The organism is Streptomyces griseocarneus (assembly GCF_014655595.1).
GTDB classification, from domain to species: domain Bacteria; phylum Actinomycetota; class Actinomycetes; order Streptomycetales; family Streptomycetaceae; genus Streptomyces; species Streptomyces griseocarneus.
In genome coordinates, this window is record NZ_BNBL01000013.1 from 57,237 (window position 1) to 172,208 (window position 114,972).

Below are 114,972 nucleotides of genomic sequence, written 5' to 3' on the forward strand. Positions count from 1 at the left end.
CCGAGGGCCTCGAGGCGGCGGAACTCCTCCCAGTTGGCCCAGTCGCCGACGAGGTTGGAGTTGGCGATGAGGACGCGCGGGGCCCACTCGTGGGTCTGCATGACGCCGACCGGACGGCCGGACTGGACGAGCATGGTCTCGTCCTGCTTCAGCGTCTGCAGGGTGCGCACCATGGCGTCGAAGGAGCGCCAGTCGCGGGCGGCCTTGCCCGTGCCGCCGTAGACGACGAGCTTGTCGGGGTGCTCGGCGACCTCGGGGTCGAGGTTGTTCTGCAGCATCCGCAGCGCGGCTTCCTGCTGCCATCCCCGGGCGCTGAGCTCGGTGCCTCGCGGTGCTCGCACGGGTCGCGGTCCTGACATGGGCGGCTGCCTCCCTGGCTCTCTGGCGCGTTCTGAATAGAACACTGCACAGTGTGTGTCGCTGAATAGCGCTAGTCAACAGGTGAACCGGACACGACCGGGGCATGGCACGGACCGCCCGGCGGTGGTGGAGTGGGCCCATGGGTCTCGGTGAGGGCGCGGGCGGTGCGTGGCGGGACGCGGCGGTGCGGGAGGCGGTGCGGCAGGGCCTGGTCACGGCGGAACGGCCCGTCGCGGGGCTGCTGGACGTGCGTGCCGTCCGCGGGGCGGCGGCGGGGCTGCGGGCGGCGTTCGGCGGCGGCGAGGTGCTGCACGCCTTCGCCGTGAAGGCCGCGCCGCTGGTGCCCGTCCTGCGGCTGCTGGCGGACGAGGGGCTCGGCGCGGAGGTCGCCAGCCCCGGCGAGCTGGCCCTGGCCCGGGCGGCGGGCGTGCCGGCGGAGCGGATCGTGCTGGACTCCCCCGCCAAGACCGTCGCCGAGCTGCGCGAGGCCCTCGCGCTCGGGCTCGCCGTCAACGCCGACAGCCGCGAGGAGCTGGCCCGGCTGGACGCCCTGCTCGCCGCTCCGGGGGCGCCGCGGGATGCGGCCGTCGGCATCCGCGTCAACCCGCAGGTCGGCGGCGGCAGCATCGGGGCGCTCAGCACCGCCACCGAGACGTCGAAGTTCGGCGTGCCGCTGCGCGACGAGGGCGCGCGGCGCTGGCTCGTGCGGGCCTACGCCGAGCGGCCGTGGCTCACCCGGATCCATGCCCACGTCGGCTCGCAGGGCTGCCCGTTGGAGCTGATGGCGGCGGGCGTGCGGGACACCTACGAGCTGGCCGAGGAGGTCAACCGCGCCGTGGGCGGGCGGCGGATCCGCACGGTCGACATCGGCGGCGGCCTGCCGGTGAACTTCGCCTCCGACGACGTCACGCCCACCCACCACGACTACGCGCGGCTGCTGGCCGCCCGGGTGCCGGGGCTGTTCGACGGCCGCTACGGCCTGGTGACCGAGTTCGGCCGGTCGCTGCTGGCCAAGAGCGGGCTGATCCTGGCCCGGGTGGAGTACACCAAGTCGGCCGGGGGCCGCCGGATCGCGATCGCGCACGCCGGCGCCCAGGTGGCCGTGCGCACCGTCTTCGCGCCCGAGTCCTGGCCGCTGCGCGTGGCGGTGTACGACGCGCGGGGACTGCCGAAGGGCGCGGACGCGGTGCCGCAGGACGTGGCGGGGCCGTGCTGCTTCGCGGGCGACCTGGTCGCCGTGGACCGGATGCTGCCCCGCATCGAGGCGGGGGACCACGTGGCGCTGCTCGACACCGGCGCGTACTACTTCTCGAACCACTACGCGTACAACACGCTCCCCCGACCCGGGGTTTACGGCTATGCCGGCGGCCAACAGGCGGACGGCACGCCGGACGTCGTGGCGGGCGTGCGCTTCGCGACCGTACGGCCGCCCCAGACCCTCGACGAGCTCGTGGCCGAGGGCGGCGCGGCCCGCGTCGCGGACCTCAGCGCGCTGCGCTGACCGCGGCCCCGCCCGGCGCGGCCCTGCCCCGGCGCCGCGCGCCGCCCGGCAGGGCGTCGCCGGCGCCGATTCCGGTGGTGAGGTAGCCGGGCACGCCCTTGGCGGCGGGGCTGCCCTGCGCCCAGTCCGTGCGGACCCACAGCAGGGCGTCCGCCCGGCGCTCCAGCCCGCCCAGCCACAGGGCCTTGGCCCACAGGCCCGTGCCGGCGCCGGCCAGCGCCAGGCCGGCCGCGGCGGGCACCGCGAAGGAGGAGCCGACGGCGGCGAGGAAGGCGGCCGCCAGCCACCAGCGCCGGGCCCGGCTCCAGTTGCGCACGGTCACGGCGCGGTCCTGCAGGAAGACCGACCGCCCGGCGCGCGACGCGCCGCCCGCCAGCCCGGTGTAGCGCGCCCGCCGCGCCAGGAAGGCGACGGCCGCCGCGGCAACGAACGACACCACGCCCGCCAGCAGGCCGATCCGGCGTCCGGTGAGCCCCGGCACCAGCGCGCCGATGCCCGCTCCCAGGACGCCCAGCACCCACAGCCTGCGGGCCGGGGCCCGTACGATCACGGCCACCCGTGCCATCGCATACGACCCGCGTGTCACCTCGGAACCTCCTCGTCGCTCGACCGGCACCCGGCACGCTAGCCAACGAATCTGAGTGCGGGCTGAGAACCGTCCGGCCGTCACCCGCCCTCCGTGTCATACCCGGGTATCAGGCGGGACTTGGCCCCTGCGTATGTCGTATCCGCGCATGAGCGGCCCCTATGGTCGTCGCATCACAGGGGCCGACGGGAGGAGCCGGGATGACGGTGGACGAGCGAGCACTGAGGCGGCGGGCACTGCTGGCGGCGGGGGCGCTGACCCTGACCGCGCTGATGACCGCGTTCGGCCGCTGACCCGGCTGACCCGCAAGGGGCGCGGCGGGGCGCCTCACTCGACGAACAGCCCCCGGGCGGCCGCCTTGGCGTCGAACTCCTCCAGGCGCGCCTGCGCCTCCGGCAGCGCGTCGCACATGGCCTCCAGCAGCACCCTGCCCAGCAGCATCGGGGCGCAGGCGGTGTCGAAGGCCAGGCCGGTGCCGACGGCGGCCGGCAGCAGGAGGTCGCTGTGGCGGGCGACGGGGGCGAACGTGGAGTCGGCGACGGTGACGACCGTCAGGCCGGCGCCCCGCGCGTACTCCAGGGCGTCGACGACCTCGCGCGGATGGCGGGGCAGCGCGAAGCACAGCAGCGCGCTGGCGCCCGCCCGCACGGCGGCGTCGACGCGGTCGACGAGCAGCGTGCCGCCCTCGTCGAGGAGCCGCACGTCGGGGTGGACCTTGCGGGCGAAGTAGGCGAAGCCGGCCGCCTGGGCGCCGGCCGCGCGCAGGCCGAGGACGGGCAGCGGGCGGGAGGCGGCCAGCAGCCGCCCGGCGCGGGAGACGGGGGCCGGGTCGGCGAGCAGGGAGGCGAGGTGGCGGAGGTTGTCGATCTCCGCGTGGACGGCCTGCTGGTACTCGTTGAACGAGCTCTCGGCCGGCGCCTCGACGGCGGGCACGACGTCCCGCAGGTGCCGGCGCAGCGCCGGGTAGCCGTCGAAGCCGAGGGCGACCGCGAAGCGGGTCACGGACGGCTGGCTGACGCCGGCGAGGTCGGCCAGCTCCACGCTGGAGAGGAACGGCGCGTCGGCGGCGCGGCGCACCATGCAGTGGGCGATGCGGCGCTGGGTGGGCGTCAGCCGGTGCCCTTCGAAGAGCTTCTGCAGCCGTGCGATGGCTTCCGGTTCGCTCCCGGTCTCGCTCATGACCCTCCTTGGCCATTCAGTCCACCCGTACCCTGCATGAAAGTATGCAGGGTACGGGAGGCCGGCCGCCGCTCACAGGGGCGGCAGCAACTTCTTCTGCGGCTTGCCCATCGCGTTGCGCGGCAGCGCGTCCATGAAGCGGATGCGGCGCGGTCGTTTGTGCACGGAGAGGTGCCCCGCCACGAAGTCGATCAGCGCCCGCTCGCTCACCCCGTCGGCCACCACGTACGCGACGATCTCCTGCCCCAGGTCCTCGTCGGGCACCCCGACGACCGCCGCCTCGCTGACCGCCGGGTGGTCCAGCAGGGCGTTCTCGACCTCGCCCGCGCCGACGCGGTAGCCGCCGGACTTGATCAGGTCGGTGGAGGCGCGCCCCACGATGCGGTGGGAGCCGTCCTCGTCGACGGCGGCGATGTCGCCCGTGCGGAAGAAGCCGTCGGCCGTGTACGACGCCGCCGTCGCCTCCGGCCGGCCGAGGTAGCCGGAGAACAGCGTCGGCCCGGACACCTCCAGCTCCCCGATGCCGCCCTCCTCGCCCGTGGTCACCACCCGGGTCCGTACGCCCCGCAGCGGCACCCCGACCGAGCCCTGGCGGCGCTCTCCGTCCGCCCGCGTCGAGATGGTGATCAGGGTCTCGGTCATGCCGTAGCGCTCGACGGGCCGCTGCCCGGTGAGCGCCTCGAGGTCCCGGAAGACCGGCGCGGGCAGCGCGGCGCTGCCCGACACCAGCAGCCGGGCGCCGGCGAGCGCCCGCGCGGCGTCGTGGTCCCGCACGACGCGTGACCACACCGTCGGCACGCCGAAGTACAGGCTGCCGCCCGCCGCCGCGTACGCCCCGGGGGTCGGGCGGCCGGTGTGCACCAGCCGGCAGCCGGTGCGCAGCGCGCCCAGCACGCCGAGCACGAGGCCGTGGACGTGGAAGAGCGGCAGCCCGTGCACGAGGGTGTCCTCGGCCGTCCACTGCCACGCCTCGGCGAGCCCGTCCAGGCCCGCCGCGACGGCGCCGCGCGGGATGAGCGCGCCCTTGGGCGCCCCGGTCGTGCCGGAGGTGTAGAGCACGAAGGCGGTCGCCTCCGGGTCCGCTTCCGTCCCCGACCACGAGCCCCGCTCGCTCACGTCCACCGGCACGTCCTCCCCGAGCACCAGCTCGGCGCCGGAGTCGCGCAGGATGTGGTCGCGCTCGGCGGGCCCCGCGTCCGGCGGCAGGGGCACCACGGGCACCCCGGCGAGCAGGCCGCCGACGACGGCGGCGACCGTCTCGGGCGTCGCCTCGGCGCGCACGGCGACCGACGCGGCCCCGGCGATCCGCGAGGCCACCGCGCCCGCCGCGCCCAGGAGTTCCTCCCGGGACAGGGACCGGCCGGCGACGGTCAGGGCGTCCGCCCGGTCGCCGGCGTCCGGCGCGAGGAGGGACGTCAGGAGGGGCGGTGGCGCCGCGTCCGCGCCCTTCGCCCTCGTCTGCTGCCCGGCGCCCTCGGGTGCGTCGCTCACGGTCTGCTCCTTCCCCGGGGGCTCCCCCGCGCTGCGGGGGGCACCCCCTCCGCGGATACGGGTGCTGGCCCCAGCGACCCGGGGCCCGAGGCGACCGTACCGTCGTAGGCATGATGGCCCGCGACACCGATCTGAAGAAGGACCTCGACGCGACCCTGCAGACCCGCAAGGAGCTGGGGCCGGAGTACGAACAGGAGCTGCTCGACTCGTTCCTGGAGCGGGTCGAGGAGCGTATCGAGCAGAAGCTGGACGCGACCGCCGAGAAGCAGGTGCGGCGGCACCTGGCGGAGCGGCGGATGGCCGCCGCCCGGGGCCGTCCGGCCGACGGCCTGGGCACCGGCACCTTCGGCGAACGCTTCGGCTTCGCGGCGGTCTCGCTGGTGCTGGCCGTGCCGCTGTCGGCGATCGGCGCCGTCAACGCCGGGCTGCCGGGCCTGCTGGTGAGCTGGGCGGGCATCGTGGGCGTCAACGTCGCCCAGGCGGCGGGTGGCCTGCCCTGGACGCGCCGCGCCCGCGAGGACCGGCCCGACGACTGGAGCTGACGCGGCGCCGGTGAGCGCCGCGCCGGAGCCGATTGACGCGGGGCCGCCGCACCCCGGCCGGAGCCGGGGTCGGGACGGCGGCGGTCCCACGTAGGACACGGGCCGTGCCCCACCGTGGGAAGGGCCTGACGTCGCGTCCGACGGCCGGGTTCGGGAGCCGCTCCGAAGGCCCCGCCGTCGCAATCGGGATGCCGGTCCGGGCGGGGGTACCGCCCTCGCCGGCACCCCTCACTGTGCCGGACCCGTGTTAAGCCCACGCTGCGCGCGCGTGACGCACGCGTACCTTTTGCGGGCCGTCAGGCGACGCGCGTACGGGTCGTCAGACCACGTGCGGCGCGGACTGCTTCGTAACGGACTACTGAGTCACGGACCTACTTCGTCGCGCCGTTGTGTCCCTGTCCCTCGGCCAGGAAGGCCAGCAGGTCCTGACGGCTCACCACGCCGGTCGGCTTGCCCTCGACCAGCACGATGGCCGCGTCCGCCTCGCCCAGAACGGCCATCAGGTCCGCGACCGGCTCGCCGGAGCCGACCTGCGGCAGCGGCGGGCACATGTGCTTCTCCAGCGGGTCGGAGAGGGAGGCGCGCTGGGTGAAGAGCGCGTCCAGCAGCTCGCGCTCCACTACCGAGCCGATGACCTCGGCGGCCATCACGTCGGGGTGCCCCGCGCCCGGCTTGACGATGGGCATCTGGGAGACGCCGTACTCGCGCAGCACCTCGATGGCCTCGCCGACGGTCTCCTCCGGGTGCATGTGCACCAGGGAGGGCATGCCGCCGTCCTTGCGGCGCAGCACGTCGCCCACGCGGGCGGCGTCGCCGGCCTCCTCCAGGAAGCCGTAGTCCGCCATCCACTCGTCGTTGAAGATCTTGCTGAGGTAGCCGCGGCCGCTGTCGGGCAGCAGGACGACGACCACGTCCTCCGGGCCGAGGTCCTTCGCCGCGCGCAGCGCGCTGACGACCGCCATGCCGCAGGAGCCGCCGACCAGCAGGCCCTCCTCCTTGGCGAGGCGGCGGGTCATCTGGAAGGCGTCCTTGTCCGAGACGGCGATGATCTCGTCGGTCACCGTGCCGTCGTAGGCGGACGGCCAGAAGTCCTCACCGACGCCCTCGATCAGGTACGGACGGCCCGAACCGCCGCTGTAGACCGAGCCCTCCGGGTCGGAGCCGATGACCTTGACCCGGCCGTCGCTGACTTCCTTCAGGTAGCGGCCGGTGCCGCTGATGGTGCCGCCGGTGCCCACGCCCGCCACGAAGTGCGTGATCTTCCCCTCCGTCTGCTCCCACAGCTCGGGGCCGGTGGAGTAGTAGTGCGAGAGGGGGTTGTTGGGGTTGCTGTACTGGTCGGGCTTCCAGGCGTTGGGGGTCTCACGGACGAGCCGGTCGGAGACGTTGTAGTAGGAGTCCGGGTGCTCCGGGTCGACGGCGGTGGGGCAGACGACGACCTCTGCACCGTACGCGCGAAGCACGTTGATCTTGTCCTGCGAGACCTTGTCCGGGCAGACGAAGATGCACTTGTAGCCCTTCTGCTGGGCCACGATCGCCAGGCCCACGCCCGTGTTGCCGGACGTCGGCTCCACGATCGTGCCGCCGGGCTTGAGCTCCCCCGACTTCTCCGCCGCCTCGATCATGCGGACGGCGATGCGGTCCTTCACGGAACCGCCGGGGTTGAAGTACTCGACCTTGGCCAGGACGGTGGCCTGGATGCCCTCGGTCACATGGTTGAGCTTCACCAGCGGGGTGTTGCCAACGAGCTCAATCATCGAATCGTGATACTGCACGGTGATCTCCGCGGTCGGGGGCACTAGCGGTCGTCGCGTGCCCATACCGCCAGCCTATTGCGCGTCCGACTGCACCAGTGGCGGTTGCACGCGGCCGCTCACGGGGCAACCTGCTGGTAACGCGCTCCGGCAAAGGGCCCGCGCGGTTCGTGAAGCTTTTATGAAGCGTTTGTAAATCGGCTTGTGAACGGGTTTCGTGGCGCGAAGGAGGCCGGCCGATGTCCATGCAGAGGGCGAGGGTCGCGCGGCGGATCGCGGCGGCTGCGGCGTACGGAGGCGGCGGGGCGGGGCTGCTGGGCGGCGCCGCGCTCGGCGTCCTGCTCACCGAGGTGGCCCTGGCCCGGCGCGTGGTCGGCGGCCACAACGACACCCCGCCGCACGCGGACGGCCGCTACGGCTCCGCGTTCGTCCACCGCCTGGGGCGCGAGCCCCTGCTGCTGGGCGTCCTGGGCGACTCCACGGCCGCCGGCCAGGGCGTGCACCGCCCCCGGCAGACGCCCGGCGCCCTGCTGGCCTCCGGCCTGGCGGCGGTGGCCGAGCGACCGGTGGAGCTGCGCACCGTGGCGCTGTCCGGCGCGCAGTCCTACGACCTCGAGCGCCAGGTCACCCAGATCCTCTCCCTCCCCGACCGCATCCCCGACGTCTGCGTGATCATGATCGGCGCCAACGACGTCACCCACCGGGTGCCCTACGCCCGTTCCGTGCGGCTGCTGTCGGAGGCGGTGCGCCGACTGCGCGACGCGGGCTGCGAGGTCGTGGTGGGCACCTGCCCCGACCTGGGCACCATCGAGCCCGTCTACCAGCCGCTGCGCTGGCTGGCCCGGCGGCTGAGCCGCCAGCTGGCGGCGGCACAGACGATAGGGGTGCTGGAGGCGGGCGGGCGCACGGTCTCGCTGGGCGACCTGCTGGGCCCGGAGTTCGCGGCGAACCCGCGCGAGCTGTTCGGCCCGGACAACTACCACCCCTCCGCCGAGGGCTACGCCACGGCCGCCATGGCCGTGCTGCCCACGCTCTGCGCGGCGCTGGCCCTGTGGCCCGAGGACGAGCGGCCGGACGCCGCCCGCCGCGAGGGCATCCTGCCGGTGGCCACGGCGGCGGCCCAGGCCGCCGCGGAGGGCGGCACGGAGGTCACGGCGACGGCCCGCGGCCGCTGGGCGCTGCTCAAGCACCGCAAGCGGCGCCGGCTGCCCGCCCACACCGAGGCGGCCGAGCACCACCCCGCCCGGCCGGCCCCCGGGCGTACGCTGTGAGGACGGCGAGTGAGCAAGCGCTTAGAAAAGAGGCCCGCATCACAGCCCCGAGATCGTGACCAAGAGGCTACGGGCGGGTAACTTCCGGGAAGTCGTCCCTCGTCACCTTGGAGCCGTGTGATGCCCGAAGCCGTGATCGTCTCAACCGCCCGCTCCCCCATCGGCCGCGCCTTCAAGGGCTCGCTGAAGGACATGCGGCCCGACGACCTCACCGCCGCGATCATCCAGGCGGCGCTCGACAAGGTGCCCGGCCTCGACCCGCGCGAGATCGACGACCTGATGCTCGGCTGCGGCCTGCCCGGCGGCGAGCAGGGCCACAACCTCGGCCGGATCGTGGCCGTGCAGATGGGCATGGACCACCTGCCCGCCACCACGATCACCCGCTACTGCGCCTCCTCCCTGCAGACCTCGCGGATGGCGCTGCACGCCATCAAGGCGGGCGAGGGCGACGTCTTCATCTCGGCGGGCGTCGAGACGGTCTCCCGCTCCGTCAACGGCTCCTCCGACGGCATGCCCGGCACCCACAACCCCCTCTTCGCCGACGCCGAGGCCCGCACGGCCGCCCGCGCCGAGCAGGGCGGCGAGGGCTGGCAGGACCCGCGCGAGGCGGGCCTGGTCCCCGACGCGTACATCGCGATGGGCCAGACCGCCGAGAACCTCGCCCGCCTCAAGGGCGTCACCCGCGAGGAGATGGACGAGTTCGGCGTCCGCTCGCAGAACCTCGCCGAGCAGGCGATCGCCAAGGGCTTCTGGCAGCGCGAGATCACCCCGGTGACGCTCCCCGACGGCACGGTCGTCTCCCAGGACGACGGCCCCCGCGCGGGCGTCACCCTGGAGGGCGTGCAGGGCCTCAAGCCCGCGTTCCGCCCCGACGGCCTGGTCACCGCGGCCAACTGCTGCCCGCTGAACGACGGCGCCGCCGCCCTGGTGATCATGTCCGACACCAAGGCCCGCGAGCTGGGCCTGACCCCGCTCGCCCGCATCGTCTCCACCGGCGTCTCGGCACTGTCGCCCGAGATCATGGGTTACGGCCCGGTGGAGGCCAGCAAGCAGGCCCTGCGACGGGCCGGCCTGGGCATCGGCGACATCGACCTGGTCGAGATCAACGAGGCGTTCGCCGCGCAGGTCATCCCCTCCTACCGCGACCTGGGCATCGACATCGACCGGCTCAACGTCAACGGCGGCGCCATCGCGGTCGGCCACCCCTTCGGCATGACGGGCGCCCGCATCACCACCACGCTGATCAACTCCCTCCAGTTCCACGACAAGCAGTTCGGCCTGGAGACGATGTGCGTGGGCGGCGGCCAGGGCATGGCGATGGTGATCGAGCGCCTGAGCTGAGGCCCGGCGCCTGGGCTGCCCCGCGGGCAACTGCCAGCAGCACCAGGCACGCACCTTGCCAAAACGTGACCGAATCTCCCTCAGGATGTGACGAACATCCCGGGGGAGATTCGTTTCCGCAGGTCAGAGTGGTTGAAGGAACAACGTCCGGGACCGAAGTCCCGTCCGGTTCATGACGTTTCGCTCTGCAGGGCTCCCAGGACGTGCGCGAAGCTGAGGTAGGAATTCGGGGGATCCATAGCAACCGGGAGTTAGCCAGTGAGCGCCATGTCTCTTGCCCTGCTGCTGGCCGCTGCCGCCGCCACGGCCGCGGGTGTCGCGGCCCTGCTCGGCACGCGCGGCCTGCGCCGCCAGCTCACCGAGCTGCGCGCCGACCTGGCGGCCGCGACGGCGGAGCGCGAGACGCGCGCCGCGGCGGTGCCCCACGCGCGCAGCGCACCGGTCGCCGAGCTCTCCGAGATACGGGCCGCGGTGGCCGACGCCCTCGCCGAGGAGCGCGAGCGGGAGCTGGCCGAGGCCCGCGCGTTCTGGGCGGCACAGGAGGCGCGCGACCTGACCAACGCGGCCGACACCCCGTCCCTCCTGGGCGGGCTGCAGGGGCTGGGCGACGAGCCGCTCCTGGAGAGCCCGTACGGCGGCTTCTACCTCCCCCGCCAGGCCGACCTGGCCGACGAGGCCGAGGCCGCGGACTCCCCCGAGCTGGCCGCCGCGCGCCGCCGGCACCCCTCGCACCCGGACTTCTCCCCGGTGGCCGCGGCCGCGACCGACCACGAGCGCACGGTCGAGCTCCTCGACGAGCTGGCGGATGCGGAGATCCCGCTGGCGGACGTCCGCCCCGGCCCGCTGGGCACGCTCGACGTCTACGTCTTCGCGGACGGCACGACGGTCTGCATGACCCCCGGCCACCGCGAGACCGCCGAGCGCCTGGCCGAGGCCCTGCGCGCGGGCGACGCCCCGGTGCTGCTGGGCGGCTCGGGCGTCTCCGGCGCGTACGCCCTGACCTTCCGCTGCAGGACGGGCAGCGTCTACGTCCTGGCGGACAGGGTCATCGCGTCGCTGTAGGACGACGCCGCGCCCGGAACCGGGCGCGAGGGGCCCGGGCGGGACACCCCGCCCACACCCCGCCTACAGCCCGCACCGCCGCTCCGCGGCCCGCACGAGCGACACGGCCTCCGTCACACCCTCGCCGACGCCGCCGGAGGCGATGAGCGCTTCGGCCAAATCGTGACCGGCCACCGCCACTTGGTCGGCCACCGCGAACATCCCGGCGTCCGGCATCTCCCTCAGTTCGGCGGCCCCCGGCTCCTCGATCCGCTGGGTCCACGCGGCCAACTCTCGGGCCAGGGCCAGCGCTTCCGCCGCCGCCCCACGGCTGAGTCGGGACTGGGGAAGGGTCCGCAGCCGGTCGGCGAAGCTGTCCACGGCGGCCAGGAGAGGCGTCACATCATCCACGCCACGAGCCTATGCGCCGCCCACCGACTGTTGCCAACGCTTGAACACTCGGGCACGGTGACATGAAGGACCATCATTCCACGCGTCCGGAGGCGCCGATGTCCCACGTCTTCTCCGACGAGACCCACCGGAACCTGCTCTCCCGAATCCCCCACTGCACCGGCCGCGAAGTAGCCGACTGGCTGCGCACGGTCGAAGAAGGACCCTCTCTCTTCCGCTTCGAGGAGAAGGTCAGCTGGCTGCGCGGAGAGCACAATCTCGCTTACGGCCACGCAAAGGCGATCGTCCACGAGTACGACCTGCGACGGGCCGCGCGGAAGCTCCGGTAGCGGACGCGCCGCAAACGGACGGGGCCCGGGACGACAAAGTCGTCCCGGGCCCCGCCACCGGTCTCGATCACCGGTCACGCATTTATGCGTCCGCGCGCTAGTCGTTATTCAGGATCGCGATGATCCGGAGGATCTCGGTGTAGATCCAGACCAGCGTCATCGTCAGACCGAAGGCCGCCAGCCACGACTCCTCGCGCGGAGCGCCGTACTGCACGCCGTCCTCGACCTGCTTGAAGTCCAGCGCCAGGAACGCGGCACCGATCACGACGCCGATGACGCCGAAGACGATGCCGAGGCCGCCGGTGCGCAGGCCGAGCCCGTCACCGCCGCCGATGACGGCGACCAGGACGTTGACCAGCGAGAGCAGCACGAAGCCGATGGCGGCGCCGATCACGAACCGCATGAAGCGGGCGTTGACCCGGATGATCCGGGTCCGGTAGGCGATGAGCACACCGGCGAAGACGGCCATCGTGCCGAGCACGGCCTGCATCGGGGCGCCCTTGGCGACCTCGTTGTAGACCTGGCTGATGACGCCGAGGAACAGGCCCTCGAAGACGGCGTAGGCCAGGATCAGCGGCGGGGAGACCTTGCGCCGGAAGGACTGGACGAAGCCGAGCACCATGGCCACGAGGCCGGCCGCGAAGCCGACGCCCACGGGCAGCCGCAGCGCCCAGGCGGCGCCGGCCGCGAGGACCACGAGGCCCAGGGTGATGGAGGTCCGCGCGACGACGTCGTCGATCGTCATGCGGTCGGCGCGCGCGGGCGCCTGCGGGGGGTAGCCCTGCTGAAGGTCCGGCCCGCCCTGCGCGTACGGATCGGCCGCGTAGGGGTTGGCGGGCTGGGCGTAGGGGTTTCCGGCGTACGGGTTGGTCGCGTACGGGTTGCCCTGGGCCGCGGTCCCGGCCTGCGGGGCCGCGTCGAAGCCCGCGTGACCGCCGCTGAACCCCCGTCGCGAGAAGACCGGGTTCCTGCTCCTCATCTCACTCCTCCATGGCCGCACAGCGCAGCCTTGGGCTCAAGGGTAATAGGTAGGCAAAGGAATGACTCTCCTGCTCCGGGACGATCTTTTCTTCCCGCACCTACGTACCGGACAACGCGAACCGGCGGCGGTCGGTTCCGCGAAGAACGCGGGAAAGCGAGCATTTCCGCATCGGGCCCGCATCGGGCCTGGTCCTGGCGGCACGGAAGGGAACTGAGGCGGTACAGAAGGCTGAGCGGGAAGTGCCCGGAGCCGGACTTGAACCGGCACGGCCCGAAGGGCCAGCGAGGTTTAAGCTCGCCGTGTCTGCATTCCACCATCCGGGCGGGGGCTCTCGGGCAGCACAGGCGGGGAGGTGCGCGAACCTCCACCGCGAGGAGAGCAGGACGAGCCTAGCCGGGCAGCGCCCCCCAATCAGCGGAACGATGACCCGAGGTTGTCTTATTTTAATGGCAACTGAGCCCCCATCAGTGCAGGGATGACGCCTTTGGCACATGCCAGAGGCCCATCTCCCCCGTTCACCACCCCACGCCCCGGGTGAAGCGGAATTGTCGCAATCTCGTCGCTCTCGGTAAGCGCCCGTCTCCTACCCAGGGATGACGGGGCCGCCCTCGCGTACCTCCCGAGACTGCCCCGGGAACCGGAGCTCCGGCTGATCCCTGACGCCTGTCCGCGGCGGACCATGGAGTACGTCCCCCGATACGCCGTCCCGACAGGAGCGCTCCACCGTGACCACCACCCCCTTCGGCGCCCCGACCGCCGTCCGCAGCACCGCGGTCGCAGCCCGCGCCACGGATCTCACCAAGGTCTACGGACAGGGCGAGACCCAGGTGGTCGCGCTGGACGCGGTCTCCGTGGAGTTCCGGCAGGCCGAGTTCACCGCGATCATGGGCCCCTCCGGCTCCGGCAAGTCGACCCTCATGCACTGCATGGCCGGCCTGGACTCCGTCTCCGGCGGCTCCGCCCGCATCGGCGACACCGAGCTGACCAGCCTCAACGACAAGAAGCTCACCCGGCTGCGCCGCGACAAGATCGGCTTCATCTTCCAGGCCTTCAACCTGCTCCCCACCCTGAACGCCCTGGAGAACATCACCCTCCCCATGGACATCGCCGGCCGCAAGCCCGACCAGAGGTGGCTCGACATGGTCGTCGACACCGTCGGCCTGTCCGGACGGCTCAAGCACCGCCCCAACCAGCTCTCCGGCGGCCAGCAGCAGCGCGTGGCCGTCGCCCGCGCCCTGGCCGGCCGTCCCGAGATCATGTTCGCCGACGAGCCCACCGGAAACCTCGACTCCCGCTCCGGCGCCGAGGTCCTCGGCTTCCTGCGCAACTCCGTGCGCGAACTCGGCCAGACCGTCGTCATGGTCACCCACGACCCCGTCGCCGCCTCCTACGCCGACCGCGTCGTCTTCCTCGCCGACGGCCGCATCGTCGACGAGATGCGCGACCCCACCGCCGACGCCGTCCTCGACCGCATGAAGCGGTTCGACGCCAAGGGCCGTACGAGCTGATCACCGCCGGACTCGATCTCCAGGACTGACCTCGAAATGTTCCGTACCGCCCTGCGCAACGTGCTCGCGCACAAGGCCCGGCTGCTGATGACGGTGCTCGCCGTGATGCTCGGCGTGGCCTTCGTCTCCGGCACCCTCGTCTTCACCTCGACCATCTCCGACGCGTACCAGAAGAGCTCCGAGAAGGGCTTCACGGGCGTCGACGTCGCCATCGAGCCCCACCGGAAGTCCGGCGACGACGACAACCCCGGCCGGCTCCCCCAGCTCAGCCAGCGCCTGCTGGACCGGGCCGCCAAGGTCCCCGGCGCGGCCGGCGCCACCGGCTCGGTCAACGGCTTCGCCGCCATCGCCGACAAGAAGGGCAAGCTCACCGGCGAGGGCTTCTCCTCCTCCGGCGCCAACTACTACCCCGGCGCCGACGGCAAGGACCCCCGCTACCCGCTCAAGAGCGGCCGCGCCCCCAAGGGCGCGGGCGAGATCGCGCTGGACGCCAGGACCGCCGAGCGCGCCGGCTACAAGGTCGGCGACACCGTCCGGATGTCCGTCGACGGCCCCGTCCTGACGCAGAAGCTCACCGGCGTCTTCACCACCGACGACGGCAACGTCTCCGCCGGCGGCAGCCTCGCCCTGTTCGACACGCCCACCGCGCAGAAGCTCTACGGCAACCCCGGCGAGTTCAGCCGGATCGACGTGAAGGCCGCGGCCGGCACCTCCCAGGCCGCCCTCAAGGCGTCCGTCGAGAAGATCCTGCCCAAGGACGCCGAGGCCACCACGGCCAAGGAGCTCGCGGAAGAGCAGAGCCGGATCATCAGCCAGAGCATGGACGGCATGCGCACCAGCCTGCTGGTCTTCGCGGGCATCGCCCTCTTCGTCGGAATCTTCATCATCGCCAACACCTTCACCATGCTGGTCGCCCAGCGCACCAAGGAGCTGGCGCTGCTGCGCGCGGTCGGCGCGAGCCGCCGCCAGGTCACCCGCTCGGTGCTCATCGAGGCGTTCGTCGTGGGCTCGGTCGCGGGTGTGACCGGTCTGCTCGCGGGCATCGGCATCGGCGCCGGCCTGCGGGCGCTGATCAGCGGCACCGGTGCCACCGTCCCGGACGGCCCGCTGGTGATCGCGCCCTCCACGATCCTGGTGTCGCTCGGCGTCGGCATCGTCGTCACCATGCTCGCCGCGTGGCTGCCCGGCCGCCGCGCCGCGAAGATCCCGCCGGTCGCCGCGATGAACAGCGTGCACGCGGTGGCCACCACCAAGTCCCTGGTGGTCCGCAACTCCATCGGCGGCGTCCTCACCGCGCTGGGTGCCGCGGTCGTCCTGACCGCCGGCAGCTCGACCATGATGGGTCTGGGCGCGGGCCTGGTCCTCATCGGCGTGTTCGTGCTGACCCCACTGCTGTCCCGCCCGGTGATCGCCGCCTCGGCCCCGGTCCTGCGCCTGTTCGGGATGCCCGGCAAGCTGGCCCGGCAGAACGCGGTCCGCAACCCGCGCCGCACCGCCGCCACCGCCTCCGCGCTGATGATCGGCCTCACCCTGATCACCGGCCTGACCGTGATCGCCGGCAGCGTGCAGCAGGCCATCGACAAGATGGCCACCGGCTCCCTGAAGGCCGACTACGTCGTCTCCATGGCGAGCATGACCCCGCTGTCCACCGATGTGGAGAAGAAGCTCTCCGCACACCCCGACGTCACCGCGGCCAGCCCGCTGCGCTCGTCCCCCGCCCGCATCGGCGGCGAACACCAGAGCCTCACGGGCGTCAACGGCAAGACCATCGGCAAGCTGACGAACCTCGAGTTCACGGCGGGCTCGGTCAACGGGCTCTCCGGCGACAAGGTCGTCGTCGACGACGCCACCGCGCGCATCAACCACTGGAAGCTCGGCTCGTCCCTCGACGTCACCTTCGAGGACGGCAAGAAGGGCAAGCTGACGGTCTCCGGCCTCTACAAGGGCAACGACCTGATGCGCGGCGTCTGGATCGACAAGGAGGCCCTGGCCCCGCACCAGAGCCAGGTCGACGACCGCCAGGTGATGGTCAAGACCAAGGGCGGCACCAGCGAGGCCACCGAGGCCTCGCTGCGCAAGGCCCTCGGCGACAACCCCGCCATCCAGATCCAGACCAAGCAGGACATCTCCGACGGCATATCCAAGGCCATCGGCCTGCTGCTGAACATGCTCTACGGTCTGCTGGCCATGGCCGTGGTCGTCGCCGTCCTCGGCGTCGTCAACACCCTGGCGATGTCGGTCTTCGAGCGCCAGCAGGAGATCGGCATGCTGCGCGCCATCGGCCTGGACCGCAAGGGCATCAAGCGGATGGTGCGTCTGGAGTCGCTGGTCATCTCGCTCTTCGGCGGTGTGCTGGGCGTCGGCCTGGGCGTGTTCTTCGGCTGGGCCGCCGGTGACCTGATCAGCAAGGGCATCAGCACCTACGAGCTGGTCCTGCCCTGGGGCCGGATGGGCCTGTTCCTGCTGCTGTCCGCCCTGGTGGGCGTGCTGGCCGCGCTGTGGCCCGCCCGCCGGGCGGCCAAGCTGAACATGCTCTCGGCCATCAAGGCCGAGTAGCCCGCCGAACAGCCCGCGGCCGCAAGGCGGAAGGGGCCCGGTCCGTACGGACCGGGCCCCTTCGGCGTGCGTACGGGCCGTGCGCCCCGGGCGCGTCACCCCCGCCAGTCGCGGGTGCGCAGCGAGAGCCCCGGATCGCCGGACTCCGGCGTGCGCACCGCCAGCACCTGGTTCACGCCGATGCGGTTGCGCTCGAAGGACAGGGCCGAGGCGGCCATGTACAGCCGCCAGACGCGGGCCCGGCCCGGGGAGGTGAGCCGTACGGCCTCGTCCCAGTGGGCCTCGAGGTTGGCCACCCACTGCCGCAGCGTCAGGGCGTAGTGCTCGCGCAGGGCCTCCACGTCCCGGACCTCGAACCCGGCCTCCTCCAGCTGGGCGACGGTCCGCCCGACGGGGGCGAGCTCGCCGTCGGGGAAGACGTAGCGGTCGATGAACTCGTCGACCCGGTACTCCTCCTCGTCCCGCAGGGGGCGGCGGGCGATCTGGTGGTTCAGCAGCCTGCCGCCGGGCCGGAGCAGGCCGTAGAGGTCGGCGGCGTACTCGGCGTAGCGGGCGGAGCCGACGTGCTCGGCCATGCCGATGGAGGAGATGGCGTCGAAGGGCCCGTCGGCGACCTGGCGGTAGTCCTGGACGCGGATCTCGATACGGTCCGTCAGGCCGGCCTCGGCGACGCGCTTGCGGGCGTAGGCGGCCTGTTCCTGGGAGAGGGTGATGCCGACGGCGCTCACCCCGTACTCGCGGGCGGCGTGCAGCACCATCGAGCCCCAGCCGCAGCCGACGTCGAGCATCCGCTGGCCCGGCTTGAGGTCCAGCTTGCGGCAGATGAGGTCGAGCTTGGCGCGCTGGGCGTCCTCGAGGGTGGAGCCGGGACTTTCCCAGTAGGCGCAGGAGTACACCATCGAGGGGCCGAGGACCCGTTCGTAGAAGGCGTTTCCGACGTCGTAGTGGTGGCTGATGGCCTGCTTGTCGCGGCGCAGGGTGTGCAGCGGGCCGCCGGTGCGGCGGGCCTCCTCGGGCGGCGGGGAGGGCGGCACCCAGGGCCCGGCGAGCCCGATCAGCTCGCGGCCCGCCGCGCGCAGCCGCGGGTCGCGCAGGGCGGCCAGGAGGGCGGCGGGGCCCACGGGCCGGGAGGCGTCCTCGCCGCGCTCCCACAGGGATCCGGCGAGCAGGTCGAGGGCTTCGTAGAGGTCCCCCTCGACGTCGAGGTCGCCGGCGACCCAGGCGCGGGCCAGGCCGAGTTCGCCGGGCTTCCACAGCAGGCGGCGCAGGGCGCGGCGGCGCCTGATGATCAGGACGGGGGTGCCGGGCGGTCCCGACTCGCTGCGGTCCCAGGCGCGCAGGCGGACGGGGAGGGGTGCCCCCAGTACCTGCTCGGCGAGTGCGGTGAGCCGCGAGGCGGCCTCGGCCATGTCGCACACCTCCATGATGAAGTGTCAGGAGATAGTTTCATCTGACACCTGAACACCAACAGGCCGTGCTGTAGTCCCTCTGCCGACAGACTAGGTCAACTTCGCGTTCCGGGTATGCCGAAGGGCGCCCACCCCACGGATTTGGTGGACGCCCTTCCGGTCAGTGCCGTGTGCCTCAGGAGGCCTTGGCCTTCTGGCCCTGGTTCGCGTCGGCCTTGGCGGCCGGCTGCGGGGCCGGCTTGGCGGCCTCGTAGAACTCCTCGCGCGGGTTCTCCATGGCGCGCAGGGAGACCACCTCGCGCTTGAGGAACATCGCCAGGGTCCAGTCCGCGAAGATGCGGATCTTACGGTTCCAGGTCGGCATGGCCATGCCGTGGTAGCCACGGTGCATGTACCAGGCCAGCCGGCCCTTGAGCTTGATCTTGGTCTTGCCCATGACGATCATCGCGACGCCCTTGTGGAGGCCGAGGCCCGCCACCGCGCCCTTGTTGGCGTGCGAGTACGTCTTCTGCGGGAAGCCGCGCATGCCGGACAGGACGTTGTCGCCGAGGACCTTGGCCTGGCGCAGCGCGTGCTGGGCGTTCGGCGGGCACCAGGCGTTCTCGTTGCCCGCCTTGCGGCCGACCATGTCCGGGACCTGGGCGTTGTCGCCCGCGGCCCAGATGTAGTCGGTGCCCTGGACCTGGAGGGTCTCGGAGGTGTCGACGTGGCCGCGCGGGCCCAGCGGCAGGCCGAAGCGGGCCAGGGCCGGGTTGGGCTTGACGCCCGCGGTCCACACGATCGTGTTGGAGTCGACCTCGAGGCCGTTCTTCAGCACGACGTGGCCGTCGACGCAGGAGTCCATGGAGGTCGAGAGGTAGATCTCGACGCCGCGGCTCTCCAGGTGCTTCTTGCCGTACTCGCCGAGCTTGGGACCGACCTCGGGGAGGATCTTGTCCGCGGCGTCGACGAGGATGAAGCGCATGTCCTCGCGCTTCACGTTGGGGTAGTACTTGGCGGCGTCGCGCGCCATGTCCTCGACCTCGCCGATCGTCTCCGCGCCCGCGAAGCCGCCGCCGATGAAGACGAAGGTCAGCGCCTTGCGGCGGATCTCCTCGTCCTTCGTCGAGTCGGCCTTGTCGAGCTGCTCGAGAACGTGGTTGCGCAGGCCGATGGACTCCTCGATCCCCTTCATGCCGATGCCGTTCTCGGCGAGGCCGGGGATCGGGAAGGTGCGCGAGACGGCGCCGAGCGCGATGACCAGGTAGTCGAAGGGCAGCTCGTACGCCTCGCCGACGAGCGGCGCGATCGTGGCGACCTTGCGGTCCTGGTCGATCGTGGTGACACGGCCGGTGAGAACCTCCGCCTTGGGCAGGACGCGGCGCAGCGGCACCACGACGTGGCGCGGCGAGATGCTGCCGGCGGCTGCTTCAGGGAGGAAGGGCTGGTACGTCATGTACGAGCGCGGGTCGACGACCGTGACGGTCGCCTCGCCGTAGCGCATCTTCTTCAAGATGCGACGTGCCGCGTACAGGCCGACGTACCCACCGCCTACTACGAGGATCCGTGGACGCTCCGTGGTGCTCATGATTCGAGTATCCAGCACTCCCCGTTGGGGTGCTCGTGAGCCCCTTCACAAGAGCCCGAGGGGGGTCTGCTACACTCCGCCGCCCCCGTGACCGACGCCATAGCCCCGCGGGGGAACCAGGCCGCCCCGCCGGGCGTTGATCACCCCTGCTGAACTGGCCTTGCGGCCCGAAGGTGGACTGGACCACTGCGTCCGGGGCTTCCGCATAAGCGTTTCTTTAAGACGGCGGAAACCGCACGCTTTCCGGCCGCCGGGGCCGCCCGACCCCCGGAAGGGGGCCAGAAGGCCTCCTTCCGGGGTCCTAGGACCGCTATTTCATGTGAAGGATTTCACGAACATTCTTCGGCGGACGCCCTCAGGCGATGCTCCAGCCGATCCCATCCAGGATGTCGTGCTCGCTGACCACGACCTCCCGGGCCCCGCAGCGCTCCATCACGCACTGCAGGACGAGCGCTCCGGCAGCGATGACGTCGACCCGGCCGGGGTGCATCACGGAGATCGCCGCGCGCTCCTCGTGGGTGGACCGCAGCAGCATCCCGGTGATCTCGCGGACCCGCTCGAGGGAGATGCGGCAGTGGTGGATGGCCTCGGAGTCGTACGCGTCCAGGCCCAGCGCGATCGCCGCGACCGTGGTGACCGAGCCGGCCAGGCCGACCAGGGTGCGGGCCTCGGTGAGCGGGACGCTCTCCCCGGCCAGGTCCAGCGCGGCCTCGACGTCGGCGCGTATGGCGGCGATCTGCCCGGCCGTCGGCGGGTCGGTCACCTCGCCGTCCACGACGAGGTGACGTTCCGTCATCCGTACGCAGCCCACGTCGACGCTGCGCGCGGCCCGCACGCGGTCGTCGCCGACCACGAACTCCGTCGAGCCGCCGCCGATGTCCACCACCAGGTACGGCTTCGCCAGGTCGTCCCGGCCGGTGAGCTCCTTGGTGGCGCCGGTGAAGGAGAACTCCGCCTCCTGGTCACCGCTGATCACCTCGGGCTCCACGCCCAGGATGTCCACGACGCCGCGCACGAACTCCTCGCGGTTGGAGACGTCCCGGGACGCCGACGTCGCGACGAACCGCACCCGCTCGGCGTTGTGCGCCCGGATGACCTCGGCGTACTCCCGGCACGCGGCGAACGTCCGCTCGAGCGCCTCCGGCGCGAAGCGGCCCGTCCGGTCGACCCCCTGGCCGAGCCGCACGATCGTCATCCGCCGGTCGAGCTCCTTGAGTTCACCGGTTGCCGGGTCGGCGTCGGCGATGAGCAGCCGGATCGAGTTCGTGCCGCAGTCGACGGCGGCGACGCGCGTCATGCGCACCCCTCGCCCGAGTCGCCGCAGGGGCTCACGCACGGGCCCTTGGCCCACCACTCCGGCAGCAGCGCCAGCGCCTCGTCACCGAAGGGGTTCACGCCGGGGCCGGCCACCAGCGAGTGTCCGACCAGCACGTGCAGGCACTTGACCCGGTCCGGCATGCCGCCGGCGCTCGGGAAGCCCTCCAGCACCTCGATCGCGTCGCGGCGCGCGAGGTAGTCCTCGTGCGCGGCCCGGTAGGCGGCGGCCAGCTCCGGGTCGGTCGCCAGCCGGTCCTGCATCTCCTTCATCAGGCCCGAGCCCTCGAGCGTGCCGATCGCGGACGCGGCGCGCGGGCAGGTCAGGTAGTACGTCGTCGGGAACGGCGTGCCGTCCGGCAGCCGCGGGGCCGTCTCGACCACGTCCGGCTGACCGCACGGGCAGCGGTGCGCGATGGCGCGCAGGCCGCGCGGCGGCCGCCCCAGCTGCTCCTTGAACGCGGCGATGTCCGCGTCGGTCGGCTCGGTGGGCTCGGTCTTCGGAGGAGGGGTGTCCATGTGCTCGCTCGTGCTCGTTGATGCTCGGTCTGATTCGGATGCGGTGCGCGGGGGAACGGACGCCGGGGGCGGTCAGCGCTGCCCGTCGGAGGCGTCGACGTCGTCCCAGAGGTTGCTGTACCACGGGCGGTCGGCCGCGCCCCGGTCCCTGGGCGGCTTGGTGGGTCCGCCGCCGCCCACCACGCTGTAGCCGGTCTCCCCCGGGCGGAGGTAGTGCAGGTGCTCGCGCGCCTGCTGCTCCACGTACGCGGGGTCCTCCAGCCGGGCCTTCTCGTCGCGCAGCAGCTTCACCTGCTCGCGGGCGTGCTCGGTCTGGCGCCGCTGGTCGGCGATGTCCGAGCGCTGGGTGACCCACTGGCGCATCGGGTAGGCGAGGGCGACGACGATGGAGCAGACGACGAGCGCGAGCAGCGCGGCGCGTCCCGTGAGCCGGCTGCGCCGCTGCGGCCGCGCCCGGTAGACGCGCGCGGCGGCGGGCCCCTGCACGAGCTTCGTGCCGAGCGCCTTGAGCCTGGTCGCGGTGGAGAACCGGTCCGCGCCCACGTCGCCTCCCCAGTGAGTCCTCGGAGTCCTCTACGAACGTACGTCCCCGGACACGGTACGGGACCGCGGCCGGGGACGTACGGAGACTGGCGAGAGCTCAGCCCTTAAGGCTCAGCCCTTTCGAGGCTGCCTCGGGGCTCAGCCCTTGAAGCGCGGGAACGCCGAGCGGCCGGCGTACACCGCGGCGTCGTCGAGGATCTCCTCGATGCGCAGCAGCTGGTTGTACTTGGCGACGCGCTCGGAGCGGGCCGGGGCACCGGTCTTGATCTGGCCGCAGTTGGTGGCGACGGCCAGGTCGGCGATGGTGACGTCCTCGGTCTCGCCGGAGCGGTGCGACATCATGCACTTGAAGCCGTTGCGCTGGGCCAGCTCGACGGCGTCGAGGGTCTCGGTCAGCGAACCGATCTGGTTGACCTTGACCAGCAGGGCGTTGGCGGCGCCCTCCTCGATGCCGCGGCCGAGGCGCTCGGGGTTGGTGACGAACAGGTCGTCACCGACGATCTGCACCTTGTCGCCGAGACGCTCGGTGAGGGTCTTCCAGCCGTCCCAGTCGTCCTCGAACAGCGGGTCCTCGATGGAGACCAGCGGGTACGCGGCGACGAGCTCCGCGTAGTAGTCCGTCATCTCGGCGGCCGAGCGGGCCTTGCCCTCGAACTCGTACGAGCCGTCCTTGAAGAACTCGGACGCGGCGACGTCGAGCGCGAGCGCGACGTCCTGGCCGGGGGTGTAGCCGGCCTCCTTGATGGCCTCGAGGATGAGGTCGAGGGCCTCGCGGTTGGAGCCCAGGTTCGGGGCGAAGCCGCCCTCGTCGCCGAGGCCGGTGGACAGGCCCTTGCGCTTCAGGACGGCCTTGAGGGTGTGGTAGACCTCGGTGCCCCAGCGCAGCGCCTCGGAGAAGGACTCCGCGCCGATCGGGGCGATCATGAACTCCTGGATGTCCACGTTGGAGTCGGCGTGCGACCCACCGTTGAGGATGTTCATCATCGGAACGGGCAGCAGGTGCGCGTTCGGGCCGCCGAGGTAGCGGAAGAGGGGCAGGTCGGACGCCTCGGAGGCGGCGTGCGCGACGGCGAGGGAGACGCCGAGGATGGCGTTGGCGCCGAGCGAGGCCTTGTTGTCGGTGGCGTCCAGGTCGAACATGGCCTGGTCGATCAGGCGCTGCTCGGTGGCGTCGTAGCCGACGAGCTCCGGGCCGATCTGCTCGATGACGGCGAGGACGGCCTTCTCGACACCCTTGCCGAGGTAGCGGTTCTGGTCGCCGTCACGGAGCTCGATGGCCTCGAAGGCGCCGGTGGAGGCGCCGGACGGCACGGCGGCACGGCCCGTGGAGCCGTCGTCGAGGCCGACCTCGACCTCGACCGTGGGGTTGCCTCGCGAGTCGAGGATCTCGCGAGCTACGACGACGTCGATGGACGGCACGAGGGTCTCCTTCGTGTGTGCTGGAGTTCTGCAGCACGAGCCTAACGGGCGCCGGAGGCTGCGCCCGCCCTTGGATCGACCAGCGGACCGAAAATTGGCACAAACGCCGAGATCACCGGATGAAACGCCCGGTGTGTTCGCTCAACGGGGACGGCGTACGCGGGCCCTGGGCGCGGAAACGGCGGAGCCCCGCTCCGATGCGGCTCGGGGGGAAGGCGCATCGGAGCGGGGCGGTCCGTCGGATGAGCGGGACGCTCGTCCTCGCGGCCGGACGGGTCCGGCCGTGATCAGCTGAGGTGCAGCATCTGGCCCGGGTAGATCACGTCGGCGTCGTCGATGATCTTCTTGTTGAGGTCGTAGAGCTTCGCCCAGCCGCCCTTGACCTTCTTGGCCGTGGCGATCGTGGACAGGGTGTCGCCCTGCTTGACCTCGTACTCGCCGTCACCCTTCTTGAAGGTGGGGGTCTTGGCGTGCTTGCCCGGGGTCTGCTTCTGCGCGGGCGTCTCGGTGCCCGAACCCGGCTTGGCGTGCTTGCCCGAGGGGCGCTCGCCGCGGTCGGCGTGGGTCTTGGTGGAGGTGTCGCGGTCGCCGGTGGACTTCGACGGCTTGGACGGCTTGGGCTTCGAGGAGCCGCCGGAGACGTCGACGTCGGGCTTGGGGCCGCCGCGGCTCAGACCGCCGCCGCAGTTGGGCCAGGCACCCGGGCCCTGCTGGGCGAGGAGGCGCTCGGCGACCATGATCTGCTGCGCCTTGGTGGCCTGGTGCGGGTACGCGGCGTACTTGCCGCCACCCGCGGCGTCCCACGAGTCCTTCGAGAACTGCAGGCCGCCGAAGTAGCCGTTGCCGTTGTTGATGGACCAGTTGCCGCTGGCCTCGCACTGGGCGACCCTGTCCCAGTCCTGGACGGAGGCGGCGTTGGCGGAGGTCGCGACCATCAGAGGGGCGGCGACAGCCGCGCCGGTGACACCGGCGAGCGTGACGATGCGGACGGCCTTGGAGGGACGACGGTGCTTGCCCTTGGACATAAGTCGGTTTCCTCACCGACGCCTACGAGGTGAGCTGTCGGGTTCGGGCTAGTGAGTTCGCCCGGCCCGGTCCGCTCGCGCGCACCGGGCTTCACCCCAAGCCGTTCCGTTCCTCCGGCCGTTGGCCGTGGGACCGTTCCGGCGCCCTACCTGGTTCCCCCGCTCCTGCCTACGGCGCTTGCGCGACGACTCCCCCGACCGCCGGCAGGATTCGGCGTGGCGGTCGAGGTGCTCGCGGTGGCGAGCGGAGACGACGTTAAACACAGGCGGCCGACAGGTTCAAACCCCCCTTTTCGGCCACAGTTGCCGGTTGTGACCTACCGAGAACGATCATTCCCGCAGGTGGGAGTGGGTTCATGAGCCACGGACGGGCGCATTCCGGGCATCGGACGACGAGACCCATGTCTCACTTTCGACTGGAACGGACATTCGGCCCGAACCGGCCCGCTACTTACGGATGTCGAGGCGCTGACCGGGCTGAATGAGGTCCGGATCGGATCCGACCGCTTTTTGGTTCTTCTGATAGATCGTCTGCCATCCGCCGTCGACGGAGTGCTCCGAGGCGATGGCTGACAGGTTGTCACCCGGACGCACGGTGTAGTCGGACGGGCCCGCGGGGTCCGTCCGCTCCCCGCCGCGCGAGGGGCGCTGGGCCTCGTCGCCGGAACGCGACGGCTCGGCCCGGTGCTTGCCGGTGCCCGTCCCGGTGTCCCCGTCCGTGCCGGCGCCGGGAGTGGCGCTGTCGGACGGCGAGCCGGGCGTCTGCGAGCCGGAGGGCGCCGGGGAGGTGCCGGGCGTCTGTGACGGGGTGCTCGAAGGAGTGCCGGACGGCGTGCCCGACGGCGTGCCGGAGGGCGTGCCCGAGGGCTCCGTGGACGGGTCCTTGCGGTGCTTGCCGCCCTCGCCGGTGCCGGGCGTCTGCGACGAGCCGGTCGTCGGCTCGGCGGTGCCGGACGGCTTGTCGGAGGGCTTGTCGGAGGGCTTGCCGGACGGCTCGTCGGACCCGTGCGCGGGCGTGGAGGGCGTCGGGCGCTCCTTCGCGGACCCCCGCGTCGGCTCCGGCGCGGGAGCCGCCCGGCCGGTGTCGTCGCTGCCGGGGTTCACCTCGGGCGCCGGGGCGTCCTTCTGCAGGCCGGAGCTCACGGCGCAGCTGGGCCACGCGTCGGGGCCCTTGGCCTGGAGGACGCGCTCGGCCACGGCTATCTGCTGCGAGCGGCTGGCGAGGTCGGGGCGCGGCGCGTAGGTGGTGCCGCCGTTCTGCTCCCACACCTCCTGGGTGAGCTGGAGCCCACCGGAGTAGCCGTTGCCGGTGTTGGCGCTCCAGGTTCCGCCGCTCTCGCACTGGGCGACCTTGTCCCAGGTGTCGGCGTCGGCAGCGGAGGCGCCGGAGGCGGCCAGCAGCGGCATGGCGATGCTCGCTCCCGTCACCCCCGCCGCGACCACGATGGCGGGTACCTGGCGGGGGCGGCGATGTCTACCGGACCCTGAGCGCATGTGCTGGCCTCTCGTGTGGCGGCTGATGTGGTCGTCGAACATAGCGACGGCTCCCGGGAGTCACAAGCCGGTGTAGCGGAGGTCACGCCGAGGTCACACGGTTTGATACCGCGTCACGGGGTAGGAGCTCTGGTTAATCACTTCCGGTTCCCTCGGGGGTGAACTCCACGGGCAAAGTGCGCAATCCGCGCATGATCAGGCCTCCGCGCCACCGCAGGTCGTCCGGCTCGGCGCCCAGGCGCAGGTCGGGCAGGCGGCGCAGCAGGGTCGCCAGCGCCGTCTGCCCCTCCAGGCGGGCGAGCGGGGCGCCGAGGCAGTAGTGGATGCCGTGCCCGTAGCCCAGGTGCTGGTTGTCGCGCCGGGAGAGGTCGAGGGTGTCGGGATCGGCGAACCGCTCGGGGTCGCGGTCGGCGGCGGCGAGCACGACGAGCACGGGGTCGCCCTCGGCGATGCGCTGCCCGCCGATGGTCAGGTCCCGGGTGGCGAACCGCCAGGTGGCGAGCTCCACCGGGCCGTCGTAGCGCAGGAGTTCCTCGACGCCCGTGGCGAGCAGGCTCTCGTCGCCGGCGGCGAGCGCGCGCTGGAGGCGCTCGCGCTGCGCGGGGTTGCGCAGCAGGGCGTAGACCCCGTTGCCGATCAGGTTCACGGTGGTCTCGAACCCGGCGAAGAGGAGGATGAAGGCCATGGCCGCGGCCTCGTCCTCGGTGAGGTGCTCGCCGTGGTCGCTCGCCCTGATCAGTCCAGAAATAAGGTCTTCTCCGAGATCCTCCCGCTTCCGGTGGATCAGTTCCGTGAGATATCCCCGCATCTTCTTCACCGAACGGGCCACTCCGCCGCGCGGCCCGCCGCCGTGGCGGATCATCATGCCCGCCCAGTCCCGGAAGTCGTCCTGGTCCTCGCGCGGGACGCCCAGCATGTCGCAGATGGCGTAGATGGGGAGGGGAAAGGCGAACTCGTGGATGAGGTCCGCCTCCCCCTTCCCGGCGAATCCGTCGATCAGCTGATCCGTCAGCTCCTGCACCCGGGGCGTGAACTCCGCGACCCGGCGCGGGGTGAACGCCTTCGAGACCAGCCGGCGCAGCCGGGTGTGGTCCGGCGGGTCGATGTTGAGCAGGTGCGTCATCAGATTGGCGCTGCGCTCGCCGGGGATGCCGACCTTGCCCTTGCCGTGGGCGCCCTCGGAGTGGTGCACGGGGTTCTTCGACAGCCGCTGGTCGGCGAGCGCCTGCCGGGCGTCGGCGTACCGCGTCACCAGCCAGGCCTCCACACCGCTGGGCAGCGCGGTGCGGTGGACGGGGGCGTGCTCGCGCAGCCAGGCGTACGCGGGGTACGGATCGGCGGCGAATTCCCAGGTGAACAGGGGCGGGGCAGGGGGCGTACGGTTCTCGTGCACGCCCCGACGCTACCTAGGTGTGGCTGCTGCCGCCGCTGCCGAAGGAGCCGCTGCTGCCGGGGCTCCACTTCTTGCGCTCCTCGGTCGGCTCCTCGGGGTGGCTGCCGGGGTTGTGGATCTCGTGCGGCAGCACGCGCTCCCCGTCGGCCTCCGTCTGCAGGCGGTCCGACTCCCGGTGCTCGGTGACGTAGTCGATCTTGCCGTTGTCGTCGGCGTGCCCCGGGCCGTGGTCGGGCGAGGTGGGACCGGTGTCGTGTTCCTCCCGCGTCTGCCAGGCCCCCTGGCGGCGCTGCGGCTGGCTCGGCGGCGGGGGCTCCCGGTCGCGCCACCGCTGCCCGTAGACGAAGGCCGCGAGCAGCAGGCCGACGACGAACAGCCCCACGATGAACGGGGCGATGCCGCCGACCCAGTGGGGCAGGGCGAGGTCCGTGTGCTCAGTGCGCATGGGATGCGGGTACCCGCACGCGCCCCCGTCAAGACCGCCACTGGGCCGAACGGGTGTCCGTCACTCGCTCGCGCGGGCCGCCGCCTCCGCCTCGAGGATCGCGTCGCGGTACGTACGGGCCGCGGCCCGCAGGGCCGTCTCCGGGTCCGTGCCGGCCGCCTCGGCCCGCGCGGCCAGGGCCAGGAGCTCGTAGCCGACCCCCTCGCCGGCCGGGAGGGCCACCGGCAGGCCCCCGCTGCGCACGCGGGAGGCGAGCTTGGCGGCGAGGGCCAGGGCGGGCTGGCCCAGCGGCACGCCCTCGGTGACGGACTCGCGGCCCTTCTCCGCCGCCTTGGTCCGCATCCAGTGCGCCTTGACGTCCTCGGGCGTCTCGGCGCTCTCGTCGCCGAAGACGTGCGGGTGGCGGTGGACGAGCTTGTCGACGATGCCGCCCGCGACGTCGTCTACCGAGAACGGCTCGTCCGGGTCGTCCTGGGCGATCCGGGCGTGGAAGACGACCTGGAGCAGCACGTCGCCCAGTTCCTCGCGCAGCGCCTCGCGGTCGCCGGTCTCGATGGCCTCCAGGAGCTCGTACATCTCCTCCAGGCCGTACTTCGCCAGGTCCTCGTGGGTGCGCACGCCGGTCCACGGGCAGGCCAGCCGGATCCGGTCCATGACCTGGACCAGGTCCAGGAGCCGGGCGCCGGGCAGGTCGTAGGAGCCGGGCAGCAGCTCCAGCGCCGGCATCGACTCCCGGCCGGAGCCGGCCAGCCGGGCCAGGCCGTCGGTCAGCGCCGACTCGCCCTCGGCGGAGGTGAGCACCACGGCCGTGCGCCGGCCGTCCGCGCAGTAGTCGACGAGCTCGCGCGCGGTGGGGGCCGCGTGCTCGGCGACCACGCCGGCCTCCCGCAGGTACGGCAGCTGCGGGTGGCCGGCGTCGGCGCACAGGACCCGGTCGGCCTCGCGCAGCGTCCGCCAGGCGGGCCACGACAGCATTCCGGGGGCGACCCGGTGGCTGGTGGTGAGCAGGACGATGCGGCCGCGGGAGTCGTTCAGGTCGTTCACACGGCCGAGCCTAGGCGAGAGGACGGGCGGCACATCACGCCGGCTGCCCCGGGGCGGGCGGCTCGGCCGGGCGCAGCCACGGCTCCAGCGCGGGCCGTGCGGTGCCGCGCCGGGCGTCCCAGGTGCCATAGCGGGGGTTGACGTCCACCCGCAGCGCGTCGGAGGTCTTCCGCAGGACCTCGTTCGTGCGGGCCGGGCCCAGCTTGCGCTCCAGCTTGGAGCGGACCAGCCCGGTCCGCAGCTCCTGGTCGACCTGGCCCGGCGCGATGCCGGCCGCGAGGAAGCGGCCCTCGACCGCGTCGGCCCCGCCGAGCATCCGCTCGACCTGCTGGCGGCGTTCCTGCAGCTCCCGGCGGGTGACGTCGACGCCGTTGTCCTGCCCGGCCCGCTCCACGATCCGGTACTGCACCAGGCGGACGAGGGTGTCCTGGCCGAGCCGGGCGCCGGCGGCCAGCAGCTGCGGGCCCTGCGGCGAGGAACGCTGCGCCTCGCGCACGTCCTCGACCTCCCGCTGCAGCTCGGAGACGGTGATCCGGTCCTTGCCCACGACGGCCGCGGCCCCCGGGTGCGGTGCCGACCCGCACCCGGTGAGCAGCGGGGCCGCTGCGAGCAGAGCGGCGGCGGATACGGAGAGCGCTGTCCTGCGGCGGATCATGAAGCCTCCCGGCAGAGATCACGAACGAACAGGGGCGGGGCGGTGATCGATGTTAGGCACTCGACGTGACCCGGGCCACTGATTCGGCCAACGATGTGGCGGGTGTTGAGGCACGTGGCCCAGTCGTCCGCCGTGCCGACCGCCGTCCCCGGCCGCCCGACGCCGCATACTGCAAGACCGGCGGACGCGCGGACGGGAAGAAAACCGGCTGAACCGGGCGGCCCGCCCGATCGTCTCCACAGGGGAGGCCGGAGGCCCGCCCCGGCCTTTGCATATCGTTCGTCACGCCGGCCCGCAGGGGGCCGCCGACCCGCACCACACCGGAGGACACCGCTCATGGACTCGGCCACCGCCGCCGCTCCGGCTCCCGGCCGCGGCACGGACGAGGCCACGCCCGAGAGGCACACCCGCCGCTCGCGCCTGCGTCGGCCGGGGCTCGACCCCTACTGGGTGGGCGGCATCCTGTTCGTCCTCTATGCCGCGCTGTCCCTCAGCCGCCATCTGCGGATGCTCACCATGTCCTGGGACCTGGGCATCTTCGAGCAGGCCATACAGGCCTACGCCCACCTCCGGGCGCCGATAGCCGACCTCAAGGGGCCCGGCACCAACATCCTCGGCGACCACTTCAGCCCCGTCACCGCGCTGATAGCTCCGCTCTACCGCCTCTTCCCCACCCCCGTGACGCTGCTCGTCGTCCAGGCCGCGCTGTTCGCGCTGTCCGCCGTGCCCGTCACCCGCCTCGCCGCCCGCCTGCTCGGCCGGGGCCGGGGACTGGCGATCGGCACCGCCTACGGCCTGTCGTGGGGAGTGCAGCGGGCGGTCGACTTCGACTTCCACGAGATCGCCTTCGCCATGCCGCTGCTGGCCTTCTCCCTGGAGGCCGTGGTGAACCGGCGCTGGCGCGCCGCCGCCCTGTGGGCGGCCCCGCTGGTGCTGGTCAAGGAGGACCTCGGGGTCACCGTCGCCGCCATCGGGATGCTGATGCTGCTGCGCCTGCGCGGGTCCCGCCGCGAGAAGGGCGCCACCGCGCTCGCCACCGCACTGGTCGTCTTCGGGCTCGCCGCCACCGCGCTCGCCCTCGGCCTGATCATCCCCGGCTTCAACAACGCCGGCTCCTACGACTACTGGAACAAGATCGGCAGCGGGGAAGGCCCCGCCCCCGTCATCCCGGCCGACACCGCCGTCCGCACCCTGCTGTGGGTGCTGCTGCCCACCACCGGCCTGCTGGCCCTGCGCTCACCCGTGCTGATCGTCGCCCTGCCCACCCTCGGCTGGCGGTTCGCCTCCCACGAGGAGCACTACTGGGGCACCGACTGGCACTACAGCGCCGTCCTCATGCCCGTCGTGTTCATCGCCCTCGCCGACGCGCTCGCCACCGCCCGGCACAGCCTGCGCCCGTGGCTGCGCCGCTACGCCCACCAGCTGCCGGCCGCCGTCGTCGCCGCCGCCCTCGCGCTGAGCGCCTCGCTGCCCGTCTACGGCCTCACCCAGCCCGACACCTACCGCGTGCCGCAGAGCGTCAAGGACGCCGACCGCCTCCTCGCCCGCATCCCCGACAACGCCACCGTCGAGGCCGACGTCGCCCCCATAAGCCGGCTCGTCAACCGCTGCCGCGTCTTCTGGACGGGCGACACCCGCGGCATCGACCCCGACTACGTCGCACTGCGCGTCGCCGACGGCAGGAGCACCCAGGACCACATCGCCGACGCCCACCGGATGCACCCCGGCGCGCGCTACGCCCTCCTGGGCACCGACGGCGGCATCGTCGTACTGAAGCGCACGGCCTAGCCGCCGGCTCCTGCCCCGGCCCGGGCCGGGGCAGGAGGGCTCAGCCCAGGATCGTGGTCAGGAACTCGCCCGTCCACGCCAGCAGCTCGCGGCCGACCAGCGGTTTGCCGCCGATGGGGCGGGTCGCCGGGCGCGGCACCAGGATCTGCTGGGTGGCCGGCTTCATGACCGTACGCGGATAGAGCCGCTTCAGGCGCAGCTCCTGCGACTCGCGCAGCTCCACCGGCCCGAAGCGCACGTTGGCGCCCTGCAGCGTGATGTCGGCGACCCCGCAGGAGCGGGCGAGCATCCGCAGGCCCGCGACCAGCAGCAGGTTCTCCACCGGCTCCGGCAGCTTGCCGTAGCGGTCGGTGAGCTCCTCGCGGACGGCCTTGATGTCCTCCTCGCTGGTGGCCGAGGCGATCGCGCGGTAGGCCTGCAGGCGCAGCCGCTCGCCCGGCGCGTAGTCGTGCGGGACGTGCGCGTCGACCGGCAGCTCGATCTTGACCTCGAGCGGCGGCTCCTCCTCCGCGCCGCCCTCCAGCGAGGCGCGGTAGTCGGCCACCGCCTCGCCGACCATGCGGATGTAGAGGTCGAAGCCGACGCCCGCGATGTGCCCGGACTGCTCGCCGCCCAGCAGATTGCCCGCGCCGCGGATCTCCAGGTCCTTCATCGCCACGTACATGCCCGCGCCCATCTCCGTGTGCTGGGCGATCGTCGCGAGCCGCTCGTGGGCGGTCTCGGTCAGCGGCTTCTCCGGCGGGTAGAGGAAGTAGGCGTAACCGCGCTCGCGGCTGCGGCCGACGCGGCCGCGCAGCTGGTGCAGCTGGGACAGACCGAAGTTGTCGCCGCGCTCGACGATGAGGGTGTTGGCGTTGGAGATGTCGATGCCGGACTCGACGATCGTCGTCGAGACCAGCACGTCGAACTTCTTCTCCCAGAAGTCGACCACGACCTGCTCCAGGGCCGACTCGCCCATCTGCCCGTGCGCCGTGGCGATCCGCGCCTCGGGCACGATCTCGCGCAGCTTCGCCGCCGCCCGGTCGATGGACTCCACCCGGTTGTGGATGTAGAAGACCTGCCCCTCGCGCAGCAGCTCGCGGCGGATCGCGGCGCCGATCTGCTTCTGGTCGTACGGGCCGACGAAGGTCAGCACCGGGTGCCGCTCCTCCGGCGGGGTGGTGATCGTCGACATCTCGCGGATGCCGGTGACCGCCATCTCCAGGGTGCGCGGAATGGGCGTCGCCGACATCGTCAGCACGTCCACGTTGGCGCGCAGCTTCTTCAGCTGCTCCTTGTGCTCGACGCCGAAGCGCTGCTCCTCGTCGACGATGACCAGGCCGAGGTCCTTGAACTTCGTCTCGGACGAGAAGAGGCGGTGGGTGCCGATGACGATGTCGACCGAGCCCTCGCGCAGCCCCTCGAGCACGGCCTTCGCCTCGGCGTCCGTCTGGAAGCGGGACAGCGCCTTGGTGACCACCGGGAACTGGGAGTACCGCTCGGAGAACGTCCCGAAGTGCTGCTGCACCAGCAGCGTGGTGGGCACCAGCACCGCCACCTGCTTGCCGTCCTGCACCGCCTTGAAGGCCGCGCGGACCGCGATCTCCGTCTTGCCGTAGCCGACGTCGCCGCACACCAGGCGGTCCATGGGGACGGACTTCTCCATGTCCTCCTTGACCTCGGCGATGGTGGTGAGCTGGTCGGGCGTCTCCGCGTAGGGGAAGGCGTCCTCCAGCTCCCGCTGCCAGGGGGTGTCCGGGCCGAAGGTGTGACCGGGGGCGGCCATGCGGGCGGAGTACAGCTTGATCAGGTCGGCGGCGATCTCCTTGACGGCCTTCTTGGCGCGCGCCTTGGTCTTCGTCCAGTCCGCGCCGCCGAGCCGGTGCAGGGTGGGCGCCTCCCCGCCGACGTACTTGGTGACCTGCTCCAGCTGGTCGGTGGGGATGTAGAGGCGGTCGCCGGGCTGGCCGCGCTTGGCGGGCGCGTACTCGACGAGGAGGTACTCGCGGGTGGCGCCCTGGACCGTGCGCTGGATCATCTCGAGGTAGCGGCCGACGCCGTGCTGCTCGTGGACGATGTAGTCGCCGGCCTGCAGGGTCAGCGGGTCGATGGTCTTGCGGCGGCGCACCGGCATCCGGCCCAGGTCCTTGCTGGCGGACTTCTGGCCGGTCAGGTCGGCCTCCGTCAGCACGGCGACCTTCAGGCCCGGGTCGACGAAGCCGGTGTCGATCCCGGCGCACGAGACGTGCACGACGGACGGCGACAGCTCGGCCAGGTCCGCGTCCAGGCGGGCCGGGATGCCCTCGCCGCCCAGCACCTCGACCGTACGGGCGGCCGGGCCGTGGCCCTCGGTGAGGAAGACCGTGCGCCAGCCGTCGGCGACCCAGCCCTTGGTGTCGGCCAGCGCGCGGGCGGTGTCGCCGCGGTAGGTCTCGGGGGCGTGCATGCCGAGCTTGAGGGTGTCGCCGTCGAGGTCCTCGTCGGCCGCGAAGGGACTGATGGACCACCACATCATGCCCAGCTCGCGGGCGCGGTCGCGGACGTCGGCGATGCCCCACAGCGAGGCCGCGTCCACGTCGATGGGCGCCTCGCCGCCGCCGGCCGTGGCCGCCCAGGACGCCTGCAGGAACTCCTGCGAGGTCGCCACCAGGTCGGCGGCCCGGGTGCGGACCCGCTCCGGGTCGCAGACCACGGCCATCGCCCCGGCCGGCAGCACGTCCAGCAGCAGCTCCATGTCGTCCACCAGGACCGGGGCGAGGGACTCCATGCCCTCCACCGCGATCCCCTCGGCGATCTTGCCCAGCAGCTCCCCGAGCTCGGGGTGCTCCTCCGCCAGCGCCGCGGCCCTCTCCCGCACGGCGTCGGTCAGCAGCAGCTCACGGCACGGCGGCGCCCACAGGCCGTGCTCGGCGATCTCCAGCGACCGCTGGTCCGCCACCTTGAAGTAGCGGATCTCCTCGACGTCGTCGCCCCAGAACTCGACCCGCAGCGGGTGCTCCTCGGTCGGCGGGAACACGTCGAGGATGCCGCCGCGCACCGCGAACTCGCCGCGCTTCTCGACCAGTTCGACCCGGGCGTACGCGGCCGCGGCCAGCGCCTCGGTGACCTCCCCGAGGTCCGCGCTCCGCCCGCTGCGCAGGCTGACGGGCTCGAGATCGCCCAGGCCCTTGACCTGGGGCTGCAGCACGGACCGTACGGGCGCCACGACCACGCTCACCGGGCCCGCGGCCGGGTCGTCCTTGCTGGGGTGCGCCAGCCGGCGCAGCACGGCCAGGCGGCGGCCCACGGTGTCCGAACGCGGCGAGAGCCGCTCGTGCGGCAGCGTCTCCCACGACGGGTACTCCACGACGCCGTCGGCGGGCAGCAGCGAGCGCAGGGCGGCGGCCAGGTCCTCCGCCTCCCGGCCGGTGGCGGTCACGGCGAGCACGGGCCGCTTCGCGTCGCGCGCGAGCGCCGCCACGGCGAAGGGCCGCGCGGCGGCCGGCCCCACGAGGTCGATGTGCGGCCGATTGCCGTCGCCCGCGGCCTTCACCGCTTCGGCGAGCGCCGGATCATTGACGACGGCGTCGAGCAGACCGTGCAGGCTCATGAAGGCTTTCCCGTCCCGGGGGTGGACAACGCGAACGGCCCGACACGTGCCGTACGGGCCCGGGCCGGGGGACTCCAGACTACGACGGCACACCGACAGCCGCCGGGCCGTGGCGGGGCGTCCGCCCCGCGCCCCGTATTCATGCCGAACGGCCCGGACGCGCACCCCCGTGGTGCGTCCGGGCCGTTCGAACCCTCGGGCAGCAGCCTGCTAGTCGGTCGCGATCGCCTTCAGGACGTTCATCCGCCCCGCCCGGAACGCCGGGATCAGCGCGGCGAGCAGGCCCACCACCGCCGAGCCGACGAAGACCGCGGTGATCGTCGGCCAGGGGATGTCCAGCGTGCCCAGGCCCTGGAGGGCCAGCAGCCGCTGGGACGTGATGCCCCAGGCCATGCCCAGGCCCAGGCCCAGCAGGGCGCCGAAGAGGGCGATGACCACCGACTCCAGGCGGATCATGCGGCGCATCTGGCGGCGGGAGAGGCCGATGGCGCGCAGCAGGCCGATCTCGCGGGTGCGCTCGACGACGGACAGGGCGAGCGTGTTCACGACGCCGAGGACCGCGACGATGATCGCCAGGGCCAGCAGGCCGTAGATCATGTTGAGCAGCTGGCCGACCTGGTCCTGGATGAGCTTCTTGTAGTCGGCCTGGTCACGGACCTTGACCTGCGGGTAGTCGGCGACCGTGGCCTTGAGGGACGCGGCGGCCTCCTTCTCCTGACCGTCGGCGGCCTTGGCGAGGACCATGAAGTCCAGCGGCATCTTGTCGGCGGGCAGGTAGCTGCGCGCGGTGGCGATGTCGGTGTACATCGCGCCCTTGTCGATGCTGGTGTCGTCCGAGGTGACGGCCCTGACCGTCAGCCGGGCGGTCCGGCCGTCGACCATGGCGACCTTCAGCCGGTCGCCGAGCTTGATGCCGTGGTCCTTGGCGAAGCCCTCCGGCACGGACATGGCGTCCTTGGCGTAGGCGTCCTTGAGGTCGCCCTTGACCGTCTCGGCGCGCACGTCGTCGGCGTAGGTGGGGGTCACCGCGGAGAGCCGCTGGGTGGCGCTCTTGCCGTCCGGGGTGGTGATCTTCGCGTTGACGATCGTGTATTCCGTGACGTGCTCGACGTGGCCGGCGGACTTGATCGCCTTGACGACGGCCGGGTTCAGCGGCTGCTGGTTCTCGGTCTGGACGATGAAGTCCGCGCCCACCGACTTGTCGAGCTGCTCGGTGGCCGAGGCGACCATGGAGGAGCCGACCACCGACAGGGCGGCGACCAGCGCGAGGCCGATCATCAGCGCCGAGGCCGTGGCGCCCGTGCGCCGCGGGTTGCGCAGCGCGTTGCGCTCGGCGAGCCGGCCGACGGGCCCGAAGACCCGCAGCACGACGGCGCTGATCACGCGGACGACGAACCCGGCGAGCAGGGGGCCGACGACCACGAAGCCGACGAGGGTGAGGAAGACGCCGAGGCCGAGCATCCCCGAGCCCGCCGCGGCGTCGTCGGCCTTGGCGGCGGCGACCAGCGCCAGCCCGCCCGCGGCGGTCAGCACCAGGCCGATGGCGGCCCGCACCTTGCCGGCCTTGCCGTCGGCCGGGGTGCCGGCGTCGCGCAGGGCGGCCATCGGGGAGATCTTGGTGGCCTTGAAGGCCGGCAGGCAGGCGGCGAGGACGGTGACGAACACGCCGATGGTCAGGCCCACGACCGGCGTCGCGGCCTTGATCGTGAGCTCGTTCATGTCGAGCTTCATGCCCATGGAGCCCATGAGCTTCATCAGCCCCACCGCGAGGGCGACGCCGCCGCCGATGCCCAGCACCGAGCCGACGACACCGAGCAGCACGGCCTCCACCAGCACCGAGCGCAGGATCTGCCGGCGGCTGGAGCCGATGGCCCGCATGAGGCCGATCTCGCGGGTGCGCTGGGCGACCAGCATGGAGAAGGTGTTGACGATGAGGAAGATGCCCACGAGGACGGCGATGCCGGCGAAGCCGAGCAGCGCGTACTTCATGACGTCCAGGAAGGAGCCGACGTCCTTCTTGTTCTCCTCCTTGCTCTCGGCGGCGGTCCGCAGGGCGTAGTCGCCGGCGGAGGAGCCGAGGGCGGCGGAGACCCGCTCCTTGAGCTGCTCGTCGCTGACGCCGGAGGCGGCGGTCAGTCCGTAGCCGCTGAACTCGTCGGTGCTGCCGAGGAGCTTCGCCTGGGCGGTCGGGGTGTCGAAGTAGAAGAGGGCAGCGCCGGGGTTCGTGGTCCTGAACGTGGCGATGCCGACGACCTTGACGGTGAAGTCGCCCGGGGCGGCGATCACCCGGAGGGTGTCGCCCGTCTTCACGCCGTGCTTGTCGGCGGTGTCGGAGTCGATGACGGTCTCGGCGGGACCGTGCGGCTCGTGGCCGCTGGTGATCTCGACCGACTTCTTCTGGCTCTCGTCCCAGTTGGTGCCCACGGTGGGGGCGCCGGAGGTGGGGCTGAGGCTCTTCTTCTTACGGTCGACGACGGTCAGTTGCTGGCTGTCGGCCGACGGCTCGACCTTGGTGACGCCGTCGACCTTGGCGAGCTTCGCCCGCAGCGAGGCGGGGACCGTCGCCGGCTTGCCGGTCTGCTGCGCGTCGTCGTTCTTCTTCGGGCCGACGGAGACGTCGGCCGCGGTGTTGGCGAAGAGCTTGTCGAACGTGGCGTTCATGGTGTCGGTGAACACCAGCGTGCCGCAGACGAACGCCACCGAGAGCAGGACCGCGACGGCGGACAGCGCCATGCGGCCCTTGTGCGCGAGGAAGTTGCGCAGCGAGGTCTTGAGGACGGTCACGACACCCGGCCCCGCGCGTCGAAGTGCTTCATCCGCTCGAAGACCGCCTCGGCGGTGGGCGCGTGCATCTCGTCGACGATCCGGCCGTCGGCGAGGTAGAGGACGCGGTCGGCGTAGGAGGCGGCGACCGCGTCATGCGTCACCATGACGATGGTCTGCCCCAGTTCGTCCACCGAGCGCCGCAGGAAGCCGAGCACCTCGGCGCCGGCGCGCGAGTCGAGGTTTCCGGTCGGCTCGTCACCGAAGATGATCTCGGGGCGGGCGGCGAGGGCGCGGGCGACGGCCACGCGCTGCTGCTGGCCGCCGGAGAGCTGGTTGGGACGGTGCTTCAGGCGCCCGGCCAGGCCGACGGTCTCCACGACCTGGTCCAGCCACTGCCGGTCCGGCTTGCGGCCGGCGATGTCCATGGGGAGCGTGATGTTCTCCAGGGCGTTGAGCGTCGGCAGCAGGTTGAACGCCTGGAAGATGAAGCCGATGCGGTCCCGGCGCAGCCGGGTCAGGTGCTTGTCCTTGAGCCCGGTGATCTCGGTCTCGTCGATGAATATCTGCCCCGAGGTGACGCTGTCGAGGCCGGCCAGGCAGTGCATCAGCGTCGACTTGCCGGAGCCGGAGGGGCCCATGATGGCCGTGAACTGCCCGCGGGCGATGTCCACGTCCACGTGGTCGAGCGCGACGACGCGGGTCTCCCCGGACCCGTACGCCTTCAGGACCTGACGGGCCCTCGCCGCGACGGCCGCATGCCCTCCACTGCCCCCGGTCCTGGGAATCGATACAGCCGTTGTCACGGTGGTTTTCTCCTAGTTGGTTCTGCGAAGTCCGCTGTGCGGCGGGGTGACGGGCTCCAGCCTGCGGCAGGCCCGGTGGCGGACGCGATGGTGCTCGTCCGTGTTCCGGGGGTGGGGACAGCCCCACCCCCGCACCCCGGCCGTCCCCATGAATCTAGGTGGCGAAATCGCGCCCCTCGTCCTGCTGCAGTACGAACCGCAAGGAGGAGAACGTACGGAGCCTCCCCTAGGGGAAGCCGTCCCTCAGGGCGATGACTTCTCAGGGTCGGGTACGTACATCGGCGGAGAAACCGACACCTGAGGGGTAACGAACGGCGAAGAAACCGTGAAGCCGGTCCCCGGACAAGACAATTGGGGTTGGAGAGAATTAGTGTTCGGGTCTATGGCCGTGGGGGGCTGACGTGCGACCCCCTGCTGGGAACGGCCGCCGGTCTCCCAAGGAAGCAGCCTCCGTGAAGATACTTGGTACTCGCGCTGCCAGCGTCTCCCGCCAGGGACTGTGCACAGCTCTGCTCGTCGCCAGCCTGACCACGGCCGCCGTCGGGGCCACTCCGCACAACGCCGCCGACGGCGACCCCTCCCCCGGCACCGACAACCCGCAGAGCCGCCCGCACGGCACCCCCAACCTCACCCTCCCCGACCTCCGTCCCAAGCCCGGCGCCTCGGGCAAGCCCGGCGAGCACGCGCTGCCGCCCGGCGGCGAGGACTCCGGCATCCCCGCGACCGCGCTGGCCGCCTACAAGAACGCCGAGGCCATCGCCAAGGAGAAGTACCCGAGCTGCCACATTCCGTGGCAGCTCGTCGCGGGCATCGGCAAGGTGGAGTCCCACCACGCGGCCATGGGCGGCCGGCTGAACCCGGACGGCACGACGGAGAGACAGATCCTGGGCCCGCAGCTGACGGGCGGCGAGTTCGCGAAGATCACCGACACCGACGGCGGCCGCTGGGACGGCGACAAGCTCTACGACCGGGCCGTCGGCCCCACCCAGTTCATCCCCTCCACGTGGGTGCTCTTCGGCGCCGACGGCAACGGCGACGGCGTCCAGGACCCCAACAACATCTTCGACGCCGCCGCCGCCACGGCCCGCTACCTCTGCTCCGGCAACAAGGACCTGACCCGCGCCGCCGACCTCGACAAGGCGGTGCTGAGCTACAACAACTCCCGCGAGTACGTCAACGCCGTGCTCGCCTGGATGCGCACGTACCAGAAGGGCGAGGTCGGCCCGGTGCCGGACGGCCCCGGCCTGCCGCCCTCCCCGTCGGGCAACACCCCCGCGGGCACCCAGCCCACCCCCTCCGGCACCCCCGGCGGCGGATCCACCACGCCCCACAAGCCGGGCGGTACCGGCACGGGCACGGGCACCGGCAACAACGGCGGCAACACCGGGCACGGCGGCAGCACCAACAAGCCCGCCCCCCACAAGCCCGGCGGCGGCGAGAAGCCCGGCGGCGGCGGCACCGACAAGCCCACCCCGCCCGCACCCGCCCCCGTCACCCGCCTCGACCGGGCGAGCGAGCGCAAGCTGGAGGCCACGGCCGGCGAGGACTTCACCGCGCAGCCGCGCGTACGGGCCCTGACCGGCGCCGGCAAGCCCGCCCCGGACGGCACCCGCGTCCGCTTCGAGATCGTCGGCGACACCGACGCCCGCTTCCCCGGCGGCACCACCCAGGCCGTCCGCACCACCAAGGACGGCGGCATGGCCACCGCGCCGACCCTCCACGCCGGCGACTGGCCCGGCCAGTTCACCGTCCGCGCCACCGTCGAGGGCCGCGACATCGCCCCCGTCGACTTCGCCGCGACCGTCAAGAACGCCCCCGCCCCGCGCGCCGACGAACTCGTGCGCGTCGGAGACGGAGACCTCAAGGCCGCACCGAAGGCCACGTTCACACAGAAGATCCAGATCAAGGCGCTCGGCAAGGGCAAGCCGGTGGACGGCACCGCGATCACGGCCACCGTGCTCGACGCCGACGGCAAGCCCCTGGCGAAGACCGGCCCGTACTTCAAGGACAAGGACGGCAAGCCCACCCGCTCGCTCGCCCTGCCCAAGACGGACAAGGACGGTCTGGTCACGCTGCCCGAGCTGTTCACCGACGAGCAGACCGGCAACTACACCCTGCGCCTGGCCACCGCCGACGGAACGGTCGTCGTCCTGAAGCTGACCGTCGCGGCCCCCGCGGCGGACAAGCCCGGCCCGTCCCAGCCGTCCGCAACGCCCAGCCCGGCACAGACCCCGGCCAAGCCCGCCCAGTAAGGCCACACACGTCCCGCCCGCCCCCGGCGGGCGGGACGACGTGTCCCCCAGCAGCTCCGGATCAGTCCGCGGCGCCCGCGTCCTCGGCCACCGGCTTGCCCGTCAGCGCCGCCAGGCTGTGCCGCACATGCGCCATGTGGGACTTCAGCTCCTCGCGCCGCTCCTCGTGCTCGCGCAGCACCCGCTCGGTGTCCCGCGCGATCCGCTCCTCCCGCACCCGGGCCTGCGCGATCACCGCGGCCGCCTGCGCCTCCGCGTCCTCCTGCCCGTGCCGGGCCGCCTCCTCGGTGTCCGCGTACCGGCGGCGCGCGTCACCCAGCGCGGTGCGCGCGTACTCCTCGAGCGCCGCCACCCGCGCGTCCATCGCCGCCTCGCGCTCGGCGATCTCACGGCCCGCCGCGTCCCAGCGCTCGGTGTGCTCCTTCTCCTGCTCGGCCAGGATGTGCGTCGTGCGCTGCCGCATCTCCGTCAGCGCCGCCAGCGACTCCTCACGGCGCTTCTTGACCTCCTGGGTCACGGTCGTGCGCACGTCGTCGGCGACGGTCTCCGCGGCGAGCAGCGCCTGGCGCGCCCACTCCTCCGCCTCCGCCCGCACCGCCACGGCGTACTCGTGCGCCGCGTCGCGCAGCCCCCGCGCGTGCGTCTGGGCGGCCTCCTGCACCTCCGCCGCCCCGGCCTCCGAGCGCTCCCGCAGCCCCGCGGCCTCCAGCTCGGCCGTCGTCACCAGACCCTGGGCACGCGGGCCGAGCGACTCGTACGTCTGCGGAGGCATCTTCGCGACGACCTGCTCCAGGCGCCGCACCTCGTCCTCCATCTCGCGTGCGAGGACGGTCAGCCGCGCCGCCCGCTCCCAGGCGGAGTCGCGCTGGCGGGCGAACTCCGCCAGCGCGCGGTCGACCTGCTCAGGCCGGTAACCGCGGCCTCGTACGACAGCGAAACCGTCAGGAGACAGCGATGAACTCATCCTTGTAGCCCCTTATATCCGGAAATCCGGTATGCGACAGGTCCGGCGTACATCATTCCCGTACGAGCGAAGTGCCCTTGCCGCGACACTCCGCGGCGCGGGGTGCCCGCCCCCCGTCCCGGGTCGGGCACCCCGCGCCGTCCGCGCACGTCTCGGCCGGTCGCTAGAAGAGACCGTCCCACATCTGCTCCAGCAGCACCGCCCACCAGTTCTCGGGCGACGACAGCGCGGCCGGGTCCAGCGCGGCCAGCTGGTCCTGAAAGTCCACGGTCCAGCGCCCGGCCTGCTCCGGCGTCAGCCCGTAGCGCCACCGCCACATCTTGCCGAGCAGCGCCAAAGAGCGCACGAACTGAGGAAGGCTCGTGTTGACGAACTGCGGCGGCACCGGGTGACCGTCGGGCCCCGCCTCCATCGGCACGGCCACGATGTGGGCCGTGCCGTACTGGACGCACAGCTGACGGCCGTAGTCGCTGCCCATCACGAGGTACGAACCGGCGTCCGCCGCCGCCCGCACCCCGCGCTCCGCCGCCAGCTCCGCCAGCGTCGGCACCGGACGGCCCGGCTGGGTCTGGCCCCAGAAGAACGGCCCGAAGTCGGCCGGCAGACCCGCCCAGACCAGCGTCTGCGCGACGATCTCCGGCACGCCCTGGCGCGAGACGGCCCGCTGGTCGAAGCGGAACACCTGCGGCCCGAAGGCCTCGGCGAGCTCCCGCCCGATCACGTCCGGCCCCACCGGCGGCGTCATCTGGATCTGCTGCGGATGCGGCAGCGGCACCCGGTTCGGCGCGGGCCGCGCGGGCCCGTCCGCCACCTGGTGCAGCTCGCCCTGGTGCTCCACGAGATGGCGCACGCCCTGCTGCCGGGTCGCGTGGTCCCGCCCGTAGGCGGCCGTGTGACTGATCCTCACCTGCGGCCACGTCTCGCGGATCATCCGCGCGCAGTAGCCGCCGGGCAGGTCGCACGACTCCAGCTCGGTGTGCAGCTCCAGCACCTGCTGCGGCGGCACGTTCATCGCCCGCAGCTCGTGCAGGATCTGCCACTCCGGGTGCGGGGTGCCGGGCGCGCTGCGGCGGATGATCTGCTGCTCGGACCCGTCGTGGGCCCGGTAGCGCAGGACGGCCATGTAGCCGGGCCCCACGGTGGGCAGGCCCGTGGGGGCCTGGGGGTAGCCGTACGCGGGCGCCGGGGCCTGGGGGGCCTGCGGCGGCTGCGGGACCTGGGGTGCGGCCGGCACACCGGGGGCCTGCGGGGCCGCCGGGCCGCCGGGGCCGGCGAGCATCGTCGCCGCCGCGTGCACCCCGCCGGGCCCTTGCGGGGCCTGCGGGGCGCCGGGGGCGCCGGGGTGCGCGAGCATCGTCGCCGCCGCGTGCGCGGGGTGGGCCCCCTGCGGGGGCTGCGGGTGCTGCGGAGCCTGGGGTGCGGCCGGAGGCTGCCCCGGAGCCGCGGGCGCACCGGGCGGCGCGGGCGGCACGGGCCCGCCGGGGCTCGCCAGCATGGTGGCCGCGGCGTGCGCGTCACCGGTCGCGGGCGGCGCGACGGGAGCCTGCGGAGCCACGGGAGCCGCCGGGGCGGCCGTGACGGGCTGCCCCGTCTCGTCCAGCTGCGAGACCATCTGCGTCCGTACGTACCCGCCGGCCGGAGCGCCGGGCGCGGCGGCCGGAGCGACGCTCGGCGCGGCGGGCGTGGCCGGGGCGACGGGTGCGGCAGGCGTGACGGGCGTTGCGGGGGCGGGCGGCATCGCCGGAGCGTTCGGGCCGCCGACGGCCGGGGCGATCGTCGTGCGCGGCAGGGCGCTGCCCTGCGGCATCAGCGCCGTCTTCGCGTCCGGCCGGACGCTCGGCGCCGGGGCCTCGTCGACGTCGGCGCCCGACAGCGCGGGCGTCAGCACCGTGGCGGGCAGCCCGACCACGTGGTCGTCGCCGTCGTCACCGGACACATCGGCACCCGCCCACGGCTCGGCATCGCCCGGCGCCGCCGACGCGTCACCGCCCGAGGGCCACTCCACCGGAGCCTGCGAAGCCTCGGGGGCCGCCGGCCCGCCGGACGCCGCGCCGGCGACATCGGTGTCACCCGCGTCGTCCGCCGCCGCCTCGGCCGGGGCCTGCGGTTCCGCGGGCACCGCGTCCGCCGGCGAAGCGTCCACGACGGGCTCGGGAGCAGGCACGGGCTCAGGAGCAGGTACGGGCTCAGGAGCAGGCACGGGCACGGGCGCGGGAGCAGGCACCGGCACCGGCCCGGCAGCCGGGTCGTCCGCACCGGAACCCGCCGAGCCGGCCGAAGAAGAGCCGGCCGACGAAGAACCATCCGCCGAAGAACCGTCCGACGCGGACCCGGACGACGACCGCCGGTCCGGGATGCCCATCGCGTCCGCCGCCTCCTGCAACCACTCCGGCGGGCTCAGCAGGAACGACGTCGCATTGAGGTCCAGCCGCTTCGGCGGCGCCTCCGGAGCCTCGTGCACCGACTCGTCCACGGCCCCGTACTCCTCCTCGTACCGCCGGATCACCTCACCCACCGGCAGTGCGGGCCACAGCGTCGTCTCGCCGCTGTCCCGCGCGATGACCAGCCGCAGCCGGCCGCCGTCGCCCGTCGGGCCGTCCTCGCGGTCCTCGGCCCAGACCACGAAGCCCAGGTCGAACTCCCTGACGCACACCTCACGCTGGAGATAGGCCGGCACGTCTCCGTTGACCCAGCGCTCCGCGCGCTCCTGCGCCTGCGCGAATGTCACCATGGCGCCGCTCACTCCTCCACCGGGACGGCGTACGCGAAACCGCCGTCCACCATCAGGTTGGCCACCGTCTCCAGCTCCGGCGGTCCGCCCGCCAGACGCGACAGGAACGCGTCGAAGTCCTCACCACACGGCAGCAGCAGCCGCTCCACCCGCTCCTGCACGGCCCAGCCGTCACGGTCACGGGCATCGTCGTACGGGCAGAACCACACCGAGCCGATCGCCTCGCCCTTGACCTTCACCGCCAGGACGCCGCCCTGCACGAAGGCCACGCCCAGATAGTCCTTGGTGAAGTGATCGCGCAGACACTTGTTGATGTAGACGAGGTCATTGACCGCGGCCTCGTCACGCACCGTGAAGAACGGCTGGTCCAGCAGCAGCCCCAGCTCCGCGTCCAGCGCGGCGCCCACCGGCGCACAGCCGCCCGCCGCCTTCAGGAACGCGCGATAGGCACCCGGCAGGCGGTAGCCGAGATCCTCCTCGACGCCCTGCACCTGCTCCTCCGTCACCGGCAGGTCCCGGTGCGGCAGCGCGAAGTGCACCGGACGCGTCTCCTGCAGCGGACGCGTACCACGCTTGTCCTGGTCGACGGCCGCGGTCGCCAGACCGCCGTGATGCCGCAGCAGCGCCTTCACCTCGGCCGGCACCAGCTCCAGCCGGCGCGTCCCCGCGACGTGGTGCCAGGTCCAGCCGTGCGGCGTCGCCACCGGCGGCAGGCTCGCCCACAGCTCGTGGCCGGCCGCGTGCTGGGCCGCGTTGGCCGACACGTAGTCGGTCAGCCGCAGCTCGTCGACGCCGAACCCCTCCGGCGGCTCCGCGATCTCCGCGGCCGCCCGGGCGTACGGCGAGAAGTCCGGGAAACCCTGCTCGTCCACGCGCACGCCCTTGGGATAGCGGCTGCGGCGGACCGGGTCCGGGAAGTGCACGACCTGCCCGGCATAGGCCGCGTTCGGTGGCGCGGCTTGTTGCCCGAGCCGACCTGTCGTCATGGCGGAAGCCCCCTGCTGACTGTGTCTCCTACAGGACTACTGAAGACCCGGACATGCGGCGGACGCCGGGAACACTCGTGGGCGACAGCCTATGCGGTGTCGCGAGCGGGGGCCCCGGCCGCCGCCCGGCCCCACCCCCGCACAGCCCGCGCACACGCTTGCAGATGCGTACGAACCCCCACCAGCCCAAGCCCCGTGAAGCGCCGCCCCGCGACAACTCGTAACCCCACAGTGATCATTCGGCGCAGGAGCACCACGCAAAACAGACCTGGCTTTCACTCCGGCCACCCCATTTGGCAGGCTGATCCCCGCAACAGGGGGATTGCACGGGAGGGAAGAAGCGCCATGCACACCACTCAGGACCGGCACACCGAGCACACCGGCACCGGCACACCCGGCGACCCCCGGCTCACCTGGAGCTCCACCGACGAAGCCGACCGCCCGCCCGCCCTGCTCCGCCGCCGCGACGGCATCCTGCCCACCGTGGCCGCCGCCCTGTCCGTCCGCGGCGAAACCCTCACCTGCACCGCCGGCAAGTCCGGCCAGCCCCCCAGACTCCACCCCCTCGTCCAGGACTTCCTGGACACCCTCACCATCGAACGCCGCGAACGCTTCACCGGCCGCTGCCCCGAAGCCGTCCTCCTCACCCGCTACCTCAGCGCCCACGAACCCAGCCGCAGCAAACGCGCCGCCCGCAAACCCCTCACCCACGGCGACGCCCGCCGCGCCCTCAAGGGATCCAAACTGACCGCCCGCCACATCCGCGAGGACGGCGACCCCCGCCACGGCGAATACGCACCCCCCTGCCGCTCCTGCAGCGCCCTCCTCGCCCACTTCGGCGTACGCCCCGTCGACCCCGGAACCCCCACCCACGGCAGGAACTGACCACCACCGATGCGCGCATTCGACCGCACCGCCGCCACCCGATTCCCCGTCGCCGTCGACGCCGCCCTGCGCGAAGCCGGCTGGCAACCCGGCCGCTGGGACATCAAGGCAGCCGAACACTGGGCCGACGCCCTGCGCGCCCACACCTCCCCCGCCGGCCACCGCCACACCGTCTTCCCCGCCGCCGTCGAAGCCTGGGCCGAATTCGGCGGACTCCACATCACCCCGCCCGGACCCGGCCGGCACATCGCCCCCACGCCCTTCCACATCGACCCCCTGCACGGCCTCCACCTCGCCCGCACCGTCGCCGACCTCGGCCGCGCACTCGGCACCGAGATCTGCCCCCTCGGCCAGGAAATGGACGGCCAGGCCCTCCTCGCCATCGACGCCCACGGCCGCGTCTACAGCCTGGACCACACCGGAGACTGGTACCTCGGTTCCGACATCGACCACGCCATCGGCGCCCTCGTCACCGGAACCCGGCCCTCACGCCTCACCGCCCCCGGCCCCGCCTAACCCCCCACCGGCCCCCACCGGACCCTCACCGGACACCCGTGTCCGGAATCACCGCCGACACCCGGAAACCCCCCGCATCCGTCGGACCCGACACAAAGACACCACCGAGCGCCGCCACCCGCTCCCGCATCCCGACCAGCCCGTTCCCGCCACTCGGCAACCCAGGACCGGCATCCGCACCCGCATCCGACGGACCGTTCTCCACCTGCAACGCCACCTCCGCCTCCCGATGCGCCAGCCGCACCAGCGCCTTCGCACCCGGAGCATGCTTGTGGACGTTCGTCAGCGCCTCCTGCACCACCCGGTACGCCGTCTGCTCCACCTCCGGCGCATACGCACGCTCCTCCCCCATCACCGACAGCTCCACCGCCATCCCCGCATCCCGCGACTGCCCGACCAGATCCCCCAACCCATCCAGACAGGGCCCGCCGTCCCCGGCATCCACCACGCCACCGCCCCCGGCACCCGCAGCACCCGCCGCGACCCGCACCCGCGCCGACGCCGCCGTCGCCACCGCCGCCAACCGCTCCGACTCCACCGCACCCGGCGGCCGCACCCCCGCGTCCGAACCCGAACGCAACACACCCAACATCTCGCGCAACTCCGTCAGCGCCTGCCGGCCCATGTCCCCCACCAACGCCGCGTTCCGCGACGCCTTCTCCGGATCCTTCAACGCCACCGCCTGCAACGCCGCCGCATGCACCACCATCAGCGACACCCGGTGCGCCACCACGTCGTGCATCTCGCGCGCGATCCGCGTCCGCTCCTCGTTACGGGCCCACACCGCCCGCTCCTCGGCCCGATCCGCCAGCAGCGACAGCTCCCGCTCCAGCCCGTCCGCCCGCTCCCGCAGACTCTCCACCAGCCGGCGTCTGGCCCCCACGTACAACCCCAGCAACACCGGCGGCGCCGTCAACCCCAACGCCATCACCAGCGAAAACACCCACGTCAGCCAGAAACCCGGCCGGTAACCGTCCTGCGCCATGTCCTTGTGGAACCGCGCGAACGTCACGATCAACGTCCCCACCAGGGACGCCCCCGCCAGCACCGCGATGATCCGGCGCGGCACCTCCGACGCCGCCAGCGTGTACATCGACACGATCCCCAGCAGCACCCCCATCTCGGCGGGCAGGATCGCTATCGACACCAGCACCACCGCGACCGGCCACCGCCGCCGCAACAGCAACGTGGTCCCCGCCGGCAACCCCACCAGCCCCCCGAGCACCCCCGGCAACCCCGCCTCCTGGGCGAAGCTCACCCCCTCCAACGCACACTCCAGGGCCGACACCACAGCCAGCACCGCATCCAGCACCAGACTCCGCCGCCGCACCCACCACCACGGCCCCACCGGCGCGCCCCGCGCGCCCGCCTCCGCGATTGCCCCCGTTGTGGTCATACCACCCAGACTACGGGCGGGCGCCAACGGATTTCCGGTCCGTACAACAGCACGGGGCGCACTCGAACGGGAGCGAAAAGATGCCATTTCGCTCGAACTGGCGAATCGATCAGGTATCCGTCCTTCCGCCCCACGGCGCGAGCGAACCTGCGGTCATGGTCCAAGCGAAGACAGACATGCGGGCCCGCGCCCGCGAGCTGCGACTGGCCGGGAAGACCTACGACGAGATCGTGGCCGAGCTGGGAGTGTCGAAGAGCTCGGTCTCCCTGTGGGTGCGGGACCTGCCCAAGCCGCGCAAGACGGCGGAGCAGCTGCACGCGATGCGGGAGGCCCGCTGGGCGCCGCACCGCAGGGCGGTGGCGATCAAGCGCATCGAGACCAAGCTGGAGGCGGCGAACGAGATCGGCCGGCCGACGGACCGGGAACTGTTCCTGATCGGGGTCGGGCTCTACTGGTCCGAAGGCACGAAAAGCAAGCCGCACCGGTTGAGCGAGCGCGCCACGTTCATCAACAGCGATCCGGACATGATCACGCTTTACCTGGCATGGCTACGCCTTCTCGGCGTCGAGGAGGACCGCCTGCGCTTCCACGTGATGATCCACGAGTCCGCCGACGTCGCCGGCGCGGAAGCATTCTGGGCGGACGTCGTGGGCGCCGACGGCGGCGCCTTCGGCAAAACGACACTGAAGAAGCACAACCCGAAGACCATCCGGAAGAACGTCGGGGACGACGACCGCGGTTGCCTGATCGTCCGCGTGACCGGAAGCGCCGACCTGTACCGTCGCATCGAAGGCTGGTGGTACGGCATAGTGGTCTCTGCGTGTCGGTCCGATCAAGCAAATCGGACAAACTAGGCGAACTATCCCGGGTCGTCTAATGGCAGGACAAATGATTTTGGTTCATTGAATGAGGGTTCGATTCCTTCCCCGGGAGCCCTGAATGCGGGTCCTGACCTCCCAGGTCAGGACCCGCGCGCGTTTCCCCCCGCTTACGCCCCGGTATCCTGCGGGTGTCCACCCCCTCGAAGCCGAAGGGCACACCCGTGAGCGCCAACCGCCCGGCAGCCGTCGTCGTCCTCGCAGCGGGTGAGGGCACCCGCATGAAGTCGGCGACCCCCAAGGTCCTGCACGCGATCTGCGGTCGCTCCCTCGTCGGGCACGTCGTGGCCGCCGCCCGGGAGCTGGACCCCCAGCACCTCGTCGTCATCGTCGGGCACGCCCGCGAGCAGGTCTCGGCGCACCTGGCCGAGATCGACCCGGCCGTCCGCACCGCGGTGCAGTACGAGCAGAACGGCACCGGTCATGCGGTGCGCATGGGTCTGGAGGAGCTGTCGAACGGCGGCATCACGCTCGACGGCACCGTGGTCGTCGTCTGCGGTGACACTCCGCTGCTGACCGGGGAGACCCTCAAGCGTCTGTCGGACACCCACGCCGCCGACGGCAATGCCGTGACCGTGCTGACCGCCGAGGTGCCGGACTCGACCGGCTACGGGCGCATCGTGCGGGACGAGGCGACGGGCGCGGTGACCGCGATCGTCGAGCACAAGGACGCGACGGACGCGCAGCGTGCGATCCGTGAGATCAATTCCGGGGTGTTCGCGTTCGACGCCCAGCTGCTGGCGGATGCGCTGGGCAAGGTGCGTACGGACAACAGTCAGGGTGAGGAGTACCTCACCGATGTGCTGGGGATTCTGCGTGAGGCGGGTCACCGGGTGGGTGCGGCCGTCGCGGCCGATCACCGGGAGATTCTGGGGATCAACAACCAGGTCCAGCTGTCGGAGGCGCGTCGGCTGCTCAATGAGCGGCTGCTGCACGCCGCGATGATGAGCGGTGTGACGGTGGTGGATCCGGCGACGACGTGGGTGGACGTGACGGTGTCGTTCGAGCCGGACGCGCTGGTGCAGCCGGGTACGCAGCTGCTGGGTGCCACGCATGTGGCGACCGGTGCGGAGGTGGGCCCGAACACCCGGCTGACGGACACCACCGTCGGGGCGGGTGCCCGCGTGGACAACACCGTGGCGGACTCGGCCGTGGTCGGTGAGGGCGCGACCGTGGGTCCGTTCGCCTATCTGCGGCCGGGTACGCGTCTGGGTGCGAAGTCGAAGGCCGGCGCGTACGTCGAGATGAAGAATGCCGAGATCGGTGAGGGCACGAAGGTGCCGCATCTGTCGTATGTGGGTGACGCCACGATCGGCGAGTACAGCAACATCGGCGCGGCGAGCGTCTTCGTGAACTACGACGGTGTGAACAAGCACCACACGACGATCGGCTCGCACTGCCGTACTGGATCGGACAACATGTTTGTGGCTCCGGTCACGATCGGGGACGGCGCGTACACCGCTGCCGGCTCGGTCATCACCAAGGATGTGCCCCCGGGTTCGCTCGCTGTCGCCCGTGGCCAGCAGCGGAATATCGAGGGTTGGGTGGCCCGTAAGCGCCCGGGAAGTGCTGCCGCTCAGGCTGCTTCCGCAGCTCGCCGGGAGACCGACGGCGAGCAGTGACCGTGACACCGGCACGCCGTGCGGGGCGTACCGTGATAAGCGCACACAAAGCGACATCCAAGGAGAATGTGCTGTGACCGGGTTCAAGACGACCGGCGAGAAGAAGCTGATGCTCTTCTCCGGCCGCGCCCACCCCGAGCTTGCCGAGGAGGTCGCGCACCAGCTGGGCGTCTCTCTCGTCCCGACCAAGGCATTCGACTTCGCCAACGGCGAGATCTACGTTCGCTTCCAGGAGTCGGCTCGTGGCGCCGACTGCTTCCTGATGCAGAGCCACACCGCTCCGATCAATAAGTGGATCATGGAGCAGCTGATCATGATCGATGCTCTGAAGCGGGCTTCCGCCCGGAGCATCACCGTGATCCTTCCCTTCTACGGCTATGCCCGTCAGGACAAGAAGCACCGTGGTCGCGAGCCCATCTCCGCCCGCCTGATCGCGGACCTGATGAAGACGGCCGGCGCCGACCGCATCCTGACGGTCGACCTCCACACCGACCAGATCCAGGGCTTCTTCGACGGCCCGGTGGATCACCTGTTCGCGCTGCCGATCCTGGCGGACTACGTGGGTGCGAAGGTCGACCGCGACAAGCTGACCGTCGTCTCCCCCGACGCCGGCCGTGTGCGCGTGGCCGACCGCTGGTGCGACCGTCTGGGCGCGCCGCTGGCGATCGTGCACAAGCGGCGTGACAAGGACGTGGCGAACCAGGTCACGGTTCACGAGGTCGTCGGTGACGTCAAGGGCCGGGTCTGTGTCCTGGTCGACGACATGATCGACACCGGTGGCACGATCTGCGCGGCTGCGGACGCGCTGTTCGCCCATGGTGCGGCGGACGTGATCGTCACGGCGACGCACGGTGTGCTGTCGGGTCCGGCGGCGGACCGTCTGAAGAACTCGAAGGTGAGCGAGTTCGTGTTCACCAACACGCTGCCGACGCCGAACGAGCTCGAGCTCGACAAGATCACGGTGCTGTCGATCGCGCCGACGATCGCCCGCGCGGTGCGTGAGGTGTTCGAGGACGGCTCGGTGACGAGCCTCTTCGACGAGCTGGGCTGATCCTGTTCGTCCCTGCTGTAACGATCTTTCACTGATCGATTTCTGGGCGGCCTCCCCGCCGGGTAGACTCCTCGAGTTGCTCGGCGAGGGAGGCCGCGCCGCTTGTGAAGGCGGTGTGCGGCGGTCCGTTATCGACGCGCTCTTCGTAGCAGGCCTGTCGTGGGCCGGGTAACCGTCCACACCACCTGTTCACGAGGAGTGCACCATGGCTGAGGTCAAGCTCACCGCTGCCGTCCGTACCGACTTCGGTAAGGGCGCCGCCCGCCGCATCCGCCGCGAGGCCCAGGTTCCGGCCGTCGTCTACGGCCACGGCTCCGAGCCGGTTCACGTGTCCCTGCCGGGCCACGACCTGATGATGGCGCTGAAGACCCCGAACGTCCTGCTCTCCCTGGACATCGAGGGCCGCAACGAGCTGGTCATCCCCAAGCAGGTTCAGCGTGACGCGCTCAAGGGCTTCCTCGAGCACGTCGACCTGCTCGTGGTGAAGCGCGGCGAGACCGTCACCGTCGAGGTTCCGGTTCAGACCGAGGGCGACCTGGCCCCGGGTGGCAACCTGCTCGAGCACACCCTGACCGCCCTGCCGGTCGAGGCCGAGGCCACCCACATCCCCGAGGCCGTCACGGTCTCCATCGCGGGCCTGGAGGCCGGTGCCTCCGTCCTGGCCAAGGACGTCGTCCTGCCGGCCGGTGTCGCGCTGGCCGTCGACGCCGACGCCGTCGTGCTGCACGTCGTCGCCGGTTCGGTCGAGGCTCCGGCCGCGGCCGAGGGTGCCGAGGCCTGATCCTCGCCCTCTGGGGTTTTTCTGTGCGACCGCCGTCCCGCTCCACCGGAGCGGGGCGGCGGTTGGCTATGAAGGAGATATGCAGATGACGGACGACTCGAGTCCCTGGCTGATCGTGGGCCTGGGCAACCCCGGCGGGGAGTACGCCGGCAACCGCCACAACGTCGGCTTCATGGTCGCCGACCTGCTCGCGGAGCGGCTGGGGGCGAAGTTCAAGGCGCACAAGGCGCGGGCGCAGGTGGTGGAGGGCCGGCTGGGTGCGCCGGGTCCGTCGAGCCGCCGGGTGGTGGTCGCCAAGCCGATGTCGTTCATGAATCTGTCGGGTGGTCCGACGGCCGCGTTGCGGGACTTCTACAAGGTGCCGGTGGAGCGGATCGTCGCCGTGCACGATGAGCTGGACATCGATTTCGGGCAGCTGCGGCTGAAGCTGGGTGGTGGCGACAACGGCCACAACGGCCTGAAGTCGATCACGAAGGCGATGGGGCCGGACTACTGCCGGGTGCGGTTCGGCATCGGCCGTCCGCCGGGGCGGATGCAGGTGGCGGACTTCGTGCTGAAGGACTTCTCGTCGACGGAGCGCAAGGAGCTGGCGTTCGAGGTGGACCGGGCGGCGGATGCGGTGGAGACGCTGATCGTGGACGGTCTGGAGCGCGCGCAGGGTACGTACAACTCCTGACTCCGTACGTACCGGTGCCCCCCTTGCCTTGCGGCGAGGGGGGCACCGGTGTGTGCGGGTGGGGGTCAGCCGGTGTTGCGGAGGCCTGCGGCGACGCCGTTGACGGTCAGCAGGAGGGCCCGGGCGAGGAGCGGGTCGGGGCTCTCGCCCTGTTCGGCGGCGCGGCGCTGCCGGTCGAGGAGGGTGACCTGCAGGTAGGAGATGGGGTCGAGGTAGGCGTCGCGGATGTGGAAGGTCTGGCGCAGTACGGGGCTGGCGGCGAGGAGCTCGTCCTCGCCGGTGATGCGCAGGACTTCGCGGACGGTCAGTTCGTGTTCGGCCTTGATCACGTCGAAGACGTGCTTGAGCTCGTCGGGCACGAGGGTGTCGACGTAGTGCTGTGCGACGCGCAGGTCGGTCTTGGCGAGGGTCATCTCGACGTTGGACAGGAAGTTCTGGAAGAAGTGCCAGTGGTCGTGCATTTCGTCCAGGACGGTGTCCAGGCCGGCTTCGCGGGCGGCCTTGAGGCCGGAGCCGACGCCGAACCAGCCGGGGACGATCTGCCGGGACTGGGTCCAGCCGAAGACCCAGGGGATGGCGCGGAGCCCGTCGAGGCCGGCGCCGGAGTCGGGGCGGCGGGAGGGGCGGGAGCCGAGGTGGAGTTCGGCGAGCTGGTCGACGGGGGTGGAGGCGAAGAAGTAGGCGGGGAGGTCGGGGTCCTCGACCAGGCGCCGGTAGGCGTGGTGGGCGGCGTCGGAGACGGTGTCCATGGCCGCGTCCCAGCGGGCGAGGGCCTCGTCGGACTGGCGGGGGGCGGTGTGCAGGGCGGAGGCCTGCAGGGTGGCGGCGACGGTCAGCTCGAGGTTCTCGCGGGCGAGGGCCGGCAGGAGGTACTTGTCGGAGATGACCTCGCCCTGTTCGGTGACCTTGATCTCGCCCTCGAGGGTGCCCCAGGGCTGGGCGAGGATGGCGTCGTGGGTGGGGCCGCCGCCGCGGCCGACGGTGCCGCCGCGGCCGTGGAAGAGGCGCAGGCGTACGCCGTAGCGGTGGGCGACGTCGCGGAGCCGGCGCTGGGCGCGGTGGATCTCCCACTGGGAGGTGGTGATGCCGCCGAACTTGGAGGAGTCGGAGTAGCCGAGCATGACCTCCTGGACGTCGCCGCGGAGGGCGACCAGGCGCCGGTAGGAGGGGTCGGCGAGCATCTCGTCGAGGATGCGGTCGGCTTCCTTGAGCTCGTCGGTGGTCTCCAGCAGCGGCACGATGCCGATCTTCGCCCAGCCGGCGTGGAGGTCGATCAGTCCGGCTTCGCGGGCGAGGACGGCGGCGGCGAAGACGTCGTCGGCGCCCTGGCACATGGAGATGATGTAGGACTCGATGACTTCGGGGCCGAAGGTCTGCAGGGCCTGGTGCACGGTGTGGAAGACGCCGAGGGTCTTGGCGCCGGCCGCGTCGAGGGGGGCCGGGCTGGGGGCGAGGGGGCGGCGTGAGCGCAGTTCCTTGGCCAGCAGCTTGCGGCGGTAGTCGCGGGGCATGTCGGCGTAGCGCCAGGATTCCTCGCCGAGGCGGTCGAAGAGCTGGCCGAGGGCGTGGTGGTGGGCGTCGGCGTGTTCGCGGACGTCCATGGTGGCCAGGTGGAGGCCGAAGGCGGCGAGGGTGCGGATGCCGCGTTCGAGGCGTCCGTCGGCAATGAGCCGGCCGCGGTGGGCGCGCAGGGAGTCCTGGATGAGCTGGAGGTCGGCGAGGAGTTCGCCGGTGCCGAGGTAGTCGCGGCCTTCCTGGTGGGGGGTGTTGCGGGCGAGGCGTTCGCGGGTGTTGACGAGCTTCTGCCGGATGCAGGTGGCCTTGAGCCGGTAGGGCTCCTCGGCGTTCAGGCGCTTGTAGCGGGGGCTGATCTCGGGGAGGAGTTCGAGGTCGCGCTGCAGGGAGGTGAGGAGCTCTTCGGTGGCGCCGCTGTTGCGGATGGAGTTGGAGAGGGCGCCGCGCAGGTCGTCGACGAGTTCGACGGCGTCGGTGATGCCGTGCTCGTGCTGCAGTATCAGCACGTCCCAGGTGACGTCGGGGGTGACGTTGGGGTTGCCGTCGCGGTCGCCGCCGATCCAGGTGCCGAAGGTGAGGGGGCGGGTGGTGGGGGGCAGGGCGACGCCGGCGCGGTCGAGCTCGGCGGCGAGGTCCTCCAGGACGTCGCCGACGGCGTTGGCGTGGAGCTCGTCGAGGTAGTAGATCGCGTTGCGGGCCTCGTCGGTGGGCTCGGGGCGGGCCACGCGCAGCTCGTCGGTCTGCCAGAGGAGGTCGATGTTCTCGGCGAGGCGCAGGTCGGTGCGGCGCTTGTCGCCGGTGCCGGCGACGGTGGTGTCGAGGAGCTCGGCGATGCGGCGGAGCTTGTTGAGGACGCTGCGCCGGGCGGCCTCGGTGGGGTGTGCGGTGAAGACGGGGCGTACGCCGAGGTGCTCGGCGGTGGCCTGGAGGTGTTCGGGGTCGGCTTCCTTGAGCTGGTCGGCGGTGCGGGCGAGGATCGAGCCCTCGGCTTCGCGGCGGGCGCGCAGCTCGCGGCCGCGGTGCACCTGCTCGGTGACGTTGGCCAGGTGGAAGTAGGTGGAGAAGGCCCGTACGAGCTTGGCGGCGGTCTCGGGGTCGGTGGCGCTCAGGAGCTCGGCGGCGGCTTCGCCGTCGGTGCGGGTCAGGGCGCGGACGCGCTCGACGAGGTCGAGGAGCTCGTCACCCTCCTGGCGGACCAGGGTTTCGCCCAGGAGGTCCCCGAGGCGGCGGATGTCGGCGCGCAGGGCGGCGTTGGTGTTGTCGGCACTGCTCACAGGTGCGGCTCCTTGCGGTGTTTCCGAGCACGTCTGGAGGGGTGGCGGACCGCGCTGTCCGACGCCCCCAGCATAGGTCGCCGCACGACGCGCGGTTGTCCACGGCCTCTTGCCCCGGGGCCGAGCCCTGCCATACTTACGAAGCCGTAGGTTACGGAACCGTAGCCAGAGACCGTGACCAAGCCCCGACCCCCTGAGGGAACCCATGACTGCAAGCCCCGACGTGATCGAGAACGCGCCGCAGGCCCCGGAGAGTCCACTGCCGTCCGCCACGCTCGGAGGTGAGCGTCGCCGGTCGGTCGAGCAGATCACGCTGCTGGCGTTCATCGTCGTCCCGTTCGTGGCGCTGCTCGCCGCGGTCCCGCTGGCCTGGGGCTGGGGGGTGAGCTGGCTGGATCTGGGGCTGATGGTGGCGATGTACTACATCGGCTGCCACGGCATCACGATCGGCTTCCACCGTTACTTCACCCATGGCTCCTTCAAGGCGAAGCGGCCGCTGCGGATCGCGCTGGCGGTCATGGGCTCGCTGGCGGTCGAGGGGCCGGTGGTGCGCTGGGTGGCCGATCACCGCAAGCACCACAAGTTCTCGGACGCCGAGGGCGACCCGCACTCCCCCTGGCGCTACGGCGAGACCGTGCCGGCGCTGATGAAGGGGCTGTGGTGGGCGCACGTCGGCTGGATGTTCGACGAGGAGCAGACGCCGCAGCAGAAGTACGCCCCGGATCTGATCAAGGATCCGGTCGTTCGGGCGATCTCGCGGCAGTTCGTGCTGTGGACGACGCTGTCGCTGCTGATCCCGCCGCTGGTGGGCGGGCTGGCGACGTGGTCGTGGCAGGGGGCGCTGACGGCGTTCTTCTGGGGTTCGCTGGTCCGGGTGGCGCTGCTGCACCACGTGACGTGGTCGATCAATTCCATCTGCCACGCGGTGGGCAAGCGCCCGTTCAAGTCGCGGGACCGTTCGGGCAACGTCTGGTGGCTGGCCGTGCTCTCGTGCGGTGAGTCCTGGCACAACCTGCACCACGCCGACCCCACGTCGGCGCGGCACGGCGTGCTGAAGGGGCAGCTGGATTCCAGCGCCCGTATCATCCGCTGGTTCGAGAAGGCGGGCTGGGCGTACGACGTGCGCTGGCCGGACGCGGGCCGGATCGAGTCGAAGCGGAATTCCCAGGGGAAGGAAGATGCCGTTCACGCGGCATGATTGACAGCGTGGCGATCGACAGCAATACCACCAGTGACAAGGACCTGCCCGCGGCTCCGGCGCCCCGGCGTGCCCGGCCCCGCCGGGTGCGGATGACGGGCGCGGAGCGCCGGGAGCAACTGCTGGACATCGGTCGCACGCTCTTCGCCGAGCGGGGGTTCGAGGGGACGTCGGTGGAGGAGATCGCGGCGAAGGCCGGGGTCTCCAAGCCGGTGGTCTACGAGCATTTCGGCGGCAAGGAGGGGCTGTACGCAGTGGTCGTGGACCGCGAGATGCGGCAGCTGCTCGACATGGTGACGGGGGCGCTGACCGCGGGCCATCCGCGGGAGCTGCTGGAGCAGGCGGCGTTCGCTCTGCTGGACTACATCGAGAAGTCCACGGACGGCTTCCGCATCCTGGTCCGGGATTCGCCGGTGGCGCAGTCGACGGGCACGTTCGCGTCGCTGATCAGCGACATCGCCACCCAGGTCGAGGACATTCTGGGCCTGGAGTTCAAGGCGCGCGGCTTCGACCCGAAGCTGGCCCCGCTGTACGCGCAGGCGCTGGTGGGCATGGTGGCCCTGACGGGCCAGTGGTGGCTGGACGTCCGCAAGCCGCGCAAGGCGGAGGTGGCGGCGCACCTGGTGAACCTGGCCTGGCACGGCCTCGACGGCCTGGAGGCCAAGCCGCGGCTGGTGGGGCACCGCAAGAGCTGACGGGGGCGGTACGCGGGGCGGGGCGCTTGCGGGCGCCCCGCCCCGCGTCGTGACGCCTGGGATCACGGGCCTGATGGTGTGCTGAGATGCCCGCCACTCGTTCGAATGAGTGATCCGATCATTGTCTTGACATCAAGAGACTTCATGTCGACAGACCAACTACACTGATCCCATGGAGGACGAGGTCGATCGGCTGGTCGCGGCGTGGCGCCGAGAGCGCCCCGACCTCGACGTGGAACCACTCGAAGTGCTCAGCCGGGTCAGCAGGCTCGCCCGCCACCTCGACCGGGCCCGGCGGCTGGCGTTCGCCGAGCACGAGCTCGAGCCGTGGGAGTTCGACGTGCTCACCGCGCTGCGCCGGGCCGGCGACCCGTACCAGCTCTCGCCGGGACAGCTGCTGACCCAGACGCTGGTCACCTCCGGCACGATGACCAACCGCATCGACCGGCTCGCCAAGAAGGGCCTGGTCCAGCGCGAGCCGGACCCCAGCGACCGGCGCGGCGTGCTCGTCCGGCTGACCGCCGAGGGCCGGGACCGCGCCGACCAGGCGCTCGCCGGGCTGCTCGCCCAGGAGCGGGCGATCCTCGCCGAGCTGTCCTCCGCACAGCGGGCCGATCTGGCCGGTCTGCTACGCCAGTTGACCGCCCCGTTCGACAACGTCCCCGGCTAGGTCCACCGGCCCCACCCCGGCCCGCCGCGCCAGCGCGACGGCGGCCAGCGTGGAGTGCACCCCGAGCTTGCCCAGCACGTTCTGCATGTGCGTGCGCACCGTGTGCGGGGAGAGGTAGAGGCGCTCGGCGACGGCCTTGCGGCCCAGGCCCGCCACCATGCAGCGCAGCACCTCGCGCTCGCGCGGGGTGAGCGACTCCACCAGCCGTTCGCTCTCGGTGCGGTGCTTGCGCGCGGCCGTCAGCTCCCGCAGGACGCCCGTGAGCAGGGCGGGCGGCAGATGCGTCTCGTCCCGCAGCACGCCCCGTATCACCGCGAGCAGCCGCGAGAGCGAGCAGTCCTTGGCGACCCAGCCCCCGGCCCCCGCCTGCAGCGCTCCCGCCGCGCGCCGGGGGTCGTCGCGCTCGGCCAGCACGACCGTGCGCACGCCCGGGTGGCCCGAGCGCACCCTCGCCACCAGCGAGATGCCGTCCACCACACCCTCGGCCTGACCGCCCGGGCCGTCCACCGCGCCCGGCGCCCTCAGCTGCCCCGGCACCTGTGCGACGTCCGGTGCCACGGTGCCGAGGTCGGCGTCGATCAGCAGGACGTCGAAGCGCCGCCCTTCGCCCGCCGCGCGCTCCAGCGCGCGCAGGGCCGCCGGCCCGCTGCCGGCCGCCGAGACGTCCACGTCCTGCTCGGCCGCGAGGGCGGCGGCGAGCGACTCGGCGAAGATGCGGTGGTCGTCGACCACCAGTACCCGAATACGTGCCACAACCACCCCCATATCCCGGAAGACGAGGGCAGTGCGGGTACGGCGCCCGACCCGGAGCCGCCGCCAACGCGCGCACGGCCGCCGCCGTGCCCTGACAACCACCCCGCCCCGGGCGTCGTACCTGCCTGTCTCGCCCCCTGATCAGCGTCGGCCCCCACCGACGCTGTGCATCAGGGTACGGCCGGGGTCCGGCGACGGAAGGCGATTGGCAAAACTGCCTGACCCCGCTGTTTATCGTGAGCTTTATGTTCAGTATTGGGGCGGTGAACGACTCGGAACGACGGCATGCCGAACATCAGCCCACCCGCCGGGCGCCCTCCCCCGGTGCGACCGCGAAGATCCGCGGCGGCCGGTGGCCGGCGGCCGCGAAGGCGCCGGCGACGGCCCGCTGAACCTCCCCGGCGCCCGCCTCCTCGGTCAGCACCAGCGCCGAGCCCCCGAAGCCCGCCCCGGTCATCCGGGCCCCCAGGGCGCCCGCCTCCCCGGCCGCCGCGACCACCAGGTCCAGCTCCGGGCACGAGACGCCGAAGTCGTCGCGCAGCGAGGCGTGCCCGGCGGTCAGCAGCGGCCCGGCCGCCCGCGGGTCACCCGCCTCCAGCAGCGCCGCCACCGCACCGACGCGGTGGTTCTCGGTGACGACGTGCCGTACGAGCGGCCGCAGGCCCGCATCGCCGCGCAGCGCGTCGAGGGCGGCGGGCAGGTGTGCGTACGGCACGTCGCGCAGGGCGCGTACGCGTAAGCGCCGCGCGGCCGCCTCGCAGCCCGCGCGCCGCCGCGCGTATTCGCCGTCGCCGAGCGCGTGGGCGACCCGGGTGTCGGCCACCAGCAGCCGCAGGCCGTGGGCCGCCGGGTCGAAGGGGATCTGGCGCCGCGACAGGTCGCGGGTGTCGAGGTGCAGCGCGTGGCCCGCGACGCAGCACGCGGAGGCCGTCTGGTCCATGGCGCCGCAGGGGACGCCCACGAAGGCGTTCTCCGCGCGGCGCGCCAGCCGCGCGAGCCCGGGCAGGTCCGTGAACGGCCCGTACAGCCCGTCCAGCGCGAGGGCCGTGGCGACCTCCAGCGCCGCCGAGGACGACAGCCCGGCCCCGGCCGGCACCTCGCTCTCCACGTGCAGGTCCGCGCCGCCGGCCGCGTGCCCGGCCTCGCGCAGCGCCCACAGGACGCCGGCCGGGTAGGCGGCCCAGCCGCGCACCGCGCCGGGTGCGAGCCGGTCCGCGCGCAGCTCGACGACGCCGCCTCCGGCCGCCGCCGAGTGCAGCCGCAGCAGCCCGTCCCGGCGCCGGCGGGCGGCCACCCAGGTCAGGTGCGGCAGCGCGAGGGGCAGCACGAAGCCTTCGCTGATGTCCGTGTACTCGCCGATGAGGTTGACCCGGCCGGGCGCGGCCCACACGCCCTCGCAGGGGGCGCCGTGGACGGCCCGGAAGGCCTCGGCGGCCCGCCGGGCGCTCACCGGCCTCCCCGGGTCCGCCGGGCGAACTCCCAGGCGTCCGCGACGATCCCGGCCAGCTCCCGGCGCTCGGGCCGCCAGCCGAGGAGCTTGTGCGCCCGTTCGGCGGAGGCGACCAGCACGGCCGGGTCGCCGGCCCGGCGCGGGGCGGGCGTCTCGGGGACGGGGTGGCCGGTGACCGCGCGGGCGGTCTCGATCACCTCGCGGACGGAGAAGCCGCTGCCGTTGCCGAGGTTGCAGATCAGGTGCTCGCCGGGGCGGGCGGCGCCGAGGGCGAGCAGGTGGGCCTCGGCGAGGTCGGCGACGTGGATGTAGTCGCGCACGCAGGTGCCGTCCGGGGTGGGGTAGTCGTCGCCGTGGACCGAGACCGCCTCCCGCTCGCCGAGGGCGACCTGCAGGACGATCGGGATGAGGTGCGACTCGGGGTCGTGCCGCTCGCCGTGCCGGCCGTGCGCCCCCGCGACGTTGAAGTAGCGCAGCGACACGGCGGCCAGGCCGTGGGCCGCGCACTCGCCGCCGATCATGTGGTCGACCGCGAGCTTGGTGGCGCCGTAGGGGTTGGTGGGGCGGGTGGGGGCGTCCTCGGTGAGGGGGACGGTGTCCGGCTCGCCGTAGGTGGCGGCCGTGGAGGAGAAGACGAGGGTCCGCACGCCCGCCTCCCGCATGGCGTCGAGCAGCTCGAGCGTGCCGCCGACGTTGTTGCGCCAGTACTCCTCGGGCCGGGCCACCGACTCCCCCACCTGCGAGAACGCGGCGAAGTGCAGGACGGCGTCGTACGAGCCGTCCAGATGGCGCGCGGCGTCCTGGACGCGCCCCTCGATGAAGCGCGCGCCCTCGGGCACGGCGGTGCGGTGGCCCGTGGAGAGGTCGTCGAGCACGGTCACGGCGTGACCGGCCCGCAGCAGACGCGCCGCCACGACGCTGCCGACATAGCCCGCGCCACCGGTGACCAGGCAGTTCTTGCCGTTCATTCGCTCGCTACCTCTCGCAGTCGGCGCGCCGCGGCCTCGGGCGGCACATCGTTGATGAACACGTTCATGCCGGATTCCGAACCGGCGAGGAACTTCAGCTTTCCGGGAGCGCGGCGAATGGTGAAAAGCTCGAGGTGAAGGGCGAATTCACTCCTGTGGGGGTGGTGGAAGGGCGCCTGGTGCCAGGCGGCGACGTACGGCGTGGGCGGCTCGCCGGGGCCGAAGAGCCGGTCGAAGCGCCGCAGGAGTTCCAGGTGGATCCTGGGGAACTCGGTGCGTGCCGCGTCGTCGAGGGCGAGCAGGTCGGGCACCCGGCGGCGCGGGTGGAGGTGGACCTCGTAGGGCCAGCGGGCGGCGTGGGGCACGAAGGCCGTCCAGTGCTCGCCGGCGAGGACGACGCGGCGGCCGTCGGCGAGTTCGGCGGCCACGGTGTCGTCGAAGAGGTTCCGCCCGCCGGTGCGGGCGTGGTGGGCGGCGACGGAGTCGAGGACGTGTCCGGTGCGCGGGGTGACGAAGGGGTAGGCGTAGATCTGGCCGTGCGGGTGGCCGAGGGTCACGCCGATCTCGGGGCCGCGGTTCTCGAAGCAGAAGACCTGTTCGACGCCGTCCAGCGCGCCCAGTTCGGCGGTGCGGTCGGTCCAGGCCGCCAGGACGAGCGCGGCGCGGTCCTCGTCGAGGTCCGCGAAGGAGGCGTGGTGGTCGTCGGTGAAGCAGACCACCTCGCAGCGGCCCGTGCCGCCGGCCAGCGAGGGGAAACGATTCTCGAAGACGGCGACCTCGTAGTCGGCGGCCGGGATCTCGGTGGGCCGCCCGGGCCGGGAGGGGCACAGCGGGCACTGGTCGGCCGGCGGGTGGTACGTACGGGACTGGCGGTGGGAGGCGATGACGACGTCGTCGCCGAGCAGCGGGTCGCGGCGGATCTCGGTCAGGGAGCGCGGCGGCCGCAGCGGCCGGGGGTCGGCGGCGTCGCGCACGGCGTCGTCGCGGGAGTCGTAGTAGATCAGCTCGCGGCCGTCCGCGAGCCGGGTCGCCGTCTTCTTCACGCCGCCTCCTCACACACCACCACACAGAAGCGAACACAAAGAAGCACGACCGGACAGCCCGGTCAACGGTGCGCGTCGGCTACGGCGCCCCCGGGACGCCCCGCGGCGGAGCCTGCGGCGGGATCCGGCCGCCGCCGCTCGTGGCCCGGTCCAGCAGCCCCGTACGGGCGGCCAGGGCCGCCGCCTCCAGGCGGGAGCCCACCCCGAGCTTCATCAGGACGCGCTGGACGTGCGTACGGGCCGTGCTGGGCGCTATCCCCATGCCCGCGGCGATCAGGCGGGTGTCCTCGCCCTCGGCGACCCGCACCAGCACCTCGACCTCACGCGGGGTCAGCAGCTGCAGCAGCCGGGCGCCCTCGTCGTCGGGCTGGGCGGCGGGGTTGAGCAGCTCGGCGAAGGAGCCCTGCAGCAGCTGGGGGTCGACGGCGGCCTCGCCCGCCCGGGCCTTCATCATGGCGCGCTCGACGCCCTCGATGCGTTCGTTGTGCCGTACGTAGCCGGAGGCGCCGGCGGCGAAGGCGGCCGCGATGCCCAGCGGGCTCGGCACCGGCCCGAGCACGACGACCGCGACCTGCGGCCGCTCGCGCTTGATGCGCACCACCGGGTCGAAGGCGCCCGGCTCGGCCGGGGCCGCGGTGCCCAGCAGGCACACCTCGGGGGCCCGGCTGATGACCAGATCGGCCGCCCCGGCGCTGGGCGCGGCTGCGGCCAGCACGCGGTGGCCGCGCAACTTCAGTGCCGAGGCGAGGGCCTCGGCCAGCAGACGATGGTCGTCGACCACCATGAGCCGCACGCCCATGCGTTTCCCCCCTGTCGCCCGCTGCCGCCCTCTGCCCGCCCGCCCAGGTCTCCCGGCACCCTCTTGCCCCCGGAAGCTACACGCTTGTTCGACGTTCCGCGCCCCTTACCGGTGAGAAGTCCCCCGGAATGCCGAAATCCCTGCCAATCACGTGTACTTCGCGACTGAAACGGATCGTTCAGGCATGTACGCGCGATGGACAGGGATGCGGCTCGAGGCGTTCCTCAAACGATCAGTATCAGCTTCCGCCGAAGATCATGGTGAGGTACTCCTTGCCCAGGCTGTACGAGCTGGGCTTGTTGGCGTAGCTGCCGCCGAGGTAGAGCCGGCCCTGGGACCACAGGCCCTGGTGGATGCCGGGCGAGAGCCGCCCCTCGGTCTCGGCCGAGGAGTCCGGATTCCGCAGCAGCACATCGGTCTTGAACGACTTGGGGTCGATCCGGACCACGCTGCCGCCCTTGCGGTAGGTCGGCTCCTGGTAACCGATCGGGTAGCCGTCCTTGTCCACGCCGAGCGGCACCAGCGTGGAGCCGGGGGCGCCGTCGGCCTTGCCCTTGGACTGGCCGGTGGCCAGGTCGAAGCCGACGATCTCGTTGACGCGGCCGGGCTGCTGGGCGTTGCCGCTCTGGTGGTCCTCGGTGGGCAGGTAGAGCGTGTCCTTGGTGACGGCCAGCTTCTGGCAGCCCTCGACGTCGGTCGCGGGGCACTTCGGCGTGAACTTGCCGTTCTGCGTGGAGATCTTGCTGCGCAGCTTGCCTTCCTTGCCGCTGTTGTCGATCACCAGGAAGTCGGAGGCGGCGCTGCCGGTGGAGTCGCCCGCGTCGACCGCGATGATCAGCGGGTCGGTGGACGCCACGTGCACGTAGTTCAGGCCGGCCGGGACCTTGTACTCCGACTGGATCGCGCCCGACTGCGGGTTGAGGGTCTGCACCAGCATCTGGGGCTTGGAGTAGTCGCCGCAGCGGCGGACCGCGACGAGCTTGCCGCCGCCGCCGTAGCCGTCGTCACGGCAGTTGTCGCCGCTCTTGGGCTTCCACAGCTCCTTGCCGTCGGCCAGCGTCCAGGCGGCGCCGCCGCGGATGCCGCCCGCGGCCACCGTGCCGCCGCCGATGGTGACCTCGTCGAAGATGACGTCGTGGTCGCCGTCCTTGACGGTCTGCTGCCAGACCTTCTTGCCGGTGTTGATGTCGAGCACGACGACCTGGGTGCAGGGGCCGCCGTACTTGTGCTCGGAGCTGGGCTTGCCGTCCTTGACCAGCAGCGCGATCTTGCCGTCGGGCGAGGTCTGCTTGGAGCCCCAGCACAGCTCGCCGTCGAGCGGGTACTCCCACTTCTGGCCGCCGGACAGGCCATAGCCGTTGATCTTGTAGACGTCGGCCTTGGCGAAGGCCTTGTCGCTGACCCACATGCCCTTGACGGTGATCAGGTCGTCGACCTTGGGCGAATCGACGCTGAAGAGCAGCTTGCCGTCGACGGTCTTGGGCGCGGCGTTGCCGCCGCCCGCACCGCCCTGCTTGCCGGTGCCCTGGCTGTTGGAGCCGCCGTTCTTGGCCTCCTCGTCCTTGTCACCGCCCTTGGTGAGGAAGAAGAAGCCGGCGCCGGCGACCAGCACCAGCGCGACCACGGCGGCGATGATGATCATCATGCGCTGCCGGGCCTTGCCGTCGGGCGCGCCGCCCGGGGCGCCGCTGGGGAACTGGGCGGTGGGCGGGTACATCCCGAACTGCTGCTGCGCGTGCGGCGGGGCCGCGCCGAAGGCCTGGGTGGGCATGTCGGGCCGGCCCGGGACGCCGGGTCCGGGCTGCGCGGGGTATCCGTAACCGCCGGGAGGCGGCGGGGTCTGGGGTGCGCCGGGAGGCGGCGGCGGAGTCTGGGGTGCGCCCGGCGGGGGCGGCGGGGCCTGGGGGGCGCCCGGCGGCGGGGGCGGAGGGGCCTGCGGGTAGCCGTAACCGGGCTGCGTCGGAGGCTGCCCGGGCGGGGCGGGCGGAACCGACGGCGGGGCGCCGAAGCCGGGAGGCGGATCCTGTGGCGCGCCGAAGCCTCCGCCCGGCGGGACCGGCGGGCCCTGCGGTGGCTGTGGGGGCTGGGGCGGCTGTGACATCAGCTTCCTCTTTACGCGCGGGTCCAGGACATGAATCCCGCCAGTGTGCGGCAGGCGAGCGGATGTTCTTTGTACCACCCGTTGCTGACAGCCCAAGAGCCGATCTCAGACGTATCCACCACCTGAGACCGGCCCGTGACGAGACTGTTGCGCTGGACGATGCCGCGCGGCGCGCGGCACCCGTCAGGCGTCGTCGGCCAGTTCGAGCCAGCGCAGCTCGAGCTCGTCGCGCTCGCCCGCCAGTTCACGCAGCTCGGCGTCCAGCTTGGCGACCGCCTCGAAGTCCGTGGCCTGCTCGGCGATCCGGGCGTGGAGCTTCGCCTCCTGCTCGCTGATCCGGTCCAGCCGCCGCTCGATCTTCTGCAGTTCCTTCTTGGCCGCGCGGGCGTCGGCGGCCGGCTTGGCCTTCGCGGCCGCCGGAGCGGCGGCGGGGACGGCGGCGGCAGCGGCCTCCAGCACGCGCTGACGCCGCTCCAGGTACTCGTCCAGGCCGCGCGGCAGCATCCGCAGCGCCCGGTCGCCGAGCAGCGCGAACACCCGGTCCGTGGTGCGCTCGACGAAGTACCGGTCGTGGCTGATGACGATCATCGAGCCGGGCCAGCCGTCGAGGAGGTCCTCCAGCTGCGTCAGCGTCTCGATGTCGAGGTCGTTCGTCGGCTCGTCCAGGAACAGGACGTTGGGCTCGTCCATCAGCAGCCGCAGGATCTGCAGCCGGCGCCGCTCACCGCCGGACAGGTCGCCGACGGGCGTCCACTGCTTCTCCTTGGTGAAGCCGAACTTCTCGCACAGCTGCCCCGCCGTCATCTCCCGGCCCTTGCCGAGGTCCACGCGGTCGCGCACCTGCTGCACGGCCTCAAGAACCCGCTTGGCGGGGTCGAGTTCGGCGACCTCCTGCGAGAGGTAGGCCAGCTTCACGGTCTTGCCGACCACGACCTTGCCGCCCGCGGGCTGCTTCTCGCCCTCGGTGGCGGCCGCCTCGGCGAGCGTGCGCAGCAGCGAGGTCTTGCCGGCGCCGTTCACGCCGACGAGGCCGATGCGGTCGCCGGGGCCCAGCTGCCAGGTCAGGTGCTCGATGAGCGCCTTGGGGCCGGCCTGGACGGTGACGTTCTCCAGGTCGAAGACCGTCCGGCCCAGGCGCGAGCTGGCGAACTTCATCAGCTCGGCGCTGTCGCGCGGCGGCGGCACGTCGGCGATGAGCTCGTTGGCGGCCTCGATGCGGAAGCGCGGCTTGCTCGTACGGGCCGGGGCGCCGCGGCGCAGCCAGGCGAGCTCCTTGCGCATCAGGTTCTGCCGCTTGGCCTCCTCGGTGGCGGCGATCCGCTCCCGCTCGGCCCGGGCGAAGACGTAGTCGCTGTAGCCGCCCTCGTACTCGTGGACGGTGCCGCGCTGCACGTCCCACATGCGGGTGCAGACCTGGTCGAGGAACCACCGGTCGTGGGTGACGCACACCAGCGCCGAGCGGCGCTGCTGGAGGTGGCGGGCGAGCCAGGAGATGCCCTCGACGTCCAGGTGGTTGGTGGGCTCGTCGAGGACGATGAGGTCCTGGTCGGCGATCAGCAGCTGGGCCAGCGCGATGCGGCGGCGCTCGCCGCCGGAGAGCGGACCGATGACGGTGTCCAGGCCCTGCGGGAAGGACGGCAGGTCCAGCCCGCCGAACAGCCCGGTCAGGACGTCACGGATCTTGGCGTTGCCCGCCCACTCGTGGTCGGCCATGTCGCCGAGGACCTCGTGCCGCACGGTGGCGGCGGGGTCCAGGGAGTCATGCTGGGTGAGCACCCCGAGCCGCACGTGACCGGCGTGGGTGACGCGCCCCTTGTCGGCCTCCTCGAGCTTGGCGAGGATGCGGATGAGGGTGGTCTTGCCGTCGCCGTTGCGGCCGACCACACCGATCCGGTCGCCCTCGTTGACACCGAGGGAGATGCCGTCGAGAAGGGCACGGGTGCCGTACACCTTGTCGACGGCTTCCAGGTTGACCAGGTTGGCTGCCATGGGCGCTGCCGCTCCTTGATTCGTGGGACTTCTTCCAGGATCCCACGCGCCGGCGCGGCGCCCGGCCCGGGGCTTCGCCCCGGACCCCTGCCGGTGCGGGCCGGTGGTCGGTCGTGCCCACCCTCCCCCAGCTACCGCTGGGAGGTGCCCCCAGCCTTGCGGAACGATTGCCCACAACCAGTTAGGCCAGCACTGTCGCGCCCTGTACCGGGCCCCTCGTCACTCGGACCGTGCGGCAGGTTGCCGAGGTGCGGAGGGCTTCCGCGATCTTTTCGGCTTCGGACTCGTCGGCTGCCAGGAACGCCGTCGTCGGGCCCGAGCCGGAGACCATGGCGGCCAGGGCGCCGGCTTCCTCGCCCGCGGTGAGGGTGGCGGCGAGGGAGGGGCGCAGGGAGACGGCGGCCGGCTGCAGGTCGTTGCTCACGGCGTCCGCCAGGGCCTTCGCGTCGCCGGCGCGCAGGGCGGCCAGCAGGGCGGCCGACGCCTGGGGTTCGGGTACCTCGGTGGCGCCGCGCAGTCGGTCGCACTCCGCGTACACGGCGGGCGTGGAGAGCCCGCCGTCGGCGACGGCGAACACCCAGTGGAAGGTGCCGCCGGTCTCCAGCGGCGTCAGCAGCTCGCCGCGGCCGCGCCCGAGGGCGGCGCCGCCGACCAGGCTGAACGGCACGTCGCTGCCCAGTTCCGCGCAGATCTCGAGCAGTTCCTCGCGGGAGGCGCCGGTGCCCCACAGGGCGTCGCAGGCGAGCAGGGCGCCCGCGCCGTCGGCGCTGCCGCCGGCCATGCCGCCGGCCACCGGGATGTCCTTGGCGATGTGGATGTGGACGTTCGCCTCGCGGCCGTGCCGGGCGGCGAGGGCGAGGGCGGCGCGGGCGGCGAGGTTGCTCGCGTCCAGCGGCACCTGGGCGGCGTCCGGTCCCTCGCAGGTGACGCGCAGCTCGTCGGCCGGGCGCACGGTGACCTCGTCGTGGAGTCCCACCGCCAGGAAGACGTTGGCCAGGTCGTGGAAGCCGTCGGGGCGCAGGGGGCCGACGGCGAGCTGGACGTTGACCTTGGCCGGTACGCGGACCGTGACGGAGGCGGTCACTGGGTGGCGCCCTTCTTCTCGGCGATGGCGACGAATTCGTGCACGGTCAGCGCCTCGCCGCGGGCCTGCGGCGAGATGCCGGCGGCCACGAGGGCGGCCTCGGCGGCCGCGGCGGAGCCGGCCCAGCCGGCGAGGGCCGCGCGCAGCGTCTTGCGGCGCTGGGCGAAGGCGGCGTCGACGACGGCGAAGACCTCTTCGCGCGTGGCGGTGGTCTCGATCGGCTTGTCGCGGCGGATCAGGGAGACCAGGCCGGAGTCGACGTTCGGGGCGGGCCAGAAGACGTTGCGGCCGATCGCGCCGGCGCGCTTGACCTCGGCGTACCAGTTGGCCTTGACCGAGGGCACGCCGTAGACCTTGTTGCCGGGCCGGGCGGCGAGCCGGTCGGCGACCTCGGACTGGACCATGACCAGCGTGCGCTCGATGCTGGGGAAGCGCTCCAGCATGTGCAGCAGGACGGGCACGGCGACGTTGTAGGGCAGGTTGGCCACGAGCGCGGTGGGCGGCGGGCCGGGCAGCTCCTGGACGTGCATGGCGTCGCTGTGCACGAGCGCGAAGCGGTCGGCGCGGGCGGGCATGCGCGCGGCGATGGTCGAGGGCAGGGCGGCCGCGAGGACGTCGTCGATCTCGACGGCGACGACCCGGTCGGCGGCCTCCAGCAGGGCGAGGGTCAGCGACCCGAGCCCCGGCCCGACCTCCACGACGACGTCGTCGGGCCGTACCTCGGCGGTACGGACGATGCGCCGGACGGTGTTGGCGTCGATCACGAAGTTCTGGCCGCGCTGCTTGGTGGGGCGGACCCCGAGGGCTGCGGCGAGTTCGCGGATGTCGGCCGGGCCGAGGAGGGCGCCGGAATCGTCTGTGCTGGGGCTGGAGCTCACCCGTGAAGTTTACGGCCGCACACGGGCCACGGGCTCGCCCCCCGGCTGACGTACAGCTTCTTGGCCCGGAAGGTCTGCTCGCCGGCCGAGGCGTCCTGCGGGCGGCCGCTGCCGCCGAGGGAGTGCCAGGTGTGGACGTCGAACTGGTACAGCCCGCCGTAGGTGCCGGAGGGGTCGACGGCGTTGGGGCGGCCGCCGGCCTCGCACTGGGCGAGCCCGGACCAGTTCAGGCCGTCGGTGCCCTGGACGGAGACGGGGCGGGCCTTGGTGCCGACCTTGATGATCTGGGTGCGGGGCTGCCGGACGACCTCCGAGGAGATCTTCCGGGGCTTCTGCCGGACGCCGTTGACGGTGCGCAGGGCGTAGGTGACGCGCTCGACGCCCTTCTCGCCGTGCTGGGCGACGACCTCGGTGCCCTTGTAGAGCGAGGGGTCCTCGCGGCGCTCGGTGCTGTAGGCGATGGGCTCCTCGCGGACCTCCTCGCCGCCGGTGATGCGCATGACGGAGATCGTCTGGCCCTCGCGCGGGAAGCTGCCGGGGTCGACGGAGGTGGTGTCCTGGCCGTGCAGGGTGATGCCGGCCGTCTCGATGGCCTCGCGGACGGTGGCGGCGTTGGTGCGCACGGTGCGCTCGCGCCCGTCGGCGACGAAGGTGACGGTGCGCTCGGTGCGCACGTGCAGGTCCAGGCCGTGGCGTCCGATGGGGGCGGAGCGGGAGGCGGAGAGGTAGGCGCCCTCGGCGCGCACGCCGAGCTGGCGCAGGGCGCCGTCGACGGTGCGGGCGGTGGTCCACACCTCGCGGCGTTCGCCGTCGAGGGTGAGGGCGACGGGGCGGCCGTAGCGGACGATCACGCGGTCGCCGGAGGCCAGGTCGTGGTGCGGGCCGGGGGCGACGATGTCGTGCTCGCCGACCGTCATGCCCTCGTCGGCCAGCAGTTCCTCGACGTCGCCGGCGAAGGTGTGCAGGGTGCGGGGCTTGCCGTCGACGCTGAGCTGGACGGCCTTGTCGCTGGCGACGAAGGCGGAGGTGCCGCCGGCGAGGAAGGCCACCACCAGGGCCTGGGGCAGCAGCCGGCGCAGCGGCTCGGGCGCGCGCTCGCGCGGCTTGTCCCGGGTGCGTTCGCGGGCGCGGTCGCGGGTGCCGGTGCGCTTGCGGCGCTCGCCGGCGGCGGCCCGGCGGGCGGCGGCCCGGCCGCCGGTGGCGGGCACCTCGTCCTCGGGGTCGATGTCGGGCAGCGCGATGTCGACGGGGGCGTAGGGGGTGCGGGCCGGGTGCTCCTCGTAGGGGAGCACGGGCGGCGGGCCGTAGGAGGGGCCGTAGGGGTTCTCGGTGCCCGCGCGGCCGGGCGCGACGGCCTGCCGGGGCAGCCGGTGCTGTCCGAAGGGCTCGTAGGCCTCGTACGGCGCCGGGTACGCCTCGTGCGGCTCGTAGCGCGCCCCGTGCGGCTCGAAGGCCCCCTGTGGCTCGGGCGTGCCGTACGGGTCGTGCGGCGCGTACGGGTCGTACGGCTGCGTCTCCGTGGCGGCGCGGGGTGAGGCGTGGGGGCTGCCCTGTGCATGACTCACGACACTCCATGGGTCCGGCTAGGCCCGGGACTGTAGCGGAGCCGCCCTCACCCTCCAAAGTCGCATAGTCACACGGTGTCGCGAATTCAGGGGTCAGTACCCGAAGGCGCGTGCGGTATTCGCCGCGACTGCCGTGGCCAGGGCGTCTTCGTCGACGCGCTTCGTTTCGGCCATCGCCCGCAATGTGACCGGAATGAGGTAGGGCGCGTTGGGCCGTCCGCGATACGGCATCGGGGTGAGGAAGGGTGCGTCGGTCTCGACGAGCACCCTCTCGAGGGGGGCTACGGCGAGGGCCTCGCGCAGGTGCCGGGCGTTCTTGAAGGTGACGTTCCCGGCGAAGGACATGTAGTAGCCGCGCTCGGCGCAGACCTTGGCCATCTCGGCGTCGCCGGAGAAGCAGTGGAAGACCACGGTCTCGGGCGCGCCCTCCTCGGCCAGCACCCGCAGCACGTCGTCGTGGGCGTCGCGGTCGTGAATGACCAGGGCCTTGCCGTGCCGCTTGGCGATGTCGATGTGCCGGCGGAAGGAGTGCTCCTGGGCGGCCATGCCCTCGGGGCCGGTGCGGAAGTGATCGAGGCCGGTCTCGCCGACACCGCGGACCTGCGGGAGGGCGGCCAGCGCGTCGATCTCGGCGAGCGCGGCGTCCAGCGCGGCGTCGCCGCCCGGGGTGCGGGCGCCCTGGCGCGACCAGCCGTCGGGGTCGCCGAGGACGATGCGGGGGGCCTCGTTGGGGTGGAGGGCCACGGTCGCCCAGACGGCGTCGTGGGCGGCGGCCGTCTCGGCCGCCCAGCGCGATCCGGCGAGGTCGCAGCCGACCTGGATCACCGTGGTCACGCCCACGGAGGCCGCCTTGGCGAGCGCGTCCTCCACGGTGCCCGCCTGCATGTCGAGGTGGGTGTGGGAGTCGGCCACGGGCACGTTCAGCGGCTCCGGGAGCGGCGGGGGGACGTCCTTGTCGTCGTTCTTCTTCCGCTCGCCGCTGACCGGGCCGTTGTTCGATGCTGTTGCCGCCATGACCGCGATTCTAGGTACCGCGGACGGCCGGGCTCACTTGCGGTGGAAGGGCTTGAGCAGGTCCGACAGGTGCCAGTGGTGCCGGTCCCCGTGCGGTTCGTGCGATCCGCCGTTCTGCAGCGGGCCGGCGGTCGCCTGGGGGACGACCGTACGACCGGGCAGGTGCAGGGCATCGGCGATCTGGGACACCTGCCCGGATTTCATGATGCGCACCACGTGTTCGCCGCAGTTGGCGCACGTCGGGCGGGTCAGCGGGGACGGCACGCGCTCGCCGTCCGCGTAGTAGAGGACGAAGGGGTGGCCCTCCGCGTCGGTGTGGTGCTCTATCTCGTACGACTGCTCCCAGCCGTACCCACACCTCATGCAGGCGAAGGCGTACGACTCGTGCACCGTCTCGAGCGCGCCCGCACCCCGTGGGGTGAGGGTGCGCGTCACGGGGGCGGGCTGAACGCCGCTCGAGGCTCCTGCGGACTCGCTCATGGCAGCTCCTCTTGTCCGTTGGACAAGTCTCTCCGGGATCGGACGTCCCACAACCAGGGAACGCCCATCCCGTCGACGGCGCAGCAGCCCGACCCGCGAATTGGGACAAACTTGGCGACCACATGCCCTGAGGCGCCGGCTGCCATGCCTAAGCTTTGCTTTTCAGATTAGCCCTTTACTTTACGGTCGATCCTGCTGTGCGGCATTTTTTGCCGCTACGACCGCATCGAACACCTCGCGCTTGGGCAGGCCGGCTTCCGCCGCCACGGCCGCGATCGCCTCCTTGCGGCGCTCGCCCGCCTCCTCGCGCACCCGCACCCGGCGGACCAGCTCGGCGGGGTCCAGCTCGGCCGGGCCGCGCTCGGCGGCACCCTCGACGACGATCGTGATCTCGCCGCGCACGCCCTCGGCGGCCCACTCCGCCAGCTCCTTCAGCGGACCGCGCTTGACCTCCTCGTAGGTCTTGGTCAGCTCCCGGCACACCGCCGCCCGGCGCTCCGCGCCGAAGGCCTCGGCCATCGCGGCGAGGGTGTCGTCCAGCCGGTGCGGGGCCTCGAAGTAGACGAGCGTGCGCCGCTCGTCCGCCACCTCGCGGAGCCGGCCCAGCCGCTCGCCCGCCTTGCGCGGCAGGAAGCCCTCGAAGCAGAACCGGTCCACCGGCAGGCCCGAGACGGCCAGCGCCGTCAGCACCGCCGAGGGGCCGGGCACGGCCGTGACCTTCACGCCCCGCTCGACGGCGGCCGCGACCAGCCGGTAGCCGGGGTCGGAGACCGACGGCATCCCGGCGTCGGTGACCAGCAGCACCCGGGCGCCGCCGGTCAGTGCCTCGACCAGCTCGGGCGTGCGGGCGGACTCGTTGCCCTCGAAGTAGGAGACCACCCGGCCGGTGGTGTGCACCCCCAGGGCCTGGGTGAGCCGGCGCAGCCGGCGGGTGTCCTCGGCGGCGATCACCTCGGCGGCCGCGAGCTCGGCGGCCAGCCGCGGGGGCGCGTCGGCGACGTCGCCGATGGGGGTTCCTGCGAGTACGAGCGTTCCAGTCACGCCTCCATCCTCGCAGGGCCCCGGCCCGGGCACGGCGGCGCGCCGCCGCCGCGCGACCGGCCGGGCCCCGGGGACGCGCCCTAGGACCCGGCCACCAGCGTGATGTCGCGCTCGGAGGCGACGGCGATGAAGTGCGGCAGCGGGATCCCGTGCTTGTCCTTCTTGAACTGCAGCAGCATGCCGTCGGCGCGGGCCGTTCCCGCCCGGTAGGTCACGCGGTAGGGCAGGGCGTCGTTGCGCCACCGGTGCTCCTTGCCGTCGCAGGTCGCGATGGAGCCGCCGATGCCGCTGGTGATGCCGCTCTGCCGGATGTTGCTGCCGATGTAGACGGTGCCGGCGGGCTTGGCGAGGGGGGCGCAGCGGTAGGTGCCGGTGAGGGTGATGGTTCCGTCCGGGGCGATGTGGCCGGTGCGGTCGATGGCGAGGAAGTTGGGCGGGCGGACGGGTGCGGCGGCGGCCTCCGGGGCGGTCCCGGTGGCGGCGGTGGCGGTCAGGGTGGCGGCGCCTGCGGCGATGCCGATCGCCTCACGGATGCGCATGGGGTCGGTATCCCTCCATATGGACTGAAGCGCCAGGAATACCCGAGTCGGTGGCCCCGGTGTCCGTACGTCACCCGCCCGGCGGCGCGTCAGGGGGCGTGGGCGCCCGGCGCGTCAGCCGGCGTGCAGCATCAGGCCGATCCCGACGACCATCAGCCCCGCCGCCGCGATCCTGGGCCCGCCGAAGCGCTCCTTCATCAGCAGCGCGCCGATCGCCGCGCCCGCCAGGATCGACGACTCGCGCAGCGCCGCCACCGGCGCCAGCGCCGCCCGCGTCTGGGCCCACAGCACCAGGCCGTAGGCGAGGACCGACAGCAGCCCGCCCACCAGGCCCCGGACCGCGAACGGGCGGATCTCGCCGAGGAGACGGCCGCGCCGGGTGGCCACCGCCCAGGCCGGGATCACCAGCCCCTCCAGGATCATCAGCCAGGCGATGTAGCCCAGGGGCGAGCCGGAGGCCCGTACGCCCAGGCCGTCGACGACCGTGTACGCGGCGATGGCGAGCCCCGTCGCCGAGGCGGCGCCGATGGCCGCCCAGTGCGGCCGGGCCCCCGAGCCGCGGATGCCCCACAGCGCGAGGCCGACCAGGCCCGCCGAGGCCACCGCGACGCCCGCCAGCTGCCGCCCGCCGGCCGACTCGCCGGCGAAGACGGCGGCCAGGGCGGTGACGGCCAGCGGGGCGGTGCCGCGCGCGATCGGGTACATCTGGCCGAAGTCGCCCAGGGTGAACGACCGCATGAGCAGGGCCTGGTAGAGGACGTGCAGCACGGCGGACAGGAGCAGGTACGGCCAGGCGCCGTCCGCCGGCCGCGCCACGAACGGCAGCATCGCCAGGCCGCACACCGCACCGCCGCCGCCCACCAGCGTGAAGGCGAGCAGCTGGTCCTTGATGCCGTGCGCGATGGCGTTCCAGCCGGCGTGCGTGACGGCCGCGACGAGCACCGCGACGGCGACGAGCGGGGTCACGCGCTACTCCGCGCGCAGGACCGTCGCGACGATCGGGCCGGCCGAGTCGCCGCCGTGCCCGCCCCGCGGGACCACCGCGGCCGCCGCGACGTCGCCCCGGTAGGCGGTGAACCACCCGTTGGGCGCGCCCTGGCCGTCGACCTCGGCGGAGCCGGTCTTGGCGCCGATGTCCCCGCCCAGCCCGGACATGGCCTTCGCGCCCGTGCCGGAGACGGCCGTCAGCCGCATCATCGAGCGCAGGTCCCGGGCGACGGACGGCGACAGCGGCCGGGAGGCCTTGGCGACCTGCCGGTCGTCCAGCGCGGGGTCCACGAGGTAGGGCTGGCGGAACGAGCCGTTGCGCACGGTCGCGGCGACCGAGGCCATGTTCAGCGGGCTCATCTGCACCCGGCCCTGCCCGATCATCGCGGCGGCCTTGCCGGCGCCGCCGTCGGCGGGCACGCTGCCGTCGAAGGCGCCCACGCCCACCTTCCAGTCGAGTCCGAGGCCGAAGACGTCCCGGGCCTGGGCGGCGAGCGCGCCGTCGCCGACCTGGCCGGCCAGCGAGATGAAGGCGGTGTTGCAGGAGGCGGCGAAGTCCTGGGCGAAGGTGGCCCGGGAGTTCTCGCTGTCCTCGACGTTGTGGAAGGTCATGCCGTACGTGGCGTTCTTCGGACACGGCAGCGGCCTGCCCGGGGCGGCCTTGCCCTGCTCGAGCAGCAGCGCGGCGGTGACGACCTTCATCGTGGAGCCGGGCGCGGTCTGGCCGTTGAGCGCCGGGTTGAACTCCGTCTTCTGCGCGTTGGCGACCGCCAGGATCTCGCCGGTGCTCGGCTTCACGGCGACGACGGACGCGTCGGGGCGGCGGGAGACGGCCGACTCGGCGGCGCGCTGGACGGCGGCGCTGAGGGTGGTTTTCAGCCGGGCGGCCTTGCCCTGGGAGACGGTGTGCAGGGTCCGGGCGGCGGCGGCCCCGGGGGCCCCGGCCCGTACCTCGATCGCCGGCTCGCCGCCCGCCTTCTCGCCGAACCGCTTGCGCAGTTCGGGCAGGAGGTAGGTCAGCGAAGGGTACGCCTTGGCGTCCAGTTCGGCGCCGTCGCGGTCGACGACGGTGACCGGCGGCGCCTTGACGGCGCCGGTCGTCAGCGCCTGGCCCGGCGCGAGGTCGGGGTGCAGGACCGCGGGCCGCCAGCCGACGACCGCGCGGCCCCCGTTGCCCCGGACGACGGCCAGCGACGCGTCGTACGCCCAGGTCGAGCGCTGCTTGCCGTGGACGACCTCGGCGGTGACGGCGTAGGGCACCGTGGCGCCCGTGGCCGGGCCCTGCTTGAACGTCACCTTCTGCACGTGCGCGGCGTCGTGATAGCCGGTCAGCGCCGCCGTGGCCGCCTGGACGTCGCTGGTCAGGGCGGCGGCCTTGCCGGTGTCGCCGGCCGCCCACGCGGCGAGGAACGCGCGCGCGGTTCTCTCGGTCTCGGCCGCCGTGGGCGGCCCGGTCGGCGCGGGCGCGCCCGCGCGCGTGCCGCCCGAGTCGTTGCCGCCCGCGACGGCGTCCACCAGGTTGTAGGCCCCCAGTCCGGCCGCCCCCACCATCGCGACGGTGACACCGCCGATGGCGATCTTCACGCCAGTGCGCATCTCCCCAACCCCTCCCCCGGGTTTTAATCACCCGATTAAAACCCGCGTCGCACTGTACGGGACAGCAGTGACGCATGGGAGTGAATTGGCCGGAAACCGACTCTTGCGCGGAGGGTCAGATCCAGGTGTCGAACCACATCCGGTTGCGCCAGGCGTCCAGCGGAATCGCCTGGCCCGTGTAGATCGGGAAGAAGTAGATGAAGTTCCACGCGATGAGCAGGACCAGCGTGCCCGCCCCGACCGCGCCCACGACCCGGCGCCGCTCCGAGGCCCCCGCGGGCCCCAGCATCGCCCCGATCATCATGGCCACCGCCAGACACAGGAACGGCACGAAGACCACCGCGTAGAAGACGAAAATCGTCCGCTCCTGGTACAGGAACCAGGGCAGGTAGCCGGCCGCCACCGCGCACAGCACCGCGCCCGCCCGCCAGTCGCGCCGCAGCGCCCACCGGTAGAGCAGGTACAGCAGCGCGAAGCACGCCGCCCACCACAGCAGCGGGGTGCCCAGCGCGAGCACCTCGCGCGCGCACTTGTCGCCCGCGTCCAGCGGACAGCCGTCGCGGCCGGGCGCCGGGGACTCGTAGAAGTACGACACCGGCCGGGACTGCACCAGCCAGCTCCAGGGGTTGGACTGGTAGGTGTGCGGCGAGGTGAGGTTGGTGTTGAACTCCCACACCTGGTGCTCGTAATGCCACAGGCTGCGCAGCGGGTTGAGGACGCCGGCGAGGAAGCCGTCGGGGCTGTAGCCGCCCTCGGTCTCCGCCCAGTGCCGGTCGTAGCCGCTCTTCTGCCAGCCGGTGCTCTCGCCGTACGTCCCGCTGTTCGCGAACCAGCCCGTCCAGGAGGCGAGGTAGACGCCCAGCGCCACCGGCACGGTGGAGGCGAACGCCCACGGCACGTCCCGCCGCAGCGTCGAGAGCCACGGCCGCCGGGCCCCCGCCACCCGGCGCGAGCCCACGTCCCACGCCACCGTCAGCAGCCCGAACGCCGCCAGATAGACGGCACCGTTCCACTTGGTGGCGAAGGCCAGCCCCAGGCACACCCCGGCCGCCAGCCGCCACGGCCGCCACCCCAGCCCCAGCCGGTCCCCGACGTCGGCGTCCGGCAGCGCCTCCGGGCCGTCCGGCAGCGCCGCCGCCAGGCGCTCGCGCGCCTTGTCCCGGTCCACGAGCAGGCACCCGAAGGCGGCCAGCACGAAGAACACCAGCACCGAGTCCAGCAGCGCCGTGCGGCTCATCACGAAGTGCAGCCCGTCCACGGCGAGCAGCGCGCCCGCCAGGCACCCCAGGAACGTCGACCGGAACATCCGCCGCCCGATGCGGCACAGCATGAGCACCGACAGGGTGCCCAGCAGCGCCACCATGAAGCGCCAGCCGTAGGGGTTCAGCCCGTGCAGCCACTCGCCGACGGCGATGACCCACTTGCCGACGGGCGGGTGCACGACGTAGCCGATGGCGTCCGGGACGTCGGTGTGACCGGCGACGATCCGGTCGTTGATGTCCTTGTCCTTGCCCCAGTCGGCCTCGTAGCCGTTCTTCAGCAGGGCCCAGGCGTCCTTGGCGTAGTACGTCTCGTCGAATATGACGGCCTTGGGGCTGCCCAGGTGCCAGAACCGCAGCCCCCCGGCCAGCAGCGCCACCAGCAGCGGCCCGGCCCAGCCCATGGACAGCGCGAGCAGGCGCGCGGCCGCCGGGGACGCCCCCATCGCCGCCCACAGCCGCGTGCCGGGTTCGGCGTACGGCGGCACCAGCCGCTCGCGCACACCGGTCAGTGCGCTCGCGTGGCGGGGTCCGGGGTAGCCGAAGCGGCGGAGTCTGCGCTGCCAAGGGGGCGGCTGCTCGTCCGTCGGTCGGCCCTGCCGGGCATGCGTCGCGGTGTCACTGGTCACCGCGCCATCGTAGGGAACGAGCCTGTGGGAGTCCCGGGGGCGCCGCGCGGTCGGGGCGCGGCCGGGGCGCGGGCCGGCGCGAAGCGGACCGACGTGGCGTACGCCATGAATTCGCCATGAAGGGGAACCACGGACGTCCGTACGGGCGTTTTTAGGGGTCCACACCTGTGGACGCGGTCGGGGGACGCGTGCGTGACGGAAAGGGCTGCGCGTTGAACCTGATCGATCTGCTGCTGTTGCTGATCGTCGTCGGCTATGCCGTGTCCGGCTACCGGCGCGGCCTGGTGGCCAGCGCCGTGCTGCTCGCCGGGTTCCTCGGCGGCGCCGTGCTCGGCGTGTGGGCGCTGCCCTATGTGCTGCGGCCCTTCGAGGCGGGGACGGTGACCGCCGCCGTCGTCGCGGTGCTGGTCGTGCTCGTGCCGGCCGCCATGGGCCACGCCCTGGCCGCCCGCCTCGCCTGGCGGCTGCGCTCGCGGCTGACGTGGGCGCCCGTGCGGAGCGTCGACGGCATGGGCGGCGCGGTGGTCAACTCCCTGGCCGTGCTGCTGGTGGGCTGGATGGCCGCGAGCGTGCTGGTCTCGGCGAACTCGACGCTGCTGACCCGCGAGATCAAGGAGTCGACGCTGCTGGGCGCGGTCCAGCGGTCCATGCCGGAGCAGGCGCCCACCTGGTTCAGCCGGACCACGGACGCGCTGGCGGGGGCGGGCTTCCCGCAGGTCTTCAACCCCTTCGAGAGCGAGCCCGCCACGACCGTCGCGAAGCCCTCCGGCGACGCGGTCACCCCCGCCGCGACCCAGGCGGCGCGCTCGAGCGTCGTCAAGGTCGAGGGCGTCGCGGACGTCGGCGGCGGCCGGCGCGGCCAGGAGGGCAGCGGCTTCGTCTTCTCCCACGAGCACGTGATGACCAACGCGCACGTGGTCGCCGGCGTGGACGACCCGACCGTCAAGGTCGGCGGGGTCGGGCGCGCCTACCGCGCGAAGGTGGTCCTCTTCGACCCCAGGACGGACGTGGCCGTCCTCGACGTGCCGGGGCTGCCGGCGCCCGTGCTGCCCTTCGACAAGAGCGCCAGGCGGGGCGACGCGGCGGTCGTCGCGGGCTTCCCCGAGAACGGCGGCCTGGACCTGCGGGCCGCCACCGTGGCGAACGAGGTGCGCGCCAAGGGGCAGGACATCTACGGCGACGGCATCACCACCCGCGAGGTCTACTCCGTGCGCTCCACGGTCCGCCCGGGCAACTCCGGCGGCCCGCTGCTGACGACGTCCGGCAAGGTCTACGGCGTCGTCTTCGCCCGCTCCACCGCCGACGCGGAGACCGGCTACGTCCTGACCGCCGACCAGGTCGCGTCCGCCGCACGGCGTGCGGCGGACGCGACCGCTCCGGTGAGCACCGGGAGCCGGGCGGCGCTGTGACGTGACGTCACGGGTCCGCCCCTCCCGGCCGGGCGGTCAGGCGGTCAGCACTTGCCGAGGATCTGCAGCAGCTTCTCCTTCTCGGTCTGGGTGACGCTCAGTCCGTAGTAGTCCTTCACCGCCACCCACGCCTGGCTGTAGGGGCACTCGGCGCCCTTCGGCAGCCACTTCTCCGGGCTCCTGTCGCCCTTGGTGCGGTTGCTCCAGGTGGACACCACGATCAGCTGGGGCGCGGCGGTCATGTCGTTGGCGAACTCCAGGCGCTTCTCGGGCGTCCAGGTGCTCGCTCCCGACCCCCACGCGTGCCGCAGCGGCACGATGTGGTCGACGTCGACGTGCATCGGGTCGATGACCTTCCGGCCGTCGTACTCGCTGCGCCACTCGCCGCCGACGACCCGGCACGGGCCGTCGAGCGTGGCGGGCACGAGGGACTGGTGCTTGAGGGCGAGGTCACGGGTGGTGCACCGGTTGGGGCCGTGCAGGGCCCAGCAGGCGCCGCCGCCGAAGTGCTTGCGGTCGTAGCCCTTGCTGTTGAAGGGCTTGACGTCCAGGTCCTCCAGCAGGCGCACGGCCTCGTCGCGGTCCGGGACGTTCTTGGGCCACTTCGCCGGGAAGCTGCGGTAGCTGCCGTGCGCGGCCGCAGCGGCCTGGGCGGGCTTGTCCGGCGTGGCCTTGGCGGGCTTGTCGGCCTCGGTCTTGGCGGGCTTGTCCGGCGCGGCCTGAGCCGGCTTGTCAGCCTCGGTCTTGGCGGGCTTGTCCGGCGCGGCCTTGGCAGGCTTGTCCGGCGCGGCCTGAGCCGGCTTGTCCGGTGCCGCCTGGGCGGGCTTGTCGGCCTCGGCCTGGGCGGGCATGTCGGCCTCGGCCTTGGCGGGCATGTCGGCCTCGGGCTTGGCGGCCATGTCCGACGTGGTCGGCCTGGCGTGCTGCGCGTTCTCGTCGGGCGTGGTCTTGGGAGCCGTGTGCTCCTTCGGCGCGACCTTGGGGGGCGTCGTGTAGAGGTCCCCCTCCCACGCCGACGGGCCCTCGCAGTCGACCTCCTCGTAGTCCGCCGGCCGTGCGGCGCCCATCGGCTGCGCGGAGAGTCCGTGGCGCGCGAACTCCGGGCCCGGCGGGGGGATGGCGTGGGCGTCGGCGCCCGGGAGCGCCGCCAGCAGCAGGGCGGCGGCGGCGGTGAGGGACGCGAGGGCCGGACGCCGGTACCGGCGTGCGGATATGTCCTGGGAACGCATGCAATCTCCTTCACTGACGGAAAGCCAATGCAGCTGCTTGAGGAGTGCACCGAAAAAAGCCACATAAGCCGCTGTACTGACGAATTCACCCACCCGGCCCCGCGTCATCCCTCCCCACCCCTCCCCGGTCTCTCGCCCCCGCCCTCACACGCCCGTCCGCTCCCGCGCGTGCTCGTCCTCCTCCAGCAGCCGCTCCGCCAGGTTGTCCAGGGCGCGGTCCATGCGCGCCCGGTCCTCCGGGTCGGTGATGTCCCAGTCGTCGAGGTGCTCCGCGAGCCACGAGCGCCAGGCCGCGCCCAGCCGGTCGATCTCCGCCTCGCCGGCGGGCGTCAGGAGCAGCAGGTCGCCGTCCACGCGCGCGTACCCGGCGGCGGCCGTCCGGGCGAAGGCCGGCTCCAGCACCTCCGGCGGCATCCGGTGGGCCGCGGCCACGGACATCAGGCTCGCCTCGCCGCGCACGCGCAGCCGCCAGTGGATCTGGCCGAGGGTCCACGCCTCGACCGGGCCGAGCCGGCTGCCGGAGGCCTCCAGCACCTGCCGGCTGACCGGCCCGTCCTTGGCCGCGCGCATCACGCCCGCCACCGCCCGCTCCAGCTGCCGGTCGGACTCGGCCGAGTCCGGCGCGGCGAACGCCTCCCCCATGTCCGAGGCGCCCGCCCGCGCGCTGTCGCGCAGCGGCACCTCCTTGAGGAACCACGCCACCACGAAGCCGAGCAGCGCGACCGGCACCACCCACCGGAAGACGTAGTCCACGGTCGCCGCGTAGGCGTCGATCACCGGCGCGGCCTGGTCCGCCGTCAGCGCCCGCAGCCCCTGGGGGCTCAGGACGGCCGAGACGGGCACGCCGGGGGCTCGGTCGAGCGCGTCCAGCAGGTTGGGCTCGAGCCGGCCGCTGTAGAGGGTGCCGAAGACGGCCGTTCCGAAGGAGCTGCCGAGGGTGCGGAAGAAGGTGACGCCGGAGGTGGCGGTGCCCAGCTCCCGGTACGCCACCGTGTTCTGCACCGCGATGGTCAGCACCTGCATGGCCAGGCCGATGCCGAGCCCGAGGACGAGCATGTACAGCGACTCCAGCCACACGCCCGTGGTGCGGCCCATCGTGGACATCAGGTACAGGCCCAGGGCCGTCACGGCCATTCCGGCGACCGGGAACCAGCGGTAGCGGCCGGTGCGGCTGACGACCGTGCCGGAGAGCATCGAGGTGCCCAGCAGCCCGGCGACCAGCGGCAGGGTCCGTACGCCCGACATCGTGGCGGAGACCCCGTCGACGTACTGCAGGTAGGTCGGCAGGTAGGTCATCGCGCCGAGCAGCGCGAAGCCGACGATGAAGCTGAGGATGGAGCAGACGGTGAAGACGGGGTTGCGGAAGAGGTGCATGGGGAGCATGGGCTCCTTGGCCCGCAGCTCCACGACGACGAAGGCGGCGAGCAGCACCACCGCCCCGGTGAAGAGCCCGACGATCACCGCCGAGCCCCAGGCGTACTCGCTGCCGCCCCACTCCAGGCCGAGGACCAGCCCCGAGGAGCCGAGCGCGACGAGCACGATGCCCGCGTAGTCGATGACCGGGCGGACGGCCGAGCGGACGACCGGGATCGTCCGGGCCGCCATGACGACCATCACGATCGCCACGGGGACGTTGACGTAGAAGCACCAGCGCCAGGTGGCGTGGTCGGTGAAGACGCCGCCGAGCGTCGGCCCGACGACGGTGGTCACGCCGAAGACGGCGCCGAGGGCGCCCTGGTACTTGCCGCGCTCGCGCAGCGGGATGACGTCCGCGATCAGCGCCATGGCCGTGACCATCAGCCCGCCCCCGCCGACGCCCTGCACGGCGCGGGCGGCGATCAGCATGGGCATGGAGGTCGCCGCGCCCGCGAAGACCGAGCCGCCGACGAAGACGATCGCGCTGACCTGGAAGACCACCTTGCGGCCGAAGAGGTCGCCGAACTTGCCGACCAGGACCGTGGAGACCGTCTCGGCCAGCAGATAGGCGGTCACCACCCAGGCCATGTGCCCGCCGCCGCCCAGGTCGGCGACGATCGTGGGCAGCGCGGTCGAGACGATCGTCTGGTCGAGGGCCGCGAGCAGCATGCCGAGCACGATCGTGACGAAGACGAGGTTGGTGCGGCGGCGGCCGAGCGCCGGGGGTGCGGGCGGGGCGGTTGCGGTGGCCGTGGTCATCGTGACGTACCTCCCGTGCCCAGCATTTGGGGAGTCGCCCCCGCGCGCCACCTCTGGCGGGCGTGGGGCTGAGCCAGGGGCGCGCAGTCGCGTGTCGCACGCTCTTGCCACTTGTTCGCAGCTGCCCCCTATCATCGAGCGCTCACGACGAGCGGTTCACGCGAGGAGCGGATCGCGCCTGGACCGGTGAACGACACGCACAACGGACGGAGCACCGCCATGCACGTACCCGACGGGTTCATCGACGCCCCCGTCTCCCTGGCCGCCGGTGCCGTCGCCGCGACGGCCGTCGCGGTCGGCCTGCGCGGCGCCCGGCGGGAGCTGGACGAGCGCACGGCGCCGCTGGCCGGGCTCGTGGCCGCGTTCGTCTTCGCCGTCCAGATGCTGAACTTCCCCGTCGCCGCCGGCACCAGCGGGCATCTGCTGGGCGGCGCGCTCGCGGCGATCCTCGTCGGCCCCTATACCGGCGTCCTCTGCATATCCGTGGTGCTGCTGATGCAGGGCGTGCTGTTCGCGGACGGCGGCCTCACGGCGCTCGGCGTGAACATCTGCGACATGGCCGTCGTCACCACGGTCGTCGCCTACGCCCTCTTCCGGCTGCTGGCGACCGTGCTGCCCAGGCGGCGCTCCTCGGTCACCGCCGCCGCGTTCGTGGCCGCGCTGGTGTCCGTGCCGGCCGCGGCCGGTGCCTTCACCCTGCTCTACGCGCTGGGCGGCACGACGGACGTGCCGATCGGCAAGGTGTTCACGGCCATGGTCGGCGTGCACGTCCTCATCGGCATCGGCGAGGCCGCGATCACCGCGCTGACCGTGGGCGCGGTCGTGGCCGTGCGGCCCGACCTGGTGTACGGCGCGCGCGGGCTGGCCAAGCCGCTCGAGCTGCGCACCGCCGAGGGGACGGTGATCGAGCCCGTCGTCTCCACCGCCCCTCCGCGCCCGGTCCGCCGCCTCGCGCTCGTCGGCCTCCTGGCCGCCCTCGCCCTCGCCGGCTTCGTCAGCTACTACGCCTCCACCAGCCCCGACGGCCTGGAGAAGGTCGCCCACGACAAGGGCATCGACAGCAAGGCCGAGGAGCACGCCGCCAAGGACTCCCCGCTGGCGGACTACCAGGTCAAGGACGTCGGCGACGAGCGGATCTCGGGCGGCCTCGCCGGGGTGATCGGCGTGGGCGCGACGCTGGCGGTGGGCACGGGCGTGTTCGTCGCCGTCCGCCGGCGGCGCGGGCGCGCCGCCGAGCGGGCCGCGTCGGCCGGGACCGCCTGACATGGGAGCGGGCCACGCCCACAAGCTCTACCGGCACGCGCGCTCGCCCGTGCACGCCCTGCCGCCGCACTGCAAGATCGCGGCCGTCTTCTGCTTCGTGCTCGTCGTGGTGGCGACCCCGCGCGAGGCGCTGTGGGCCTTCGGGCTGTACGCGCTGCTGCTGGCCGTCGTCACGGCCGCGGCCCGCGTCCCGGCGGGCTTCCTGCTGCGCCGGCTGCTGATCGAGGTGCCGTTCGTGGCCTTCGCCCTGCTGATGCCGTTCGTGGCCGAGGGCGAGCGGGTGACGCTGTGGGGGCTCTCGCTCAGCGAGTCCGGGCTGTGGGGCGCCTGGAACATCCTCGCCAAGGGGACGCTGGGCGTCGCCGCGTCGGTGCTGCTGGCCTCCACGACCGAGCTGCGCGCGCTGCTGCTGGGGCTGCAGCGGCTGCGGATGCCCCCGCTGCTGGTCCAGATCGCGTCCTTCATGATCCGCTACGGCGACGTCATCACGGACGAGATGCGCCGCATGCGCATCGCCCGCGAGTCCCGCGGCTTCACCGCGCGCGGCGTACGGCACTGGAAGGTGCTGGCGACCTCCGCGGGGGCGCTGTTCATCCGCTCGTACGAGCGCGGCGAGCGCGTCCACCTGGCCATGGTGAGCCGGGGCTACACGGGCACGATGCCCGTGATCGACGAGGTGACGGCGACGCGTGCGCAGTGGACGTACGCCGCCGCGCTGCCGCTGGCCGCGCTGGCGGTCTGCCTGACCGGATGGATGCTGACATGACCCCTGCCCCCGGGACCCCCTCCCTCGAGGTCCGTGGCCTCGCCTTCGCCTACCCCGACGGCCACCAGGCCCTCTTCGGCGTCGACCTGTCCGTCGGGCGCGGCGAGCGCGTGGCCCTGCTCGGCCCCAACGGCGCCGGCAAGACCACGCTCGTCCTCCACCTCAACGGCATCCTCGGCGGCGGCGCGGGGACGGTGCGGGTGGCCGGGCTGCCGGTGGACAAGCGCAACCTCGCCGAGGTCCGCCGCCGCGTCGGCATCGTCTTCCAGGACCCCGACGACCAGCTCTTCATGCCCACCGTCCGCGAGGACGTGGCGTTCGGCCCGGCGGCGGCCGGGCTGCGCGGGGCGGAGCTGGCCGCCTGCGTGGACCGGGCGCTGGCCCGGGTCGGCATGTCCGGCTACGCCGACCGGCCCCCGCACCACCTCTCCTTCGGACAGCGGCGGCGGGTGGCCGTGGCCACCGTGCTGGCCATGGAGCCGGAGATCCTCGTCCTCGACGAGCCGTCCTCCAACCTCGACCCGGCCTCCCGCCGTGAGCTCGCCGACATCCTGCGCTCCCTGGACGTGACCGTGCTGATGGTCACCCACGACCTGCCGTACGCCCTGGAGCTGTGCGAGCGCTCGGTGGTGCTCAGCGACGGCGTCATCGCGGCGGACGGCCCCACGCGGGAGCTGCTGTGCGACGAGGAGCGGATGGCGGCGCACCGGCTGGAGCTGCCGTTCGGCTTCGACCCGCGCTCGGTGGCCGTGCGGGGGTGACCCCCCTGGTCCCGAGCACCCCCGGTCACGATGCACCATGGTGGATGGATTTGTTGTGATCGGCACGTGGGAGCGGGAAACAGTGGCGGACGGGGACGTGGACGTCCAGGGCACGGTGGCGGACGGTTTCGAACCGGTCCGGGACGCCTTCGCCGACAACTTCGCCCGGCGCGGTGAACGCGGCGCGGCCGTGGCCGTCTACCGGGACGGGCGCAAGGTCGTCGACCTGTGGGGCGGCACGCGCGACGCCGACGGGGGCACGGAACCGTGGCGGCGCGGCACGGCGCAGGTCGTCCGTTCCGCCACCAAGGGCGTGGCCGCCGCGGTCCTGCTCGTGCTGCACCAGCGCGGGCAGGTCGACCTGGACGCGCCGGTGGGCACGTACTGGCCGGAGTTCAAGGCGAACGGCAAGGAACGCGTCCTGGTGCGGCACCTGCTCGCGCACCGCGCCGGGCTGCCCGTGCTGGACACCCCGCTCACCCCCGCCCAGGCCGTCGACGGCGTCAGCGGCCCGCGGGCCGTCGCCGCGCAGGCCCCGGCGTGGGAGCCGGGCACGGACCACGGCTACCACGCGCAGACCTACAGCTGGCTGCTCGGCGAGCTGGTGCTGCGGGTGACCGGGCGGAGCATCGGCGAGTGGGTGGCGCAGGAGATATCCACCCCGCTGGGCCTGGACCTGTGGATAGGCCTGCCGGACGCCGAGCGCGGCCGGGTGGGCCGCGTGGCGGCCATCACGGCCCCGGCCGCCCCCGCCTCCGCGGGCCTGCGCGTACGCCCCAAGGCGTCGGTCGCCGACGCCTACCGCGACCCGGCGTCGCTGACGCACCGTGCGTTCGCCGCGATCGAGCCGCCCGCCGACGAGAACGACCCCGCCTACCGCGCCGCCGAGCTGCCCGCCTCGGCGGGCATCGCCACGGCGGACGCGCTGGCCCGCTTCTACGCCTCGCTGACCGGCGTGGTGGACGGCGGCCGGCGCCTGTTCGCCCCGGCCACGCTGACCATGGCCCGCTCGGAGGAGTCGGCGGGCCCGGACCGCGTCCTGGTCGTGAACACCCGCTTCGGCCTGGGCTACATGCTCCACGGCCCGGCCTCGCCGCTGCTGGCGCCCGGCTCCTTCGGCCACCCGGGCCGCGGCGGCTCGCTGGCCTTCGCCGACCCCGAGTCGGGGATCGCTTTCGGGTACGTCACCAACGGCATGCAGAAGAACGTGACGGCCGACCCGCGCGCCCAGGCCCTGGTGCGGGCGGTTGGCAGGGCCCTGGCGGGGTAGTGCTCGCCGCATGGCGGCGACGGGGCGGTTCGAGGGCTACGCGGTACTGATCACGGGCGCGGGGCGGGGCATCGGGGCGGCCACGGCGCGCCGCTTCGCCTCGGAGGGCGCGTCGGTGCTGCTGACGGACGTGGACGGCGAGCGGGCGGCGAAGGCCGCGGCGGCGCTGCGGGCGGACGGGCTGCGGGCGGAGTCGCTGGCGTGCGACGTCGCCGACGGCGCCGCCTGCGAGGCGGCGACGGCGTGCGCGGTGGACCGCTTCGGCCGGCTGGACGTGCTGGTCAACAACGCCTTCTCCTGCCATCCGGACCCGGCGCTGGTGGAGGACTATCCGGACGAGGTCTGGGCCCGGGACCTCGACGTCACGCTGACCGGCGCGCTGCGCTGCGTACGGGCCGCGATGCCGCACCTGGCGGCGGCGGGCGGCCGGGGCTCGGTGGTGAGCGTCGGCTCGGTCAACGGCGAGCAGGACTTCGGCAACCACGCCTACAGCGCGGCCAAGGCGGGCCTGGCGAGCCTGACCCGCACCCTGGCGGGCCAGTGCGCGCCCCGGAACGTGCGGGTGAACCTGGTGGCGCCGGGCACGGTGCACACGCCCAACTGGGACGGCCGCGAGGAGGCGCTGGAGCGGGCGGCGGCCTTCTATCCGCTGGGGCGGGTGGGGCGGCCGGAGGACGTCGCCGCGGCGGTGGCGTTCCTGGCGTCGCCGGACGCCGCGTGGATCACGGGGGTCACGCTGCCGGTCGACGGCGGGATCCTCATCGGGAACGTGGGGCTGCGAGGGGCGCTGCGGCGCTCCTGACGACGGCGGCGGACCGTGCCGGACGGCGTCATCCCCTCGGCGGCAGCTCCGGCCGCCTCAGGTCGGGGACGTCCGAGTAGTCCGGCGCCCGGGCCGCGCCGTGCCGCTCCAGCAGGTCCAGGGCCAGGCGCACCGCGTCGTCGAGCTGCTTGTGGCGGCCCTCCGCCCAGTCCAGCGGGGTGCGGTCGACCTCGATGTCGGGCTCGACGCCGCGGTTCTCCACGCTCCAGCCGTACTCGTCGAACCACGCCGCGTTCATCGGCACGGTGATCGACGTGCCGTCGGCGAGCCGGTGACGGCCCGTCATCCCGACGACGCCGCCCCAGGTGCGCAGGCCGACCACCGGCCCGATGCCCTGCAGCTTGAACGCCGCGGTGATCATGTCGCCGTCGGAGGACGTCATCTCGTCGGCGATGGCGACGACCGGGCCGCGCGGGGCGTTGGAGGCGTACGAGACGGCCTCGGCGTCGCGGGTGAGGTCCCAGCCGATGATGGTGCGGGTCAGCTTCTCCACCACCAGCTCGCTGATGTTGCCGCCCGCGTTGCCCCGTACGTCCACGATCAGCGCCGGCATGGACATCTCCCGGCGCAGGTCGCGGTTGAACTGGGCCCAGCCGGAGCCGCCCATGTCGGGGATGTGGAGGTAGCCGCACTTGCCGTCGCTGACCTCGCGGACCACCGCGCGGCGCTTGGCCACCCAGTCCTGGTAGCGCAGCGGCCGCTCGTCGACCAGCGGCACCACCGCGACCCGGCGTTCGTGCCCCTCGCCCTCGGGGGTGGCGAAGGTGAGCTCGACCGTCGTGCCGCCCGCCGCCGACAGCAGGGGGGCCGGGCCGGCGACGGGGTCCACCGGGCGGCCGTCGACGTGGGTGAGCACCGAGCCCTCGCGGATGCCGGAACCGGCCAGCGGCGAGCGGGCCTTGGAGTCGGAGGAGTCGCCGGGCAGGACGCGCCGGACCGCCCAGGAGCCGTCCTTGCGGTGGGTGAGGTTGGCGCCGAGCAGGCCGATGGCGCGCTGGTAGTGCGGCGGGCCCTCGTTGCGGCGGGCGGGGGTGACGTAGGCGTGCGAGGTGCCCAGCTCGCCGAGGACCTCGCGCAGCAGGTCGGCGAACTCGTCGGGCGAGGCGACGCGTTCGACCAGCGGCCGGTACTGCTCCAGCACGCCGTCCCAGTCGACGCCGCACATGCCCGGCTCCCAGAAGTAGGCCCGGACGATCCGGCCCGCCTCGGCGTAGGCCTGCCGCCACTCGGCGGCCGGGTCGACCTCGTGCAGGATGCGCCGCATGTCGATGTAGACGGTCGTGTCGCTGTCCCCCGGGTCCGTGGCGGGCACGGCCCGCAGGTCGCCCTCGTCGTTGATGACCAGCCGGGTGCCGTCGCCGCTGACGGAGAACCAGTCCACGGAGGAGGTGAGTTCGGTGCGCTTGGCCTTGACGAGGTCGAAGTGCTCGAGCGTGGGACGGCCGGTGGTGTCGGCGGGGTTGGCGAAGGTCTCGCCCAGCGCGCCGGAGATCGGCCAGCGCAGCCACACCAGGCCGCCGCCGTGGACGGGGTGGAGGGAGGAGTACTTCGAGGCGGCCACCGGGAAGGGCGTCACCCGGCTCTCGAGCCCCTCCGCCTCCACCGTCACCGCGCCCTCGGTGTCGCCGGTGTCGTCCAGGTCCAGGCCGCCGCCGGCCGGGCGGCCCTCCGTCGACAGCGCGAAGGGCGAGGGCGTGGCGGAGGAGAGCGGCACGAGGTAGGGGCGGCAGCCCAGCGGGAAGGACAGGTCGCCGGTGTGCACGTCGTAGACCGGGTCGAAGCCGCGCCAGGAGAGGAAGGCGAGGTAGCGGCCGTCGCGGGTGAAGACCGGCTGCTCGTCCTCGAAGCGGCCGTCGGTGACGTCCACGACCGTCCGGTCCGACAGCCTGCCGATCTTGATCTGCCGCAGCGAGCGCCCGATGCCCGGGTGGGACCAGGTCAGCCAGCCGGAGTCGGGCGAGAAGGCGAGGTCGCGCACGGGCCCGTTGGCCGACCGGATCAGCTCGGTGACCTCGCCGTCCCCCTCGGCGGAGGCGTCGACGAGCAGCAGCCGCCCGTCGTGCGCGGCGATGGCCAGGCGCCCGCCGTCCGGGGCGGCGATCAGCTCGTGCACCCGCCCGATGCGGCCCGCGGCCAGGCGGCGCGGCGCGGAGGGGCCGGCGGCGCGCGGCAGCTGGGCGATCTCGACGGCGTCCTCGCCCTCGGCGTCGGTGACGTAGGCGACCCGGCCGGTCGCCCCCAGCATCTCCGGCAGCCGCACCCGGACGCCCGGGATGTCGGTGAGGGTCCGGGCGGGGCCGTCGCGGTGGGTCAGCCAGTACAGGCTGCCGCGCACCTGGACGGCGCTGGCGCGGCCCGTGCGGTCGACGCTCAGCGACTCGACGTGGCGGGAGGCCTGCACCTGGTACGTGCGCCGCCCGGCGCGCGGGCCGCCGAGGCGGATGTCCAGCCTGCGCGGGGAGCCGTCGGCGGCCAGGTCCTCGGCCAGCCAGACCTCGCCCGCGCACTGGTAGACGACGCGTTCGCCGTCGGTGGAGGCGTGGCGGGCGTAGAAGTCCGCGTGGTCGGTGTGGCGGCGCAGGTCGGAGCCGTCGTGCCGGCAGGAGTAGAGGTTGCCGATGCCCTCGTGGTCGGAGAGGAAGGCGATGCGGTCGCCGACGAACATCACCGAGTCCAGGTGGCCGCCGAGCTCCGGCAGCAGCCGGGTGCCCTGCAGCCACAGCCGGCCCGTCGCGCCGCCCCGGTAGCGCTTCCAGGAGGCGGGCTCGTGCGGGGGCTTGCCGGTGAGGATCAGGGTCTTGTGCTCGCCGGCCACGTCGGCGACGGCGATGTCGGAGAGCGGGCCCCAGGGCAGCTGGCCGCCGGGGCCGCCGTCGGCGTGCACCTTGTAGGCCCAGGAGTAGTACGAGAACGGCTGGCCGTGCGAGCTGACCGCCAGGATGTGGGAGACGCCGTCCTCGGGGGGCGTCCAGCCGCAGACCCGGGTGTCGGTGCTGCCCCAGTAGGAGAGCCGGCGGGCCGGGCCGCCGTCGACGGAGGCGAGGTGGATCTCCGGGTCGAGGCTGCGCCAGCTGGTGAAGGCGATGTGCCGCCCGTCCGGGGAGAAGCGCGGGTGCCCGACCCTGGTGCGGTCGACGGTCAGCCGCCAGGCCCGCCCGGCGCCGTCCCCGGCGGCGGCCAGCGGGGCCAGCCAGAGGTCGTCCTCGGCGGCGAAGCAGAGCCGGTCGCCGTGCAGATGGGGAAAGCGGATGTAGGCGTCGTCGCTCACGCCTCCCATGGTTTCGGCGCCCGGGGGCCCCGGCAACTCGGTTCGTGACGGAGAACACCATCGAAACGATGCCGTTTCGATGAGCGCCGGGCTTACCCTCGTACGGTACGAAACCGTTTCGTACGACTCCAGGTGAGGGAGGCGCGGCATGCCCACGGACCCACCCAAGCCGGCGGCACGCCGCACCCGGCTGACCCCCGAGCGCGAGGCCGAGCTCTACGAGGCCGTGCTCGACCTCCTGCGCGAGGTCGGCTACGACGCGCTGACCATGGACGCCGTGGCCGCGCGGACGCACTCCAGCAAGGCGACCCTCTACCGCCAGTGGAAGGGCAAGCCGGAGCTGGTGGCCCGGGCGCTGCGGCACGACAAGCCGGTCAGCCTGGCGAACATCGACACCGGTTCGGTGCGCGGCGACCTGCACGCCATGGTGTGCCGGGCCGACACCGAGCAGATGGAGAAGGACACCGCCCTCCTGCGAGGGCTCGGGCACGCCGTGCACACCAACCCGGAACTCCACCGGGCGCTGCGCGAGGTGCTGGTCGAGCCCGAGATGGGATGGCTGGACGCGATGCTCCGGCGCGCGGTCGGGCGGGGCGAACTGGCGGCGGACAACCCCGCCATCCCGTTCGTCGCGCACATGATGATCGGCGGCTTCTTCGCACGCCCGCTGATCGACGACCGTCCGCCGGACGCCGACTACCTCACCCGCTACATCGACGCCGTGATCCTCCCCGCTCTCGGCGTATGACCGTCCCTCCCCACTTACACCCCCACTGAGGCCCCACCTGACGCACCGCTCTCGTCGGGCTGGTTCCCCATTCCAGTTCTCACGTATCCGATTCCTCAGGAATCCGACCCGACAGGGAGCACCACACTCGTGGCCACGTTCCTCTACCGACTCGGCCGGCTCGCCTACCGGCGGCGCTGGTACTTCGCCCTGATATGGGTGTTGCTGCTGGTGCTGGCCGGCGTCGGCGCCGCCACGGCGTCCAAGTCCACCAACAACGACTTCTCGATCCCCGGCACGGAGGCGCAGCAGGCCTTCGACCTGCTGGAGAAGCGTTTCCCCGGGAACACCGAACAGAACGCGAGCGCCCGCGTCGTCTTCAAGGCCCCCGACGGCCAGAAGCTGACCGACGCCAAGAACAAGAAGGCCGTCGAGCAGGTCATCGGTGAGCTCCGCAAGAGCTCCCAGGTGGCCGGGGCGGCCGACCCGTTCGAGGGCAAGACCGTCAACAAGGACGAGACCATCGGCTACGCCTCCGCGGCGTACAAGGTCAAGTCCACCGACCTCACCGAGGACTCGCGCGACGAGCTCAAGGACGCCGCCCAGCACGGGCGCGACGCCGGGCTGACCGTGGAGGTCGGCGGCAGCGTGCTGCAGCAGATGCCCGAGGGCGGCTCGGAGATCATCGGCATCGCGGTGTCGGCGGTCGTCCTGGTCATCACCTTCGGCTCGCTCATCGCGGCCGGCCTGCCGCTGCTGACCGCCATCATCGGCGTGGGCATCGGCGTCTCCTCGATCGCCGCGCTGGCGTCCGTCCTCGACCTGTCCAGCAACACCTCCACGCTCGCCATGATGATCGGCCTCGCGGTCGGCATCGACTACGCGCTCTTCATCGTCTCCCGCTACCGCGCGGAGCTCGCCGAGGGCCGTGAGCGCGAGGAAGCCGCGGGCCGGGCCGTCGGCACCGCCGGCTCCGCGGTGGTCTTCGCGGGCCTGACGGTCGTCATCGCGCTGGCCGGCCTCGCGGTCGTCAACATCCCGATGCTGACCAAGATGGGCATGGCCGCGGCCGGCACGGTCACCATCGCCGTGCTGATCGCGCTCTCCCTCATCCCCGCGCTGCTGGGCTTCGCGGGCAATCAGGTGCTCGCCCGCAAGGCCCGCAAGGCCGGCCCGGACGCGGCCGCCGCGGAGAAGCCGAACATGGGCACCCGCTGGGCCCGCCTGGTGCTGCGCCGGCCGGTGCTGGTGCTCGCGGCCGGCGTGCTGGGCCTGGGCGCCATCGCGGTGCCCGCCGCCTCCCTGGAGCTGGGCCTGCCCGACGACGGCGCGGCGTCCAAGAACACCACCCAGCGCAAGGCCTACGACCTGCTGTCCGAGGGCTTCGGCCCGGGCTTCAACGGCCCGCTCATCGGCGTCATGGACCTGTCCGGGTCGAAGGACGCCAAGGGCGCGGCCCAGAAGGTCCAGGACACCCTGGCGAAGCTGGACAACGTCGCCACCGTGACCCCGGCGCAGTTCAACAAGGCCGGCGACGCGGCGATGCTCATGGTCGTCCCGAAGTCCAAGCCGACCAGCACCGAGACCGAGGACCTCGTCCACGCCATCCGCGGCGAGAGCGCGTCGCTGAAGTCCGACACCGGCGCCAAGGTGCTGGTCACGGGCGCGACGGCGATGAACATCGACGTCTCGCAGAAGCTGAACGACGCGCTGCTGCCCTACCTGGCGCTCGTCGTGGGCCTGGCCTTCCTGCTGCTGATGGTCGTCTTCCGCTCCGTGCTGGTGCCGCTGAAGGCCGCGCTGGGCTTCCTGCTGTCGGTGATCGCCGCGCTCGGCGCCGTCGTTGCGGTCTTCCAGTGGGGCTGGCTGGGCGGCCTGTTCGGGGTCGAGGAGACCGGCCCGATCATGAGCATGATGCCGATCTTCATGGTGGGCGTCGTCTTCGGCCTCGCCATGGACTACGAGGTCTTCCTCGTCACGCGGATGCGCGAGGCCTACGTCCACGGCGAGCGCCCGGGCGAGGCCGTCGTGACCGGCTTCCGGCACGGCGCGCGGGTTGTCACGGCGGCCGCCGTCATCATGATCAGCGTCTTCGCCGGCTTCATCGGCTCGTCCGAGTCGATGATCAAGATGATCGGCTTCGGCCTCGCCATCGCCGTCTTCTTCGACGCGTTCGTGGTCCGCATGGCGATCGTCCCGGCGGTGCTGGCGCTGCTGGGCAAGGCGGCCTGGTGGCTGCCGGGCTGGCTCTCCAAGGTCCTGCCGAACGTGGACGTCGAGGGCGAGGGGCTGCAGAAGCACCTCGCGCCGGCGGCCGCGCCGGCCGCGGCGTCCGGTGACGCCGACGCCGACCCCGACCTCGACGGGAAGCGCGAGCCGGCCCGCGTCTGACGCGGCACGGCAGATCAGCGGCCGGGGCCCGGGTTCCACGAGGAACCCGGGCCCCGGCTCGTCGCGTTCACGCCCGCCGCGGCGTCCCGCGCGGGCGGACGCGGCGTCAGAGACGGTCGTCCAGGTCGTCCTGGATGTCGTCGATGGAGCCCTGGCGGCCCTGCTGTTGCTGCCGGCGCTCGTTGAGGCGGTCCTGTGCCTGCTGGCCGGGCTGGCGCGTGTCCTGGCTCTTCTGCTGGCCCTTCTGCTGGCCCTGCTGCCCCTTCTGCTGCACCTGCTGCTTGGCCTTCTCGGCCTTCTGCTTGGCCTTCTGCGCCTTGTCCTGCATCTCGTCCTTGATGCCCATGCGTGTTCACTCCTAAGGGAGATCGGGGAATCGGGCCGCGACCAGCCTCACACGCCGGGACGAACCGCGCATTTCGATCAGTGACGCTCCGTGCCCGCCCCCGCGTCGGCGGCCCCGCCCGCCCCCACCAGGCCCACGCGCACCCCGCCCAGCCGGGGTTCCGCGCGCCGCATCTCGCGCGGGCCGCCCAGGGCGAGGAGGCCCGGCAGCGCGCCCCGCAGCGGCTGCACGGCGCGCAGCCAGGGCTGGGCGTAGACGTGCGCCGAGCGCCGCTCGATGCCCGCCACCAGCCGGTCGACGGCCGGGCCCGGCGGATACGTGCGGTTGGCGGGCCACGGCAGCCGCCGGCGCATCTCCCGCATCACCTCGAACTCGTCGGCGCCGCGCACCATGTCCGTGTCGGTCCAGCTCAGGTACGCCACCCCGACCCGTACGCCCTTGTGCGCGACCTCGGCGCGCAGGCTGTGCGCGTACGCCTCGACGCCCGCCTTGGACGCGCAGTACGCCGTCATCATCGGCGCGGGGGCGAGGGCGGCGAGGGAGGCTATCTGGAGGAGGTAGCCGCGGCTCTCGGACAGGACGGGCAGGAAGGCGCGGCCCGTGACGGCGCTGCCGATGAGGTTGACCTCGATGACGCGGCGCCAGGCGGCGAGGTCCGATCCGGCGAGCGGACCGCCCGTGGCCACACCGGCGTTGGCGACGAGGACGTCCACCTTGCCGAACCGGTCCTTCACCTCGCCCGCCACGCGCTCCATCGCCTCGTGGTCGGTGACGTCGGCGTACCAGTGGGCGGCGTCGGAGCGCAGCGTCCCCGCGACCCGGCGCAGTTCGTCCGGCTCGAGCCCGACCAGCGCCACGCTCGCACCGCGCGCGGACAGCTTGCGGGCCAGCAGCTCCCCCACCCCGCGCGCGGCCCCGGTGACGACGGCGACCTGGCCGGCGAGCCCCGTCCGGGCCCTCATCGCGTCGCCTCCTTCGCGGCGGCCGGGGTCCGTCGCGCCCGGGGCAGCCGCATGATCTGGTACTCGGCGAGGTCCAGCCGCCGGGTCTCCTTGCGGAACTCGGCCGTCGTACCGGGCCACAGCGTGGTGTTGCGGCCGGACGCGTCCAGATACCAGCTCCTGCAGCCGGTGTTCCACACCGTCCGGCCCATGCGCTGCTGGACCCTGCGGTTCCAGGCGTGGACGGCCGAGGGGCGGGCGTCGAGGGCGGCCCGGCCGCCGAGGGTGCCGAGCTGGCGGAGGAAGTCGGCCATGTAGTTCAGCTGGGACTCGATGACGAGGATCATCGAGCTGTTCCCCAGCCCGGTGTTGGGGCCGACGATGGTGAGGAAGTTGGGGAAGCCGGCGACGCTGGTGCCGCGCAGGGCCGCCACGCCGTCCTTCCACTCCTCGGCCAGCGTGGTGCCGTCCACTCCCGTGACGCGCGCGGCGATCGGCATGTCGGTGACGTGGAAGCCGGTGCCGAAGACGATCGCGTCCGCCTCGGCCTCGGTGCCGTCGGCGGCGACGAGCGTGGAGCCGCGCACCTCGGCGAGGCCGGAGGCGACCAGGCCGACGTTGGGGCGGGTGAGCGCGGGGTAGTAGTCGTTGGACAGCAGGATGCGCTTGCAGCCGATGCGGTAGTCGGGCGTGAGCTTCGCGCGCAGGGCGGGGTCCTTGACGGCCTTGCGCATGTGGGACCTCGCGGTGCTCTCCAGCAGCCGCATCCGGTCCGGCCACTTGGTGAACAGCCCGACCTGCAGCTCGCGGATGCCCCAGACCGTGCCCCGGCGCAGCGCCGCGGTGGCGGGCACCTTCGCGTGCAGCCACCGCTCGGCGGCGGTGATCGGGCGGTCGGAGCGCGGCAGGACCCACGGCGGGGTGCGCTGGAAGAGGGTGAGCGCGCGGACCTCCGGCTGGATGGCGGGCACGATCTGGACGGCGGAGGCGCCCGTGCCGATCACGGCGACGCGCTTGCCGCGCAGGTCGTAGTCGTGGTCCCAGCGGGCGGAGTGGAAGACCTTGCCGGGGAAGCCGTCGAGGCCGGGCACCTCGGGGATGCTGGGGTCGGACAGCGCGCCGGTGGCGGAGACGACGACGTCGGCGGTGTACCCGGCGCCGTCGGCGGTGTCGATCTCCCAGCGCAGCTCGCCCGTGTCCCAGCGCAGGGCTCTGACCTCGCAGTCGAGCCGTATGTGCGGCCGCAGCCGGAAGGTGTCCGTGATGTGCTCGAGGTACGCGCGGATGTACGACTGGCCGGAGAAGGTGCGCGGCCACTCGGGGTTGGGGGCGAAGGAGAAGGAGTACAGGTGGGAGGGGACGTCGCAGGTGCAGCCGGGATAGGTGTTGTCCCGCCAGGTGCCGCCGACGGCACCGGCGCGCTCCAGGACCACGAAGTCGGTGACGCCCTCGCGGCGCAACCGCACCGCCGCCCCCAGCCCCCCGAACCCGGAGCCGATCACCGCCACCCGTACGTGCTGACGCTCATGCTCGGCCATGCCGCAGCCTCCCGGTCGACACACTCGACACAACGGTGCCAGCGATTACTGGCACAGTGGCGAGCGTAGGGGAGAGGCCTACCGGCCGTACATGGTTGTGGACAACGGGAGTTACCGCGAGTCGCACCCCGCGGGGGCGGGGCCCCGGAGGGGCTCCCGCCGCGGGCTCCCGCCTACGCGCCGAAGACCGCCGTCACGGGGGCGTGGTCGCTCCAGCGCTCCGCGTGCGTCGCGGCGCGCTCCACGCGGGCCTTCAGGGCGCGCTCGGCGAGGCCGGGGCTGGCGACGAGGTAGTCGATGCGCCAGCCGGAGTCGTTGTCGAAGGCGCGGCCGCGGTAGGACCACCAGGAGTAGGGGCCCTCGACGCCCGGGTGGAGGGCGCGGACGACGTCCACGTACTCCGTGAAGACCTTGGTCAGCCACTCGCGCTCCTCGGGGAGGAACCCGGCGCTCTTGCGGTTGGCCTTCCAGTTCTTCAGGTCGGCCTCGGTGTGGGCGATGTTCCAGTCGCCGCAGACCAGCACCTCGCGGCCCTCCGCCGCGGCCCGGGCCTTGAGGCCGACGAGGTAGGGGAGGAACTCCGCCATGAAGCGTTCCTTCTCGTCCTGGCGCTCCGTGCCGACCTCGCCCGAGGGCAGGTAGAGGCTGGCCACCGTCACGCCCGGCAGGTCGATCTCGGCGTACCGGCCGCTGCCGTCGAACTCCGCCGAGCCGAATCCCACGCGCACCGCGTCCGGCTCGCGCCGGGAGTAGAGCGAGACGCCCGCCCGGCCCTTGGCCGCCGCCGGGGCGTGCACCACGTGCCAGCCCTCGGGCGCGCGCACCTCGTCGGGCAGCTGGTGGGCCTCGGCGCGGACTTCCTGCAGGCAGACCACGTCGGCCTCGGTCGCGGCCAGCCACTCCACGAAGCCCTTCTTGGCCGCGGCGCGCAGTCCGTTCACATTTGCGGTGGTTACGGTCAGGTTCGGCATTCCCGGCACGATACCTACTCCCGATAACCAGTGCCGACCACCAGGGGTACGACCATACGATTCCGCAATGAAGATCCTGCCCGTCACCCTTGATCATCCAGACGCCGCAAAGCTCGATGACCAGGTGCAATCGGAGTACGTCGAGCGCTACGGCGACGCGGACCTCGCCCCCATGGACCCGGCGCAGTTCGCCCCGCCGCGTGGCCTGTATCTCATCGCGTACGACGCGGACGGCACCCCGCTGGCCACGGGCGGGTGGCGGTCCATGGAGCGGGACGAGGAGCAGTACGCGGACGGCGACGCCGAGGTGAAGCGGATGTTCGTGGTCCCCGCGGCGCGCGGCCAGGGGCTGGCGCGCCGGATCCTGGCCGCACTGGAGGACAGCGCGCGGGCCGCCGGGCGCACCCGCATGGTGCTGTCGACCGGGGACCGCCAGCCCGAGGCCATAGCGCTGTACCGCTCCAGCGGCTACGAGCCCGTCGTGCCGAAGTTCGGGTTGTACCGCACCTACGAGAGCAGCCTCTGCTTCGGCAAGCCGCTCGGCTAGGACACGCCCTGGGACCGGCGGCTCGCTACGAGCCGCCCCCGTGTCCCGCGATGGCGGCCTCGACCTCCGCGCGGACCTTCTCCGCCGGGTAGCGCCGCACGTCGCCGTACGGCGCGAGCGCACGGTCCGCCGCCTCGTGGTCCTCCTCGCGGACCTCGGCCATCAGGACCGTGCTGCCCGGCGGCACCTCCGCCGCCAGCATCTCCAGGGCGGCGTTGGAGGCGGTGGCCTCGCGGGCGTCGTGGACGCCGCCGATCAGGCCGCCCGCGCCGAAGCCGATCAGGACGCCGAGCGGCCCGCCGAGGATGCCCAGCAGGCCGCCGAGGAGGCCGCCCATGGCGAAGGCCCTGGCCGTGCCGGAGTTGTCGACGGCGTCGGGGAAGTCCAGGGCGCCCTCCGCGTCCCGCGCGATCACCGCGCCCTCGCGCAGGGTCAGGCCGCCTTCGGTGTGCGCCTGGCGCAGGGCGTCCAGGGCGCGGTGGCCCTTGTCGGCCGAGGGCACGGTCAGGAAGAGGACGTTGTCGTTCATGGCATCCACTCTTGTGCCCGGGGCCCCGCGCCGCACCTCAGCCGCCGCCCTCCGGCGGAGCCGGCCGCACCGCGTCCGTGAGGTCCAGCGTCGCCTCCGCTCCCCCGTCCCGGGGGTTGGCGAAGGTCAGCCGGGCGCCCAGCACCCGGGCCTGCCCCTGGGCGATCGTCAGGCCCAGGCCGAGGCCCGCCCCCGAACCCGTGCGGAAGCGCTGCGGGCCGCCGGCGAGCAGGTGCCCGGGGAAGCCGGGCCCGTGGTCGCGGACCCGTATGACGCCCCCGTCGACCTCGGCGACGACCGGCTCCGCGCCGTGCCGGAAGGCGTTGGTGACGAGGTTGGCCAGTATCCGCTCGACCCGCCGGGCGTCCGTCTCCACCAGGCAGTCGCCGGTGATCCGCACCTCCGCCGTCTCCTGCCCGTCGCCGGCCGCCGCCCGCACCGCCCGCCGGGTCAGCTCGCCCAGCGCCCGCACGTCCGTCTCGGCGCGCTCGTTCGCGCCGTCGAGGCGGGCCACCTCCAGGACGTCCTCCACCAGCGACCGCACCCGCTGCGCGCGTTCGCGGACCATCTCGGCGGGGCGGCCCGGCGGCAGCAGCTCGGCGGCCGCGACCAGCCCGGCGACGGGGGTGCGCAGTTCGTGGGCGATGTTGGCGGTGACCTCGCGCTCGGCCTGGATGCGGGCGGCGAGGGCGTCGGCCATCGTGTTGACGGCGTGGGTCAGCCGGGCGATCTCGTCCTTGCCGCCGCGCGGCCGCAGCCGGGCGACGAGGTCGCCGCCGGCGATGCGCTCGGCGGTGCGCGCGGAGGCGTTGAGGCGGCGGCCGGCCACGGTGGCCAGGCCCACCCCGACGATGCCGGCGAGCGCGGTGCCCACGCCACCGGCCAGCCAGAGGTCCTCGTCGAGGCCCTGGAGGTTGCGGGTCTGGCGCAGGTAGGAGTGCTTGAGCACGACGATGTCGTCGCGGACCTTCGTCGCCGCCCACAGGACGGGCTCGGGGCCGGAGCGGTCCAGGTAGGTGGCGCGCTTGCCCTGCTCGACGGCCCGGCGCAGGGGCGCGGGCAGGCGGTAGGGGTTGAGGATCACGCGCGGCCGGTCGACGCCGGCGGCGTGGTCCTCGGCAGCCGAGACCAGGCGCTGGTCGAGGGTCTCGCGCGCGGTCTCGAGCTGGTTGACGGCGGTGCGGTGGTGGACGACGAGGCCGATGAGGACGGCGACCAGTGCGGCGGTGGCGGTGATCGCCACCCCGATCTTCGTGCGCAGTCCCATGGGCCCGTCTTCTCCTCGGCTGCGGCGCTGCTAGCGCTGGGGGACGAAGAGCCGCAGGTCGCGCAGCTCGTCGTGCTGCTCGGGCGGGAGCCCGTCGGCCACGATCGCGGCCCGGCCGTAGTAGGCGGAACGGTCCTGCCGGACCAGGCCGCTGAGCGTGACACGGGCCCGGTAGGGGGTGTCGCGGCAGGCGGGCAGGCACCAGTTGCCGGACACCTCGCCGGTGGCCTCGGCGGTCGGCCCGCCCCAGGTGCGCCAGCGCAGGCCGGTCAGCCGGACGGAGTCGCCGATCTCGAAGGACGCCGGGCGGCGCAGCGGCGGCCTGCCGGGGCCTTCGGCGACCTGGACCGGACCGGCCGTGGGGCCGGCGGTCTGGGCGGGGCCGGCGACCTTGAGCCCGCCCGGGTCGGCGCAGCCGCACAGCAGCCCGTTCAGCAGGCCGGCGGTCAGGGCCACGGCGCCGAGTGCCGCGTTCAGTGGTCGCACGGGGTTCCTCATGCTGTCGGGACGCGGGACGGACGGGATGTGACGAGCTGACCGGGTGTGACGGGCCGGCGGGGCGGGCGGGCTGAACGAAGGGGACAGGAGGGACAGGAGGGACGGGAGAAACAGGTCGGACGGGGCGGTGCGGGCCTAGCAGACCCCGAGCGGCTCGTGGGGCCATTCGTGCCAAATGTAACCGGCGTGGCTGGTTCGCCGCCCGTGCCCTTGACCAATTCCCTTCGTCGGCTCGTAGGATCTGCGCGCTCACGTGGTCCGGTCCAGCCAGTCGCTCCCGCGTCACGGTGGAGGTCACCCATGCACATCGCCCGTCGTACGCTCCTCGGCGCCCTCGCCGGCTCCGCCGCACTCGGGACCGCGGGCGTGTCCGCCGCCGGGGCCGCGGCGGCCCCGGCGGGCGCCGCCGCCGCACTGGCCCGGCTGCTGCCCCGGCACCACGGGCAGGTCACCTTCCGTACCGTTCCCCGCCGGGGCGGCCGGGACGCCTTCCGGGTGTCGGGAGAGGCCGGCCGGATCACCGTCGAGGGCACCACCCCGGCCGTCCAGCTCACCGGCTTCCACTGGTACCTGCGGCACGTCGCGCACGCCCACTTCTCCTGGAGCGGCACCCAGACCGGCCGCCTCCCCGACCGCCTCCCCGCCGTGCGCACCCCGCTGGCCAGGACCTCCAACGCCGTCCACCGCTTCGCGCTCAACGACACCAACGACGGCTACACCGGCCCGTACCACGGCTGGGACTACTGGGAACGCGAGATCGACGTCCTGGCCCTGCACGGCTTCAACGAAGTGCTCGTCTACGCCGGGGCCGACGCCGTCTACCACCGCACCTTTATCGAACACGGTTACAGCGACGCCGAAGTCCGCCGGTGGGTTCCCGGCCCCGCCCACCAGCCGTGGTGGCTGCTGCAGAACATGGCCTCCTACGGCGGGCCCGTCTCCCGCGAGCTCCTCGACCGCCGCACCGACCTCGCGCGCAGGATCGTGCGCCGGCTGCGCGAGCTGGGCATGACGCCCGTCCTGCCCGGCTACTACGGCACCGTGCCGCCCGGATTCCCGGAGCGCAACAAGGGCGCCCGCGTCATTCCCCAGGGCGACTGGGGCGGCTTCCCCCGCCCCGACTGGCTCGACCCGCGCACCCCCCACTTCGCCGCCGTCGCCCGCACCTTCTACCGCGTACAGCAGGAGCTCTACGGCGCGAGTCCGATGTACAAGATGGACCTGCTGCACGAGGGCGGGAACCCCGGCGACGTGCCCGTCGGCGACGCCGCCCGCGCCGTCGAGAAGGCGCTGCGCACCGCCCACCCCGGCGCGACCTGGGCCATCCTGGGCTGGCAGGAGAACCCCAAGCGGGCCATCATCGACGCCGTCGACCGCTCGAGGATGCTCATCCTCGACGGCGTCTCCGACCACTACCCCAAGGTCACCGACCGCGAGGCGGACTGGGCCGGCACGCCGTACGCCTTCGGCACGATCTGGAACTTCGGCGGCCACACCGCCCTGGGCGCCAACGCCCCCGACTGGGCGCGGCTGTACGACCGCTGGAGAACCAAGCCGGGCAGCGCCCTGCGCGGCATCGCCCTCATGCCCGAGGCCGCCGACAACAACCCCGCCGCCCTCGCGCTCTTCTCCGACCTGGCGTGGACGGACGGGCCGGTCGACCTCGGGGACTGGTTCGGGCGCTGGCCCGCCCAGCGCTACGGCGCCGCGGACGCGAACGCCGTGCGCGCCTGGGACGTGCTGCGCCGCACCGCGTACGGCACCTCGCGGTCCGACGGCTGGAGCGAGCAGGCCGACGGCCTCTTCGGCGCCCGCCCGGACCTGGCCGTCAATCGCGCCGCCGCCTGGTCGCCGCGGAAACTGCGCTACGACGCGGCGGAGTTCGACAAGGCGCTGCCCGCGCTCCTGGCGGTAGCCCCCGCGCTGCGCGACAGCTCCGCCTACCGCTACGACCTGCTGGACGTCGCCCGGCAGTGCGTGGCCAACCGCAGCCGGCTGCTGCTGCCGCGCCTCAAGGCGGCGTACGACGCCAAGGACCGCGAGCGCTTCGGCGAGCTGGCGGACCAGTGGCTGGACTGGATGGCCCTGCTCGAGCAGGTGGTGGCCACCGACGAGCGGCACCTGCTGGGCCGCTGGCTCGCCGACGCCCGCGCCTGGGGCTCCACCGCCGGAGAACGCGACCGGCTGCAGGCCGACGCGCTCTCCCTGCTGACGGTCTGGGGCCCGCGAGCCGCCGCCGACGGCGGCAAGCTGCACGACTACGCCAACCGCGAGTGGTCCGGGCTGGTCGGCGGCCTCTACCGGCTGCGCTGGAAGACGTACTTCACGGCGCTGGACGAGGCCCTGGCCGACGGCCGGGTGCCCCGGCCGGTCGACTGGTACGCGCTGGAGGACCGCTGGACCCGGCAGCCGCCGGCCGTACGGACGCGGCCGGCCGGGGACATCGTGCGGATCGCCCGGACGGTGGCGTCCCGGCTGTAGATCCTGGACGCAACTCCAGGCTGTAGGTCCTGGGCGCAGGTACAGGCTGCAGGTCCTGGGGGCGCAGACGCGGAACGCCGGACGGGCCGTGGCCCGTCCGGCGTTCGCACTCGAGCCGGGACCCCTAGGAGGCCGCGGCCTTCTTCTTCGGCGTGCTGACGCCGCCCTCCCCGCCCGCGAGCTTCCACTCACGGTGGTAGAGGTCCAGCGGGATGCGCCGCTCGAAGAGCGGCGTACCGAAGATCTTCAGGTGCGCCGACAGCGCGCCCGTGAGATCCACGCCGCCGTACGCGGCCCACTTGCCGGAAGCGGAGGCCTTGCCGTCGCTGGAGGCGCTGGCAGTGGCCTCGCCCTCGGCCCGCAGGTACGGGGCGAGGTCGGCGCTCACGCCCACCGCGCCGTACAGGCCGACGGACGCCTCGGCGCCCAGCGCCGCCTTGACCTTGCCGGAGGCGGACGCCGTGGCGCGCACCGGGCTCACCTCGGTGTTCGCCTTGCTGATGCCCGACCAGCCCTTGCCCCAGCTGTAGGCGCCGCCGACCCGGAAGTCGCCCTTCATCTCCTGCTTGACGTCGACGCTGAGCTTGCCCTCCGCGTCGACCTGCAGGTAGCAGGTGAGATCGAGGTTGACGACGACCGGCACCGGGCCGACCTGGATGACCGGGTCGGCGTGCAGCTTGGCGAACGGCATCCGCAGCGGCTTGTCACCGGTGGTGGCGGCCGCCTGGCCCTTGAGCTCCCACGCCGAGGACCAGTCGCCGTTCAGGGCCAGCGACGCGGTGCCGGGGCCGCCGGTGGAGCCGGTGCCCTTGCCGTCGTAGGAGAAGTCGACCTCGGGAGCCAGCTGGACGAAGCCCGCGGCCGAGGCCTCCGCCGAGACCGGCGAGCCCGGGGGCGTGGGCAGCGACGCGCCGATGTCCAGCCGGAGGTTGCCCAGGGGCACCTTGGCGCCCTTGGGACCGGCGTGGATGCCGTCGGGCTTGGTCCAGGAGACCTGGACGCCCTTCATCAGCGGCACGACCTTGACGGACGAGGGGTCGACGGGGACCTTGCCCTTCGCCTCGGAGTCGCCGAGCAGCGCGTCGAGCGTGGCCGGGGCCGTGTTGACCTCGGTGCCCTTGTCCGTCGTGCCCGTCACCTTGGTGACCTTGGCCAGCACGCCGTGGGGAGCGCCGGGCGCGGGAGCGCTGGCGATGACGTCGCCCACGGCGACGCCGTCCTTCGACGACTGCGACGGCTTGGGCGCCACGCCCTTGGCCGGCTCCTTCGGGGCGGAGCCGCCGGTGGCGATGACGGCCTTGCCGCTCTTCTGGTCGAACGAGGCGACCTTCAGCGACGACTTGGCCGCCTTGACGCCCGTCCCCTTGGCGGAGTGGGCCACCGCGCTCGGGGCGCCCGCCCCGGCGGGTGCGGCCGCGACGGCGAGCCGCGGCTCCGTGGCCGCGGCGGTGGCGGCGACCGGCTCGGCGTCGGCGGCCTTACCGGAGGCGTTGGAGGATCCGCCCGACGAGCAGGCGGTGACGGCCATCAGGGACACGGCGGTCAGTGCAGGTAAAAAGGCATACCTGGTGGTTCTGCGCAAAGTTGAGTCCTTGGGTGCGTGAGGTGGGGGCGGTCCAGGGGGAGTTGACACCCGGGACCGCATCACACGGCATCGAGATACTCGCGGTAGCGATTCGCATGATCGTGTCATGGGACGACATGTCCGCAGAACCGTTTCGCCGGAGCTAAACGATGATCTGGATCACATGACGGACCCTCACGCGTCAGCGTCACGTCATCGTCGCGTCAGCGCCCCCTGGCACTGTTGAGCACGTCAAGGAGAGGTACTCGAAGCGGCCCAACGAGGTCCGGAAGCTCTTCCGGTCGGGGTGATCGCACCACCCCTCGCAGGTTCGAATCCTGCCCTCTCCGCGGAACGGTGGACGACGGAGGGCGGCCCGCACGGCGGGCCGCCCTCCGTCGCGCCGGCCGCGTGCCGGATCTTGGTCGTTGACGCGGGCGGACGGCGCGGGTCTAATGAGGAACGTGGCGCGTGGCGTCGGCCAAAGAGCAGTGGGCCGGCTGGCGACCGGGCGGCCACCGTATTCCCAGGGACCACATCATGAGTGACGCGTAACAGGCTTCGCCTGACGCGGGCGCGTTTCGAGCGCCCCTTCCCCTTTTTTTCCGGTCCCGAGGACCCCGGCGCCGCCGTACGACCGGCCGCCACCGGACCCGGGCCCGTTCACCCATCGCCCCGGGGCGCACCGCCCCGGCCGTTCCCGCGCCCCGGGCCGTTCCCGCGCGCCGCGGAACCGCGTTCTTCTGGAGATCCCACCCGCATGTCTTCCTTCAACCAGTCCGTCATCGAGGAGTTCCGGGCCAACTCGGGCAAGGTCGGCGGCCCCTTCGAGGGCGGCGACCTGCTGCTGCTCACCACCACCGGCGCGAAGTCCGGCGAACCGCGCACCACCCCGCTCGGCTATGTGCGCGAGGGCGGCCTGCTGATGGTCGTCGGATCGAACCTCGGCTCGCCCCGGCACCCCGACTGGTACCGCAACCTGCTGGCCGACCCGCGCGTCGTCGTGGAGACCGGCACCGAGGAGTACGAGGCCGTCGCCGTGCCGGCCGAGGGCGCCCGGCGCGACGAGCTGTTCGCGCACGTGGTGAGCGCGGAGCCGGGATACGGCGCGTACCAGGAGAGCACCGCCCGCGTCCTGCCGGTCGTGGTCCTGGAGCGCTCCGGGCCCGAGGTCCTTCCCCCGGTGAGGAACCTCGCCGACAAGCTCATGGAGGTCCACGTCTGGCTCCGCGGGCAGCTGACGCACGTACGCGCCGAGGTCGACGCCCACTTCGCCGCGCGCGCCGCGCACCGGGGTCCCGGCGAGCCGCCGGCGCCGGGGCTCGGCATGCAGATCCGCCAGCACTGCCTGGCGTTCTGCCGGACGCTGGAGTTCCACCACACGAGCGAGGACCGGCACCTGTTCCCCGGCATCGAGGCGTGGCACCCGCACCTCGCCGACGCCTTCGAACGGCTCCGCGCCGAGCACCGCACGGTCGCCCGTCTGCAGGAGGAACTGGCCGCCCTGCTGGCCGGCATCGCCGGCGCCGACCCGGTGCGCTTCCGCGCCGAGCTGGAGCGGATGTCCACCGAGCTGACCGCCCACCTCGACTTCGAGGAGGAGACGCTCCTGCCGGTGCTCGCCGCGATCCCCTTCCCGCCGGTCCCGCCGGCCGCGCAGTCCGCCTGAGCGGAGCGGGTGGGGGCAGGGCCGGCCGGGGCGGGCCTACGAGGCGGTCTTGCCCGTGGTCCGCCCCCGCTCGCGCGGGACCCCGGCGCCCTCGGCGGCGGCCTTCTCACGCCCGGCGCCCCGCCAGGCGAGCGCGACGGTGACGGAGGTGGCGAGGGCGAGGGCCGCCGCGGCGAGGTAGACCGTGTCCAGGCCCTCGCCCGACAGGGGCTGGGCGGCGACGGGCGAGAGGAACTGGCCCAGGAACATGGCGGCCGTGATCCCGCTGAGGGTGCGGCCGCGCACCTCGGCCGGCGTCCGGGCCACCAGCCAGGTGTTCAAGTGCGGGACGAGCAGGCCCACTCCGGTGCCGATCAGGGCCAGGCCGGCCAGGACGACGGGCACGCCGGGGGCGAAGCCGATCAGCGCGGCGCCCGCGCCCAGGACGGCCAGGACGACCGCGGTCAGGGCCGCCTCGCGCCGGCCGCGGGCGATGCGGCCGTAGTTGGCGGAGACCGTCGCCTGGACCGCGCTCATCGAGGCGAGGATCAGACCGCTGCCGACCGCCCCGACGCCCGCCAGGTCGGCCAGGTGGAAGGGCAGCTGGGTGGGAACCGTGTAGAAGACGACCTGGCCCACGAAGGCCAGGGCGAAGATGGCGAGGGCGGCCCCCGGCAGCGCCCGGCCGCCCGCGGCCGGCGCCCGCCGGGCCGGGACGCCGTCCCCGGCCGGCTCCTTGATCACCAGCGCGACCAGGGCGGCCAGCGGCAGCGCCAGCAGGTAGACCGCGAAGGGCCCCCGCCAGTCGACGCCGGCCAGCAGCCCGCCGAGCGACAGGAACGCCACGCCGCCCAGCCCCATCGCCCCGGCCTGCAGGCCGAGCACCCGGGAGCGCTCGGGGCCGGAGTACAGGTCGGCCACCAGCGCGGTGGCCGCCGTCATCACGCCGGCCACGGCGAGGCCGAGCAGCACCCGTCCGGCCAGGATGGCGTAGACGTCGCTCAGCACCAGGCCCGAGCCGCCCGCCAGCCCGTAGAGCACCACCGAGGCGACGAGGACGGGCTTGCGGCCCGCCCGGTCCACCAGGAGACCGGCCACGGGCGCGCCCACCGCGATCGCCAGGGCGGGCACGGTGAGCACCATGCGGACCAGGAACGTGATGTCGCCGACGTCCGCGAAGTGCCGCCGCATGGCGGGCAGCGCGGGCGCGATCGTCGCGCCGGCCATCACCGTCAGCATGCTCACCAGCAGGAGCGTGACCAGGACCGGCCGGGCCGGGGCGGCCGGTGCTCCGGGGTGGGGGCGGTCGGTCATCGTGCGCTCCGTCCTTGGGGGTTGGCACGCGCAGTGGACCTCCGCCGGCTCGAGCGCCGCTGGAGCGTCCACGGGGTCCGCTGGGGCGCCCCGCTGCCCGAGGCGGCTTCTAGCAGTGCTCGAGCATCCGGCCGCAGCCTCGACGGCGTAAGTCCCGGTGTGCAGAGGCGAAAGGACAGAACAGCGATGTTCTCTACAAACGCGGGCCAGATATGACCCGGCGCGTGGTGATTACCGGAATCGGCGTGCGCGCCCCCGGCGGGAACGGAACAAAGGCGTTCTGGGACCTGCTGTCGAACGGCCGTACCGCCACACGGAACATCTCCTTCTTCGACGCATCGCAGTTCCGGTCCCGGATCGCCGGCGAGGTCGACTTCGATGCGGTCGCCGAGGGATTCAGCCCGCGCGAGATCCGTCGCATGGACCGGGCGACCCAGTTCGCCGTGGCCTGCACCCGCGACGCGCTCGCGGACAGCGGGCTGGACCTGGGCTCCGTCGACCCGCACCGGGTCGGCGTCAGCCTGGGCAGCGCCGTCGCCTCGGCGACGAGCCTGGAGAACGAGTACCTGGTGATGTCGGACGCGGGCAAGAACTGGGAGGTCGACCCCTCCTACCTGTCGCCGCACATGTTCGACTACCTCAGCCCCGGCGTCATGCCGGCCGAGGTGGCCTGGGAGGTCGGCGCCGAGGGCCCCGTGACGATGGTGTCCGACGGCTGCACCTCCGGCCTGGACTCCGTCGGCTACGCCGTGCAGCTGATCCGCGAGGGCACGGTCGACACCGTCGTCGCCGGCGCCGCGGACACCCCCGTCTCGCCGATCGTGGTCGCCTGCTTCGACGCGATCAAGGCGACGACGACGCGCAACGACGACCCCGCGCACGCCTCCCGCCCCTTCGACGGCACCCGCAACGGGTTCGTCCTCGCCGAGGGCGCGGCCATGTTCGTGCTCGAGGAGTACGAGGCCGCCAAGAAGCGCGGCGCGCACATCTACGCCGAGGTCGGCGGCTACGCCACCCGCTGCAACGCGCACCACATGACCGGTCTGCGCAAGGACGGCCGCGAGATGGCCGAGGCGATCCGGGTGTCCCTCGACGAGGCCCGCCTCGACGGCACCACGATCGACTACATCAACGCGCACGGCTCCGGCACCAAGCAGAACGACCGGCACGAGACGGCCGCGTTCAAGCGCAGCCTGGGCGAGCACGCCTACAACGTGCCGGTGAGCTCCATCAAGTCGATGGTGGGCCACTCGCTGGGCGCCATCGGTTCCGTCGAGATCGCCGCCTCGCTGCTGGCGATCGAGCACAACGTCGTGCCGCCGACGGCCAACCTGCACACCCCCGACCCCGAGTGCGACCTGGACTACGTGCCGCTGACCGCGCGCGAGCAGCGCGTCGACACGGTCCTCACGGTGGGCAGCGGGTTCGGCGGTTTCCAGAGCGCGATGGTCCTGCACCGCCCGGAGGTGGCTTCCGTATGAGCACCGTCATCACTGGCATCGGCGCGGTCACTCCCAACGGCCTGGGCGCCGAGGAGTTCTGGAAGGCCACCCTGGCCGGCCAGAACGCCGTCAAGGAGCTGACCGGGTTCGACGTGTCGAAGTACCCCTCCCGGCTGGCCGGGCAGATCACGGACTACGAGGCCAAGGCCCACCTGCCCAGCCGGCTGCTGCCGCAGACCGACGTCTCCACGCGCTACGCCCTGACGGCGGCCGCGTGGGCGCTCGAGAACGCGGGCGTCACCGAGGAGACGCTGCCCGACTACGACATGGGCACGGTCACCTCCAACGCCCTGGGCGGCTTCGAGTTCACCCACCAGGAGTTCAACAAGCTCTGGTCCAAGGGCTCGGAGTTCGTCAGCGTCTACGAGTCGTTCGCCTGGTTCTACGCCGTCAACACCGGCCAGATCTCCATCCGCCACAAGCTGCGCGGCCCCAGCGCGGCGCTGGTGGGCGAGCAGGCGGGCGGCCTGGACGCCATCGGCCACGCCCGGCGCACCGTGCGGCGCGGCACCAAGCTGGTGGTCTCCGGCGGCGTCGACGCGGCGTTCGACCCGTGGGGCTGGGCCTCGCAGCTGGCGGGCGGCCTGGTCAGCACGGCCACCGACCCGAAGGCCGCGTACCTGCCGTTCGACGAGCGGGCCGCGGGCTACGTGCCCGGCGAGGGCGGGGCGATCCTCATCGCCGAGGACTCCGCCTCCGCGCTCGAGCGCGGCGCGCCGCAGATCTACGGCGAGATCGCCGGCTACGCCTCGACGTTCGACCCCAAGCCCGGCTCCGGCCGTGCGCCGGGCCTGCGCCGGGCCGCCGAGCTCGCCCTCGCCGACGCGGGCCTCGAGCCCTCCGACATCGACGTGGTGTTCGCCGACGCCGCCGGTCTGCCGGACAAGGACCGGGAGGAGGCGGAGGCGCTGCGCGCGGTCTTCGGCGTGCGCGGGGTGGCGGTGACCGCTCCCAAGGCGCTGACCGGCCGCATGTACGCCGGCGGCGGCCCCGCCGACCTGGTGGCGGCGCTGCTGTCGATCCGTGACGGCGTCATCCCCGCCAGCGGCCACTCCTCCCGGATCCCCGAGGAGTACGGCATCGACCTGGTGGTCGGCGAGCCGCGCACCAAGCCCGTCGGGGCCGCGCTGGTGCTGGCCCGCGGCCGCTGGGGCTTCAACTCCGCGGTCGTCGTGACCCGGCACAGCAACTGACATCCACGCACTTCCACAGGAGAAACCCCCATGGCACAGCTCGGCATCGACGACCTGCGGCGCATCCTGATCGCCTGCGCGGGTGAGGACGACAGCATCGACCTCACCGGCGACATCCTCGACATCAGCTTCGAGGAGCTCGGCTACGACTCCCTCGCCCTGATGGAGAGCACCGCCCGGATCAAGCAGGAGTACGGCATCGACCTCTCCGACGACGCCATCGGCGACGTGGAGACGCCCCGCGCCCTCCTCGAGCTGGTGAACGCCACCGAGGTTCCCGCCGCCTGATCCGCCGGCCGGCGACCCACGGGGCCCGCATCCCACCCGGCGGTGGGATGCGGGCCCCTGCCCATCCGCGCCGGGCAGGCGCACCGATCGAGCCGAGGAGAACCTTCATGGAACGACCCGTGATCCACCGCACCGAGCACACCCTCGTCGTCTCCGCACCCGCCCGGGTGCTCTACGACCTGGTCTCCGACGTCACGCTGTGGCCGGCCGTGTTCGGGCCGAGCGTGCACGTCCGCCACCTCGAGCGCACCGAGCGCGCCGAGGTGTTCGAGATCTGGGCCCAGGTCAACGGCAAGGTCGCCAACTGGACCTCGCGGCGGGTCCTGGACCCCGAGCGGCTGTACGTGAGCTTCCGGCAGCAGCGCAGCTTCCCGCCCGTCACCTCGATGGGCGGCGGCTGGCTCTTCCGCTCCCTGCCCGACGGCCGCACCGAGGTCGTGCTGCGCCACCGCTTCAGCGTGGAGGGCGACGACCCGCAGGCCGTGCGGAACCTGCTGGCGGCGCTGGACCGCAACAGCGGCGAGGAGCTGGCGGCCCTGGCCCGGGTGGCGGAGCTCGGCCACCCGGTCGAGGACATCGTGTTCTCCTTCACCGACATCGTCCCGCTGGAGGGCGGCTCCGAGGCGGCGTACGACTTCGTCAACCGCGCCGACCTGTGGGCCGAGCGGCTCCCGCACGTCAGCAGCGTGGTGCTGACCGAGGACGTTCCCGGGGTGCAGGACCTGCGGATGGAGACCCTGACCGCGGACGGCTCGACGCACACCACCCGCTCGACCCGCATCTGCCAGGCTCCGTCGTGGATCGCCTACAAGCAGAGCATCCTGCCGAAGCTGCTGACCGGCCACAGCGGTCTGTGGACCTTCACCGACGGCCCGGACGGCCCCCTGGCCACGGCCCGCCACACGGTGGCCCTCAACCCGGCGACCGTCACCGAGGTCCTGGGCGAGCAGGCGACCCTCGACGACGCGCGGACCTTCATCCGCGAGGCCCTGGGCCGCAACAGCCTGGCGACGATGACCCACGCGGCCGCGTACGCCAAGGAGAACGGCGGCGTGAGCGCCTAGGCGCCGCGCACGTCCCTCCCCCACGACGACGCCGGCTCCCGTACCCGCGAGGGTCCGTGAGCCGGCGTCGTCGTGCCGCGAGGGGGACCGGCCGCACACGCGTGACGCCCGCCCTCCCTCCCGGGGGAACGGGAGACGGGGCGGGCGGGAGCGCGGAGCGCGGGCCGGTCAGTAGTTGCCCAGGCCGCCACAGACGTTGAGGGCCTGCGCGGTGACGGCGGCCGCGTCGTCGCTGACCAGGTACTCGACCATGGCGGCGACCTCGCGGGTCTCCACGTAGCGGCCCAGCGGCACCCGGGTGGTGATGCGGTCGTGGGCCTCCTGCTCGCTGACGCCCCAGATGCCCGAGTAGTGCCCGCGCACCCGCTCGGCCATCGGCGTCTCGACGAAGCCGGGGCAGACGGCGTTCACGGTGATGCCGGTGCGGGCCAGCTCCAGGCCGAGGGCCTTGCTGAAGCCGACGACGCCGTGCTTGGACGCCGAGTAGGGGGCGGCGTGGACGACGCCCTGCTTGCCACCGGTGGAGGCGATGCTGATGATGCGGCCGCGCTTCTTCTCGAGCATGCCGCCGGCGTTCAGCACCTCCTTGGTCATCAGGAAGACGCTGTTGAGGTTGGTGTTGATCACGTCGAACCACAGCTCGTCCGCGATCTCGTTGGTGGCGCCGCCGCCGCTGCGACCGGCGTTGTTGATCAGGATGTCGACCGGGCCGAAGCGGTCCACCGCCGACTGCACGAACGCCTTGATCTGCGCCGGGTCCGCGACGTCGCAGGTCGTCCCGTCCACCTCGTGGCCGGCGTCGGTCAGCTCCTTGATCGTGGCGGCCAGCTGGTCCTCCTGGCGCGCGCACATGTAGACGCGGGCGCCGAGCCCGGCGAGCCGGCGGGCGATCTCGAGGCCGATCCCGCTGGTCGCGCCCGTGACGAGGGCGACCGGCTTGACTTCCTGTGCCATGTGCTTCTCCCGAATAGCTGCGGTGGCAGGTCTGCGCCGAGCCTGTCGGGGATCCCTCGCGTCGCGCTGGAACGCCCCTGGAAGGGAGCTTGCGGCCCTCCGCCGCCGCCCCGACGGTTCTCAAGGGCGATTCGAGGCGGGGCCGCGATTCTTGCGGAACCCGTCAGTCACACCGCAAAGGACCGAGATGACCGCGACGACCGTCAGCAGCGACCTCTACGCGCAGGTGCAGCACTTCTACGCGCGCCAGATGCAGGCCCTGGACAACGGGCGGATCGAGGAGTACGCCGCCACCTTCACCAAGGACGGCAGCTTCCAGCACTCCCCCGGCATCGACCCCGTGGTCGGCCGGGACAACATCCTCGCCGAGCTGCGCTCCTTCCTGAAGAAGTACGACGACGACCCCACCCAGCGCCGCCACTACTTCAACCAGATGGTCCTCGACCCCCAGGAGGACGGCAGCCTGCGCTCCACCGTCTACGCCCTGATCGTGCGGGTGCGCCCGAACGAGCAGCCGGAGGTCTGGCCGAGCACCGTGGTGCACGACGTCATCGACCTGACGGACGGCGAGATCCTGCTGCGCTCCCGCTCCGTCAGCTACGACCAGCTGGTCTGAGCCGATGAAGGCGTCGCCGACCCCGGAACGGCTCCTGGCCCACGCCGACGCCGCGCTGCGCAGCGCCATGGCGGCCGCGGCGGACCGTACGCCGCCCCGCCTGGCCAAGGCGGCGGCCGGTGCCGCCTATCTGGATCTGTGGGTGTGCGAGCGGCTGCTGCGCGCCGACGGGGGAAGCAGATCCGCCAGCGCCCGCTTCCTCGTGCCGCGCCTGCTGATGGAGGGCGTCGACGGGCTGACCGTGCTGCTGGGCACCGAGCTGCACCGGGCCACCCGGCCCAGCGCCGAGTACCGGCGCCGGGCCCGCCTGCTGGGTGAGGCGATGTGGCACCCCGACCACGAGGAACGCCTGATGGGGGTGGTGGAGCGGCTGTCCCTGCCGCTGTACGGCGACGACCGGCTCTCGCGCCCCATGACGTCCGTGCGCCCGGCGGCCCTGCCCACGGCCCTGCACCGGATGCTGGACGACCTGGAGCGCGAGCGCCGGCAGCTGATCGACGACTGCGCCCTGTCCGAGGACAGCGCGACGGCGCGGGACTGGGCGCGGGCGGACCGCTACGCGCTGCTGACCGCGGCCGCCGCGTGCGTCGACGACTGGGAGCGCCGCAAGGGGTACCGGCAGCACCGGTTCGCGGACCTGACCCGTCTGGTGGGGGCGCTGTCCCGGCTGGCGGTGCGCCTGGACCGGGAGCCCGCGGGGCCGGACGCCGAGCTCAGCGGGGCCCTGTTCGACGAGGCGGACCTGTACTGCCGCACGTCG

94 protein-coding genes, 3 tRNA genes and 1 riboswitch (2 of these 98 running past the window's edge) are annotated in these 114,972 nt (G+C 72.9%); of the genes, 39 read left to right on the forward strand and 58 right to left on the reverse strand.

The features are described from left to right. Positions 1-359 carry the 5' portion of a urocanate hydratase gene (gene hutU / locus IE295_RS27535; RefSeq protein ID WP_190066471.1) on the reverse strand. The gene continues 1,300 nt to the left of window position 1, outside the view, so the window shows 359 of its 1,659 coding nt (coding positions 1-359); the start codon lies at positions 357-359; its stop codon lies beyond the left edge, outside the window. A 140-nt stretch (positions 360-499) separates the two neighbouring features. Between hutU and IE295_RS27540 the strand changes: the two genes are divergently transcribed. After that, positions 500-1,861, forward strand: coding sequence for a type III PLP-dependent enzyme domain-containing protein (locus tag IE295_RS27540; RefSeq protein WP_190066472.1), 1,362 nt, complete (start codon positions 500-502; stop codon positions 1,859-1,861). Here IE295_RS27540 and IE295_RS27545 read toward each other — a convergent pair. The 3 genes from IE295_RS27545 to IE295_RS27555 form a co-directional block, all read right to left on the reverse strand. Continuing rightward, on the reverse strand, positions 1,845-2,447 hold the full coding sequence (locus IE295_RS27545; RefSeq protein WP_190066473.1) for a hypothetical protein: 603 nt from the start codon (positions 2,445-2,447) through the stop codon (positions 1,845-1,847). The two genes, IE295_RS27540 and IE295_RS27545, sit on opposite strands and share 17 nt — an antisense overlap. Positions 2,448-2,774: 327 nt before the next feature. Then, positions 2,775-3,626, reverse strand: coding sequence for a MurR/RpiR family transcriptional regulator (locus IE295_RS27550; RefSeq protein ID WP_190066474.1), 852 nt, complete (start codon positions 3,624-3,626; stop codon positions 2,775-2,777). Positions 3,627-3,698: 72 nt separating this feature from the next. Further along, positions 3,699-5,045, reverse strand: a complete 1,347-nt coding sequence (locus tag IE295_RS27555) for an acyl-CoA synthetase (RefSeq protein WP_190066568.1) — start codon at positions 5,043-5,045, stop codon at positions 3,699-3,701. Positions 5,046-5,227: 182 nt separating this feature from the next. Between IE295_RS27555 and IE295_RS27560 the strand changes: the two genes are divergently transcribed. Then, on the forward strand, positions 5,228-5,659 hold the full coding sequence (locus tag IE295_RS27560; RefSeq protein ID WP_190066475.1) for a hypothetical protein: 432 nt from the start codon (positions 5,228-5,230) through the stop codon (positions 5,657-5,659). Positions 5,660-6,030: 371 nt separating this feature from the next. Here IE295_RS27560 and IE295_RS27565 read toward each other — a convergent pair whose 3' ends face one another. Continuing rightward, positions 6,031-7,434, reverse strand: coding sequence for a cystathionine beta-synthase (locus tag IE295_RS27565; RefSeq protein WP_190066476.1), 1,404 nt, complete (start codon positions 7,432-7,434; stop codon positions 6,031-6,033). 218 nt (positions 7,435-7,652) lie between these two features. Between IE295_RS27565 and IE295_RS27570 the strand changes: the two genes are divergently transcribed. The 3 genes from IE295_RS27570 to IE295_RS27580 all read left to right on the forward strand — a co-directional run bounded on the left by IE295_RS27570 (position 7,653) and on the right by IE295_RS27580 (position 11,087). Then, positions 7,653-8,684: an SGNH/GDSL hydrolase family protein gene (locus IE295_RS27570; RefSeq protein ID WP_190066477.1), complete on the forward strand. Its 1,032-nt coding sequence runs from the start codon at positions 7,653-7,655 to the stop codon at positions 8,682-8,684. A 120-nt stretch (positions 8,685-8,804) separates the two neighbouring features. Further along, positions 8,805-10,025: an acetyl-CoA C-acetyltransferase gene (locus tag IE295_RS27575; RefSeq protein WP_190066478.1), complete on the forward strand. Its 1,221-nt coding sequence runs from the start codon at positions 8,805-8,807 to the stop codon at positions 10,023-10,025. Positions 10,026-10,283: 258 nt separating this feature from the next. Then, positions 10,284-11,087, forward strand: coding sequence for a hypothetical protein (locus tag IE295_RS27580; RefSeq protein ID WP_190066479.1), 804 nt, complete (start codon positions 10,284-10,286; stop codon positions 11,085-11,087). 63 nt (positions 11,088-11,150) lie between these two features. Here the strand turns inward: IE295_RS27580 and IE295_RS27585 are convergent, their stop codons facing one another. Beyond that, positions 11,151-11,477, reverse strand: coding sequence for a hypothetical protein (locus IE295_RS27585; protein ID WP_190066480.1), 327 nt, complete (start codon positions 11,475-11,477; stop codon positions 11,151-11,153). Positions 11,478-11,575: 98 nt separating this feature from the next. On the opposite strand from IE295_RS27585, the gene IE295_RS27590 reads away from it, so the two are divergent. Continuing rightward, the gene (locus IE295_RS27590; protein ID WP_071965358.1) at positions 11,576-11,806 is read left to right on the forward strand and encodes a DUF4287 domain-containing protein; all 231 of its coding nucleotides are present in this window, start codon (positions 11,576-11,578) and stop codon (positions 11,804-11,806) included. Positions 11,807-11,903: 97 nt separating this feature from the next. On the opposite strand, the gene IE295_RS27595 is transcribed toward IE295_RS27590, so the two are convergent. Both IE295_RS27595 and IE295_RS27600 read right to left on the reverse strand, forming a co-directional pair. After that, positions 11,904-12,785 carry a Bax inhibitor-1/YccA family protein gene (locus IE295_RS27595; RefSeq protein WP_190066481.1) on the reverse strand — a complete coding sequence of 294 codons (882 nt, stop codon included), beginning with the start codon at positions 12,783-12,785 and terminating at the stop codon, positions 11,904-11,906. A gap of 243 nt (positions 12,786-13,028) precedes the next feature. Beyond that, positions 13,029-13,111 (reverse strand) — tRNA-Leu (locus IE295_RS27600). A gap of 402 nt (positions 13,112-13,513) precedes the next feature. Between IE295_RS27600 and IE295_RS27605 the strand changes: the two genes are divergently transcribed. Then, the gene (locus IE295_RS27605) at positions 13,514-14,296 is read left to right on the forward strand and encodes an ABC transporter ATP-binding protein (protein ID WP_190066482.1); all 783 of its coding nucleotides are present in this window, start codon (positions 13,514-13,516) and stop codon (positions 14,294-14,296) included. A 36-nt stretch (positions 14,297-14,332) separates the two neighbouring features. Continuing rightward, on the forward strand, positions 14,333-16,852 hold the full coding sequence (locus IE295_RS27610) for an ABC transporter permease (RefSeq protein WP_190066483.1): 2,520 nt from the start codon (positions 14,333-14,335) through the stop codon (positions 16,850-16,852). 95 nt (positions 16,853-16,947) lie between these two features. Here IE295_RS27610 and IE295_RS27615 read toward each other — a convergent pair whose 3' ends face one another. From IE295_RS27615 to IE295_RS27670, 12 genes are all read right to left on the reverse strand, one after another. Beyond that, positions 16,948-18,261: an SAM-dependent methyltransferase gene (locus IE295_RS27615; protein WP_190066484.1), complete on the reverse strand. Its 1,314-nt coding sequence runs from the start codon at positions 18,259-18,261 to the stop codon at positions 16,948-16,950. A 175-nt stretch (positions 18,262-18,436) separates the two neighbouring features. Further along, a complete protein-coding gene (locus IE295_RS27620; protein WP_190066485.1) occupies positions 18,437-19,828 on the reverse strand; it encodes an NAD(P)/FAD-dependent oxidoreductase in 1,392 nt (463 codons plus the stop codon). A gap of 355 nt (positions 19,829-20,183) precedes the next feature. After that, positions 20,184-21,125, reverse strand: coding sequence for a Ppx/GppA phosphatase family protein (locus tag IE295_RS27625; RefSeq protein ID WP_190066486.1), 942 nt, complete (start codon positions 21,123-21,125; stop codon positions 20,184-20,186). Then, a complete protein-coding gene (locus IE295_RS27630; RefSeq protein WP_190066487.1) occupies positions 21,122-21,661 on the reverse strand; it encodes a DUF501 domain-containing protein in 540 nt (179 codons plus the stop codon). Before IE295_RS27630 ends, IE295_RS27625 begins: the two co-directional genes overlap by 4 nt. 72 nt (positions 21,662-21,733) lie before the next feature. Next, complete coding sequence (locus tag IE295_RS27635; protein WP_190066488.1) at positions 21,734-22,204, reverse strand: FtsB family cell division protein; 471 nt, start codon at positions 22,202-22,204, stop codon at positions 21,734-21,736. A 138-nt stretch (positions 22,205-22,342) separates the two neighbouring features. After that, the gene (gene eno, locus IE295_RS27640) at positions 22,343-23,623 is read right to left on the reverse strand and encodes a phosphopyruvate hydratase (RefSeq protein WP_190066489.1); all 1,281 of its coding nucleotides are present in this window, start codon (positions 23,621-23,623) and stop codon (positions 22,343-22,345) included. Between the two features lie 287 nt (positions 23,624-23,910). After that, a complete protein-coding gene (locus tag IE295_RS27645; protein WP_190066490.1) occupies positions 23,911-24,648 on the reverse strand; it encodes a LysM peptidoglycan-binding domain-containing protein in 738 nt (245 codons plus the stop codon). A gap of 4 nt (positions 24,649-24,652) precedes the next feature. Beyond that, positions 24,653-24,835, reverse strand: a riboswitch (cyclic di-AMP (ydaO/yuaA leader). Positions 24,836-25,095: 260 nt separating this feature from the next. Then, positions 25,096-26,091, reverse strand: coding sequence for a transglycosylase family protein (locus tag IE295_RS27650; RefSeq protein WP_308437409.1), 996 nt, complete (start codon positions 26,089-26,091; stop codon positions 25,096-25,098). A 184-nt stretch (positions 26,092-26,275) separates the two neighbouring features. Next, on the reverse strand, positions 26,276-27,535 hold the full coding sequence (locus IE295_RS27655; RefSeq protein ID WP_190066491.1) for a cytochrome P450 family protein: 1,260 nt from the start codon (positions 27,533-27,535) through the stop codon (positions 26,276-26,278). A 13-nt stretch (positions 27,536-27,548) separates the two neighbouring features. Then, positions 27,549-27,980 carry a DUF6479 family protein gene (locus IE295_RS27660; RefSeq protein WP_190066492.1) on the reverse strand — a complete coding sequence of 144 codons (432 nt, stop codon included), beginning with the start codon at positions 27,978-27,980 and terminating at the stop codon, positions 27,549-27,551. Positions 27,981-28,040: 60 nt separating this feature from the next. After that, complete coding sequence (locus IE295_RS27665; protein ID WP_224323387.1) at positions 28,041-29,024, reverse strand: nucleoside triphosphate pyrophosphohydrolase; 984 nt, start codon at positions 29,022-29,024, stop codon at positions 28,041-28,043. Positions 29,025-29,058: 34 nt separating this feature from the next. Next, complete coding sequence (locus tag IE295_RS27670) at positions 29,059-29,679, reverse strand: SurA N-terminal domain-containing protein (protein ID WP_190066494.1); 621 nt, start codon at positions 29,677-29,679, stop codon at positions 29,059-29,061. 336 nt (positions 29,680-30,015) lie between these two features. Here IE295_RS27670 and IE295_RS27675 point away from each other — a divergent pair, with 336 nt between their 5' ends. After that, positions 30,016-31,467, forward strand: a complete 1,452-nt coding sequence (locus IE295_RS27675; RefSeq protein ID WP_190066495.1) for a DUF2079 domain-containing protein — start codon at positions 30,016-30,018, stop codon at positions 31,465-31,467. 40 nt (positions 31,468-31,507) lie between these two features. Here IE295_RS27675 and mfd read toward each other — a convergent pair whose 3' ends face one another. The 3 genes from mfd to IE295_RS27690 form a co-directional block, all read right to left on the reverse strand. Then, a complete protein-coding gene (gene mfd, locus IE295_RS27680; RefSeq protein WP_190066496.1) occupies positions 31,508-35,035 on the reverse strand; it encodes a transcription-repair coupling factor in 3,528 nt (1,175 codons plus the stop codon). Positions 35,036-35,245: 210 nt separating this feature from the next. Continuing rightward, entirely contained in the window at positions 35,246-37,819 is a 2,574-nt protein-coding gene (locus tag IE295_RS27685) for an ABC transporter permease (protein WP_190066497.1), read from the reverse strand. Continuing rightward, a complete protein-coding gene (locus IE295_RS27690; RefSeq protein ID WP_190066498.1) occupies positions 37,816-38,604 on the reverse strand; it encodes an ABC transporter ATP-binding protein in 789 nt (262 codons plus the stop codon). Before IE295_RS27690 ends, IE295_RS27685 begins: the two co-directional genes overlap by 4 nt. A gap of 452 nt (positions 38,605-39,056) precedes the next feature. Here IE295_RS27690 and IE295_RS27695 point away from each other — a divergent pair, with 452 nt between their 5' ends. Continuing rightward, positions 39,057-40,856 carry a lytic transglycosylase domain-containing protein gene (locus IE295_RS27695; protein WP_190066499.1) on the forward strand — a complete coding sequence of 600 codons (1,800 nt, stop codon included), beginning with the start codon at positions 39,057-39,059 and terminating at the stop codon, positions 40,854-40,856. 61 nt (positions 40,857-40,917) lie between these two features. On the opposite strand, the gene IE295_RS27700 is transcribed toward IE295_RS27695, so the two are convergent. The 3 genes from IE295_RS27700 to IE295_RS27710 form a co-directional block, all read right to left on the reverse strand. After that, the gene (locus IE295_RS27700; RefSeq protein WP_190066500.1) at positions 40,918-41,820 is read right to left on the reverse strand and encodes a coiled-coil domain-containing protein; all 903 of its coding nucleotides are present in this window, start codon (positions 41,818-41,820) and stop codon (positions 40,918-40,920) included. Positions 41,821-41,983: 163 nt separating this feature from the next. Then, a complete protein-coding gene (locus tag IE295_RS27705) occupies positions 41,984-44,551 on the reverse strand; it encodes an SUKH-4 family immunity protein (RefSeq protein ID WP_190066501.1) in 2,568 nt (855 codons plus the stop codon). An 8-nt stretch (positions 44,552-44,559) separates the two neighbouring features. Continuing rightward, complete coding sequence (locus IE295_RS27710) at positions 44,560-45,537, reverse strand: SMI1/KNR4 family protein (protein ID WP_190066502.1); 978 nt, start codon at positions 45,535-45,537, stop codon at positions 44,560-44,562. A 345-nt stretch (positions 45,538-45,882) separates the two neighbouring features. Here IE295_RS27710 and IE295_RS27715 point away from each other — a divergent pair, with 345 nt between their 5' ends. Together IE295_RS27715 and IE295_RS27720 are read left to right on the forward strand one after the other, a co-directional pair. Then, complete coding sequence (locus IE295_RS27715; protein WP_190066503.1) at positions 45,883-46,422, forward strand: YwqJ-related putative deaminase; 540 nt, start codon at positions 45,883-45,885, stop codon at positions 46,420-46,422. Between the two features lie 9 nt (positions 46,423-46,431). Further along, positions 46,432-46,938 (forward strand): SUKH-3 domain-containing protein, encoded by a 507-nt coding sequence (locus IE295_RS27720; protein ID WP_190066504.1) that lies wholly within the window; start codon positions 46,432-46,434, stop codon positions 46,936-46,938. Between the two features lie 25 nt (positions 46,939-46,963). Here IE295_RS27720 and IE295_RS27725 read toward each other — a convergent pair whose 3' ends face one another. Continuing rightward, complete coding sequence (locus IE295_RS27725; RefSeq protein WP_190066505.1) at positions 46,964-48,334, reverse strand: sensor histidine kinase; 1,371 nt, start codon at positions 48,332-48,334, stop codon at positions 46,964-46,966. Between IE295_RS27725 and IE295_RS27730 the strand changes: the two genes are divergently transcribed. From IE295_RS27730 to pth, 6 genes are all read left to right on the forward strand, one after another. Further along, positions 48,325-49,188 carry a hypothetical protein gene (locus IE295_RS27730; protein WP_372479366.1) on the forward strand — a complete coding sequence of 288 codons (864 nt, stop codon included), beginning with the start codon at positions 48,325-48,327 and terminating at the stop codon, positions 49,186-49,188. The genes IE295_RS27725 and IE295_RS27730 overlap by 10 nt on opposite strands. An 8-nt stretch (positions 49,189-49,196) precedes the next feature. After that, positions 49,197-49,267 (forward strand) — tRNA-Gln (locus IE295_RS27735). 109 nt (positions 49,268-49,376) lie between these two features. Further along, positions 49,377-50,834: a bifunctional UDP-N-acetylglucosamine diphosphorylase/glucosamine-1-phosphate N-acetyltransferase GlmU gene (glmU, locus tag IE295_RS27740; RefSeq protein WP_190066507.1), complete on the forward strand. Its 1,458-nt coding sequence runs from the start codon at positions 49,377-49,379 to the stop codon at positions 50,832-50,834. Between the two features lie 73 nt (positions 50,835-50,907). After that, positions 50,908-51,885: a ribose-phosphate diphosphokinase gene (locus IE295_RS27745; protein ID WP_190066508.1), complete on the forward strand. Its 978-nt coding sequence runs from the start codon at positions 50,908-50,910 to the stop codon at positions 51,883-51,885. A gap of 205 nt (positions 51,886-52,090) precedes the next feature. Continuing rightward, positions 52,091-52,666, forward strand: coding sequence for a 50S ribosomal protein L25/general stress protein Ctc (locus IE295_RS27750; RefSeq protein ID WP_190066509.1), 576 nt, complete (start codon positions 52,091-52,093; stop codon positions 52,664-52,666). 85 nt (positions 52,667-52,751) lie between these two features. Beyond that, positions 52,752-53,342, forward strand: a complete 591-nt coding sequence (gene pth, locus IE295_RS27755; RefSeq protein WP_190066510.1) for an aminoacyl-tRNA hydrolase — start codon at positions 52,752-52,754, stop codon at positions 53,340-53,342. Positions 53,343-53,407: 65 nt separating this feature from the next. On the opposite strand, the gene ppc is transcribed toward pth, so the two are convergent. Next, positions 53,408-56,131, reverse strand: coding sequence for a phosphoenolpyruvate carboxylase (gene ppc / locus IE295_RS27760; RefSeq protein WP_190066511.1), 2,724 nt, complete (start codon positions 56,129-56,131; stop codon positions 53,408-53,410). A gap of 205 nt (positions 56,132-56,336) precedes the next feature. Between ppc and IE295_RS27765 the strand changes: the two genes are divergently transcribed. The 3 genes from IE295_RS27765 (at position 56,337) to IE295_RS27775 (ending at position 58,694) form a co-directional block, all read left to right on the forward strand. Further along, complete coding sequence (locus tag IE295_RS27765) at positions 56,337-57,329, forward strand: acyl-CoA desaturase (protein ID WP_190066512.1); 993 nt, start codon at positions 56,337-56,339, stop codon at positions 57,327-57,329. Then, positions 57,326-58,024, forward strand: a complete 699-nt coding sequence (locus IE295_RS27770) for a TetR/AcrR family transcriptional regulator (protein WP_190066513.1) — start codon at positions 57,326-57,328, stop codon at positions 58,022-58,024. The genes IE295_RS27765 and IE295_RS27770 overlap by 4 nt, the downstream gene beginning before the upstream one ends. 172 nt (positions 58,025-58,196) lie before the next feature. Next, positions 58,197-58,694, forward strand: a complete 498-nt coding sequence (locus IE295_RS27775; RefSeq protein WP_190066514.1) for a MarR family winged helix-turn-helix transcriptional regulator — start codon at positions 58,197-58,199, stop codon at positions 58,692-58,694. On the opposite strand, the gene IE295_RS27780 is transcribed toward IE295_RS27775, so the two are convergent. From IE295_RS27780 to IE295_RS27860, 17 genes are all read right to left on the reverse strand, one after another. Then, positions 58,653-59,447 carry a response regulator transcription factor gene (locus IE295_RS27780; RefSeq protein ID WP_224323388.1) on the reverse strand — a complete coding sequence of 265 codons (795 nt, stop codon included), beginning with the start codon at positions 59,445-59,447 and terminating at the stop codon, positions 58,653-58,655. The two genes, IE295_RS27775 and IE295_RS27780, sit on opposite strands and share 42 nt — an antisense overlap. Positions 59,448-59,742: 295 nt before the next feature. Next, on the reverse strand, positions 59,743-60,897 hold the full coding sequence (galK, locus tag IE295_RS27785; protein ID WP_224323389.1) for a galactokinase: 1,155 nt from the start codon (positions 60,895-60,897) through the stop codon (positions 59,743-59,745). After that, positions 60,894-61,865 carry a UDP-glucose 4-epimerase GalE gene (gene galE / locus IE295_RS27790; RefSeq protein ID WP_190066516.1) on the reverse strand — a complete coding sequence of 324 codons (972 nt, stop codon included), beginning with the start codon at positions 61,863-61,865 and terminating at the stop codon, positions 60,894-60,896. The genes galK and galE overlap by 4 nt, the downstream gene beginning before the upstream one ends. After that, positions 61,862-62,908, reverse strand: a complete 1,047-nt coding sequence (galT, locus tag IE295_RS27795; protein WP_190066517.1) for a galactose-1-phosphate uridylyltransferase — start codon at positions 62,906-62,908, stop codon at positions 61,862-61,864. Before galT ends, galE begins: the two co-directional genes overlap by 4 nt. 79 nt (positions 62,909-62,987) lie before the next feature. Continuing rightward, on the reverse strand, positions 62,988-63,707 hold the full coding sequence (locus IE295_RS27800; RefSeq protein WP_190066518.1) for a response regulator transcription factor: 720 nt from the start codon (positions 63,705-63,707) through the stop codon (positions 62,988-62,990). Positions 63,708-63,945: 238 nt separating this feature from the next. After that, complete coding sequence (locus tag IE295_RS27805) at positions 63,946-65,478, reverse strand: outer membrane protein assembly factor BamB family protein (protein ID WP_224323393.1); 1,533 nt, start codon at positions 65,476-65,478, stop codon at positions 63,946-63,948. Positions 65,479-65,991: 513 nt separating this feature from the next. Then, positions 65,992-67,797 carry an ABC-F family ATP-binding cassette domain-containing protein gene (locus IE295_RS27810; RefSeq protein ID WP_190066520.1) on the reverse strand — a complete coding sequence of 602 codons (1,806 nt, stop codon included), beginning with the start codon at positions 67,795-67,797 and terminating at the stop codon, positions 65,992-65,994. A 181-nt stretch (positions 67,798-67,978) separates the two neighbouring features. Then, the gene (locus IE295_RS27815; protein WP_190066521.1) at positions 67,979-68,881 is read right to left on the reverse strand and encodes a 4-(cytidine 5'-diphospho)-2-C-methyl-D-erythritol kinase; all 903 of its coding nucleotides are present in this window, start codon (positions 68,879-68,881) and stop codon (positions 67,979-67,981) included. Continuing rightward, complete coding sequence (gene rsmA / locus IE295_RS27820) at positions 68,878-69,759, reverse strand: 16S rRNA (adenine(1518)-N(6)/adenine(1519)-N(6))-dimethyltransferase RsmA (RefSeq protein WP_190066522.1); 882 nt, start codon at positions 69,757-69,759, stop codon at positions 68,878-68,880. Before rsmA ends, IE295_RS27815 begins: the two co-directional genes overlap by 4 nt. Further along, entirely contained in the window at positions 69,756-71,324 is a 1,569-nt protein-coding gene (locus IE295_RS27825) for a resuscitation-promoting factor (RefSeq protein ID WP_190066523.1), read from the reverse strand. The genes rsmA and IE295_RS27825 overlap by 4 nt, the downstream gene beginning before the upstream one ends. Positions 71,325-71,417: 93 nt before the next feature. Beyond that, positions 71,418-72,338, reverse strand: coding sequence for a TatD family hydrolase (locus IE295_RS27830; protein WP_190066524.1), 921 nt, complete (start codon positions 72,336-72,338; stop codon positions 71,418-71,420). A gap of 33 nt (positions 72,339-72,371) precedes the next feature. Next, the gene (locus IE295_RS27835) at positions 72,372-72,818 is read right to left on the reverse strand and encodes a hypothetical protein (protein ID WP_190066525.1); all 447 of its coding nucleotides are present in this window, start codon (positions 72,816-72,818) and stop codon (positions 72,372-72,374) included. 180 nt (positions 72,819-72,998) lie between these two features. Further along, positions 72,999-73,859: a 16S rRNA (cytidine(1402)-2'-O)-methyltransferase gene (gene rsmI, locus IE295_RS27840; RefSeq protein ID WP_190066526.1), complete on the reverse strand. Its 861-nt coding sequence runs from the start codon at positions 73,857-73,859 to the stop codon at positions 72,999-73,001. Positions 73,860-73,939: 80 nt separating this feature from the next. Beyond that, entirely contained in the window at positions 73,940-74,398 is a 459-nt protein-coding gene (locus IE295_RS27845; protein WP_190066527.1) for a DUF6299 family protein, read from the reverse strand. A 114-nt stretch (positions 74,399-74,512) separates the two neighbouring features. Next, entirely contained in the window at positions 74,513-75,364 is an 852-nt protein-coding gene (locus IE295_RS27850; RefSeq protein ID WP_190066528.1) for an EamA family transporter, read from the reverse strand. Positions 75,365-75,367: 3 nt separating this feature from the next. After that, positions 75,368-76,981, reverse strand: coding sequence for a penicillin-binding transpeptidase domain-containing protein (locus tag IE295_RS27855; protein ID WP_190066529.1), 1,614 nt, complete (start codon positions 76,979-76,981; stop codon positions 75,368-75,370). A gap of 115 nt (positions 76,982-77,096) precedes the next feature. Continuing rightward, positions 77,097-78,869: a dolichyl-phosphate-mannose--protein mannosyltransferase gene (locus IE295_RS27860; RefSeq protein WP_190066530.1), complete on the reverse strand. Its 1,773-nt coding sequence runs from the start codon at positions 78,867-78,869 to the stop codon at positions 77,097-77,099. A 212-nt stretch (positions 78,870-79,081) separates the two neighbouring features. On the opposite strand from IE295_RS27860, the gene IE295_RS27865 reads away from it, so the two are divergent. After that, positions 79,082-80,278 carry a MarP family serine protease gene (locus IE295_RS27865; RefSeq protein WP_190066531.1) on the forward strand — a complete coding sequence of 399 codons (1,197 nt, stop codon included), beginning with the start codon at positions 79,082-79,084 and terminating at the stop codon, positions 80,276-80,278. Positions 80,279-80,322: 44 nt separating this feature from the next. On the opposite strand, the gene IE295_RS27870 is transcribed toward IE295_RS27865, so the two are convergent. Both IE295_RS27870 and IE295_RS27875 read right to left on the reverse strand, forming a co-directional pair. Beyond that, positions 80,323-81,507, reverse strand: a complete 1,185-nt coding sequence (locus tag IE295_RS27870) for a GmrSD restriction endonuclease domain-containing protein (RefSeq protein ID WP_190066532.1) — start codon at positions 81,505-81,507, stop codon at positions 80,323-80,325. A gap of 144 nt (positions 81,508-81,651) precedes the next feature. Continuing rightward, entirely contained in the window at positions 81,652-83,682 is a 2,031-nt protein-coding gene (locus IE295_RS27875) for an MDR family MFS transporter (protein ID WP_190066533.1), read from the reverse strand. Positions 83,683-83,901: 219 nt separating this feature from the next. On the opposite strand from IE295_RS27875, the gene IE295_RS27880 reads away from it, so the two are divergent. The 5 genes from IE295_RS27880 to IE295_RS27900 are packed head-to-tail and all read left to right on the forward strand — an operon-like array spanning position 83,902 to position 88,544. Then, positions 83,902-84,945: an energy-coupling factor ABC transporter permease gene (locus IE295_RS27880; protein ID WP_190066534.1), complete on the forward strand. Its 1,044-nt coding sequence runs from the start codon at positions 83,902-83,904 to the stop codon at positions 84,943-84,945. A 1-nt stretch (position 84,946) separates the two neighbouring features. Further along, a complete protein-coding gene (gene cbiQ, locus IE295_RS27885; protein WP_190066535.1) occupies positions 84,947-85,711 on the forward strand; it encodes a cobalt ECF transporter T component CbiQ in 765 nt (254 codons plus the stop codon). Further along, complete coding sequence (locus IE295_RS27890) at positions 85,708-86,472, forward strand: energy-coupling factor ABC transporter ATP-binding protein (RefSeq protein ID WP_224323390.1); 765 nt, start codon at positions 85,708-85,710, stop codon at positions 86,470-86,472. The genes cbiQ and IE295_RS27890 overlap by 4 nt, the downstream gene beginning before the upstream one ends. 55 nt (positions 86,473-86,527) lie before the next feature. Further along, positions 86,528-87,742 (forward strand): serine hydrolase domain-containing protein, encoded by a 1,215-nt coding sequence (locus tag IE295_RS27895; RefSeq protein WP_224323391.1) that lies wholly within the window; start codon positions 86,528-86,530, stop codon positions 87,740-87,742. Between the two features lie 10 nt (positions 87,743-87,752). Beyond that, a complete protein-coding gene (locus IE295_RS27900) occupies positions 87,753-88,544 on the forward strand; it encodes an SDR family NAD(P)-dependent oxidoreductase (RefSeq protein WP_190066538.1) in 792 nt (263 codons plus the stop codon). A 28-nt stretch (positions 88,545-88,572) separates the two neighbouring features. On the opposite strand, the gene IE295_RS27905 is transcribed toward IE295_RS27900, so the two are convergent. Next, positions 88,573-91,842, reverse strand: a complete 3,270-nt coding sequence (locus IE295_RS27905) for a S41 family peptidase (RefSeq protein ID WP_190066539.1) — start codon at positions 91,840-91,842, stop codon at positions 88,573-88,575. A gap of 139 nt (positions 91,843-91,981) precedes the next feature. On the opposite strand from IE295_RS27905, the gene IE295_RS27910 reads away from it, so the two are divergent. Beyond that, on the forward strand, positions 91,982-92,581 hold the full coding sequence (locus tag IE295_RS27910; protein WP_190066540.1) for a TetR/AcrR family transcriptional regulator: 600 nt from the start codon (positions 91,982-91,984) through the stop codon (positions 92,579-92,581). 129 nt (positions 92,582-92,710) lie between these two features. Beyond that, entirely contained in the window at positions 92,711-94,951 is a 2,241-nt protein-coding gene (locus IE295_RS27915; protein WP_190066541.1) for an MMPL family transporter, read from the forward strand. Between the two features lie 106 nt (positions 94,952-95,057). Here the strand turns inward: IE295_RS27915 and IE295_RS27920 are convergent, their stop codons facing one another. The 4 genes from IE295_RS27920 to IE295_RS27935 all read right to left on the reverse strand — a co-directional run bounded on the left by IE295_RS27920 (position 95,058) and on the right by IE295_RS27935 (position 98,747). Further along, on the reverse strand, positions 95,058-95,297 hold the full coding sequence (locus IE295_RS27920; RefSeq protein ID WP_190066542.1) for a hypothetical protein: 240 nt from the start codon (positions 95,295-95,297) through the stop codon (positions 95,058-95,060). Between the two features lie 77 nt (positions 95,298-95,374). Beyond that, complete coding sequence (locus IE295_RS27925; RefSeq protein WP_190066543.1) at positions 95,375-96,259, reverse strand: SDR family oxidoreductase; 885 nt, start codon at positions 96,257-96,259, stop codon at positions 95,375-95,377. Beyond that, on the reverse strand, positions 96,256-97,776 hold the full coding sequence (locus IE295_RS27930; protein WP_190066544.1) for a flavin-containing monooxygenase: 1,521 nt from the start codon (positions 97,774-97,776) through the stop codon (positions 96,256-96,258). Before IE295_RS27930 ends, IE295_RS27925 begins: the two co-directional genes overlap by 4 nt. Before the next feature lie 173 nt (positions 97,777-97,949). Continuing rightward, positions 97,950-98,747: an exodeoxyribonuclease III gene (locus IE295_RS27935; protein ID WP_190066545.1), complete on the reverse strand. Its 798-nt coding sequence runs from the start codon at positions 98,745-98,747 to the stop codon at positions 97,950-97,952. Between the two features lie 67 nt (positions 98,748-98,814). On the opposite strand from IE295_RS27935, the gene IE295_RS27940 reads away from it, so the two are divergent. Next, positions 98,815-99,294 carry a GNAT family N-acetyltransferase gene (locus IE295_RS27940; protein WP_190066546.1) on the forward strand — a complete coding sequence of 160 codons (480 nt, stop codon included), beginning with the start codon at positions 98,815-98,817 and terminating at the stop codon, positions 99,292-99,294. Positions 99,295-99,319: 25 nt separating this feature from the next. On the opposite strand, the gene IE295_RS27945 is transcribed toward IE295_RS27940, so the two are convergent. From IE295_RS27945 to IE295_RS27955, 3 genes are read right to left on the reverse strand one after another with little or no spacing between them, the layout of a single operon-like run. Next, complete coding sequence (locus tag IE295_RS27945; protein WP_190066547.1) at positions 99,320-99,823, reverse strand: DUF1269 domain-containing protein; 504 nt, start codon at positions 99,821-99,823, stop codon at positions 99,320-99,322. Between the two features lie 37 nt (positions 99,824-99,860). Next, a complete protein-coding gene (locus IE295_RS27950) occupies positions 99,861-101,090 on the reverse strand; it encodes a sensor histidine kinase (protein ID WP_190066548.1) in 1,230 nt (409 codons plus the stop codon). Positions 101,091-101,120: 30 nt separating this feature from the next. Then, the gene (locus tag IE295_RS27955; protein ID WP_190066549.1) at positions 101,121-101,576 is read right to left on the reverse strand and encodes a hypothetical protein; all 456 of its coding nucleotides are present in this window, start codon (positions 101,574-101,576) and stop codon (positions 101,121-101,123) included. A gap of 312 nt (positions 101,577-101,888) precedes the next feature. Between IE295_RS27955 and IE295_RS27960 the strand changes: the two genes are divergently transcribed. Then, positions 101,889-104,069, forward strand: coding sequence for an alpha-N-acetylglucosaminidase (locus tag IE295_RS27960; protein WP_190066550.1), 2,181 nt, complete (start codon positions 101,889-101,891; stop codon positions 104,067-104,069). Between the two features lie 124 nt (positions 104,070-104,193). Here IE295_RS27960 and IE295_RS27965 read toward each other — a convergent pair whose 3' ends face one another. Then, positions 104,194-105,597 (reverse strand): hypothetical protein, encoded by a 1,404-nt coding sequence (locus tag IE295_RS27965; RefSeq protein WP_224323394.1) that lies wholly within the window; start codon positions 105,595-105,597, stop codon positions 104,194-104,196. Between the two features lie 292 nt (positions 105,598-105,889). Between IE295_RS27965 and IE295_RS27970 the strand changes: the two genes are divergently transcribed. Both IE295_RS27970 and IE295_RS27975 read left to right on the forward strand, forming a co-directional pair. Then, a tRNA-OTHER gene (locus tag IE295_RS27970) sits at positions 105,890-105,983 on the forward strand. Positions 105,984-106,393: 410 nt separating this feature from the next. Beyond that, on the forward strand, positions 106,394-107,302 hold the full coding sequence (locus tag IE295_RS27975; RefSeq protein WP_190066552.1) for a nitroreductase/quinone reductase family protein: 909 nt from the start codon (positions 106,394-106,396) through the stop codon (positions 107,300-107,302). A 36-nt stretch (positions 107,303-107,338) separates the two neighbouring features. On the opposite strand, the gene IE295_RS27980 is transcribed toward IE295_RS27975, so the two are convergent. Beyond that, a complete protein-coding gene (locus tag IE295_RS27980; protein WP_190066553.1) occupies positions 107,339-108,595 on the reverse strand; it encodes an MFS transporter in 1,257 nt (418 codons plus the stop codon). Between the two features lie 212 nt (positions 108,596-108,807). Here IE295_RS27980 and IE295_RS27985 point away from each other — a divergent pair, with 212 nt between their 5' ends. The 4 genes from IE295_RS27985 to IE295_RS28000 all read left to right on the forward strand — a co-directional run bounded on the left by IE295_RS27985 (position 108,808) and on the right by IE295_RS28000 (position 112,642). Then, entirely contained in the window at positions 108,808-110,076 is a 1,269-nt protein-coding gene (locus tag IE295_RS27985) for a beta-ketoacyl-[acyl-carrier-protein] synthase family protein (RefSeq protein WP_190066554.1), read from the forward strand. Beyond that, on the forward strand, positions 110,073-111,290 hold the full coding sequence (locus IE295_RS27990) for a ketosynthase chain-length factor (RefSeq protein ID WP_190066555.1): 1,218 nt from the start codon (positions 110,073-110,075) through the stop codon (positions 111,288-111,290). The genes IE295_RS27985 and IE295_RS27990 overlap by 4 nt, the downstream gene beginning before the upstream one ends. Positions 111,291-111,320: 30 nt before the next feature. Next, entirely contained in the window at positions 111,321-111,578 is a 258-nt protein-coding gene (locus IE295_RS27995) for an acyl carrier protein (protein WP_190066556.1), read from the forward strand. Positions 111,579-111,685: 107 nt separating this feature from the next. Beyond that, positions 111,686-112,642 (forward strand): aromatase/cyclase, encoded by a 957-nt coding sequence (locus IE295_RS28000; RefSeq protein WP_190066557.1) that lies wholly within the window; start codon positions 111,686-111,688, stop codon positions 112,640-112,642. 168 nt (positions 112,643-112,810) lie between these two features. On the opposite strand, the gene IE295_RS28005 is transcribed toward IE295_RS28000, so the two are convergent. Further along, on the reverse strand, positions 112,811-113,596 hold the full coding sequence (locus IE295_RS28005) for a 3-oxoacyl-ACP reductase (RefSeq protein WP_190066558.1): 786 nt from the start codon (positions 113,594-113,596) through the stop codon (positions 112,811-112,813). A gap of 187 nt (positions 113,597-113,783) precedes the next feature. On the opposite strand from IE295_RS28005, the gene IE295_RS28010 reads away from it, so the two are divergent. Next, entirely contained in the window at positions 113,784-114,212 is a 429-nt protein-coding gene (locus tag IE295_RS28010) for a nuclear transport factor 2 family protein (RefSeq protein WP_190066559.1), read from the forward strand. Between the two features lie 4 nt (positions 114,213-114,216). Beyond that, positions 114,217-114,972, forward strand: partial view of a hypothetical protein gene (locus IE295_RS28015; RefSeq protein ID WP_190066560.1) — the 5' portion only. It continues 54 nt past the right edge of the window; the window shows 756 of its 810 coding nt (coding positions 1-756); it begins with the start codon at positions 114,217-114,219; its stop codon lies beyond the right edge, outside the window.

Excerpts from the sequence above, each read along its gene's own strand:
- IE295_RS27540 (WP_190066472.1), top strand. The coding sequence starts at position 500 with ATGGGTCTCGGTGAGGGCGCGGGCGGTGCGTGGCGGGACGCGGCGGTG.
- IE295_RS27550 (WP_190066474.1), bottom strand. The coding sequence starts at position 3,626 with ATGAGCGAGACCGGGAGCGAACCGGAAGCCATCGCACGGCTGCAGAAG.
- IE295_RS27560 (WP_190066475.1), top strand. The coding sequence starts at position 5,228 with ATGATGGCCCGCGACACCGATCTGAAGAAGGACCTCGACGCGACCCTG.
- IE295_RS27570 (WP_190066477.1), top strand. The coding sequence starts at position 7,653 with ATGTCCATGCAGAGGGCGAGGGTCGCGCGGCGGATCGCGGCGGCTGCG.
- IE295_RS27575 (WP_190066478.1), top strand. The coding sequence starts at position 8,805 with ATGCCCGAAGCCGTGATCGTCTCAACCGCCCGCTCCCCCATCGGCCGC.
- IE295_RS27590 (WP_071965358.1), top strand. The coding sequence starts at position 11,576 with ATGTCCCACGTCTTCTCCGACGAGACCCACCGGAACCTGCTCTCCCGA.
- IE295_RS27595 (WP_190066481.1), bottom strand. The coding sequence starts at position 12,785 with ATGAGGAGCAGGAACCCGGTCTTCTCGCGACGGGGGTTCAGCGGCGGT.
- IE295_RS27610 (WP_190066483.1), top strand. The coding sequence starts at position 14,333 with ATGTTCCGTACCGCCCTGCGCAACGTGCTCGCGCACAAGGCCCGGCTG.
- IE295_RS27615 (WP_190066484.1), bottom strand. The coding sequence starts at position 18,261 with ATGGCCGAGGCCGCCTCGCGGCTCACCGCACTCGCCGAGCAGGTACTG.
- IE295_RS27620 (WP_190066485.1), bottom strand. The coding sequence starts at position 19,828 with ATGAGCACCACGGAGCGTCCACGGATCCTCGTAGTAGGCGGTGGGTAC.
- IE295_RS27625 (WP_190066486.1), bottom strand. The coding sequence starts at position 21,125 with ATGACGCGCGTCGCCGCCGTCGACTGCGGCACGAACTCGATCCGGCTG.
- IE295_RS27630 (WP_190066487.1), bottom strand. The coding sequence starts at position 21,661 with ATGGACACCCCTCCTCCGAAGACCGAGCCCACCGAGCCGACCGACGCG.
- IE295_RS27645 (WP_190066490.1), bottom strand. The coding sequence starts at position 24,648 with ATGTCCAAGGGCAAGCACCGTCGTCCCTCCAAGGCCGTCCGCATCGTC.
- IE295_RS27660 (WP_190066492.1), bottom strand. The coding sequence starts at position 27,980 with ATGCGCACTGAGCACACGGACCTCGCCCTGCCCCACTGGGTCGGCGGC.
- IE295_RS27670 (WP_190066494.1), bottom strand. The coding sequence starts at position 29,679 with ATGATCCGCCGCAGGACAGCGCTCTCCGTATCCGCCGCCGCTCTGCTC.
- IE295_RS27675 (WP_190066495.1), top strand. The coding sequence starts at position 30,016 with ATGGACTCGGCCACCGCCGCCGCTCCGGCTCCCGGCCGCGGCACGGAC.
- mfd (WP_190066496.1), bottom strand. The coding sequence starts at position 35,035 with ATGAGCCTGCACGGTCTGCTCGACGCCGTCGTCAATGATCCGGCGCTC.
- IE295_RS27700 (WP_190066500.1), bottom strand. The coding sequence starts at position 41,820 with ATGAGTTCATCGCTGTCTCCTGACGGTTTCGCTGTCGTACGAGGCCGC.
- IE295_RS27705 (WP_190066501.1), bottom strand. The coding sequence starts at position 44,551 with ATGGTGACATTCGCGCAGGCGCAGGAGCGCGCGGAGCGCTGGGTCAAC.
- IE295_RS27710 (WP_190066502.1), bottom strand. The coding sequence starts at position 45,537 with ATGACGACAGGTCGGCTCGGGCAACAAGCCGCGCCACCGAACGCGGCC.
- IE295_RS27715 (WP_190066503.1), top strand. The coding sequence starts at position 45,883 with ATGCACACCACTCAGGACCGGCACACCGAGCACACCGGCACCGGCACA.
- IE295_RS27720 (WP_190066504.1), top strand. The coding sequence starts at position 46,432 with ATGCGCGCATTCGACCGCACCGCCGCCACCCGATTCCCCGTCGCCGTC.
- IE295_RS27725 (WP_190066505.1), bottom strand. The coding sequence starts at position 48,334 with ATGACCACAACGGGGGCAATCGCGGAGGCGGGCGCGCGGGGCGCGCCG.
- IE295_RS27750 (WP_190066509.1), top strand. The coding sequence starts at position 52,091 with ATGGCTGAGGTCAAGCTCACCGCTGCCGTCCGTACCGACTTCGGTAAG.
- pth (WP_190066510.1), top strand. The coding sequence starts at position 52,752 with ATGACGGACGACTCGAGTCCCTGGCTGATCGTGGGCCTGGGCAACCCC.
- IE295_RS27765 (WP_190066512.1), top strand. The coding sequence starts at position 56,337 with ATGACTGCAAGCCCCGACGTGATCGAGAACGCGCCGCAGGCCCCGGAG.
- IE295_RS27770 (WP_190066513.1), top strand. The coding sequence starts at position 57,326 with ATGATTGACAGCGTGGCGATCGACAGCAATACCACCAGTGACAAGGAC.
- IE295_RS27775 (WP_190066514.1), top strand. The coding sequence starts at position 58,197 with ATGGAGGACGAGGTCGATCGGCTGGTCGCGGCGTGGCGCCGAGAGCGC.
- galE (WP_190066516.1), bottom strand. The coding sequence starts at position 61,865 with ATGAACGGCAAGAACTGCCTGGTCACCGGTGGCGCGGGCTATGTCGGC.
- IE295_RS27800 (WP_190066518.1), bottom strand. The coding sequence starts at position 63,707 with ATGGGCGTGCGGCTCATGGTGGTCGACGACCATCGTCTGCTGGCCGAG.
- IE295_RS27805 (WP_224323393.1), bottom strand. The coding sequence starts at position 65,478 with ATGCCCACCCAGGCCTTCGGCGCGGCCCCGCCGCACGCGCAGCAGCAG.
- IE295_RS27810 (WP_190066520.1), bottom strand. The coding sequence starts at position 67,797 with ATGGCAGCCAACCTGGTCAACCTGGAAGCCGTCGACAAGGTGTACGGC.
- IE295_RS27830 (WP_190066524.1), bottom strand. The coding sequence starts at position 72,338 with ATGGCGGCAACAGCATCGAACAACGGCCCGGTCAGCGGCGAGCGGAAG.
- IE295_RS27835 (WP_190066525.1), bottom strand. The coding sequence starts at position 72,818 with ATGAGCGAGTCCGCAGGAGCCTCGAGCGGCGTTCAGCCCGCCCCCGTG.
- IE295_RS27845 (WP_190066527.1), bottom strand. The coding sequence starts at position 74,398 with ATGCGCATCCGTGAGGCGATCGGCATCGCCGCAGGCGCCGCCACCCTG.
- IE295_RS27855 (WP_190066529.1), bottom strand. The coding sequence starts at position 76,981 with ATGCGCACTGGCGTGAAGATCGCCATCGGCGGTGTCACCGTCGCGATG.
- IE295_RS27870 (WP_190066532.1), bottom strand. The coding sequence starts at position 81,507 with ATGCGTTCCCAGGACATATCCGCACGCCGGTACCGGCGTCCGGCCCTC.
- IE295_RS27875 (WP_190066533.1), bottom strand. The coding sequence starts at position 83,682 with ATGACCACGGCCACCGCAACCGCCCCGCCCGCACCCCCGGCGCTCGGC.
- IE295_RS27880 (WP_190066534.1), top strand. The coding sequence starts at position 83,902 with ATGCACGTACCCGACGGGTTCATCGACGCCCCCGTCTCCCTGGCCGCC.
- cbiQ (WP_190066535.1), top strand. The coding sequence starts at position 84,947 with ATGGGAGCGGGCCACGCCCACAAGCTCTACCGGCACGCGCGCTCGCCC.
- IE295_RS27890 (WP_224323390.1), top strand. The coding sequence starts at position 85,708 with ATGACCCCTGCCCCCGGGACCCCCTCCCTCGAGGTCCGTGGCCTCGCC.
- IE295_RS27900 (WP_190066538.1), top strand. The coding sequence starts at position 87,753 with ATGGCGGCGACGGGGCGGTTCGAGGGCTACGCGGTACTGATCACGGGC.
- IE295_RS27905 (WP_190066539.1), bottom strand. The coding sequence starts at position 91,842 with ATGGGAGGCGTGAGCGACGACGCCTACATCCGCTTTCCCCATCTGCAC.
- IE295_RS27910 (WP_190066540.1), top strand. The coding sequence starts at position 91,982 with ATGCCCACGGACCCACCCAAGCCGGCGGCACGCCGCACCCGGCTGACC.
- IE295_RS27920 (WP_190066542.1), bottom strand. The coding sequence starts at position 95,297 with ATGGGCATCAAGGACGAGATGCAGGACAAGGCGCAGAAGGCCAAGCAG.
- IE295_RS27925 (WP_190066543.1), bottom strand. The coding sequence starts at position 96,259 with ATGAGGGCCCGGACGGGGCTCGCCGGCCAGGTCGCCGTCGTCACCGGG.
- IE295_RS27930 (WP_190066544.1), bottom strand. The coding sequence starts at position 97,776 with ATGGCCGAGCATGAGCGTCAGCACGTACGGGTGGCGGTGATCGGCTCC.
- IE295_RS27935 (WP_190066545.1), bottom strand. The coding sequence starts at position 98,747 with ATGCCGAACCTGACCGTAACCACCGCAAATGTGAACGGACTGCGCGCC.
- IE295_RS27940 (WP_190066546.1), top strand. The coding sequence starts at position 98,815 with ATGAAGATCCTGCCCGTCACCCTTGATCATCCAGACGCCGCAAAGCTC.
- IE295_RS27945 (WP_190066547.1), bottom strand. The coding sequence starts at position 99,823 with ATGAACGACAACGTCCTCTTCCTGACCGTGCCCTCGGCCGACAAGGGC.
- IE295_RS27950 (WP_190066548.1), bottom strand. The coding sequence starts at position 101,090 with ATGGGACTGCGCACGAAGATCGGGGTGGCGATCACCGCCACCGCCGCA.
- IE295_RS27960 (WP_190066550.1), top strand. The coding sequence starts at position 101,889 with ATGCACATCGCCCGTCGTACGCTCCTCGGCGCCCTCGCCGGCTCCGCC.
- IE295_RS27965 (WP_224323394.1), bottom strand. The coding sequence starts at position 105,597 with ATGGCCGTCACCGCCTGCTCGTCGGGCGGATCCTCCAACGCCTCCGGT.
- IE295_RS27975 (WP_190066552.1), top strand. The coding sequence starts at position 106,394 with ATGTCTTCCTTCAACCAGTCCGTCATCGAGGAGTTCCGGGCCAACTCG.
- IE295_RS27980 (WP_190066553.1), bottom strand. The coding sequence starts at position 108,595 with ATGACCGACCGCCCCCACCCCGGAGCACCGGCCGCCCCGGCCCGGCCG.
- IE295_RS27985 (WP_190066554.1), top strand. The coding sequence starts at position 108,808 with ATGACCCGGCGCGTGGTGATTACCGGAATCGGCGTGCGCGCCCCCGGC.
- IE295_RS27990 (WP_190066555.1), top strand. The coding sequence starts at position 110,073 with ATGAGCACCGTCATCACTGGCATCGGCGCGGTCACTCCCAACGGCCTG.
- IE295_RS27995 (WP_190066556.1), top strand. The coding sequence starts at position 111,321 with ATGGCACAGCTCGGCATCGACGACCTGCGGCGCATCCTGATCGCCTGC.
- IE295_RS28000 (WP_190066557.1), top strand. The coding sequence starts at position 111,686 with ATGGAACGACCCGTGATCCACCGCACCGAGCACACCCTCGTCGTCTCC.
- IE295_RS28005 (WP_190066558.1), bottom strand. The coding sequence starts at position 113,596 with ATGGCACAGGAAGTCAAGCCGGTCGCCCTCGTCACGGGCGCGACCAGC.
- IE295_RS28010 (WP_190066559.1), top strand. The coding sequence starts at position 113,784 with ATGACCGCGACGACCGTCAGCAGCGACCTCTACGCGCAGGTGCAGCAC.